This window comes from Anaerocolumna sp. MB42-C2 (assembly GCF_030913705.1).
Lineage (GTDB): Bacteria > Bacillota > Clostridia > Lachnospirales > Lachnospiraceae > Anaerocolumna.
In genome coordinates, this window is the sequence record NZ_CP133190.1 from 3,076,542 (window position 1) to 3,191,884 (window position 115,343).

Consider the following 115,343-nt stretch of genomic DNA (forward strand, 5'->3'; position numbering starts at 1 on the left):
GTTTCTTGCTATACTCATTGGAAGAAGACACACATTCTGAAATGATGCACTAATCAACTTGTAATATTCATCTCGATTATACTCACGTATATCAATTCCATTGAACAAAATTCTACCTGATATCGGTTCTAGCAATCCGCAAACCAGCTTAATAAGAGTAGTCTTTCCGGCACCGTTATTCCCGACAACTGCAAGCTTCTCACCTTTATTTATCGTTAAATTGATATGATTCAGTATGGTATAATCACTGCCCTCATATTGAAAACTGACGTCTTCAAAACTTATTTCACATGGAGCCTTCACATCTGGGATCGCAGCTCCCTTTTCTCTCTTCATATGATCCTTTGTCTCAATCAAATAGCGATAATCATCCACACGATAATTGGCATTGGATAAACCACTGATTCTTGATACGATTTGGCTTAACCATTGCCCGAATCCAGTTATTACACCAAAATATAGCGTAAAATCACCAATTGTCATATTGGAATGGAACATTCTCCATAACAAATAAAGATACGCCCCTCCATTACGGACAAATACCAGTAAAACTTCGATCAGCTGCTGATTTGTATACTTTCTCTGTACTTTTCTTTCTAATTCTTTAAATTCATTAATATACTTACTGGTGTTTTCATTAATCCAATTCATCATTTTATAAATTTTTATATCTTTTGCCATAAGTGAATTGCTGATATCGTCTAAAACATAACCAAGACGTCGATTCACAACTGCTCTCTCTTCTTTAACACTAATCTCCCATTGCTGTATTTTGATTGAAACAATTCCATCAATCAAGTATGTAACAAGCAATATTAATATAACAATTGGATTTAGCAATAAAATAACTGTACTAAATGAAATTAGTCCCAGCATGCTCTTTAAGAACTCTACAAGATTGATATAGTAGGATGCCATGTTAACGTACACGTTTCTGTTTATGGCACTATGCCCCTTTTCAATCTTCATTTTTCCCTCTTTTGACATTGCTATGCTATAATCCATGTCCAGGGACTTCCAGTCTTTTTCTATGTAAAACCGCATATTTAAGATTCGTATCGCACCAATAATCACACTTTGTTCCGAGAAAAAACCAGCATATCTGAAAATAATTAATACCACGGTTAAGATACCTATACGAAATAAAAATTCACTGTCAGAAACAGACTGACCAATGGAATCTAATACTACTTTAGGAAAATAAATTCCTACTAATGAAACGATTAATTCCGATAAAATACGTAAAATCCATACAAACACCGGTTTTTTCTCAAATATCCATTGCTCCTTGATCATAAACCGAAAATTACTTAATACACCATGTGTTGCATGTTCCTTATCTTTTTGTTTGACCTTCATGTATATTCCCCTTATTTACACCTTATAGATCGTTATAATACTTAACTATAATTTTCTTAATTGTAATTTTATCATACAAGCTGATACATTTTGGTTCATTAATTATGTCTTTGAATTAGGTTCCTTATAAATTACTGTTCACAGGCCAATAAGCGCGACGTGTTTTTTGTGAGTGTATTGTCCAGAAAACCGGAGAATTGCAGCGTAGGAACGCTGTCTTCGCGTTTTGTGTGCATCGGAAGTCTGTTATTGTTCGCGGAACTGCTGCTTTTTGCAGGGGAGTGAACAGTAACCCTTATAACCTTATTGTACATCGTACCAAAAAAATTACTAGACTTTAATTACAGCTTATGGTATGATGTATAATGTATTATGCGTAAAAAAAGCTTCTTCAAAACTTGAAGAAGCTTTTTATTGCAATATTCTTATTTATCTAATTCTTCGTAAATTCAAGTAAAGGAAATAACTCCGCCCACTCATGTGCAATACACATTTGATTAACCATATCTTTAATGCTATCCCAATGATTCCGCATTTCTTTGATTTACTGAGCTTTCTTAGTAAGAATAACTACCCGTCTCCACATGCCTTAAGAAGACAAAAATTCCGATACTAATAAATGCTACTTCTTCAAAGCGAGGGTGCATTAATAGAAATCTTTCGATACTGCTTCTGTCGCTTTATCAATAAAAGCAGCAATTTTGCTGGGACTTTCCTTCATTCCACTATTAACCCACTTTTTTATTATGGCTATACTGCCATATGCGGTAAATGTATACCATTTATCAAATAATTTTTGATCAAAATATTTAACTTCTTTCATCCATTTCTCAATATTTATATCGTGGCTGATATAAAGAATACGTTCTAATAATTCTTTGTCCCCATTCTCTGAAAATAATACTTCACATATGTTACTATTTGCTTTTATATACTTGCAAATTTCATATGATAGTTTTCCAGACGCTTCAAGGTTCATAGTATGTTCCACAACCTGTCTGATTTCTTCATATAACTCATCTTCTATAATTGATAAAAGTTCGAACTGATTCGTATAATGCGAATAAAAAGTATTGCGGTTTATATTTGCTTTCTTGCATATATCTGTAACTGTAACTTTGCTGATAGGATGCTCTTTCATAAGTTCCAGTAAACTGTTTTTTATAACCATCTTTGTATATCTCACTCGTTGGTCTGCTTTTTCGTATGCCATAATATCCTCCCTTAATAAATCAGTAAACGAACAATAATTATATGGTTTGTAAGATATCGAACGTAATGTTATCGAACTGCCTGTTGATTAAGTAACACTGTATCATTATAATATATTTGAACGTTCAACACAATCATAATTTTAACTGGAGGTACAAATAATGGTAAATATAACGATAGTTCCTGTATGGATTATTCAAGATATTTTAGTTTTAATCATTGCCACTTTAATGGTTTTTTATATAATTAATAACGAAGAGCGTCCAAAGATAGTATTAATGCAATTCATATGTTTTGTCTTTTTCTACGCCGCAGCCTTTGAAAATGTTGCGGTATCTATGGGACTTATGGGAAATGAAGGTTTTTACGCATATGGGCGCAGTATCCTAATGATATGCAATATACCATTAACTGTTCCAATTATCGAGTTTCTTATCGTTTACTCAACGTTACGTATTTTGAAGACGATAAATATACCGTCATGGACGAAACCATTCATTACTGGACTTAGTGCTATGATTTTTGACTTTTCATTGGATCCAGTTGCAGTAAAACAGATTTTTCAAACTTCGGAAGGAATCATTGGCAGGTGGAGTTATTACCCGATCCCTGGTGAACCTGTAATATATGGGGAACCAGTCATGAATTTTACAGGATGGATTTATATAGCCGGATACTGGACTGCCTTTATTTTAATCGGTGAATGGTGGCATAAAAAGAAAGGCTACAGTAATCTAATTGGTTATTTATATCCGGTATTGGCTTCCATTCTTTCTCTGGTTTGTTTGGTTTCACCTATATCCAATTTCTTTAATTATATGGGACCATTTTTCCCCAGAACTTCTAACATGCAATGGGTAATGTTGATTGCACTTTCTGTAATTACAGTGGGAGTTTTAGTGTTAGCCTTCGTTAAGTTCTGGGATCGTCGGTTTGTTAGCTCTTTGAATTACAAAAAAGATTTTCCAATCATGTTTACTTTCCTGGGTTTTCCTCTGGTTAATACTATATTTTGCATTATTGGTGGGTACACGCAGGTATTATGGCTTGTTGTCCTGGCACAGGTGTTATTATTGCTCGGCTGGAGTGGAATTTATATTTTGAGTAAAAAAGTTAATCCAAATAATGAAATGCTCCAAACAAGTTAAATAAATTTTCAATAAGCAAGCCGTAGTCTGTATTTTGGTATAACACTATTTGTTACTGCGTTTCGGCCTGCAATGTGATAAACCTTTACTGTCAATTGGATGCCTCCTATGTACCATTATCATTATAACATAGGAGGCTTTTTTATTTCCCTCCGGGCTACTGTTTATTCATTCTCCCCAGCTTAGCTGGGGGAATGTTGCCATAAGTGCCATTCATGATTATTGCCACGGAAATCCCAGACTGATAGACAACCTCAATATTCTTAAGAATGAGGTTTCCTCTTGATCGGATAATGTTTTATGTAAGGTTTTAATTTTTTATAATGCTAATAATATTTAATACTACTTGACATGTGAATTAATTCATTGTATAGTGTGAATGAATTCACACTATACATTAAGGAGGAGTATAACCTATGCCCAAAAATACTTTCTTTCGTTTAGATGAAGCAAGGCGCGAGGAAATATATAATAGCGCAATGCATCTTTTTGTTGATAATCTTTACGAGGATATAACTATGAAGATGGTTTTGGATAGTTTATCCATGCACCCCGGAACATTTTATCGGTATTTTGAAGACAAAGATGACCTTTATTGTCTTTTAATACGTAATGTGACCCAGAAAAGAGCTGCGTATTTTAATAACAGTAATGAAGATTCCCTTTTCCAGTTTTTCCTTACTGGACTTTTTGGGAACGATAATGGCATTGTGACCGAACCACTGAATGAGCTGGAAATCAAACTCACTGAAACATTTTTACACATTCCTGAGTACATTTTGCTTAAAATATATCTGAATGTGCTAAAGGGCGAGACATTCCCCTTAATCAAGGACCTTTTACGCCGAATGAGAGTAGATGGTTATCTCCGGCCTGATATTGACGACGACCTGATTTCTTTTATGTTTGAGTCAATGCAGTTTAATTTAATCATGTTTTTTAGGGAGTTCGATATTAAGGACACTAAGCTGCAACATAAGATTAGCAAGTACTTTACTGACTTTATGGGTCATGGGCTATTTGAAGATTCTAAATATTCTGAAATTGTAAACGATCTCAAGAAAGCCAAAAAGCCACTTTTATTAATTAAGGAGGAACAAGAAAATGAAAACTTATGACAGATTTCCAGAACCAATTGGCAGCTATACTGTCGGACGAACCCAGATCGATTTTGATTACACGGCATCAAATCACTCAAAAAGAGAACTGACAGCGTTTGTGTACTATCCGTCTGACAGCAGCGAGGGTAAGACTACATCAACGTACATGTTTCCTGAAATCTACGAGATGTTTAATGAGCGGCCGCTTATCACTGTTTTAAAAGATGTTTTCTCTATAGACATCAAAACCCAGTGTTACGACGACCTTACTCTCTCCGGGAAAGAAACGCGCTATCCGGTTTTATTCTATGTTTGCGGCGGGGGCGGTTCTCCGGAATGGGGTACAGTGCTCTGTACAGACTTGGCAAGCATGGGATATGTTGTGGTAAGCATCGGCCATCAGAATAGCACGATGTATAAGCGTAAAGATGGGCGTCTGTTTAATATATCAAAGGATTTTTCGGATGTCATTATGGCGTTTTCTGAAGATCCTAAGATGCTTGCGTTGGCTGGTAAAATGGAGATGTCGCCTGACGATAAAACTGCCATCGAAATGTGCCATAACGTGCTTACCTTACCGATACTTTCCAAGTTAACAGAGTATAGTGAATTACAGGCTGAAGATGTAAGGTATGTAGCCGATTATCTTTACAAACTGGACTCCGGAGAGATGAATTCCATCTTTAAGGGCAGATTGCTGCTTGACATCGGCATGGGCATAGTGGGACATTCTTATGGAGGGCCAACAACGGCGATTGTTTGCCGGGACGACGACCGGTTCGTCTGCGGGATTGGCTTGGATAGCGGTGCGTTCGGCCTTCAGGGCAGCAACCTTAAGAAACCCTTCTTACTATTGTATTGTGAACCTAACTATAACATGAATGCAATAATTGGCGTTAACAATAGTATGGAAACCTATTATTTCTCTGTTGATCGTGTTGGGCATTTAGATTACTGCGACATCGTGTTTACCTGTATTAATGAGAAAGTAAGAGGCGAACGGGATGCTATGGAAATGCGAAATCTTGTTACAGACTATACAAAGAACTTTTTTGATCATTACATATTGAAGAAGTCTGCAAGTGTGGAAAGTCTGGCATACGATGGCGTGGACTTAATCAAGAAGACCAGCAACAAATGACATAACCGAGAGGCTGCTGATAAACGTATGTCAGTGATTTTAGCCATACAGACACAAAGCCGATAACCCTATTATGCGGTTATCGGCTCTCTCATATTTCAGGCATTTTTTCTATTTGAGATGATAAGCAGTGTTTTCACTTTGCCCCTTGTTGCTGCTTAAGCTGTTAATCAAGTTCGAATGCTCTTTCTACAAATCTTAATAAAGCCGGCTCCCTCCTCTTTTTGCAAGCGTACAAACTCTGCGGCAATCTCAGGCGTCGACGCGTTAATCGGTGTCAGAATATCGCCGGGCATTGTCAGCAGTGCCGGCTGATCGGTGGAGCTGGAAAAGGCACCGGAATGCCATTCTTTCAAAAGCTCGTAAGATCCGCTCATCTGCCTGAATCCGGTTATGCCCTCGGCCAGCATACTATCCAATGTTTCAGAGGTATGTTCAGCTCCTACTACATGCATATGCATATTGAGGTACCCGGGAACTACATATTTTCCGGTGGCATCCACAACCTTCGTATCCGGACTCGCCTGAATCGTACCGGCGGGTGCCATGTCTTTGATTTCTCCATCTGCGCATAGGATGCTCATGTTCGTGGTCAAATTACCGGTGCGTGTATCCACAATGTGTTACGTTGTTCAGCAAAAGCTGATAGGAAGCACTGGGCAGTTCCAGGTACTTAGATGTATAAGGCTGAATCTCAATCAAAGGCTGTCCCACAAATAAACCTGCCCATGCAATGGCAATTGCAATAACCCAGCAGAGAATGACTTTCCATCCATGCCAAAAACTCTTTCTTCTCAGGAACACGAGGGCTCCGATGGATGCTGCAAGAATCAGGTAAGCAAACCAGCGTTCTTCGCTGCTTATCATCAGCACTAAAACTGTACCGAGAAAAGCACTATTAGTAGTGTAAATCCAATAGTCTTTAGAATCTTTCCGTTTCTATTTTGTTCCATAATAAAAACCCTTCCTTATCTCCTATTATTTAATGATTAGTAATGTCCAATAAACTTCATTGCAAAGCACATTTCTCTGGTATATCAAGCCTGAGGAACAATGCCTGGTGTTTGATATCGTATGAAACTTCGGTTGCTGAATGTACAAACCCATCTTACTCCTAATTGTAACTTAAATTTTCTAAACTTTTTTATTATCTTGCTATTTTATATCTTCAGCCAATTAATATTATCCTGGAATAAGCACTTGTAAAAAGCCAGAATTTATGATAAATAATATATCATCAGTCTGATTTAAGTCAATAGAAGGCATTACAAAATGAGAGAATTCAGACCTTGAAACATTTATTGATATGCTGAAGTGTTTTAACGGACATGAACAAAACATCTTATATATCCGCCCTTATATCTATCTTACTGCTTTTTTGCTTGCAACTTTAGCTCTAGCATCTCCTTTTTCTCTGACAGACATCCAACGCTTATGGCATTAGTAGGGCATGCCTTTTTACATGCATTACACCGAATGCATTCAGGGTGGTTAGGCTGTTTATATGGGTCAATATTCATCCCACAAGTTTTTGAGCATATTCCACATTTTGTGCACCTACTTTCTGCTACTCGGAGTTTATAAAAAGAGATAGGATTAAAAAGCGAATAAATCGCCCCGAGTGGACAGATATACTTGCAAAACGGTCTATAAATTATAATTGATAGAATAATGATTGCAACTAAAACTACATTTTTCCATATAAACAACCAGCCTATTGTATCCTGTAACGGCTTATTCGATAATATTAGAGGCCACCCTCCCATCAAGGTACCTGATGGACATATTAATTTGCAAAAAAAAGGCATTCCTTGTCCAATAACATCGACTATAAACATTGGTAATATGATTACGAATAGAAGCAATATGACATACTTTAAAAATCTTAACGGTTTGTCCAGTTTGAAGGTTTTTAACTTCCTTACAAAAGGAATTTTATACAGCAGATCTTGAATCCACCCAAAAGGACAAAGCCATCCGCAAACAAACCGACCGCATATTGCGCCGATAAGCATCAGAAATCCTGTTATATAAAGTGAAGTCTGGAATTTCCAGCTGCCAACAACCGCTTGCAGAGAGCCAATTGGGCAGGAGCCAAGCGCACCGGGGCAGGAGTAGCAATTAAGCCCCGGTACACATATTCTCTTCAAGTTACCTTTATATATTTTCCCTTGTATAAGTCCTACAAGATAGCTATTTGAAGCGAGGGTCCAAATAGCTTGAACTGTACTGCGAAGGGTTACTTTAGCCAATTCCTATACACTCCAAGCAAATATGAATAGCTTTTGAGAATACAATCTCTACCTCGCCTCTCATGACGCCCATCGCCATCATGAAAATACCAGAAAGAGATAGAGCTAAGGACATCAATAGTCTCTGCCTCATTTCGAGGACGCCTCCACCTTCGTCAAAAGCTCTTCTATAATTTCTTTCCACTCATCCTTTGTATGTGAACCAAAATATTTCTTTCCTACAAGCTTTCCATCTTTGTCAACAAAGAAAGTCGATGGATAACCGCCCAAACCGTTCAAGATACCCTGTTTAAGAGTTGCGTCGGGGATGAGATTCGTATATTTTACACCAGTTTGGTCGCATATTCTAAATGCAAGTTCTGTAGCTGATTCACTAACATCCCCTGTGTCGGCATCGATCAGATCATCCACAATACCGATCACATTAAACCCTTTCTCCTCCAGCTCTTTATCGAGAACGGCAAGATCAGGCATTTCTTTTAGGCAAGGAGAGCAAGAAGTCGTCCAAACATTAATCATCGTGAGTTTATAATCCGAGAATATATCATTTGTGACTTTATTACCATTTAGATCTACTGCATTAAAATTGTCAATTGTGGCGGCGGTTTGACCTGCACCCGCAGGACTATAATTGGCACTGGTTGACATGGGATAGAACTTTGTAAAAATCACTGCTCCTGCCAAAATCACCACACCAACAATAAGAATAATGACTACTATTTTCTTTTGCATAAAAATAACCTCCTGTTTTTTGATAGTTTAAGTATATCAAACAGAAGGTTAAGTTTTAGATAAGAATATAAATGAAAGAACAAGCAATCATCTCATAAATTGGTCACAGTGAATATTGTTCCTTTATTCTCAGTACTAACAACATCAATTTTAATTCCATTTTTATCAAAAATTTCTTTTGTTATTGCAAGCCCAAGTCCACTCCCGCCAAGCGCCCTGGAACGGGATGCGTCTACGCAGTAAAATGGTTCGAAAATGTGTGGTAATTTGTCAGAAGGAATTCCAATACCGGTATCGGAAATAGTAATACCTGATTCAGAACAATAAATTATAATCGAACCATTATTATGATTGTATCGTATGGCATTTTGGACTATATTCGAAAATGCTCTTTCTAGCATAAAACGATTTCCATTAATCTCTCTCTCGCCATTAATATTTACAGAAATATTCTTTTTTTTAATATCATTATCATTGTCATTTAATATAGAGACAAACAAATCACGGATTGAAAAGCGGCTGATATCCATATGATTTTTTTCCACATTTAGTGCAAGCAAATCGGTAACCAAGGCTGTCATTCTTTCTACATTTTGCTTTACTATAAGCAAATTCTCTTTATATTCTTCAATGCTTGCCGAATCCTCATCAATCTCCATTACTTCGATGTTGGTCAGCATGGCAGATAATGGTGTCTTCAATTCATGCGCAGCATTTTGAGCAAATCGTTTTTGACTTTCAAAAGCCATACTAATTTTTGTAAGCATATTATTGAATGAGTAGGTGAGTCGCGCAACCTCATCCTTACTATATGGAACAGGAATTTGTGTCGACAAATTGTTCACGTCAATATCTTCAACAGTCTTACTGAGTGTAGTAACCGGCTTCAGCGCTTTTCCAGCAACAAACCATGTTAATATGGTCCCAATACCTGTAATTGCAACCATCACTAATATGCTTTGCAGTGTGAACCCTTTTTTTGACTCCTGAAGCATATCATAAATATATGCAGTTGTGGGAGGTACATTTTCATCCGTCTCAGTATCAGATATGATTGGCTTAGGCACCGTAGGCTGAACAGACAAGGCTTTAATTGGTTTCAAAAACATGTTACCTGCATTGAACACCGACACAGTCGTTAAACAGGCACAGGCTACAACCAAAATACTGTATGTCAGAATTGTCAGTCTCAATCGTAAAGAAATTTTACTCAACATAATAGCCTTGCCCCCTTATATTTCTTATTGTATTCCGCGGCAATTTTTTTCTTAGTGAATTAATATGAACCTTAAAGGCACTTGTGAATGTATCCGCTTCACTGTCCCAAACATGCTCAATTAAATCTTCACCACTCACAATAGTCCCTTTGTGCATCAGTAAATATTCTAAGATGCCATACTCCTTTTTTGTCAGGTTAATTTCTATACCGTCAAGATGAACTTTTTTTAAAGCTGTCTCTAAAACCAACCCACCTGCAACAATTTCAGTGCTTTGTGTTAAAAAATCACGCCGCAATAATGCCCGGACTCTTGCTTCCAGTTCTTTAAAATGAAATGGCTTTGCAAGATAATCATTCGCTCCTGTATCAAGTCCGATTATTTTATCATCTAACTCGTTCCGCGCAGAGAGTATAAGAACTCTGACCTCCGCGTTTTCTTTTCGGATTTCCTTTAGTACGGTAATACCATCTATCTTCGGTAAATTTATATCCAAAATAATAGCGTCATAAATAGAGGAATAGTAACATTCCAACGCTTCTTCACCATCGGACGCAGTATCTACAGCGTAACCTAATTTCGTAAAACCTTTTTTCAGAGCCAATTGCAAGGATATTTCATCTTCTATAACCAGTAATTTCATGCTTCACCTCCATTCGATAAATACACCAATCAACTGTAACATATTGTGGGTTAAGATTTGGTTAACACACGAAGAGCAGTCATTATTCAGATGATTGTGGACTTTTGGCATTAAATAACTTAGCATCAGTCTTACGTTCATGCCTGCCATCAGCAGGCTTTTCCACAACCCTTGAAATTGCCCAGAAACGGCTGAAAAGGATATACTAGGTATTCGATTCTCTTAGGTCCAATGCCTTTAGCTATCATCTATAGAATTTGTATATTTTGGATGTTATCTTCAAAAACCCTAATGTCATCTATGAAACGCCCTAAAAAAAGGGCTAAACAAATGCAATTTTTGTGCCCTTATTTTGCTCATTTTTAGCTCCAAAGCTACTACATATAGTGGTTCACCTGCCTCATTTCCCCTTATAACCACTACGTGTCATCAAAATTATCGCTTCCACATGCCCCGTATGTGCAAATTGATCCACTGCTTGAACTTTCATCAGTTCATATCCTCTGTCACAAAGGTAGCGAAGATCTCTTGCTAAAGTAGCAGGATCACAGGAAACATAAACTACTTTTTTCGGTGCCATCGTTACAATTGTATCAAGAAGACTTTCTTCACAGCCTTTTCTGGGTGGATCGACCACAATTACCTCGGCGTAAATATTATTTTCTTTATATTTCTCGGGAAGAATATCCTCTGCTGCCCCGACAAAAAACTCTGCATTGGTTATCTGGTTGATTTCTGCATTTCTCCTGGCATCTTCAATTGCCTGAGGTATGATCTCCACTCCATATACCATTTTTGCCTTACAGGCCAAAAATAAGGATATGGTACCGATTCCGCAGTATAAATCCCATACGGTTTCATCTCCGTGCAGATCTGCAAATTCAAGTGCAGTTTCATATAATAACTTAGTCTGCTGCGGGTTCACCTGATAAAAGGATAACGGAGATATCTGATATTTAATTTCACCGATATAATCCGTTATAAAGGGCTGTCCCCACAGGTTAATTACTTTATCCCCTAATATGACATTGGTATTTGCTTTATTAATATTTAAACTGATGCTGGTCATTCCAGGAATTTCTTTTAGTTGTTGTACCAATTTATCCTGGTGGGGAAGCTCATTTCCGTTTATGACGATACATACCATAATTTCACCGGTTACATATCCGATTCTGGTGAGAATATGTCTTATTACCCCCTTTTGTTTTTCTTCCTCATATACACTGATGTCATACTTTTCTATAAATAATCTAATAATTTTTATTAAATTATCATTCCCTTTCGCCTGTATAAAGCAATGACCCGTATCTATGATTGAATGTGTCCCTCCGGCATAAAATCCGATTACTACTTTACCGTCTTTATTTTTTCCTACAGGAAACTGGGCTTTATTTCGGTAATAATAGGGTTCTTCCATCCCGATGATCGGTTCTAAGGGTACCTCCGTAAATCCCCCAATACGTTCCAGACAGTTTTTTACCTTATTCTGTTTATACAAAAGCTGCCGCTCGTAACTTAAATGCATAAGACTGCAGCCGCCGCATTTATCAGCTATCTTACATTTTGGAGTTACACGATGAGGAGAAACTTCCATCACTTCCACCAGCCTGGCATACCCGTAATTCTTTTTACACTTCATGGCCTTTACCCTTACTTTATCACCGGGCAGGGCATTTTTAACAAATAAAGTGTAACCCTGGTACTTGCCGATTCCCTCTCCATCAGAACCAATATCTTCTATTTCAATAATTAATTCGTCATTTTTATTAATTAGCATTCTGTCTCTCTTTCATTTCTAAGTAAAATCTCATTTCTTTGATTCGTTTTCCTCTTGGTAACGGCTTTATCCTGAACTATCATGTTTGGTAAAAATGCTGTTATAACTAAATTTCAAGCAGTGAAATACAGTTATGTCTATTCTTCAAGTCGAAAAAAATACACAGGCAACACTTTAATAAGTGTTGCCTGATTTCTTAAATCGTAGTACGCCGTATATTGGAATCAAATAAACGGCTTAATCCAAGCCAGGTTGATTTTTCATCCCCGCTGTTTAAAATCTCGGTCATCGTCTGCAACTTCGCATCTGTATTATCGGCAAAATTTAAAGCCAGCGCTTCAATAATCGCAGGTTTCTTAGGTGAACCATATTCCAGTTCTCCATGATGGGCTAAGATGCAGTGTTTTAACTGAGAAGCCAGCTGAACCGGGAAGTTTGGTATTGTGTTAATTCTATTTCCTATAATTTCAGTTCCCATATAAATATGCCCTAATAACTGTCCGTCATCCGTATAGTCATTTTCAGGAAAAACAGATAACTCATAAAGCTTTCCGATATCATGAAAAACTGCAGCGGTAATCAGGAGATCCCGGTTTATTAAGGGATAATTATTAGCATAATAATCACAAAGTTTCACTACACTTAACGTATGTTCTAATAAACCTCCAACGAAACCATGATGTACACTTTTTGCTGCAGAATGGAATTTAAAACCGGCTATAAAAGTTTTATCTTCCACAAAAAAGCTTTCTGCCAGTTTTCTCATATGCGGCTGCTCGATGGAACTGATAAATTTCAATAATTCACTGTACATCTCATCGATATTTTTCATGGTTGTAGGTACAAAATCAGCAGGATCGTATTCGCCCTCCTGACTTCTTCTTACCCGCTTAATATTAAGCTGAAGAGCACCCTGAAAGCAAATTACCTGCCCATCTACACGGATATACTCCATTGCTTCAAAATGATCGATTCCGCCGGACAACTCCCAGATCTTTGCATCTAATGTTCCCGATTTATCTTGTAGTAGCAGAGAATAATAATTCTTTCCTGCTTTTGTTTTTAACGTTTGTTTTGTTTTACAGAGATAGGTTTCCGAAACCATTTCTCCATCCCTAAGTTCTCCAATATATCTCATTCAGATACCCGGCCTTTCTAATTCTTTTCGTTCTTATTTTTATAGAGGTTACCTTAATTCTACTATTTCTTACACCGGATTTTCCGTCGTCCCATACATTATACCTTAGCAGACATTGGTTTTCAACCTTGTTCTAAAATAAAAATAGCCAGAGAAGTTGTTTTATAACTCCTCTGACACCTTTTTTTGTTAAGCCTGGATCAGTTCATCCAATATTTTTTTCGCCTTGATAATGTCTTTCTTCTGTTCTTCCCCGGAGATTTCCCTTTCTATGGTAATATCCCCCTGGTAGCCGATTTCCTTTAGTTTGGCTATAAACTTAGGGTAATCTACCCTGCCTTCTCCAAGAGGCTTTTCTTCTCCCAGATTTCTGCCGTCCGTAGGATACATTCCGTCTTTTCCGTGAATACCAAGCACATATTTGCCTAATATATCAAGTGCATCCACCGGATTAGCCTTACCATACATTAACAGATTAGCCGGATCAAGATTAATACCTACATTATCATAACCAATATCTTCAATTGCCCTTCTTAAGGTTACCGGTGTCTCCTGGCCGGTCTCAAATAAGAAATTCTGTCCGTTTTCTTTGCACTTACCAATTAATTTCTTTAATGCAACCAAAGTACCGGTGTAATTTTCATCAAAAGGATTTTCCGGTATATACCCTACATGGGTTACGAAATCCCTTATATTCATTTTTTTAGCAAAATCAGAACCATTCATTAATGTCTGCAAACGGCAGAAGCGGTAAGCAGCCGGTATTAATCCAAGCGTGAGCTGTCCATCATAAAAATCCCAGGTCACAGGACCGGACCAGCCACACCAGAATGCCGTAATATGCACTTCATGTTTTTTAACAGCCTGATTAACTAATTCTGCCATTTCATCCGTAAATTTATTTTCATCCCAGCATACCAGCTGGCAGCTGTTCATACCCATCCCACGCAATTCTTCAAATTTATCGTCTATATTTTTATTCAGTTCGATTAATACACCCACATTCATTCCGAATTCTCCTCACTTCCATAAACTTGGGGTTTAGATGGTCTTATGACATACTAGTCCCATTAATTAGCCTTTAACCGCCCCCGCGGTTATTCCGCCTACAATATGTTTTTGCATAAATACAAAAAAGATTAAGCTTGGTATCGTAGACATCACGATTCCTGGTAATGCATGTTCCCAATCTGAAGTCTGGGCAGAAAATTGCATATACAAAGCATTTTGTATATTTAATGCATTCTGCTTGCCTCCTACAATTAACTGATTGGTAATTACATCATTCCAGGTAGCCAGCGCATCCAATACAATTACCGTTGTAAGAATCGGTTTTAACAACGGAAGAACTACTGAAAAATAGGTACGGTATCTGGATGCACCATCTATTAAGGCACTCTCTTCCAATTCCAGCGGAATTCCCTTGATAAATCCATGAATCATAAACACCGCCAAAGGCATGCATAATCCTACAGATACCATGATATAACCCACCTTTGTTCCATTTATACCGACTTTTGACACTAATTTCGTTAATGTGATCATATAAGCCTGAAAAGGGACCATCATAGGCAATATAATAAGCCCGAAAATAACAGTGCTGTATTTTGTTTTCGTTCTTGCTAATTTATATGCTGCCATAGGTGCACAAATTACAACTCCCAATACCGTACAAACCGTATATAAAAGAGTAGTTAAAGTAAGTTGCGAAAATTTAAAAGTCGTCCAGGTCTCTATATACATATCAAAATTAATGCTGGTTGGTAAGGCCAGAAAATGCTGGATCATATCATTATACGGTTTAAATGAGTTGATAAAAATCAATAAAAGAGGCATAAGCCAAAAGATTGAGCAGGCTAATATGACCCATGATAATATATCAATATCCCTATGTTTTCTTCTCATTATGCCTCAACCTCCCTAGACTTAGTAACTCTCATCTGTATAACCGTAACTGCCAGCACAGCAATAAAGAATATCAGTGATTTCGCTGTAGCAAGACCGTAGCTGCTATTTGTAAAAGCTTCCTTATAGATATTGTAAGCTACTGATATAGTAGAATTAGCCGGGCCGCCCTTAGTAAATACCATGATGACATCAAATAATTTAAATGAAAAGGTCAGTGATGTAAATAAACATATGGATATGGAGGGCATGATGAGAGGAAAGGTTATTTTCTTTGTTACCATCCATTTAGAGGCGCCGTCAATTCTGGCCGCTTCCAATACATCTACCGGAACCGCAATGATTCCCGCTATATAAGTAACCATATAAAAACCTATATTCTGCCACACAGTCATAATAACAACAACATAAAAAGCCAGTTTTGGTGTACCAACCCAGCTCCAGTTAAAAAATTGCCAGCCGGTTATATCAAACAGCGCCTCAAATCCAGGTCCGAAAATAAATTTCCAGATTAAACTGATTGCTGTAAGGCTGATAAGATAGGGGACATAATAAAATGCACGACCCAGGCTGTTTTTTTTCTTTTGCTTTGCAAGTTTTAATGCAACTGCTAAGGATATGATATTAACGATAATGACATAGAATACAGAATATTTAAGTGTAAATAAAGCCGATTTAATAAATAACGGATCATTTGTAAGTATTTTTTTAAAATTATCAAAACCAACAAAAGTCATATCTTTACTGATTCCATTCCATTTGAATACGGAATAGTACAGATTCATCACAAAAGGAATATCCGACGCGAATAACACAAACACTAGAGCCGGTATGGTGAAAATGGCAAAACATATTCCCTCTGATATTTTTCTTTTTGTTTTGACACGCATCGTTTCGCCTCCCTGTTATAAAGTAAAGGGCTGCTGCAAAAAATTCAAAGTATGAATTTGCAGCAGCTCCTTTAAAATATACTATTTAATCATATAATTATTTACTATTGCGTAACCCAGCCTGCCTGAAGAGAGGCGATTGCATCCTTTACCGGAAGGTCACCTAACATATACGCCTGAAGGGTAGGTCCCATGGTACTGTCATTATATCCATCCGGGTATGAGGTATGAATCCAACCATTGGTCTTACCTGCTGAAATATAAGCTGCTGCATCATTTGCCAGTTTACCTGCAACTTTATGTTCTCCTGCAGCAGACGGTACTGATCCGATTGTATTACACATCCAATCCAAACCTTCGTCGGAGGTTAAGATATACTGCAAGTATTCTTTCGCTAAATCAAGATTTTTTGAGTCTTTGTTAACGATATACGTCCATGAAATGGAAGATAATAAATTGGTATCATCCGGATTCTCACTTACAGGAACTGGTAAGAATGCAAGATTTGCATTCGGGTTAAATTTATCCAGAGTAGCCTGGCACCAGTCACCCATATGTATAATAGCAGCTTCTCCGTTTGCTAACATGTTTTCTGAGGTTTCCCAATCAATTTCCAGCGGTTTATCAGGTCCGTATTTAACTGCTAAATCCAATACCTTAAATAAATTCTTAAAATTAGGTGCCGTATCAAAAGTTAAAGAACCATCGTTCATAGCTGCAACCGTACCGGCTGCATCTTTAGACTTATCCATTAAGAAATGTGTTGCAAGCTGTCCTAAAACCCAGGTTTCTTTTGCAGCTAATGAAAATGCTGTAATACCTGCAGCATCTAATTTTTTACAAGCATCCTCTAATTGTGATATAGTTGTGGGAACTTCTGTGATGCCTGCTTTTTGGAACAGATCCTTATTATAGATAAGTCCCATATTTTCATAGGTCCATGGCAAAGACTTTACATTACCGTCTGCATCTTTACCTGTATCTACTGCAGCTTGATTAAACTTTGCAAGAACATCCGTATCATTGGTCCAATCATATGCAAAATCATAATATGATTTCGCTTGCGTACCTGTCTGTACGGCAAATACATCCGGAACATCATCAGAGTTTATTCTTGCTTTTAAAAGGGTATCCGTATCATTGGCAGCATGCTGTACTTCAACTTTTACTCCAGGATGACTCTCTTCAAAACTTTTAACAAGCTCATCATATCTTTCGAGACCATATGCCTGGCCATCAAAGACAGTTAATGTAACATCCTCACCGGATGCGGCACTTGTGTTTGCACCTGCATCTGTACTGCCAGCGTCACTGGATGCGGTATCTGCTGTACCTGCATCATTATTTGTTTCTTTTGATGCGCCCCCGCTGCACCCTGCTAACATAATTACTACCATTGCCAAACTTAACAATAACGCTAGAGATTTCTTCATCATAAATTTCCTCCTTTAGTAATAGTAAATTTAACTATAGAGATAATAAAATATAATTATTTCATTGCCTCTGATAATTCGTTTAAAGTAAGTAAAACTGACTTAACACCTTCCGACAATGGGGCTATTTCAATCGTTTTTTTATTAACTAAGCATCTCCATTGCCAGGATTAGTAAATCGGCATGTAAATAACTCGGGACACAAATATGTACAAGGTCAACATCTGTATTTTCAATTATGTCTTTGCCGTATTTAAACTTTTCCACATCTGCCCAAAAACTAGCCGCCTTTTCTAAAAATTTTTATCTGCAATCTGCAACTGCGGTTACTTGAATATCATATTTCTTAGATAATTCTTTTAAGGACAGATTATGCACGGTACCCATCCCGCCGCAACCAATAAGTCCTACTTTCATAATGGCACCTCTTTTCTAAATAGTAGTTTATTAGTTTGTCCACCCACCTTATTAATTACCTTTAAAAAAAAGCTCCGGTTATTCTAGAGCGCCTTTGCTTTGTCGAATATTTGTTATTTTGGGTAATTTTTGGAACTTTTAATCTATTCACATGATAACACTGACTATCTTTATTGTCAATTTTTTTTTTATTAAATTTCAAAAAATAAAATTATTGCTAAAATAATGTGATTATGTTACTATTTTATATAATTAGTAAGTTAGTTGGATTAATTAATGATTTCTCTCTAAAATTCCTCAATACGAAACATATCTAAAGTTATAATTTACCAGGAGGTATCAACTTGAAACTAGTAAACCAGCACCTTATAAAAGATTCCAATATGAAACTGCTATATAATGAGATTTATAACAATAGCGGCATCTCCAGAGCACAGTTGGCTAAATTATCCAATTTAAGCAAGACAACCGTTTCAACTCTGATTGATGAACTAATAAACCGCGGTTTTGTTTATGATTCTGGAGTAGCGGATTCAAATAACGTGGGGCGAAAGCCGAACAGTCTGCATGTTAAACCATCCAGTTATTATGTTGTAGTCTTTAGCTGGATTGAAAACTATATAAACTTATATCTAATGGACATTACCGGTGCAACTACCTTTGAACTTCATCTTAAACTGGAGGGGGATGATACTTATGTCTCATTGTCCCGTAAATGTATGGAAGAGTATGTTCTGACTCAAGTTAACAGAGAGCAAATTCTAGGTGTCTGTGTAGTTGTATCTGCAATGATAGACACTGTTAATGAAGAAATTTATTCCACAACCCTTAGTCTTCCTAAATCCGAGGGTATGAACCTTATTGCATCGTTAAAATCAACATTCCGTGAATTTCCGGTAGCAATACTGGAAGATACCGCCTGCTCCGCATATGCGGAGAAAGTATATGCACGTGTGACAGAACCGGATTTTGCATTTATTAATTTTAGCCGTGGTATAGGAGCCACGCTATTTATACGAAATAAAATGGTTGGTAAAGCAAATGGAGCCTCCACTCAGTTTGGACATTATTCCGCAGATCCGGACGGTGTTCTGTGCGCCTGCGGTAACCGAGGTTGTATTGAAGCTATGATGGGTGAAAGCGCTCTTGCCAAAATGGTGAAAGCAGAGGGCGGAAGTCCGGCATTAGACCGTCTTCCTGCTATTACTTATGCTACGCTGGGTAATGCCGCTTTATACGGAGATGCAGTTTCCAAAAAAGTTATAAAAGAAATTGCCCGTGTTTTATCGTACGGTCTTGCTAATTTAATCTCTATTGTAAATCCTCATTTAATAATACTTGGTGGTAAAAGTATTCTACTTGGCGATTTATTCTTGAATGAGATTAATAAAAATCTGAAATCTACCGGCTTTCGGAGAATGGTCGATAACGTGGAAGTACAATACTCAAAATTAGATTCCAATGCTTTTCTAAACGGTGCTATGAAATACTTTTTTGATGTTCATTATGCATTTACCAAAGATTTAACTAACTCATTTTTCATTGGATAGCTGGAATTTATCTATTGAATTAATTTAATAATAAAACAAATAGAGAAGAAAGAGCTCTTAAACCATAAGTTTAAGAGCTCTTTCTTCTCTATTTTTATTCTCTATCTTTATTATCTGTCTTTCTTACCAAGCACAACTTCCAAATCCATATCTTTTGATGTATTTTTCGTATTACGTCTGATCGTAACCTTTAGGGTCGATTTAGGTTCACCTGCTTTTATCAGACTGTTAAAATTATTAACGGATAATATCTCTGTTCCATTAACAGAAAGAATAATATCACCACTCTGCAATCCTGCTTCTAACGCCGGAGAATTTGCCTCGACTTCAGTAATATAAATACCATTATTAATACCGGCCTGCTTTAATGCAGTTTCCGTCATATCGGCTCCTTTGATACCAAAATAACTTCTCTCCTGGTTATTTACCAGGCTGGCAATGATCTCTTTTATCCTGGAAATACCAATAACCGTATTAACATTCTTATTATATTCATCCTTTAATTTCTGAGTAATAATACCGATTACTTCACCACGAAGATTAACGATTATTCCATCGCTGTTTTCATTATCAAGGATATCGGTAGTGAATAAGTCTATTTTATTATCTGTAATATAGGTACTGGTATCCTTACTGGTTATAATTCCATACTCCATGGAATCTACATAACCATTGGGACTTCCCAGAGCAATAATAGGGGTACCGATTATCAATGGATATGATTCACCCAGCTTTACTACCTTTATATTACTTAATACCGTATCCGGAATATCAGCAAGACTTACTGCAATAACTGCCAGATTAAGATCACTGTCATAATCCTGAAGTTTTGCTTTCACATCCAAAGACTCTGTTAAATTTACCCTAATATTTTTAGCATCCTGAATTCTGTCATAACTGACCAATATCAGCAAATCGGCACCATTATTGGCTACTACTAATCCAGAGGACACTTCAGAAGCCTCAAATTCATTATTAAACAACACATCTACTCCGTTTTTAATGCTGGTTACATTAAGAATGGATTTGTCTACTTCACTGGCAACATTTCTTAAGTCCATATAAATATTGTTTAGATCCTGTACATCCGCCTGAATATATTTCTCAATTACTACTGTATCGGGTTTCGTTTCTTCCTTAGTTTCCTTTTCGCTCTCACTATTATTTGGTTTATCCGTTTCGGGTTTATTCGTATTTTCCGTACTTCCCATATGCGGTTTATTTTGATCCGGACCTGTGGATGAACTCTCCGGAGTGGTTGTTGGAAATTCAACTGTTTTTTTATCCTGATATTTTCCTAAAATTTTATTAATCGCAGGCTGGGAAATACAAAATGAAACACCTGCTACAATACCAAAAATACATGCCAATACTATCGTCCAAGTTACGGAGTAAAACATTCTTCTAAATTTAAATTTCTTTTTGGACGCTATCTGTTCCTGGATAAAAGAGTACTCTTTCTCATCCTTATTTTTGTTATCATTAGACATTTCTTTTCTCCTTTAGGACAATCCGTATGTATATTTTATCATTTACTTATGAACATTATATGAATGATTTGTAAACAAAAGGGTATTTCATTAGGTATTTTTAAATAATGGTTTTATTTTTAACGAAAATAAGGTAAAATAAAGAATTAGGAAGCAACCTGTACTTAAGATACTTGCGTCAGTAACACCGCCTTTTATCGGAGATTTAGAAAACAATTTCCGTAAGTATTATTATAAACGATAATTGAAAATAGGCAATAGTTTAATATGGAGGAAGCTTATGAATGAAAAGGCTTTATTTAAATTAGAATATAACAAGATTATAGATAAATTAGTTTCTTTAGCCGGGTCAGGGCTTGGCAAAGAATTATGCGCCGCTTTACAACCCAGTGACGACATTATTGAAATCCAATCAAGGCAAAAAGAAACTTCGGATGCCTTATCCCGTATTTACCGCAAGGGAAGCCTGGGGTTTTATGGCTTACACGATATTCGTGGTTCTTTAAAGAGATTGGAGATAGGGTCCACTCTTGGGGCAGGAGAACTTCTTCATATCAGTTCCGTACTGGATGCCGCTCTGCGAATTAAGGCATACGGTGTTCGGGATAATGAGGAGAATGCAGGAGATTCCCTGGATGAGATGTTTTCTTCACTGGAACCCTTAACACCTCTTAATAATGAGATAAAACGCTGTATCATTAGTGAAGAGGAGATTGCAGATGATGCAAGCCCTGCCTTAAAAAATATACGCCGTTCCATGAAAGTGGCCAACGATAAGATCCATGAACAGTTAAATTCTTTATTGAATTCTTCCAGTTCAAGAACCAAACTTCAGGAGAATATTATTACCATGCGTAACGGCAGATACTGCCTGCCTATTAAACAGGAATACAGAGGCCAGTTTCCCGGCATGATTCACGACCAGTCCTCTTCCGGTTCCACATTATTTGTTGAACCAATGGCGGTAGTTAAACTAAATAATGATTTGAAAGAATTAGAGATTAAAGAACAGGAAGAGATTGAGAAAATACTTGCAGATTTGAGTAACCAGGCAGGGATTGAAACAGAAAATCTGGACAACAATGTACGGGTTATTGCAGAACTTGATTTTATATTTGCCCGGGCAGCCCTGTCAAAGCAGATGAAAGGTACGGAGCCTGCCTTTAATGATAAGGGCATAATTAACATTAAAAAAGGCAGACATCCCTTAATTGATTCCAAAAAGGTTGTTCCAATCGATATTACTTTAGGTAAAGATTTTAATCTTTTGGTTATTACAGGTCCGAATACAGGCGGTAAAACCGTTTCCCTTAAAACGGTCGGGTTATTTACACTTTTAGGGCAGGCAGGTTTACACATTCCGGCATTTGACGGATCTGAACTAGCAGTTTTTGAAGAAGTATACGCAGATATCGGCGATGAACAAAGTATTGAACAAAGTTTAAGTACTTTCTCATCCCACATGACAAATACCGTATCCATATTGGAGAAAGCAAACTATAAATCTCTGGTTCTTTTTGATGAATTAGGTGCCGGAACCGACCCGACAGAGGGTGCCGCACTGGCTATGGCTATTTTATCAAACCTTCATAAGCGTAAAGTCTGTACTATGGCAACTACCCATTACAGTGAATTAAAGGTATATGCCCTATCAACGGAGGGGGTTAGCAATGCCTGCTGTGAATTTGATGTAGAAACCCTTCGGCCGACCTACCGATTGTTAATCGGTATTCCCGGTAAAAGTAATGCATTTGCAATATCCTCTAAGTTAGGCCTTCCTGACTCTATCATTAATGATGCCAAAAACCTGATTGGAATACAGGATAAGAGCTTTGAGGATTTGATCAGTGATTTAGAAAAAAACCGAATTGCAATGGAAAACGAACGCCTGGAAATCAGTAAAACAAAGAAGGAAATCGAGGAGTTACGCCGCAGACTGGAACAGAAAAACGAGAAGATCGACAACGCCAAAGACAGAATTATGGCAGAAGCTAAAGAAGAAGCAAGAAAAATTCTACAGGATGCAAAAGATATTGCCGACCGAACCATTAAGAATTTTAATAAATGGAGCAGTGAGGGCGGTATCACCAGAGATATGGAAAATGAACGTACGGCGCTCAGGGAAAAATTATCACAGGCTGAGTCCGGTCTTTCTATAAAGAACAACAAAAAATCTAAGAAGACACCGAAAGCAAAAGATTTCAAATTAGGTGATTCTGTTAATGTATTAAGCTTAGGATTAAAAGGTACCGTAAGCAGTATCCCAAATGCCAAAGGCGATTTATACGTCCAGATGGGTATTTTGAGATCCCTTGTTAATATCAGTGATTTAGAGTTAATTGATGAACCGGTAATCACCGGACCTAATATAAACCGAACCGGCAGCGGAAAGATTAAAATGTCCAAAACATTCTCCATCAGCACGGAGATAAACCTGATCGGTAAAACAGTGGACGAAGCACTTTCCCTTCTGGATAAGTATTTAGACGATGCATACCTGTCACATCTGCCACAGGTTACCGTTATCCATGGACGGGGTACCGGAGCCCTTAGGAATGCTGTACACTCCCATCTAAAAAGGACCAAATATGTAAAATCATATCGGGAGGGTGCTTTTGGCGAAGGCGGTCAGGGTGTAACCATTGTTGAATTTATACAATAATTTTCAAATGGAGTATAAGATTTAATCATTCAAATACCTGTTACGGGTTTAAGATTTCATGTTCCATTTACTCCGGGTCCAGATGATTAAATTAAATCTAAACTCAATACACATATTAAGTAGGAGGTTTTATGGCAACGAAACAAAAAATATTAATTGTGGATGATGATGTAAACATAGCAGAATTAATCTCCCTTTATCTTACCAAGGAATGTTTTGATACTCTTATGGTACATGATGGGGAGGAGGCAATTATTAATTTTGCAACTTATCAGCCGAATCTTATCCTGTTGGATTTAATGCTTCCGGGAATAGATGGTTATGAGGTCTGCAGAGAAATCCGTAAAACCTCTTCCGTACCTATTATTATGTTATCAGCCAAAGGTGAAATCTTTGATAAAGTATTAGGTCTGGAACTGGGTGCGGATGATTATATTATAAAACCTTTTGATTCCAAAGAGTTAGTTGCCCGTGTTAAAGCTGTCCTAAGACGTTTTCATCCAACGGTAACACAAGCTGCGGAGACTACGGTTTCCGAACAGACCGGTGATTATGTGTCTTATCCGGATTTAGTTATCAATCAATCAAACTATTCCGTAATGTATTACGGCAATACAATAGAAATGCCTCCAAAGGAACTGGAATTATTTTATTTCCTGGCTTCCCACCCAAACCAGGTATTTACCAGGGAGCAGCTTCTGGATCATATCTGGGGATATGAATATATTGGTGATACCAGAACCGTTGATGTGCATATAAAACGCCTTAGGGAAAAAATTAAAGATCATACTTCCTGGAGCCTGTCTACTGTTTGGGGTATTGGTTACAAATTTGAAGTTAAAAAATAATAGTAACATCTGCAAGTTATGTAGTTTAAGCTGTACCGGAAGCAGTTGAAAATATGATAAGCAGTAAATCATCATCAAACAATGCTTTATGCAATGGGAGTTATTATGAAACAACATTTATGGATTAAACTTCTGATATGTTATATTTTCTCTGCAGTATTTATGTTTATACTGCTTAATACATATGCAGCAAACCGTTATAAAGATAAATTAATTGAGGATAAAAAATCTTTATTATATAACGAAGCTGCTTCTATTTCCGATGAATATATGACCAGCTTTTACAATGAAGAATTGTCCCTTCCTAACCTGACAACACAGATTAAAACCATCGGCACTATCCTGAATGCCCGTATTTGGATTGTGAACAATTCCGGCTTTGTTATTTCCGATACGAAACCAAATACGGAGAGTGATAAGCCGATTAATGTCCTCGACATTAACCCTGACTTTCTGGACTTTACCTTTCATAACCATACCGTTATGAAAGATGTATTATCAGAACCCATGTTAAGTGTAGTATATAAGGTGATTTATAAGTATCAGATACAGGGTTATATTGTTATGCACTCCTCTATTAACGGCATACAAAGGGAATGCACTCATGTAATTGATATAATTAATATCTGCTTTATCCTGTTTTTAGGGTTTTTATTCCTATTATTCTCATATATTTATTATTTGACAATAATACCTTTAAGTAAATTGAATAAAGCTGCCTCCGAGTATACCAAGGGAAATTATTCTTACGTCTTAAAAATGAAACGGCAGGACGAGTACGGAAGTCTTGCCAATTCCATATCCTATATGGCAGGAGAAATCAACAACCTGGATGATTACCAGAAGAAATTCGTAGCAAATATCTCCCATGATTTCCGTTCTCCACTAACCTCTATAAAAGGATATGCGGAAGCCTTACAGGACGGCACAATCCCTTATGAAATGAAAGATAAATACCTGGGTATTATACTTTTTGAAACAGAACGTCTCAATAAGCTGACAACAAGTCTGTTAGCTTTAAACAGCTTTGAAAATCATGGTACGATACTGGAAATTGTATCATTTGATATTAATCATATTATTAAGAAAACTGCAGAAAGTTTTGAGGGTGCCTGCACTCAGAAAAAGATTACTCTTAATCTTTTCTTTTCTTCCAAAGAAACTTTAGTGGATGCGGATATGGGTAAAATTCAGCAGGTGCTTTATAATCTGTTGGATAATGCTATAAAGTTCAGCCACCATAATTCCACAATTAAAATTTCAACAGTAGAGAAAGGCGACAAAGTATTTATCTCTGTGAAAGACAGTGGAATTGGTATTCCAAAAGAGAGTATAAAAAAGATATGGGAACGTTTTTATAAGACGGATGCTTCCAGAGGAAAAGATAAAAAAGGTACCGGCCTTGGTCTTTCCATAACCAAGGAAATTATAGCTGCACATAATGAAAATATTAATGTAATCAGTACGGAGGGTGTAGGAACAGAATTTATCTTCACCCTGCCCAGAACAGAGGGATTTCTTTTGTAAGGAGACATCTGTTACATTTGTTTCCTTACAATCTTGTATTCATCATTAAATTTAAAATGTGGGCAATTATCATAGGAACTCCTTAAAAATTTCCCCATTTCATCTTCATCCAGATAGACATCACAACCATAACAGTTATATTCTTCATCATATATATAATTACCGCAATATTCACAATTCGTTTTTTCTTTCATAAAATCCTTCCAATCTTTTAAGGTGCTAATCTGTTTATATAATTATTATTACCATACTGTTCATAGAAAACTCCTGATATTTAGTTTTGGTTTCATTTATAATTACATAGGAAAGTTCGGAGAACTTTCCTATGCAATAAAAAAGTACATCAGGATTAGACTTTTTAGGTCCATCCAGTTGTACTTCTATTCATTATTAATAAATTATAAGCTTTCATCCCATGTGTGGTGATGTAGCTGCCCGGTTCTTTTCATACCGGAAAAGTTATTCTGGCGTAAAGCTTCGTAAAGTACGATTGCCACCGAATTAGACAAATTCAGAGAACGAATCTCCCCTATCATTGGAATACGTACTGCCGTTTCTTTGTTTTCTAAAAGTATTTCTTCCGGAATTCCGGCACTTTCTTTTCCAAACATGATAAAACAATCCGGCTCATAATCTACTTCCGTATAGGTCTGAACCGCTTTGGTAGTCGCCATATATATTTTTGCATTGGGATTTCTTTTAAGAAAGTCTTCATAATTATCATAAACTGTAACATCTAAATCTTTCCAATAATCAAGTCCCGCTCTTTTAATTTCTTTTTCATTTAATTTAAAACCTAAAGGTTCTATTAAATGTAATCTGGTACCGGTAGCCACACAGGTACGCCCTATATTTCCGGTATTTGCCGGTATCTCCGGCTCTAATAATACTACGTTCATCTTTACTCCTATTATAATCGAAATTTCTTCGACTATTTAATATTAAAACATTCCCCTTATACTCCACTCCCTTTATGTAGAAAGAACTTCTATATTAATTCGGAGGAATTTTTCTTAATCTTTAAGAGCTACATTAATTTCAATTGCTCTGCTCTCATCATAAATTAAAGGTATACAGATATTCTGAGAGTAATTATTAGTAAAAGCTACATTACCCGTGCAAAGGGTTGGCGGGGTAATATCAATACCAATACCCTTGGTTGAGAAAATGGTAGCAGTATTACCCATAATCATATTACCTAATTCACACACTGCACTGGTTGCCAACTCATCTAACTGCGTGACCGGCATCATAATCATTTTAGATGCAATATCACATGCTACTGAATTAGGGAATGCTATCATAGCTTGGCCACGTATCTCACCTGTGATACCAATCATAATAACTAATGTGTCATCTGTAAAATCAGCGTTTTTTACATATGGTTTACCGATTTTTACATCTACAAAGCACATATCCTTAAGTATTTTCGTAGCAGCAATTAAAAATGGATTAATGTGCTCTGCATTCAATCCTGCCATATTTTATCCTCCTAAGTAACTCATCTTTCTTTTGGTGATCAGCAAGAGCCTGAAAACCAACTCCCACACTGCCGCGATGTCGCTTTTGTGACAATTATCCTGTATACTTATCCATTTGCCTAATTCAAAGGTATCCCGCGGAGTCTTCAATCATATAGGTCTCATTACCCATATGATAAAATTCATCATATTTCGATTTTATCACAAAAACAATATATATTACAATATAAATTATTTATTTAACAATTAAATAATCCTGTGCTTTGAGACAAACTTTTCGATTCGCTCAATTGCCACTTTCAGATTTTCTATAGAATATGCATAGGATATCCTTAAAAAACCTTCACCGCATTCACCGAAAGCTGTGCCCGGTACTACAGCCACCTTCTCTTCTCTAAGGAGAGAAGTTGCAAACTCGTCTGAGGTCATACCTAAACTCTTAATACAGGGAAAAATATAAAAAGCTCCATACGGTTCAAAACATTCCAGTCCCATTTCACGAAATGCATGGATTAAATACCTTCTTCGCTGATCATATGCATCCCGCATAGTTTCTACATCGGAATCACCGTTTCTTAAAGCCTCTATCGCAGCATACTGACTCGTAGTAGGTGCACACATAATAGCAAACTGATGGATTTTAACCATCTGTTCTATGATAACAGCAGGTCCGACCGCATAACCCAACCGCCAACCGGTCATAGCATAAGATTTTGAAAAACCGTTAATTAAAATCGTTCTTTCTTTCATTCCCGGAAATTCAGCAATGGATACGTGTTTCTTACCATAAGTAAGTTCTGAATAAATCTCGTCGGACAGAACAAAAATATCCTTTTCTTTCACGATCTTAACTATATCTTCCAGGTCCTCCCTCTCCATAATTGCTCCTGTCGGATTATTAGGAAAGGGCATTATCAAAACTTTGGTACGTTCGGTTATAGCATCTAAGAGCTCCTCTTTTGTAAGTCTGAATTGGTTTTCTGCTTTTAATTCTATTATAACCGGTTTGCCGCCTGCTAACGTTGCACAGGGTAAATAAGATACATAACTTGGCTGAGGAATTAAAACTTCATCTCCCGGATCCAGCATGGCACGCAGTGCGATATCAATTGCTTCACTTCCCCCAATGGTTACAATGGTTTCATGATCCGGATGATAGCTCAACGAAAACCTGCGATTTAAATAATTGCAGATTTCCATTTTTAAATCTTTTAACCCTGCATTAGAAGTATAAAAGGTTCTGCCCTTTTCCAAGGAATAGATACCCTCTTCTCTAATATGCCAGGGTGTATCAAAATCCGGTTCGCCAACGCCTAAAGATATGGCATCTTTCATTTCACTTACGATATCAAAGAATTTTCTTATGCCGGACGGCTGTATATCAACAACTATTTTAGATAATGGGTTTCTCACGGTGTAATCAGCATCCTTTCATCGTTGGTCTCGTGTACTAATGGTAATCCATGTTCCTTATATTTCTTTAAAACAAAATGTGTTGCCGTACTAAGCACAGCTTCCATAGGAGCTAATTTACTGGATACAAAATTAGCTACTTCTCTCATACTTTTGCCCTCAATAATTACAGTCAGGTCAAAACCGCCGGACATGAGATAAACCGACTCCACTTCATCAAATTTATAGATTCTCTCTGCTATTTTATCAAATCCCTGTCCTCTCTGAGGAGTAACTTTTACTTCGATTAAAGCAGTGACTTTTTCACTTTCTGTTTTATCCCAGTTAATTAAAGTTGGGTATCCGCATATTATGGTTTCAGCTTCTAATTCTTTTATGATCGTAGATATCTCTTCTTCGGAACTTCCTAACATGGCCGCCAGGTCTTTCGCAGTTAATTTACTATTTTTATCAATGGCTGCTAATATTTTCTCTCTCATTTTATAATTTCCTTTCCATGCGTTAATATTTTATTATATGAATTATTATTGATTAAATTTAATTAAATTAACTAATTGCCTTATACAATTCATCACTTTTAGGCGGAGCTAAAAACCGCTTTTCTTCTTCATTTTTTACAACCCTGTCATTTCCAGGTGTAATCCGTCCAATTACAGCCGCCGGAATATTATTTTTCTTAAGTACCTCAACCAGCTCATTGGCTTTATCCGTAACCATGATCATAACCCCGCTTGAAATTAACTGATACGGATTTAAATCGTAAAATTCACAAATCTCTATGGTTTCCTGTTTGATTGATATCTTTTTTAAATCTACTTCAAGACCTACTCCCGAAGCTTCTCCCAATTCCCATAAGGCTCCGAATATTCCGCCCTCCGTAACGTCATGCATGGAGGTTACCCCCATCTCTCTTGCTATTTTAGCTTCTCCTACGACGGATATATTCTTTATAAAATTTTGAGCACCTATAATAAAATCTCTGGTATATTTACCGGTTAGTTCTTTTTCTTTCATTTTTGCAATAATTGCAGTACCCTCAAGGCCTGCCCACTTTGTCATTACAATTTCCTGGCCCGGAATAACACCTGCTGTTTTAATCATTTGCTGTTTTGGCATCTTACCGATTCCGGTTACTGTTATGACAGGTTGGTTAACAGCTGCAGTTATTTCCGTATGCCCGCCCATAATTTCAATATTCAGTTTTTCACATACACCCTCGATTTCCTGCATAATTTCTTTTAAATCAGATTCCCGGAATCCATCCGGCAATAAAATTGTAAGCATTATACCTACAATCTCCGCACCATTTGAAGAAATATCATTGGCTGTTATATGTACAGCGAGGGTACCTATGTCTTCCGTAGTTCCGGTAATTGGATCTGTAGAAATGACAAATACTTCATCCTCCTTAAGTTCAACAACACTGCAGTCTTCTCCAACCCCCGGCCCAACTAACACTTCTTCCCGTCTGTGTTTTATCTGTTTTAAGATTGACCTTTTTAAAACTGTTTCCGAAACTTTACCGATATTCATACTGCCTCCTATAAAACTAGCAAAGCAGATGTTCCATCCGCTTTGCTACTTGTTTTTTTTATTAATAGTTAGTTTGCATCTACAGCATCTTCCACAGTCTGATTATCCGTAGTTTCATCGCTGTCCTGCAAGTACTCAGAAGTTTGATCTTCCCCCATATTATATGCCTCTGTATTATCTATATTGGTAATAGCATCTTTGGGTTTTGTATCATCACCTTCCGGAGTATCCACCGGTTTTTCATCTTCTGATGGTTTCTCCTCTTTTGGAGGTTTCTCTTCTTCCACCTTTTTAGTTCCTACGGTTACATACCTCGGTGACGAGTTATATACACTTTTATTAATCCTGGTTCTGCTTACCTCTACCCCATTCTCATATACGATTTTATACAATTCAGCTACATATCCGGTATGTGCCGACTGAGTGGTTAACGTATAGGTTGTTGGTTTTGTAGGATCTTTCGTTACAACATCTTTACCAGGTGCCTTTTCATCCAATACAACCGTTTCATATTTGATTGTTCTATTCTTTGTATCTCTGGTTTCATTCCCCCATATATTAAAGGTTATGGTTCTTCCTGAAGTATATGCTTCTATTAAGATCGGTGAATCCGTATTGTTTTCGAATTTTAAATCTTTCCAGGTTCCTGCAATAGCAGAATCCCTTGATAAATCCACATAACTGATTGTCATGGAATGAGGCTGGCGTTCTACTACCTCTAATTCGGATAATAAAACCGCATTATATAACGTAGTTGTAACCTGACATGCACCACCTCCGATACTGTCAATTACTTTACCGTTAGAATATGCACCTGCCTCAAAGTAACCGTTATCCGTTGTAAACGGCGTAAGTTTTTTATACGCAGAAAAAACATCTCCCGGATATAATACCGTATTATTTATTAAACGTGCACCATTCGCAAGATTGCCGGCACGGTCTTCCGAGGAAGTGGTATAGGTTGTTGAAAAAGTACCAAGTCTGGTATTACATTTTTCAACCATCTCCCTTGTGTATTTGGGCTGATCATCTTCTACGACTGCTGTCAGAGTAATATCCTCATGATTCCAGTTATCCAATATAGCTGTCTTAATTGCATCTATATTTTTATCTACATCAGCTTTACGGCCGACGGAGTGATTTGTATATATAAATTCGCCGCCCTCTCTTTTTACCGATGCATTTTTAGCCTTAACATCATGGGAGCTTAATTTATCTTTTACAAATTTTTTGATTTTTTTATCACTTAAACTGAATTCCAGATTATAAACTAAATTCGATTGTTCCGTATCTTTTAATTCTTTATATCTTTTAATCAGATTACCTGTCTTACCGATTAGAATTGCCTCATCAATATAATTGTTCTCTTTATAATCATAACCCAGCTTGTCTAAAGTTATTTCTTCCGTTTTATCATCAATTTTAACAGTAATTTTCTTTGATTTTAAATCGTCCACATAATCTTTGACAGCCTGTTTCGCTTCCTCTGCCGTCAAACCGCCGATATGAATGGAATCTATATATACGCCCTTTGTAATTGTTTCGTCTTCCGTTGCCGCCGCTACCTTAGGAGTTATAGAAATAAAATAGAAACAAATCACAAACAGCATAAATGTAATTATTTTTTTCATTCTATCCATACAGTTTTCCTCCTTTTTACATGCTAAAATTTATTGTAACATAATCCTTAGATTAATCAAGATAATATTTCTGTCGTTTGACATTTCCATATATATTATGTATATTCTTAATAGACAGAAATAAATTAGTACATAATCGCACTTAAGACTACAGGTACAACCATTGATAATACAATGATTAAGATTATTATAGTAGAAATTATTTTCCTCATTTTTCTGTTCATGTTAAATACCCTCATATTATAGAATGTACTATAATATCGCCACAATATTGTTGAAAGAATCCGCATGTGGCCTTCCTTTCTTTTTATTTTTTTCTTTCAACACTTACCTTTTTAATCTATGCAGATATTCTTAGGTCTGCTTACACTACTTAATCATACCCTTACAGAAAGGATTACATTATGCTTATTGTCGTAGGATTACTCCTATTTCTTTATCTATTAATACAATATTCCAATATTAGGACAAAACAGATACTAAAAAAAGAGAAAGAAGCTTTTTGGAATAGGGAATATCAGGCTAATTCAACCAGGAAGTCCGACATATCCGGCTTAGACTACATTACAATCCCTATGGATACCCTTCCCTTTACTGATACAGACGAGGAAGAACTAACTGAGATTCAGTCTAATATAAAAAGTTTATTCCAAAAACCGATTTTAAATCTGACAGGATTGTCCAACACGGATTTAAAACTAAAGTATGGAGTTGCTAATATTAAATTTCTGATAAATTGCGATGATAATTACTCCTCTCTGGTAAAAAATCTATCCAGGTGGGGTTCCTATCTTTATGACCATAACAGATGGAATGAAGCCCTTACTGTCCTTGAATTCTGCATACAATGTAAATCGGATATCCGTAAGAATTACACTCTGCTCGCCGAGTTGTATAAAGAGCTTAACACTCCGGATAAAATCGATGATTTAATTCAGACAGCGCAGACCCTTGACACCTTATCCAGGGAAAACATCCTGATTTCTCTGAAAGAAATTAAGATGTCTTTTTATTTAAAGTAACTACGACTCTATTTAATTTATATTCCTCATTCTATTTATTATAATTCATTTTCATCAGATTATTCTGCCCTTATCCAGAATAATTTTGTCAATCATCCGGGATGCTTCACTTTGGGTCAGTAAATCTATGGATTGTTCACTCTCTATCTTATGATATTTTAGTAAATCAATCAAGTAATTTTTTTGTTTATTTGTAATGGACCTGCTTTTCTTTACTTTAAACCTCATAGGTTTTGGTATAAAAATTTCAGGTTTTTTTAGATAAAACTCATTGCAAAGTTTCACATACAGCAAAGCGGTTGCCTTAGCATCGTCATAGGCCCTATGTGCATTTTCATTTATAATCTGGTAATGTCTGCACATGCTTCCTAAGCTTTTACTCTCTGTATCAGGTAACAGCTTTCTGCATAACAGAAGAGTATCAATTCCCATTTTATCAAAGTTTTTATGCTGTCTTGCGGCTGCTGTTTTTAGAAAGCTGTAATCGAACCCCACATTATGTCCCATAATAATATAATCTCCCGCAAACTCCAGGAAACGTTCTATCACTGTTTCTTCCATCTCAGCGTATTGAATCATTTCATCCGTTATTCCGGTCAGCTTTACAATATGTCCCGGCAATTTCATTTTGGGATTGATAAATTCGGTAAATTTATCAATGATCTTTCCCTCTTTCACCTTAAGCGCACCTATTTCAATAATTCTGTCCTTTTCCGGACTAAGTCCGGTTGTCTCAACATCAAAACAGACAAATGATGTAATTCTCTCATTTTGTACCCTATCATCCATTTATTTATAAACCCACTGCATATCATATCGCATATTTGCTCGTGATACTGCCACATAATAAAAATTGGTAAGAGTTAATAAGTGGCTTCCTTTCTCAATTTATTTCTATTCCATATTTTATAGCATTACTCCTACAAAAGCTGCAACTATTGCAGGTAGAATGTTATTGGCCTGATGTAATGTCTTTTTAACCTTTCCCTTTCCACTTACACAAATCATATAGAAAACACTCCGTGCATTTTGGGTTTCTGGCCGTACAAATGGATCTTCCATGGGCAATAATCTGTAAATTATACAATATCCAATGATCCCTCGGAAGTAAATCCATTAATTCAAATTCAATCTTTTCCGGATCTTCTGCTTTTGTAAAGCCCAGTTTACCGGATATTCTCTTCACATGGGTGTCCACTACAATACTTGGTTCATGATAGATGTTTCCTCTGATTACGTTAGCGGTTTTTCTCCCTACTCCGGCTAATTTCGTTAATTTATCTATCTCTTTCGGTACTTCCCCTCCGTATTCCGTAACCAGTGTTTTTGCACATTCTATAATGTTCTTAGCCTTATTGTGATAAAATCCGGTGGAATGAATGTCTTTCTCCAGCTCTTTTAGTTCGGCGCCTGCAAAATCTTCTAAGGTAGTATATTTCTTAAATAAATCCTTTGTTACCAGATTTACTCTTTCATCCGTGCATTGCGCACTTAATATGGTGGCAATTAATAACTGCCAGGGGGTTTCATGGTTTAGATAACATTTATATTCGGTGGTATAATATTCATCCAGCAGGGATAAAATTTTATCCACCCTTTCTCTTTCCGCTTTTGTAATTCTCTTTTTTGCCATCGTTACCTCTTTCTTTTTCAGCAAAGCAATAATCAGGTAAATTTTATGGAGATGTTTCTCGCCTGTGAGTTTAATACATTTTTATGAAAATAGTCATACAAGATAAACTCTTCGTTTTTCACCGGGATTCCTGTTTCGGCAGTTTGTTCGACATGAATGCTGTAATGTTCCAAATGCAGGTATGGTCTTAACCGATCTATGGTTATCTCGGAGGAATCCGGGTTCAGACACGCTCTAATTCTTTGTTCGTCACAGTAAAAATCCTTATAAATCTTTTTATATGGCTCATATTCCTCTGCAAAAGGCGGTCGGCTTTTCAGATTCTCACGTAAATATAAGTCATGGACTAATATATTACGAAAAGCCATGATATTTATAGCTTCCGAAAGTTTATCTTCCATTTCCTTTAACTCAGACATAAAATCAAGTAAAATCTCATACTTTTTCATTCTGGAGGAGTTTATTCCCTTTAACTTCTTTCTCTCATAATAATCCCCCAGCTTTAAATAAAGCTCAAAGGGAGTATCAAAAAAATGCTCCATATATTTTATAGCATATTCAAACTGTCCGCTGTTATAGTAGATTTCTACCATATCTTCCACTGATTTCAATATAAGTATTTCATCATAACTTAGCCATTTGGTATACAGAACTTCATAAGGCGGTATGCTTTTACTAACGATTCCCCAGTCTTTACTTTCATAAAACATAGCTGAACCTTTTAATACTTTTAAGAAACCAAGCTGGAACTGATCGGGTTTCATTGCATATACCTCATTAAAGGAATTCTGAAAGGTTTTCATATCCTCATAGGGCAGACCAGCAATTAGATCCAGGTGTTCATGAATATTCCTGCTTTGGTGTATCCGGTGGACCGCTTGTTTCAGTTTATCCAGATTCATTTTTCTGCTTATGGCTTCTATGGTTTTAGGATTGGTAGACTGGACTCCTATCTCTAATTGTACCAGTCCGGGCCTCATGGTGCTTAACAATTCAAGTTCTTCCTCATCTAATATGTCTGCAGAAATTTCAAAATGAAAATTAGTGATACCATTATCCTGCTCTTTAATATAATGCCAGATTGCAAGTGTCTGTTTCTTGTTGCAGTTAAAGGTCCTGTCTACAAATTTAACCTGCGGCACTTTATGCTGCAGGAATAACCCCAATTCTTTTTTAACCAGTTCTATCTCCCTTAACCTTACCTTTTTATCGATAGAAGAAAGGCAGTAACTGCAGGAATAAGGACAGCCTCTGCTGGCTTCATAATAAATAATTTTATTTTTAAAATCCTCAATCTTCTCATAGGGAAATGGTATGCTGCTTATGTCTGTCTCTGTTCTGATTCCGGTTGTGTTAACCCTCTTCGCTGCACAATCTAAGCTTTTATTCCGTTCCTCTGTTTTTCTGGCGTTATCCGTAAATGCAATACCTTTTATCTGTTCTAAGGTTTTCAATCCGGCGATATAATAATCCATTAATTCCAGAAATGTTTCTTCCCCTTCCCCGATCATAATACCGTCTGCGGCTGTGCTCTCTTCCAGTCGTTTTTCGGCATCATAAGATACTTCAGGACCTCCCAGCCAGATTTTACACTCCGGTAATAGTTTCTTTAATTCGATGCATAATTGATCAACCAAACCTATATTCCAGATATAACAGGAAAATCCTATAAAATCCGGTTTTTCCTTATAAATTGCCTGTAATATATCATCGGTATAATTATTTATGGTAAACTCCGCTAATTGAATCTGCTGCCTATAGGCCTTTGCGTAAGACCTCAGACTGTAAATTGCAAGATTGGAATGAATATACTTTGCATTAATAGCGGTAAGTAATATTTTCACTATATGCTCCTATCTGTGTTATCAACACCTTTTCTTAAACAAGTATTATCAGGATTTTAGTGTCAAAAGCCAACTTTAAATTATGGTCCCGGGCACGTCTTCATTATCCTAATGTATTATAATTGTAGCATATTTTTTAGAAAAATAAAAGGACTGTATCCGGTGTAATAAACCGCTCCCAGTCCTGACATCTCTAATCAGAAAATTTTATAATCGGGTTTTTCTTCCCCTAACAGAAAATACTTCAGGTAATCATCTAATAAGATCGCTCCTAACGAAAGAAAAAACCATATATTCGTAAAAAGCAGACAGATCTGCCCCATAAAGTTATAGGGCATATTGGAATAATCCCATACATTCAGTTTCAACCAAACATTAACCACTAGACCCACGATAAGTTCTACTCCCGTAATAATAAATGCTGATATTACCATCTGGCTGATAATTGATATTTTTTCCGTAAATATTTCATTTAACAGTCCTATCAGTATAAAACAAATCCCCCCTGCAATCAGCATGGATATGTGGGAATACCCTCGAAACAGTATCTCTATTCCGCAATAGGAGTAACCACCTATAAAGAAGAGAAGAATGTATTTCAGCGTTTTGTTGTATAATTTGAGCATATGCTTCCATCCTTTCCAAGGTAGTTTTTTAATACCTGCAGATTAGGGACTGTTGCATAAATCTTGTTTGTATAAAGATTTTTACAACTTTTCTTGCATATAGTATGTTCAAATTGTATAGCAAATATTATGATCCGTTAATTTAGGGCAGCAAAAAAGCGGGTGATGGGAATCGAACCCACGTATCTAGCTTGGAAGGCTAGTGTTCTACCATTGAACTACACCCGCATAATAATATATAATTAAATAGAATAAAATTAAGTTTACCTATTAAGTAAATTAATTTTCTTAATGCCGGCGACCGGAATCGAACCGGTACGGGAGATTAGTCCCGCAGGATTTTAAGTCCTGTGCGTCTGCCAGTTCCGCCACGCCGGCATCTGATTAATCAAAATCATCTTAATCAAAACTTTCTGACAAGGATGAATTATATCATATCAAATAACCATTTTCAAGTGTTTTTATGAATTTTCGTAATTTTCGTAAAATTTGTATAATTCTTCAATTATAACGTTTCGGTTATGATTCCAAATAGTCATAAAAGTATAAGACCGTCTAATATTATTAGCAAACAAAGCAGTAGTACTACTTAAAGTTAAATTAACTTAAGTTAATCATCGCTTCCGATTTTCATTAACATTTCTCGTATCATATATTATGGAGATATAATATTTTTAATTATAACAGATGAAACCGGGGGCATAGTTATTTTCAAAATGCCGTTTTCCGTATGAAAAACCACAGCTTCCCGGTAATATCCCTCTTCTGTGGTAAGAAGCAACCTGCATAAGGTATCCTCGTCTGATATGCCTATTTTCCAGGTATTGATAACCTCCGTAATTTCATAATTATTATTATTCACTGCAACAATAAATTTATCAACCCTGTTGAACCTGCCGTAGCTTATAAAACCGAGGGCACCCTCCAAAAATAGAATAGAACCTGTTCTAAGAGCCTCATAATCCTTATGAATACTTATAATTTCCTTGTGAAAATCAATCAAATTCATATCTTCATTCCCCCAGGGAAAAGTTCTGCGGTTATCCGGATCCGTAAAACCGCAGACCCCCGCTTCATCTCCGTAATAAATAGTCGGTGCCCCAACCCAGGTCATCTGTACGGTGACTGCAGATCGAAACACACCTTTATTTACGCCTTCATTCGCTGCATTGGGGCCTAAAGAATCGGTTCTGCCCACTTTTTTGTTCGTCCGTGTTAAAAATCTGGAATGATCATGGTTTGATAATTCGTTCATAGTTGTATAAAGAGAGGTAGTCTGATACCTGGACATATGGTAAGACATAGCCTGAAAGAAAATATCATGACGGTTAAGTAAATTTTCCTTATATTCATCACTATGCTTTTCCATACCGGTTAAAAACCACGTTAACGGTTCCATAAAGGCATCATAATTCATAACGGTATCCCATTCATCACCTGACAGCCAGGATTTGGGATCACCATAATGTTCAGCGAAAATAATTGCTTCCGGATTGGCTTCTTTTACGCTTTTACGAAAATCTCTAAAGAATCTGTGGTTAAACTCTTTTGAATACCCTAAATCAGCTGCTACATCTAATCTCCACCCATCACAGTTAAACGGGGGAGATACCCATTTTTTTGCAATATCCATAACATAATTATAAAGTATAGGGGATTCCTCATAATTAAGTTTTGGCAGGGTATCATGTCCCCACCAGCCGTCATAAGAGGAGTTATCCGGCCACCGATCCTCTTTAAATCGAAAAAACGAAATATAAGGGCTGTTTTTGTCTGCATAAGCACCCTTTTCATACCCAACCATACCCTCATAGATGCCCTCTCTGTCCAACCATTTATGAAAAGAACCACAGTGATTAAACACTCCGTCTAAAATGACTTTTAAGCCTCTCTTATGAGCTTCCTCTACCAGCCGTATCAGCAGCTCATTGCTGGCGTTAAGGTTATCCGAATCCGTAACACGGGTTCTGTATTTTGTCGCCTGTCTGTTATTGGTTTCATGTAAAGCAAGTACTTCTCCTCCATCCCTTTTGATTACCCCATAATGCGGGTCAACAAAATCATAATCCTGAGTATCATATTTATGATTGGAGGGTGATACAAAAATAGGATTAAAATAGATTGCTTCAATGCCTAAGTCCTGCAAATAATCCAACTTTTTAATTACACCCTGTAAATCGCCTCCATAAAACTCTCCTATGCCAAAAGAATCCGGATATTTACTCCAATCAGTAACCTTTCTGACCGGTGTATTAATATAACTGTACTCTCCATCTACAACATCGTTCGTAACATCACCGTTAAAAAACCGGTCAACAAAAATCTGGTAAAACACGGCACCTTTTGCCCAGTCAGGCGTTTGAAAACCAGGTGTTATCATAAAATTAAACTCTTTATGAAGTTCCAAAGCCGCACCGGCTCTGTTGTAATACCAGATTTTACTATCACCATATACTTCAAAATAATAAGAGATGACCTGATCAGCCAGTTCAAACTCATTCTCATAATAATCAAACAGAGAATCCGATTCTTTCATTGCCATCTGCCAAAAATCTTCTTCGGTAACCAGCCTGACACTGTCTATACCCTCTTTACCTGTCCGAAAACGAATCGTTACTGTATCATAAGGCAACGGTTCACAGGGATTCCTGTAATCCTGTGTACCATCACTAAAAAAAGCATCCGTATTAAGCATAATTAATCAAAATAATCCTTTCTTATCGTTTTTAAACCTAACATAGAGATACCCCCATTTTATTACATCTAGTATGGAAACACAACTTTATTAATTAATAATTCATTGGAGACTTTTATTCGAATAATTTATTTTTTTAGTTTATGTCTTTTAGCAGGATATGGTATATAGTTATATGTTGTAGTATACTATTTGTAAATTGTATTAAGGTCTTTTAAATATGGAGGAACGATTATGATACATGTTAATGCAAGGGCGATTATAGTGTGTGAAACTAATGAAATCATTAAAATCCTGATACAAAAGAGGACAAAAAAAGGCGAAGAATGTTATGAATTACCTGGTGGACACATTGAAGAATTTGAATCAATTACTGATGCGCTTAGGCGTGAAGTTTTAGAAGAGACCGGCCTTAATATAACATACATAGAAAACGAAAAAGAATCAGTTAATAACAATAGAGATAATGTTACTTTTAAAACACAATGTATAACCCCTTTTTCTGCTTATCAAACAATAGCAGGCCCCGTTGATTCTTTCGGCATTCATTTTATATGTTCAGCAAAAGGGCTTCCATTAAAAAAAGGTGATGATACTCAAGACATTCATTGGGCTACTATAGATGAAGTAGGTACACTTATCTCAAAGAATAAATTCTCAAATGTAGATATAGGTCCTATGTTAATGTTCATTCGTGACAAAGTGAAACACTGATAGATAATAATATTGATATTGAACATATGTTCTGTTTGTGATATAATAGAATTTAGAAGAACTTTAGGCAGGAGGTTCTATTTATATATTGAAAGAAATGATGTTATGGTAATTTCAAAGAAAAACCAACAATATATTACCATGTTAGCCGATATTTATGATATATCTTCTTCCCTTGGAATAAGGACGTTCGTATGGGGAGGCTTGTCTATCGATATATGGGAAGGATATTTTTTGCGTGAACATGGGGATTTGGACGGATTTGTAGAAAATCTTACGGAGTATGTAGAATCATTAACTTCTGAGTATGTAAAAAGAGGATATAAAGTTACATTTCATAGTGAATTTTTGATGCTTGAAGTTGAAAAGGATTTGGTTCATGCAAGCTTTAATCCATTGAAGAGAAACGGCAAAACAGCCGAGTGGAAGCATATAGGTAATGATGGTTCCGTATTTTTCCCGTTCGATTGGCTTGATGTGTCACCCAGACTTTTTTATAATACAAAGGTCTATACTTCTGGTATTCGATTTGAATATGCAGTTAAAACTAAAGTTTCCATGCTACACCCCGAGTGGCGATTAAGAGAGAAAGATCAACTTGCAATAAAATATATGGAAGAAAAGCTGAAAGCTGAAAACATATGCAAGGAGGATATTTACAAATGGTTTTGGAGCTACAATCCGTATTGGTACAAGCAAGGATATGATGAGTTTTTCAGACCAACTATAGCTTATCCAATACAACCTAAATAATGTAATCAAAAGAACTATTGCTGATATACTTTCTGATATGTTGTTTTTTGTAGTACAGATGATACAATTTTAGAGCGGAAAGTACGTCTCCGGCAGAGGAAATTATATATGCTGTATCACAAATATAATCAATTTTTAGTGTTTTTAAATTATTTATAAATATATGGTTTTTATGGAGGTATAACTATGGATTTAAAAGAAGTAGTTAGTTGTATATTTCAAGTTACAATTCAACAAAATGCTGAAAGAATGAAAGAGTTCTTTATTGAATCAGCAGTTATTAACTGGCATAATACAAATGAAAGTTTTACACGTGAAGAGTACATAAGGGCTAATTGTGAATATCCGGGGTACTGGAAAGGTGATATCGAGAGACTCGAGCAGATAAATGATGTAGTTATACTTGTGGGATCTGTCAAATCATTGGATGAGGGCACAGCAGTTCATGTAACTTCTTTTTATGAATTTGAGAACGGGAAAGTTATTAAATTAGACGAATATTGGGGAGAAGACGGTGAAGCCCCCGGATGGAGACGGGACATGAAAATCGGCAGACCCATAATTAATACTTAGGAGTAAACTATTATGCTGATATTACCTATAAAAAAGAAATGGTTTGATATGATTTTGTCCGGTGAAAAGAAAGAAGAATACAGAGAGATCAAACCATATTATATAAAAAGGTTAGCCAATATTTTCAAAGTATCGGAACCCTTACTGATTAAATTATTTCAGCAGGGTTCACATCAAAACCTGGAAATAATATTTCGTAACGGATATTCGTCTGATAGTCTTATCTTTGCAGCAGATTGCGAATTATACATAGGTAAAGGAAAAGTTGAATGGGGAGCAGCAGCAGACACAGAATATATAATCTTTAAAATAAAGAAAATCAAACAAACAAAAGAAAGTTGATATTATTATCTTTCGTCTTATATAAGCAGAACATTTTAGGGGATAGGCCGGCGGTTGGTCCTGTGAGTAACAATTGCATCAGAAAGGTTCCTTATGTCACTTAGGTTATGGAGAATGTGCCAAGTTTAAAAAGGCAACTGTTTGAACGAAGTGAGTTATTGCCTTTTTAAACTGCTATAAACATTCTCTGTAACCTTAGAGACATAGGGGTTCTTTCTCTGTTATTGTTACCACAGGAACCAACCGCCGGCCTGTCTCCTAAAATGTTCGTCCGTCATTTAACAAAATAACTAAAAAAGCTAATTCAGCGCAAAAAAAAGGACAGCTTTCCGAACGCTGTCCTTTTTTTGGAGAAGGTATTTTTGTTACTTATGGGGTGTAGCAAAAACTATATAATGTATTGGGGTTTACGTTTATTAGTATAACACCATGACCGTCAAAAGTGTGCACAAACATTACAAAATAATCAAATATTTTTTGTTCGTTTTTACGATTAGGAATCTGGTCCTATAAAAGCCATATTGTAAAACCTATAAAAACTATAATATTTTTATCTAATTTTTGTAAATCCCTATTTTAGACCTCTAATACTACGGAATTCATTCCATCATCTCCGTTAGATGGTTTATGAAATAACGCTTCGAATTCTTCCCTGTTAATTCTTTCTTTTTCAATCAGCAATTTAGCACAGCTGTGAAGAACATCATTGTATTCATTTAATATCCTCTTCGCTTCACTATAGCAGTGATCTATCATACCTTTTACTTCATCGTCGATAGTTCTTGCCACGCTCTCGGAATAGCTTCTTGTATGAGCTAAATCACGGCCGATAAATACTTCATCATCATCACTATCATAGTTAACCATACCTACATTACTTGAAAAACCATATTTCGTAACCATGGATCTGGCAGTTTTCGTTGCCATTTTAATATCCTGAGAAGCGCCGGTTGTAATATCATCAAAGATAAGTTCTTCTGCTGCTCTTCCGCCAAGTCCTACAATAATATCCTGTTCCATTTTACCTTTTGTATTAAACATTTCATCCCGTTCCGGTAAAGGCATGGTATAACCAGCTGCTCCGTTACCCGTAGGAATAATAGATACGGTATAAACCGGACCCACATCCGGAAGGATATGAAATAAAATTGCGTGGCCGGCTTCATGATAAGCAGTAATTTTTTTCTCTTTGTCAGAAATAACTCTGCTTTTCTTTTCTGTGCCGATACCAATCTTAATGAATGATCGGTTAATATCCTCTTGTACAATAAAGGAACGGTTTTCCTTAGCAGCACAGATAGCTGATTCATTCAACAGATTTTCCAGATCCGCACCGGTAAAACCGGCAGTTGTCTGGGCGATTTGTTTTAAATCCACATCTTCTGCAAGTGGTTTCCCTTTGGAATGTACCTGCAGGATTTCTTCTCTTCCTTTTACATCAGGACGCCCTACCATTACTTTACGGTCAAAACGTCCGGGACGTAAGATAGCAGGGTCTAAGATATCAACACGGTTGGTGGCTGCCATAACGATAATTCCTTCGTTTGCGCCAAAACCGTCCATTTCCACCAGCAACTGGTTTAAGGTCTGTTCTCTTTCATCATGTCCGCCGCCCATACCGGTACCTCTGCGTCTGGCTACGGCATCAATTTCATCAATAAATACGATACAGGGGGAATGTTTCTTGGCATCTTCAAATAAATCCCTTACTCTGGAAGCTCCGACACCGACAAACATTTCAACAAAATCGGAACCGGATATACTAAAGAACGGTACCCCTGCTTCACCGGCCACTGCTTTGGCAAGGAGGGTTTTACCGGTTCCAGGAGGTCCCTCTAATAATACACCTTTTGGTATCCTGGCACCAACCTGCACATATTTCTTCGGAGTCCTTAAGAAATCTACTATTTCTTTTAACTCTTCTTTTTCTTCTTCTAAACCTGCTACATTTTTAAACGTGGTTTTCTTATTTTCATCCGTGGTCATCTTCGCCCGGCTCTTACCGAAATTCATGACCTTACTGTTACCACCGCCGCCACCGGCTGCCTGATTGGACAAAAAAGAAAATAAGAAAATAATGACTACAAATCCCAGCAGATAAGGTAATAAATTCGTTAAGAACCAGTTTGGCTTAGATATATCATGCATTGTGTATTTATCTTGCAGATTATTGGAAGTTACTAACAAGTTTGCAATAGCCTTTACGTCAGGAGTATTAAACTGCTCTTTCCGACCATCGTTAAAAGTAACGGTAACTTTACCGGTCGGTGGTTCCTGATTCTGATAAACATCCACTTTTTCTATCGTATTGTTTTCCATGTCCGCCAGGAAATTATTATATTCATAATTTTGTGAACCAGTGTTGCTTAAACTGTCTTGTAATAGCAATGCTGCTAATATAATACCAAGGATAATAATGTAAAAACCATATCCTTTCAATTGTCTTCTCAATTATATGACCTCCTCTCAATTATTCTACTACACCGATAAACGGTAAATTCCTATATTTTTGTATATAGTCAAGTCCGTATCCTACCACGAATTTATCCGGAATCTGAAATCCTACATAGTCCACTGCAACATCGGTAATTCTTCTCTCCGGTTTATCAAGCAGAGTACAGATTTTAATGCTCTTAGGTTTTCTGCTGTTAAGCAAATCAATTAAATATCTTAAAGTATTACCGGAATCAATAATATCTTCTACGATAAGTACTTCTTTTCCTTCTATGGAATCATCCAGATCCTTGATTATTTTAACCCTACCGGAGCTTATTGTTTCATCTCCGTAACTGGATACCGACATAAAATCCAAGGAAACCGGTACAGTTATATTTTTAGCTAATTCACAGGTTACAAATACACCGCCTTTTAATACACAAATTAAATGTAGTTCTTTTCCGGCATAATCTTTGCTGATTTGTTCTCCTAACTCACGAATTTTCTTATCTACCTCTTCTTCCGGTATTAATACGTTAATTTTTTTATTATCCATTTTATTTTCCTCCGTCTAAATTTATCTCAAGTATTACTTTTGTCTCCTCGCTTACTTTATATGCCTCGCTCATTCTGCCGCCTGTTACCCACATAATATGGGCCCCGTCAGCTAATAATGGGAGGAGATCTCTTTTCTCTCTTGGAATTTTTTCATCAATAAATAAGGCTTTAATCTTCTTCCTGCTTCCGGCAGAATCTATCTGGATATAATCTCCTTCTTTTCTGGTTCTGATTAAAACAGTATTTTTTATTTTATCATAGTCAAACCATTTCGTACACCCATTTCTCGGAATTATCATATTTTTTTTATAATTTATTAATTTTGTATGGATGATTTGATTTGTCCCTGGTATTAAAGTATCACCCGGGATGTTTAACCTTTGTTCCCCGAATTGATCTGCTGGCCTTTTATTCGTAAAATCTTCCTGTTGTTTATAAATTGTATTACATTTCAAGGTTATACTATGATAACCTTTTGAAGCCAAAATACCATATGGTAAGTTAATGGATTTCCCTACCGGCTTATCTGATAATTCCAGTATAAGACCGATATGGAGTGCTTCCACATCCTTTAACTGCCCTGCCAGCTGTTCTAAAATCTTTCGTATGATTCCTTTTTGTATTACCAAGTCCTCCTGCCTCAGTTTATCTATGTTAATTTCATAAGCCTCTTGGTTTGTTTCATAACATACTGCCTTTTCATAGGCAATTTTAATATTTTTCTCTAAGTATCCGTCAATCTCGGTTAATTTTTCAGAAGCACTAACGATATGCTCAATGACCTTTGGATTAATTTCCTCTTTTGCAAAGCTTATGATAGTATGCCTTATTTTATTACGGGTATAATCCTGTATTAAATTTGTTCGGTCTGTCTGGTATGAAATACCGTTTTCTTCTAAATATTGTTCAATTTCATCCCTGCTCATACATAACAAAGGTCTGATTATATTTCCTCTCACGGCCGGTATGCCTTTTAGCCCTTTTATTCCGCTTCCCCGGAATAAATGAAAAAGAATCGTCTCTGCATTATCATTTTTATTATGTGCAATTGCAATTTTATTACACTTATTTTTAAGGAAACACTCGTTAAATGTTTCATACCTTACCTTGCGGCCGGCTTCCTCCTCGGATAGTCCAAAGTTTTTTGCAATAGCAGGCACATCTGCTTTTACACAAGTATAGGACACATTATTATTAAGACATAGCTGCTTTACATATGCTTCATCTTCCTCCGCTTCTTCTCCTCTGATTCCATGATTAACATGCACCACAAACAAGGTGAGATGATACATAAAGGACAGCTTATGAAGCACATGGAAAAGGCAGACAGAATCAGCTCCACCGGAAACACCGATCACGATTCTGTCTCCCTCATTGATCATATTATTTTCATGAATAAAATTACGGACTGTATTTAACATTCTGACTCCCGTACCATTTTTAGTAAAAACCATTTTTTTCATTTTAACTCTAACTTGTACAAATTTCAAGCTACTTACTCCAAAAGCCTGCTACTAGCACGGTCATGTCATCCTTTGGAACCCATCCATTTAATTCTAATGCCTGATTTAATACAGCATTGGCAATTTCCTGTGGATTATTCATTTTCAGATCTTTAATGAAATCTGCCATAAATTTTTCTTTTTCATCACCGGGGATACAGTCTATTACCCCGTCTGTTATCATAATGACAAAATTACCGTCATTTAATTTCTTGGTTACAACATCATAATCCACCTGATTTAATATTCCCACCGGCAGAGTGGTAGATGAAACGGCTTCCACCCGTTCTTCCCTCTTAAGAAAAGTAGTGGAGGCACCGATTTTAATTATATCGCAGATGCCGGTATACAGATTAATCACACTCATATCTATGGTGGAAAAAGTCTGTTCCTCAGAACGAAGTACTAATATGGAATTAATCAGCTTAATAGCAGATTCTTTCCTAAATCCCGCCTCAATAAATTGTTCCAGCAACTCAACTACGGATTCACTTTCTTCACATGCAGTCTCTCCTGTGCCCATACCATCGGATAAAGTCATAACTAACGTACCCGGATCCGGATAGATAAAGGAATAATTATCCCCTGAAATTCTACCGCCTTCTTTCGTCATCTTACTCATACCTGTATATACGCTAAAATTGGCATCCTCCACAAATATAAAAGTTTCATACTCTTTTGTTATGACTTTTTTACAGCCATCAGAGGGGCGCATCCGTTTGTCAAATACATCACTTATTAAACCTGCCGCTTCTTTTGTAGTAATGCAGCGCCCGCGTTCCGTCCGGGCTGTCATGTATATTTCCCGTTTATTGTTTCTTTTTTCAAAAACAGCAATTCGTTTCACTACAATATGATTTGCTTTCAGATGGTATATTAATTTATTTTTACTGGCTTCCGGGGTCTCAACCGTTCTATACAAGTCCAGGGAAAAATCATCTATAATATTAGCTACTTCCGACAATTGCCCGGCGATTGCTTCTCTGCTTTCTGCCATTCGGTTGATCCAGGACAAATTTAATTTCGCCATTTCAAACACCCTTTTGGTTTCTGCAAGAAAATTATCAAGGAAGATGCACCGGTTTGCAAATTCAACGGGAACCTCGCTTATTGCAATCGCACCGTTTTGCTCTACTACATCCAGTATGTGGTAGGCCCCCTGATAGGTTTCGTAAAAATAACTTTCCCAGCAGATATTACAGTTACTGCAATCTTTACAAAGATGTTCTGATATTTCATCAAAAATTTCGCTTTTATCCTTTTTACTAAGAGCCGTCCTTTTTTCCGAAATTGTTGAAAAGGTATTGGACAGACTGTGAAATGACTCCGAAAAATCCCTCAGTTTACCTTTCGCTACATTTTGTATACTTTGCTTCACGAAAATATCTTCTTTTTCCCCCTCATCACCAGGATTCACCTTATAAATTAATGTCTTCGGCAAAAGAAGAAACAGCACCGCACAGGATGCCAGGGCTCCGAACCCCGACATACTGATCTGTGTATTCTGATATAATTCCCCAAGGATAATAACCCCTGTCGAATATAAAGCAATGGTAACAAACCGTCCCAGTTCCCGAAAAGTTCCGGCTACAATTCCTAACATACACATAAGACCGATCTGATTTGGCTGTCCTGTTTTTAAAGCCAGTATAACACCACAGGCGGCACCTGCTAGAGCACCGTAACCTGCACCATACTTATACCCGGTAAAAAGAATACTGAACAAGGCTATGGTCATGGATAAAGAAAAACCTAACGCAGTAAATTCCGGCACTCCATAGATAAATACGGCTAAAATTACCGCTATACTGATAATCTGCTCATTATCCAGGGCTTGTCCCCTTACTCCGTGCATCAAAGGTTCCAGTCCTTTTCGAAATACAAAACTGCAGGCAAAAATAGAGATACCCTCTCCAATACCGGTTACTATATAATACGTGGGATTTTCATACATTAATCCGCCGGCAATGGTGATTGCAGCCGTTACTGCTCCGGCAAGCCCTCCTAAAACCAATACAGAGACTTTTTTATTATTATATTCCATTAATGCTGTTATAATGGAAATTACAATGATTACAATTACATATTTTGCAGTATCTACTGCAGGGAGAACGGTGAGCATTCCTAATAGTACGGTAAGCATAATTGTAAGACGTCCTTTTCTCTCCAGATAGACAGCTGCAAAATAACCGATTGCGATCGGATTCATACCCGCAAATACGGCCCGTGCCATAACGATCCCCATTAAATTAACTAAAAACTTCCTCATATTTAATTCTTTCATTTTACACACACATAACATATCGGGGGTAAGCCCGCGATATTGCCACATATAAAACAGGTCGAAAGAATCTGCTTGTGGCATCCTTTCACTGATTATATTTTCTTTCAACCTTTGCTTTCCATCTCAATCGGATATTTATTATGGAAACGTCGATGTATACCAAGATGTATCCGTTAGACCTGTATTATAGAATTTGAATTATGAAATGTTTGTCAAAAATCAGAAATAGTTTCCAAAAAGTTTTTGACAAGAAATTCGTAGAATGCACATTAGAATCGAATCAAGAGAGTTAAGGCTTATTAAGAAATTCACTTTAGGCTAAGACAAGGCTGAATGCGGCTATGTACAGGGATTTGATGATGAAGTATTGATTCACTTATAAGAAACTTTACGAATTTCATTAATAATATAAGTATTGAAAATTTAAAAGAGGTGGATTTTTGAAGTCTTTATTAATATGCTTATTATTATTTTAACTATAATCATAATCAGTTTACTGTTAGGTTTTCCTCTTTTTTTCATTAATTATAAGCATTTTTAAGGGAAATATAGTATATAAAAATATACATTTTTAAATTTAAACCAGAAGACTAATAGCATGCGAAATAAATAATATCTATATAGTTGATTGCGAAACAATATAGTTCTAAATATTCCATACAATTCATACGAATTTTATAGCTTCAGTTGCCTTTAGGGGCAAGATTCAGCTCTAAAATTGTATGAATTGCATGTCATATAAATATAAGTTTTGAGTTTCGCAATTGCCTGATAATATCTCTATATAACGAGGGGTAATTTTACATTATGATAAACTTCTTAAAAGCACAAAAAAACCTGTCATATTATTACCATGAAAAGGCAACTATAATAACAGGATATCTTTATGCTGATTGTTTCATTATAATTAATAGCGAAGGACGGATTTGAACCGCCGACACCGCGGGTATGAACCGCGTGCTCTAGCCAACTGAGCTACTTCGCCGAAGTGACGAACTACATTATAACCGCTTTTTCCATGCTTGTCAACCTATTAATAGGCTGTTGTTTAAAATTTATTAATTTTTGAGCATACATAGAAAAGCCCGGTTTTACTCTTTGGCTTTAAAAATAATTTCATCTTTATAAACCAGCCCGAGTTTTTTCCTAGCCATCTCTTCAACATATTTTTTTGTCTGCATATAGGCTTTCTTCTCTTTTATTTCCTTTGCTTGCTCTTTCTCTTGCTCAATATTACCTTTTAGCTCTGCAATTCGGGCTGTGGATTTTGCATTTGCTTTATCTAGTTCCTGCCTATTATAGGAAACAATACCGCAAACTAAAAGCACCATAACAGCAATCAGGCCTAAGCCTGTCCGCCTTGCTTTTCTTTTCCTTCTCAAACTAATCACCTTTTTCGTTATCTGATACTGCTATTTTACTAGATTTATTTAATTTTTTCAATGATTTACCCAAAAACTGTATAAATTTTTTGATTTTTAAGAATATCCATACAAATAAGCTTTTTATTTTGCGAAATATAAACCGAAAAGGCCTTAATATCAGCACGATTAACTTCCAGATCAGATTTATGATCTCATTCAATAATGTGGATATGGTATTTACGAATAATTCACTGAATACAGAATGATATAGTGTCATTCCTATTAACATGGCTAAAATTGCAAAACCCCGAATAATACCATTGTTTTGCTGATACATCATATGAAATATTAATAAACTGGATATTACCCAGTATATTAAATCTTCAAATGCAACAAAAAATCCATTATGAATGATTACTCGTCTGAATATACGCAGCAAATCATATAAGATAAGCAAAATAACACCCCATAATACTGAGGTGCCAAAGAACCGCAGTTCAACCATAATTGCATCGTTCATCGTCTGTTCTCCTCCTGATTATTTGAACAGTCTGCTAATTAATGATTCCCCGGATTTCCCATAATTGTTTGAATCAGAATACGTCAAACTATCAATCTTGCCGTCAACATCTACTTCACCCTTTTCTAGGGTAAGACGATTCACATGAAGATCATTGCCCCGAAGCATAAGTATACCCTGTTCTGTTTCTAAGAGTACTTCCCCGGCATCAAAAGACAACACATCTTTTACCCCGGTAATTGTCGCCGAACTCCTTGCATTTAAACTTACTTTATGGTTTTTCTGAATCGGTTGTTTTTCATCCATACTAAAAAAGCCTCCTAATATATTTCATTTCATTTCAATATATTAAAAGACCTCTCATTTCATGCCAAAAGATAGCTATTATTAAAGATACTTGTATAATTCTTTGGCATCATCTTTACGTACCGTTTCCTGAACATCTAATACCTGAACTTTCACAGCTTTGCTGCCGAATCCTATCTCAATAATATCATCTACTTTTACGGCAGCGGAAGCTTTGGCAGGTTTGCCGTTAACCAATACTCTGCCTGCATCACAGGCTTCATTTGCTACGGTTCTGCGTTTTATTAATCTGGAAACTTTTAAAAATTTATCTAATCTCATAAATTTCTCCTATTCATTTAAATTTGACCGGATAAAAAAGAAGCCGTTATAAAAACCACATTCATCCAATAAAGTGCTTTACCTGCACGTAAAGGTGGAATTTGATTTTTATAACAGCTTCTCCTCGAATTTAATTGACTATGCGTTAATAACGTCCTTTAAAGCCTTTCCTGCTTTGAACTTTGGAGCTTTAGATGCTGCAATAGTTATAGCCTCTTTTGTCTGAGGATTTCTGCCTGTTCTAGCTGGTCTTTCAGATACTTCAAATGTACCGAATCCAACTAATTGAACTTTTTCACCTTTTGTTAATTCTTCTGTTACGACGTCAATAAAAGCTTTTAATGCTTTCTCTGAATCTTTCTTGGATAATTCTGTTTTTTCTGCAATTGCTGCAACTAATTCTGCTTTGTTCATGGATAAAACTCCTCCTCTAAAGTATTTGTTATATTTGTTAGAATAATCACTTTGATTATTTCACACGTCCCCAAAGAGCATCTGGCTCAACATTGGACATTTCGCTTAAACTCTTGCTTTTAAGCTCTGCAAGACGTTCAATTCCTACAAATCTATTTATAAACTTATTAGTGGCATTTGTCAAGGAATTTTCTGCATTTAATTCTAAAAACCTTGATAAATTTACCACTGAAAATAACAAACTGCCAAAATCTTCTTCTATGGTGCTGACATCCCCGTTTTCCTTCGATAAATTCAGGTCTTTTAGCGCTTCATAGACCTTTTGGAATGCCTGGTCATAGCTGTCAAAATCGAATCCGGCTTTCGCTGCTTTTTTCTGTACCTTTTCCGCTCGAATATTAGCCGGAAGTGCTTTCGGAACACTTAATAATCCCTCGGAAGCTTTCTTCTGATTCTTTTCTTCCTTCTTAATATCATCCCAGTTTCTGATTACGGTATCGGAATCAATTTTGTCCATTCCTGCTGCCCCGTTTTCACCTCCAAATACATGCGGATGTCTGCGGATCATTTTCCTGCTTATTCCGCTAATTACATCTTCCATACCGAATTCCTTTTGTTCTTCCGCTATGGCAGTATGTAAAGCTACCTGAAGCAAGATATCACCCAGTTCCTCACATAGATTTTCCGTATCCTTATTATTAATTGCTTCAATGACTTCATAAGCTTCTTCAATCAAGCAGTTTCTTAAGCTTTCATGAGTCTGCACCCTATCCCAGGGGCATCCGTTTTCACCTCGCAGCTGTCTGATGATACTCATAAAATCGTCATAATTATACTTTTTCTCCATAGTAATTTTCTCCTATTTTTTAATTATTTATGTAATAGCTGCTATTCTTTCTTCTAAAAAGAATCTCTTCCAAATTCTTATCCGTTCGGATATCCAACCCTTACCATTTCTAATACTTATTATACATATTCTTCCGATTAATCACAACTCGATTTCAATTTATTTGAAACCATTTTAGTTGTTATTTGTGAACAGTAACTTTTTGTTTCATTAATTAATTTCATAAAAAGGATGCCCTCAACATGATAGTAATCATCACTTTGGGACATCCTCGTAATTATCGTATCAAATGTTATTGTTCCATCTGTCTTCCTAAGAAATACGCAGCCGTACTTGCAAGCTTATTCTCAACATCGCCAAACTTAACTTTCGGATCTTTGGAAAGTAAAACGATAGAACCGATTGCATCACCTTCACTGATAATCGGCCAGATTACCTGATAGGAATAATCAGTGTCATCATCTGCAACAATACGTACAAAATTTTTATCCTCTTTGGAAGCTATAATACTCTCTCTTTCATTAATAGCCTGTTCTAATTCAGGTGTGATGGATTTTGATAATAGCTCCCTCTTCATACTTCCGGATGCTGCAACAAATTGATCTTTATCTGATATAGCAATAATATGCCCCGTTGTCTGTGCCAGGGAATCAGCATACTGCTTAGCAAATAATCCTAGTTCTCCAATAGGTGAATATTTCTTGAGTATGATTTCTCCTTCTCTGTCAGTAAAAATTTCAAGTGGGTCTCCTTCTCGTATACGTAATGTGCGTCGAATTTCTTTGGGGACAACAACACGTCCCAAATCATCTATTCTCCTAACGATTCCTGTGGCTTTCATATTTTATTCCTCCATTTTGCATGATAATCATAATGTGGTACTTATGGTTATTATTGTTTGTCAAAAGGAAGAATTTATACGTTCAGAAACAATTTAAGTAAAATATTTATATTTAGGAATTTAATACCTTACCTCTAAAAGGAATAAACCCACTGAACTTACCGTTTTCCCGGCCAGCTGCCTGTCTTTCCCCTTAAGAATGTCCATAATATCATAAGCCTTACGTTTTCCCAGTCCTACTTCTATTAAAGTGCCGGTTATAATTCTGACCATATTATAGAGAAATCCATCTCCGGTTATGGCAATACGCACTTCTTCCGTAGATTTTTTAAATCTTGCATTTTTTACTCTGTATATCCTTATACTCTCAATTGTTCTGATTGTAGATTTTCCGTCTCCTCTGTCGGTGGAAAATGCCTTAAAATCAAATGTTCCTGTTAAATAAGCGGCTGCTTTCTGCATAGAATCCATATCCAGATTTTCCGGAACATGTAACGTATACTTTCTGGTAAATACCGGTTTTACATCTCCCTGACTTATACGGTATTCATAAGTTTTAGCCCTGGCAGAATAACGGCTGTGGAATTCCCGGTCCGCTTCTTTCAGATCTATCACTTTAATATCCTCAGGAAGTAAAGTATTAATTGTATTCTTCATTTCCTCTGCTGAAATGCCACTGGTAGAATAAAAATTGGCAACCTGCCCCAGAGCATGCACACCTGCATCGGTTCTTCCGGAACCGATAACCTTAATATCTTCTCCTAAATAACCGGAGATACAATCCTCCAATACATTTTGAACGGACTTTTTCCCTGTGGTATTATTGAGTCTTTGCCAGCCTGCGTAACCGCTTCCGTCATACTCTAAAATTAATTTTATATTTCTTTTATTATTAGTTATAACCGTATTATTTAACATTTATAGCTCCATTATTATATAAAATTTATGATTTGAGAATCAAAAGCCATACAATTATTTTACATTAGACAATTTGCATATTCTGCATCATGTGGTCAAATTATAAATTCTGCAAATTGACGAACCATAATATAAAATTGACTTTTGACCCTCGAATCAATTTATGCATTAAACATTACTTTTTCACTGTTGAAAGCCCTGGTAATAAACACGGTCAGAATAACCGCAAGCAGCAGTGTTCCGCCTACAGTGGCACCAAATTGAGCCAAAGTCAATTCTCCCACTAAAATGTTCTGTATGGATATGGCACTTCCGTACACCGGAATTGCAAATAAACTTAAGGCTTTTTCTTCATTTCCGGAGAACATGGTAGCCATACCGGCCACAATTACCACGATTAAGATGGGGGTTACATACGCTGCCGCTTCTTTTGCGGTTTTTGCTAATACAGCCGCAAGTGCTACTACCGAAACATACAAATATACCATAACAATTAATATAGCAAGGAGTTCCACTGCCTGTACGGCTGAAAATTTCAGACTTAATCCTTCCATGGAAGCCTCACCAAGGTTTTTTAACATAATCGGCATAGCAGTTATCATGGAAACTGCGTATACGGCTGCTGAAAGACTGGCCAGAATGGAAATGGAGATTAATTTCCCTAATACGATTTCTCTCCTCTTTAAGGGTGTTAAAAGCATACTTGCCATGGTTCCGCGTTCTTTTTCACCGGTTATGGCATCAATACCAAGGCTCATAGCACCCTGAAATAACATAAAGGTAATCAGATAGGGTAATAATGTCCCAAAAACTTTTCCGGTGGCTTTTTTCTCATCAACAATTACAGAGGTTGACGGATCCACATCAATATGAAATACCGTCAGTTGATTTGTATCTCCAAAACGGTCTGTTAAAAGTTTTTGTTCGTACTGAGATAAAATTACGTTTACAAAGTTCTCTCTGGCAGCATTGGAATAGTCTTCCGAGGTGTTATAATATGTTTTAACCTCCGGAATCTTATTACTGTTTTTATACTCCTTTACCTTATTTAAAAAATCCTCTTCAAACACTACTAAAAGGTCCGTAGTACCATTTAATATATCGCCTTTTACCTTGGTTACGTCTGCACCCGGTTTCAGATACGTAACCTTAGCCTCCGGCTTTAAGGAGGTAATAATATCTTTAAAATCCCCAGGAGCATTCTGGATAGAAATGGTAGAGACATGCTTATTGATATCCTCCATCATAGCAGTCTGCATTTGCCCCAGAAAGTAGTAGATGCCGATAATTAAAACCGCGGGTAACAGGAACAAGCTGATAATTAATTTTTTGTCTGTAAATACTCTGGTCATTTCCTTTTTAATGATTTGCTTTACACCTAACATACTATACCTCCTCTTTACTGTATTCTTTATAAAGTTCAAAAAATGCATCTTCTAAATCTTCTGTTTTCGTAGAGGTAAGAATCTCCCTAAGTGTTCCGTCCATAACTTTCTTACCGTTAATGATAATTCCGATACGATCACAGAGTTTTTCTGCTTCGGACATAATATGTGTGGAGACAATCACCAGTTTTCCTTCTTGTTTGAGTAATTTCAGGTAATCGGTAACACTTCTTGCCGTCACGATATCAAGACCATTGGTAGGTTCATCAAAGATTACTACTTCTGGGTCATGGGCGAGACTTACCGCAATGGATGCTTTCTGTTTCATTCCGGTTGATAATTCATCGATTTTCTTATCCTGAAACTCTTTAATTCCGAAATAATCAAATAACATTTCTCTTCTTTTCTCTATAGTTTGCTCATCCATGCCATGTAATCTGCCAAAGAAATTAAACATATACTTTGGAGAAAACTGAGGATCCAATTTTATTTCATTGGTTAAAAATGAAATTGATTTCCTTACATTTTCCGGTTCTTTTACCGTATCATACCCGCATACCGTTACCTCTCCCGCGGTTGGTTTTAATAATGTTGCAACACATCGTAGGGTTGTGGTTTTACCGGCTCCATTCGGACCGAGCAAGCCGTATATTTCACCCTTTTTCGCTGACAGGCTGATATCATCCACTGCCTTTTTCATGTTTTTCTTTGTTTTTTGCTCAGCCATTTGTTTTTTCGTAAGCTTATAAACCTTAGTGAGATTTTTTATTTCTATCATATTAACACCCATTGTATAACACATCTGCCAAAAGATAATATCCTTTTGCATGTGGCATCCTTTCAATCTATTTATTTTCTCTCAACCAGAACTCCCGCCAATTGTATTTAATTTTTACATGGATAGATTAACCCCAGTATTCTCCTTTGTCAATCTAAGATTCATTAGTATTATCTTAGAATTAAATTAAAGAGTTAAAACCAGAATCTTTTTGATCCATTATTAATATGTTATAATAATTTTAAATTGGGGTTTGATACTCGATCCTATTGGATAATTTCAGAAAGGAGTGCTGAATTGGATATAATTCAGGAATTGGATGACACAATTCTATACTATGTATTAAATCATTTTCACTCACCTTTAATGGATAAATTTATGATTTACATTACCTCACTGGATAATTCCAGGTTTATCTGGATTATTATAACCTTTCTGCTTCTCCTTAATAAGAGAACCAGATGCTGCGGAATTGTACTAACTGCTGCCTTATCCGTCGAATGTATTTTGGGTGAGGGTGTTCTGAAGCAAATAATTGGCCGGGACAGACCTTTTATACGTTTTCCGGATATTAAACTCCTGATTAAAAAACCTGGCTCTTTTTCATTTCCTTCCGGACATACCATGTCATCTTTTACTGCTGCCACAGTTATCTTCCATGCAAGTAAATATGCCGGGATACCTGCCTATCTGCTGGCAGTCCTGATTGGTTTTTCCAGAGTGTATTTATTCGTTCACTATCCTAGCGATGTTTTAGCCGGCGCTGTTTTTGGTTTTGTAACTGCTTATATCGTAATACGGCTGGCTAAAATAATCGGTATAAGCGATACAATTAATTAAACAAGCCAGGATCTGACTTGCCAGACTCTGGCGCTTTCTAAGATCTTTCTTATGAAATAAAAACTCCCTGAAACATTAAATTTGTTACCAGGGAGTTTTCAGATTAGACTACGATCAGTCACTGCTTGTTGAATTCTCGTTTGTATCAGTGTCAGCTTCCGTTGTTTCTTTTGTATTATCTGAAGAAGTATTTTTTGGTGAGGACTCAAATTTCATGTCATTCCACACTTTATCGTTAACATCCAGCTTAAAATCGGCGGCCCAATCTTCATATAGCTTCTTAAAGGTTTCATCCTGTCTTTTGGCAATGATCTCCTCTTTTTTTTCTAAGGTTGCATCTTCATTATAATCATTGACACAGTACAAGATATGATAACCATATTCCGTTTCCACTATATTACTGAATTCACCGGTTTTTAAAGCAAATGCCGCATCTTCAAATTCTTTTACCATTTCACCCTTGCCAAAAGTATATTCCACATTGGAATCTTCCGTGTTTGCCTCAGCAAAGTTATAGAAATTATCGGATTTCTTTGCCTGCTTTAATAATCCTTTTGCTTTCTTATAAGCTTTTTCCTTTTCTTTCACAGTCATAGGAATCTTCTTACCGTCCGTGTCCGTCTTTGTTGTAAGCACCAATATTTGCTGAATGGTTATCTGTTTTGCTTCTTCATCGGATACATCCGTATTCACATTCATGGTGGATGCATCATAAACTTTTTCATATATCATATTATCCCGGTAAAACTTCTGGACAAGATCCAAAGTCAGACCATAACGTCTTTTATCTACATCCGTTATACCGGCAAAGAGGGTCTGTGCGTTTTCCTTAATTTGAGCTTCATCTTCTTCCGTTATTTCCGTATTAAACTTTTCTGCCTGTGCACAGGTTATCTTTGTCTGCGCAATCATATTCATTATTTCCTGTTTTGCCATATCTCCGAAACTTTGTCCGTTAAAATCATAGGTCCAGATCTGGTCACCAAAATAGTCTTCATATTGAGCCTTAATATACTGAAAATAAATCATGGCTTCACTGTATGTCACTTCTTCTTTTCCTACTTTAACAACTACCTTTTTTAATGTATCTTCATCTACCGGAGCGACAGTAATCGTATCTGCCTCTTTTGTATTCCCATCACCGTTATCTGCGGTCACCGCATTATTTGATATATTTTTTTGTTTTTCATCCGTATTTTTAGTACAGGCTGTTGAAGTTAAAATCAAAGCAGCAAGTAAATTTAATAAAATTAATTTCTTTATCTTTTTTCTCATGGAAACTCCTATTCGTCCGCACCTGCGGTATTTTCTTCCTCTAACAACAGTTTTAAATCACCCAGAAGATTTTTCACATGTTCAAATAAATTTATAACATCTATTTTACCAGTCTTGCCAGGTTTCTTCAAGGAATAAACAAAATAAGGGTTTGCCTCCGGAACCAGTTTTATGGAGGGTTTATATTTCTCTATCAGTTCCGGAATTTTCTCTACCTTTAGCTTTGCTTTATTATACATAACCAGTTTAATTTCTTCATTCCGGTAAACTAAAGAGGTAACATAAACACTGTGGCAGATGGATTTGATGTAAGCAATATTTAACAGGTTATTAACCGAGGTTGGCATATCTCCGAAACGGTCCAATAATTCCTCCTGCATCTCCAGAAGTTCTTCTTCATTTTCAATTTCAGCGATTCTCTTATATACATCCAACTTCTGAAACTCACTTTTAATATAGGTTGCAGGGATAAATGCATCAATGTCCATATCAACTGTGGTATCAAAGGTTTCTTCTTCTTTCACTTCACCTTTCATAGCACGTATGGCATCATTTAGCATCTTACAATAAAGGTCATATCCCACTGCTTCCATATGTCCGCTCTGCTGGGCCCCTAATAAATTACCTGCACCCCTGATTTCCAGATCCCGCATGGCAATTTTAAATCCGGAGCCTAATTCTGTGAATTCTTTAATCGCCTGCAGCCTCTTCTCGGCCACTTCCTTTAACATCTTATCCCTTTTATACATTAAAAAAGCATAGGCCGTACGGTTGGAACGTCCTACGCGGCCTCTCAGCTGGTATAGCTGGGATAACCCAAGGCGGTCCGCGTCATCAATAATCATGGTATTTACATTGGATATGTCAAGACCGGTTTCTATAATAGTGGTGGATACCAAAACATCGATTTCCCCGTTAATAAAATCAAACATAATCCGCTCTAACTCCCTTTCACTCATCTGACCATGGGCAAAAGATACATTTGCTTCCGGAACAAGCTTGACTATTTTACCTGCCACTTCATCAATACCGTTAACCCGGTTATATACATAATATACCTGGCCTTCCCTGGCCAATTCGCGGTTAATGGCTTCACGGATAATTTCTTCATTGTGTTCCAATACATAGGTCTGAATCGGCATTCGGTCTACAGGAGGTTCATTTAATACACTCATATCCCTGATACCGATTAAACTCATATGAAGTGTTCTGGGAATAGGCGTTGCTGTAAGGGTTAATACATCCACATCTCCTTTTAATTGCTTAATCTTTTCTTTATGGGTTACCCCAAAGCGCTGCTCCTCATCAATAATTAACAATCCAAGATTCTTAAACTGAATATCCTTAGAAAGTACTCTATGGGTTCCGATTAAGATATCCAGGTTCCCATTTCTAAGCCGTTGGGTAACTGCTTTCTGCTGGGCAGCCGTCTTAAAGCGGGACAGCATATCAATACTTATGGGGAAGTCCATCATCCTTTGTACAAAGGTATTATAATGCTGTTGGGCTAATATGGTGGTAGGTACTAAGAAGACCACCTGTTTGCCGTCTGAAACAGCCTTAAATGCAGCTCGGATGGCTATCTCCGTCTTGCCGTAACCGACGTCTCCGCAGACCAGCCGGTCCATAATCCGCTTACTTTCCATGTCCTGTTTGGTCTCCTCAATCGCACGAAGCTGGTCATCTGTCTCCTCATAAGGAAACATTTCTTCAAATTCCTTCTGCCAAACGGTATCCGTACCAAACTGAAAGCCTTCTTTGGCCTGGCGTACAGCATATAGTTCCACCAGTTCTCTGGCGATTTCCTTAACAGCACCTTTTACACGGGTTTTAGTATTCTTCCATTCCGGTGAATTTAACTTATTTAGCTTCGGTTTTTTGGCATCCGCCCCTGCATATTTTTGTATCACATCAAGGCCTGTTGCCAATATATACAACACGCCTCCACCGCCGTATTCAATTTTAATATAATCTTTTGTTACTTTATCGACTTCGATTTTCTCAATACCCCGGTATATTCCGAGGCCGTGATTTTCATGAACAACATAATCTCCTACGTTTAAATCCGTAAAGCTCTGTATCTTTTTACCGTCATATTCTTTCAGTTTTCTTTTCTTTTTCTTTTCTGCGCCGAATATATCACTTTCGGATATAACCACTAAATTAATTAAAGGATATTCGAATCCACGGTGAAGACTTCCATAGGCAACCATAATCTCACCTTTTTGGATAACCCTGTCCATATCCTCACTATAAAAGGCATTCAGACCGTGATCCCTTAAGTCTTCACTAAGACGATTTGCTCTGGTTCTGGATACGGATAGTAAAAGAATACGGTATCCGCCTTTTTTCCATTTCTGCAAGTCTTTAACCAGAATATCAAAGTTATTATTATATGGATTTACAGAGCGTACAGTAAAGTCCCATCTTCCTTTAATCGTAAAGAAGTTTGCCTTATAATCCATGGTACTAAGTAAAAGCGTTGTCTTATGATTGAGACTGGCCAAAAGTTCTTTAAACCCGTAAATCACATCGCTCTGACCCGGAAGAATATAACCTTTTTCGATTCTTCCTATCATTCCTTCTCTGAATTCCGTTTCGACCGCTTCTCCTTTTTCCTGTATCCTGCTGGGTTCATCGATATAAATCACGGAATTTTCACTGTCAAAATAATCAAAAAAAGATACTGTGTTATCATAAAAATACTTAATATAGCTGTCAATACCGACAGAACCTTGAAAACTCTCCAGGTTATCTTTAAACTCCCCGATAATATCCTGAATTCTTGCAGCTTCTTCTGTTTTCTTCTGTTCTCTCAGTCTTTTAACATATTCTTTTTTCTCATCCTCTATCTTTTTCATTCCCATCAGCATTCTATTCTGATCCAATATCATTTCTGCCGCAGGATAAATACTTAGACTTTCTATTCGTTCAATTGATCTTTGACTGCTAATGTCAAAAGAACGTATGGAGTCAACTTCATCTCCCCATAACTCAATACGATAGGGGCAATCATCCGTCGGAGGAAAAATATCCAGGATACCGCCGCGGACCGCAAATTCTCCGGGACTCTCAACCTGTCCCTGCCGCTCATAACCCAGATGGATTAAATCTGCCTGCAGCTTTGTTAAATCAAGGTTTCCTGCTTCCTTAAGTGTAATGACTCTTTTCTTAATAAAGTCAAGAGGAAGTATTTTATCCATACCGCCATCCAAAGTTGTGATAACCGTAACAGGCTCCTTTTCAATTAAACGTCTCAATATTTTCAGACGGTCCCTTACGATTGCATTACCATGTATATCTGCACTGTAAAAAATAATATCTTTAGCAGGATACAAATAAACATTTTTGTCATATAACTTATAATCTTCATATATTTCTTTCGCTTTTATGTCATTATAAGTTATAATTAACTTCCACAGGTAGCCTTCACTTAAACCGCTGATGAGATGACATTTCTGCGAGTCAATACAGCCGGTCACCTGAACCGGTGTGTTTTTTAGTTTTAAATTGTCTTTTATGTCATTAAACTCTTTTAATTCCTTCAGAGGGGTAGTAAAGGTCTTCAAACTGTTGCCTCCTTTAATCTGGTTCTGTATTCATAAAATGTAATATGAGTCATTTTTGGACACTCAAATTTTATCAAGTAATTTATTCCATTATTTTCTATTATAGATGTTCATGGCCAATTCCATTCCATCTTTTATGATAGATTTTACCGCATCAGAAGATTTTTTAATGGCATCCCGTATAATAGGCTGTTCTTCCTCTTTAAAACGGGAAAGTACATAATCCGCCAGGTCCCATCCCGACGGCTTATCTCCTACACCGACCTTTATTCTTGGAAATTCCTGAGAACCCAGATGATTAATTATACTTTTTATCCCATTATGTCCGCCTGCACTTCCTTTGACCCTGAGCCGGAGTTGTCCTACATCCAGACTGATATCATCGTATATAACTATAACCTCCTGAGGACTTACTTTATAAAAATCCACTAACTCCCTGACACTTTCTCCGCTTAAATTCATATATGTCTGAGGCTGTGCCAGCACAACTTTCTCGCCCTCAATATATCCCCTGCCGCAAACTGCTTTATGTTTTTTAAAATCCAACGGGATATTATAATCATCCGATATACGGGTAATTACATCAAAACCGATATTATGCCTTGTTGCCTGATATTCTCTGGTTGGATTGCCTAATCCTACTATAATGTACATTTTTTCTGCCTTTCCGACTATTGTGTATGTTATGAATGATTCTAAGATTGAAGAGGAAGCCGCTGCAGCTCCTGCTGCACTGGTAGCCGCAATAATCATTGCCGTCTAAGACCATTTGCCAAATCCTTTTTTTTCGATTAAAACCTGATATACCTCTCTTATTTCTTCTGTTATCTTATCCACATCCTGAGTAATCAATACTAATATTCCTAAAGAAGCTAATTCTTTATATTTACTTAATTTGCAGCCTTTAACAGATAATTCTTCATAAATATTCTTTGTCCGGCTGCATTTTAAATCTGCCGTTTCTTCCCTTAACGTCAATACATGAGTTAAAAACTGCAGGGCGTTGCTAGCGCCAAAACTCTGAGGCTAAAAATAGGCGCACGATTACGCTGTACATAATAAATACTATATGTACAGCGTAATTTTTTTGTTAATCAATATTATAATCTAATAGTAAATTTATAGCAATAAGTTTTTGGCAATACTTCCATTTCATAAAAAGAAGAGAAACTAATCCTTAGTTTCTCCCGTTTTATTTATATATTCAGAGTATACCAAACCGGTATATTTCTTGAAACATTTTCCAAAGTAATTCGGGTCTGGAATTCCCACTTCTTTTGCGGTCACATACATTAAAACTCCCTTTTGGGCACAGATTATTGCTTTCTCCATTCTGCATTGGGTTAAGTATTCAATCAGTCCAATGCCGGTTTTTAATTTAAAAACCCGGCTTAAATAACTGGAATTAAAACCAAATTGCTGAGCAATGGAGGTTAAGTTAATTTCCGCATCCTGAAAATTATTATTGATATATTCTTTAATCTGCAGAATTGTATGATTACTGTCATCCTGGACTATTTCTTCCTCACGGTCAGGCTGTTCCGATTTAATCTGGTCAATCACCCTGGTTAAGGTTTCATGGATCTCTTCTCTGGATATAGGCTTTAATAAATATTCAAATACGCCGATTCCTACGCACTTTCTGGCATATTCGAAATCATTAAAGGCTGTTAATATAATTATCTTGAGTCTCGGATATCGTTTAATCGCCAATTTACTGAATTCGATGCCGTCCATAAAAGGCATACGGATATCTACAAATGCAACATCCGGCTTGTAATTATCTATGGTATTAATCGCTTCAATTCCGCTAGCTGCCTCACCCACAACTATAAGTTCCGAATTTTCTTTCTCCAATGTGATTTTGAGCAGATTGCGAATTGCCCTTTCATCATCAATAATCATAACCTTGCACATAATAAAGCCCCCTATAATGGTATCTTTATATCTACCTGTGTATATAATCCCTCTTCGCTTTTGATTTCAAACACATCTTCTCTTCCGTAATAATACTGAATCCGTTCCATTGTTCCTTTAAATCCAAAACTCTTGTTATTATCAAGCATAATTTGGCTTAACTGTTCTTCATTCATTCCTATACCGCTGTCATAGACTACAATGTGTAGTAGATTGCTGCTGGAAAAGACGGAAATTTTAATTATTCCTTTCTCCCCTTTTAATCGGATCCCGTGATATAAGCTATTTTCAACTAGTGGCTGTAAAATTAATTTAGGAATCTGAATCTTTAATAAATCATCTTGAAGTTCATATTTATCTTCAAATATATCTTCATACCGTAATTTTTGCAGTTTTAAATAATCTTTTACAATATTGATTTCATCCTGAATGGATATCTCACTGCTGCCTTTGCTTAAAAACCTTCTATAAAAATTCCCCAGTGTCTCGATGGCATCGTATACGGTATCGGGGGAATCCTCCAATGCAAGATAAGCGATGGTATCTAAAGTATTATATAAAAAATGCGGTTTCACCTGTTCCTGTAATACGTCCAGTTCCGCTTTCTGCATGGATTTCTCTTTCTCTATCAGTTCGTTGATCAACCGGTTAATTGCCACCAGCATATTGTTATAACTGTCTTTTAGGTGACCTATCTCATCATCAGGAAGTTTTAAGCTTACTCTTTTCAGCCATCCCTCTTTCGCCACGTCCATGGATTGCACCAGACGTTCGATGGGGCTTGTAATGGAAACAGATATAAAAATTCCAATTAAAATCATGGAAAATACCGTAATAATTATTAGTGCCGCCATAATCCAGCTGGCTTGTGCAGGAATAATCCTAAGATAAGACATTTCCTCAATACCCGCAATAATAAAAGGAGTATTGGGTATCCGGTAATAAGACAAAACTTTTTCGTATCCAAAAGTGCCAATCGTGATCTGGTTATAAGTATCCTCCGTTATTGTTATTTTTGAAAGCTTATCCATATTATCGAATTTTTTTACCGGTTTTAAACTGCTGTCATAATAATAAAACTGTTTATTTTTACTTGTAATATCCTTATAAGTTCCGGCTAAAATATCTTCTGTGAGATTTATGACCATCAAACCGATGGGTTCCTGCGTTTCCATATCATTCACAATACGAATAAAAGAAATGATGGTATCACCGGATTTACGGTAAAATGCTCCGCCCCCATTCACCTTAAGTACATATCCACCTTTGGCGTCTATGATATCCTGATACCAGGATATCTCTTTCATCACATCTTTATTTACAACGGTAATACCGTTGGAGGTATTAATATAATTGCCGTCATTGCGGTACAAATATACAGAGCTTATATAGTTAAAAGCATTGGTGATATCATAAATGGAGGTAATTGCTTTCTGGGTATATCTTGCACCTTTACTACTATCCCCTCTGAGATAATCGGAAATATTGCCGTCTGCCATCATTAGCTGGCCCATACTGCTGATGGTATTAAGCTCGCTGTTTAAGTTATTTCCTATGGAGACCATAGTATTATAATTACTTTCAAGAGTATAATCTATCATACTTCTCTTGATAAAAACCATAAAAATAATCGTAAAAAGAATTAAATACCCTCCGATTATGGTCAGAAACAGGTACCTGACTTTCTGCTTTAATTTTCGTGATGAGAACCATATTTTTATGTTTTTTACAAAATGTTTACTCATTGATACAGATACCTCTACCCTGCTTCCTAACTGTCTACTCTTAGCCTTACCTGTTACCAGACAACACCCAAGGTTCACTAACGGTGATTCGCTATACCTTGCCGTGTAGGATATCCGCCTACTAAACCAGTGGCCCTTTTCTGAACGCACTTAACCTTTTACAGCTCCCATTACCAGACTTTCCTGAATTTTACTGCTCATAAAACAGTAAACGATTAAAGTAGGGAAAGTTGCAATAACCAAAGCAGCACCAATCGGACCCCACTCGGTGGTATAAGAACCGGATAACGTCTGGATACCGACTGATAAAGTACGGTATGCCGAATCACTGATAAAGATAACTGCAAACATTAATTCATTCCAAGCCTGTAAAAAAGTAAAGATTGCTATGGTGGCAAGTGCAGGTTTCATAAGCGGCACAATCACACGCCAGAAGATTCCGTAAACGCTGCAGCCGTCAATACAGGCAGCCTCTTCCAGCTCTTTCGGAATAGTTTCTATAAAACTGCTGCTGATTAATATTGCCATCGCCAGAGCAAATGCGGCATACGGAATAATCAAAGCCTGATAGGAATTAGTCATTTTTAATCTGCTTAAGAGAATAAATACCGGAAGTATAGCTGCATGAATCGGTACGGTAAGCCCCAGCATAAAGATGTTATTCATCATCTTTCTGCCCTTCCATATCATTCTGGTTAAAGCATAAGTCGCCATTAAGGCTACTATGGCAGTTAATAGTATAGTTGCACCGGTTACTACAATACTGTTAAAGAAATAAAGGCCCACTTTCCCTTTTGTAAGTGCAGTCGTATAATTTTCCCATAACCAGTTATGAGGCAATCCTATAATATTTTTACCGAATATTTCACTGTTATCCTTTAAGGAGAAAGTAAACATCCAGTACAAGGGAAATATCTGTATAATTGCCCAGATGCATAAAACAGCAAATATAATCTTATTTCCTACCCGTAATTTTTTCATCTAGTCTTCCTCCTCCGTCTTAAAGAATTTACGAATCACCATTGCAAAGAAGAAACATAAGAATATAATTGCAATCGCTATAGAGCTGCCGAATCCATACCGGTTTCGTCCAAATATCATCGATACCATTAATGTACTTGGAACTTCACTTGCATGTGCCGGACCGCCATTTGTTAATACATAAATCAAATCAAATGCCTTTAAGGAACCGGTTACTGCAAATATCACGCAGACACGTATAATGGGTTTTAACAGAGGAATAGTTAGAAATCTTGCGATACCCCATTCCGTAGCACCATCAATCTTAGCTGCTTCCCTAAGGTCAGGTGAAATAGATTTAATACCGGCATACATCAGCAACATATGATATCCCACATACTGCCATAAAATCGGTATAAACACTGCATAAAGTGCTGTTTTCTGATCCCCCAGCCAGACTTTAGCCAAAGAATCCAGGCCCAGACTGCGAAGTGCCGAGTTAACTAAACCATAATCGGGATTGTATATTTTCATCCATAACTGACCAATAACTACAGTAGAAATTAATACAGGAATAAAAAATACTGCTACAAAAAATTTCTCACCTTTTACTCCCTTGGCCAGTATAATCGCAAAAAACAGAGAGATCGGCAGCTGAATCACGGTGGATAACAGGGCAAGCAGTAAGGCATTACCCATTGTTTTAGGAAAACCTGCCGATTTACTAGTAAATAATTCTTTATAATTATCAAATCCTACGAATACGCCTTTTGTTATACCATCCCAGTCAAGAAAGCTGTAATATCCGGACATTAGAATAGGCACTATAATAATTAATGCAAATAATATTACTGCCGGAAGCATAAATAGGATAATTGCCGTCTTGTTATTTCTTACTTTGTTCATGTAAATTCCTCCCGGTAAGTATCTATAGGTAAAAAAGAGTTGTACTGCCTGGTTATCAGCCAGACAGTACACTGATTGCAGATTGCCATGGAACAGTAAGTCGATTAAGATTTCACTGTTTATTTGCTTTGTAATTGGCTTGCCATTGCTTCAACAAACTCTTCCGGTGATAAATTACCGGTGTATAACTCCTGTAATAAAGCAAGGTATTCGCCCGCATCATTTGCATCCATTAAAGTATCAAACCATAAGGTGAAAGAGGTTGCTCCGGATGCATATTCTGCAACCTTCTTAGTGATAGGATTCACAGAGCTGTCATCATAATCTACTTTCCAGGCAGCAATACCTGCTCCGTCAAGATATGCATATTTTGAAATGCTCTTTGTTAATTCGAATACAGCATTACCTGCTTCATCCGGATATTTCGTAGACTGGCTTACCATAATCGTATCTGCCGCACCACCCATGAAATCAGTTATCTTAGCGTTGTTACTGTTAATAACCGGGATAGGCGCTACATCAAAATCTTCAGGATTAGTTGCATCTGTTAAAATAGAACCGCCCATCCAGCTTCCTGTGATATACATAGGAACGGTTCCGTTATAGAAATTAGCACTTGCTTCGTCATTGGATAAACCGGTTGCCCCCTCAAGGAAAGCACCCATATCTACAAGCTCCTTGATTTTTGCAGCAGAAGCCAGGAAATCCGGATCCTTGTAACTTACACCATTTTTCGTTACAGCAGCAGCTGTCTTAGTAGGTCCGGCAGATTTAAGAGTCAAAGCATCATGTGCCATTGCAAGTACCCAGGTATCTTTTACGCTGACACCAAAAGGTGTAATTCCGTTATCTAAGAATGTCTGGCAGACTTTAACCAATTCTTCCCAGGTTGCGGGTGCTTTTAAACCATATTTATCAAACATTGCTTTGTTGTAAAATAAAGCGGATACCGGTGTTGTATAAGTAGAACCGTAAAGAACACTGTCGTAAGTTGCATTACTTAAAGCAGCTTGCGGTAATTGTGCTTTATAATCCTCTGTATAATATTTATCCAAAGGCATTACTTTTCCCGATGCTACAAAGGACTTAGAGAAACCGCCGCCCCAGGTATAGAATAAGTCAGGAAGCTCATTGGCCGCTACTGCAGATTTAATCTTAGTTTTATAAGATTCATTTTCAAAGGTTTCATGTACGATTTTTACTCCTGGATGCGCAGCTTCATAATCTGCAATTGCCTGTGTATAGGCATGATTAAAGGAATCACTTTCCGTTGCAATACTCCACAGTGTTAATTGAACTTCTCCCTTAGCCCCATCTTTTGAAGTATCTGAATTCTGTGTTTCTTCTGTATCTGTTTTTGATCCGGTCTGACCTTCATTAGCATCTTTTCCCCCGGCATTTCCGCATGCAGCCAGAGAAATAACCATTACAAATCCTAAACAAACTGCTGAAAACTTCTTAAAAATCTTTCTCATATAGTCCTCCAATACATTTTTGATAAGTTAATTATAAAAAATATCTTGTCCGCCATAAACGTATTTTCTTTACGTCAATGGGTACTTTTTTTACCTTTAAATAGTCTTTTGTTTATAAAACCTTTTTATTCTATACTTCGCCATACAAAAACAAATTTAATATTACGGTTCCGTCAATTTACACAATTTAAATTATGAAATTACTTAGAATTAGACCAAAAAAAAGCATCTGCAGAGTCATTTATATAACTGCTTTAAAATATTATAACAGCAGTTATATAAATTTATACCATTCTGCGATGCCTCATAATTATTTATGTATAAGATTTATTACCAAAACGCTAATTTTATTCTATGTAGGATACTTTACTCATAACATAATTTTGACAAAACTCTTCTTTCTTAAATTCCTCATCCCTTTTATGGCCTTTAAAATCTCCATTCGATTTTAGAAAATAATCATAGGTAGAAATGCTTTTTCCGTCAGATGTTAATGGATCATCCCAGGTACAATCTATGTTATACCATTTACCCCCTAATTTAACTATATTCCAACCGTGGCTGTCTTTATTGCCGGTTCCTGTTATAATGCGGCAGGGTATTCCTGCTTCAGTAAACATTTTATATGCAATGCTCATATATCCCTGGCAAGTGGACCTTTTATTTATCAAATTATCATAAGCAGAATAATTTTCCGTATCCGTATCATAAGATGAATTTTCAATAATATAGTCATGAATCATCTTAATTTTTTCATAATCAGTTTTTTTATCAATCTCCCATTTTTGAAACAGCTTTTTAATCGTTTCATCTACCTGGGAGGTTTCTTTTGCAGTCTCATTATACTCAAATTCATAAGTAATGGTAAGAACATTCCCAAATCCTACAATATGGGCATAAATACTGTTGGTTTTATACCTTAAGTAATCATAATCACTTGAAGTTCTTTTATCATCTATTTCATAAACCAGATCAATAGCATCTTCCGTAAACCACTCCATGCTCTCTACTTTACCGACAAAACGGAGTTCAATTTCTGTTAAGCCCTCTAACATGGCACTGCGAACATCCTTAACAAAAGTTTGTGCGTTTCCGGTTTGATCTGCATAACCGGTAAAAAACAGCCAATCCGTTAAATGGTATCTGTTGTTAACAGTATAAAGAAGCAGAACTAAGAAAATTAATGAAAACAGAAACTTAAAAAATTGTCTCATATATCAACCCCTTTTTCATAATCTTCTTTTATATTTATTAAAGCCCTTCATCACACAATCAAGAAACAAATTTGTATATAAAGACGAAACAATAATATTTTTTTTGAAATTCGATTCATAGTAATTTAATTACTATTATACTCTACTACTATATCAGTCTGCAATCTATAAATACAAAAGGAGTATCTTAAATGCCCCTTAACAGTCAATTAAGATACTCCCCTCATTTTACTACATTTCTTTTTCTTCAAATTCTTCAGCAGCGATTTCATAGCTTTCCAGAATTATTTTTTGAATTTTATCTCTTGTTACCGAATTAATTGGATGTGCGATGTCGCGATACTCCCCGTCACCTGCTTTTCGGCTGGGCATTGCAATGAATAATCCTTTTTCACCTTCGATTACTTTAATATCATGTACTACGAATTCGTTATCCATTGTAATTGATACGACCGCCTTCATCTTTCCTTCTTTACTTACCTTGCGTACACGCACGTCTGTTATCTGCATTGTGTAGATCCCCCTTTAATATTTATCTTTTTGTTATTCGTCTAGAGTATATATCTTTCATTTTTCTCTACTACTATTTTGATATTTCCCGGTTCCCCAATGTGGGTTGTATTTACCCTGATTGTATCCCGGCTTTCTACTATGCAATTCTCTATATAAGTGTTGTCCCCAATATATACATCATTTAATATGATGGAATTTTTAATGGTACAGTTATTGCCTATATAAACTTTCTTAAACACAATAGAATTTTCAACTACTCCGTTGATAATACATCCGCTGGAAATAATGCAGTTTTTCACGGAAGATCCCTGATTATACTTTGCTGGCGGTAAATCGTCAATCTTAGAATAAATGTCCGGATATTCTTTAAAAAAATAGTCCCTGACGTCTTTCTTTAAGAAGTCCATATTCGTCTTATAATAAGAATCTACGGTTGCTATGTTACTCCAATACGTATCCATCTCATAGGCATATATTTTCTTCAGGTTTTTATAACGAATCAAAATATCTTTCACAAAGTCATAGCGGTCTTCCTCGGCTGAAATCTCTAAAAGCTCAATTAACAATCTTCTTCTTATAACATAAATACCTATGGAAACGGTATTAGCAGATGTCATAAGCGGCTTTTCCTCAAACTCAACTATTCTTCCATCTTCATTTGTATTAATAATTCCAAATCTGCTTGCATCCTCTCCTTCTATTAATTGTTTACTTACCACCGTGATATCCGCTTTTTTATTAATATGATATTCCAGCACTTTATTATAATCCAGCTTATAAACACCATCACCGGATGTAATAACTACATAAGGTTCATGACTATTTTTTAAAAAATTAAGATTCTGATACATGGTATCTGCGGTTCCACGGTACCAGAAACTATTATCTGCCGTAATGGTTGGGGTGAATACAAATAACCCCCCCTGTTTTCTACCGAAATCCCACCATTTGGAGGAATTCAGATGTTCATTTAATGATCTCGAATTATACTGCGTAAATACAGCTACTTTCTGTATATGGGAATTGGACATATTACTTAATGCAAAATCAATACAGCGGTAACTCCCTGCAACCGGCATAGCAGCTATCGCCCTTTTACCCGATAATTCCCTCATTTTATTACTGTTGCCGCCGGCTAATATGATTCCTACTGCTCTCATAGCTTACCACCTGCCTTAATCAATGTTTCGCCTCCAGATAGAACTCCGTCCGGATAATCTTCCATTGTGGTTAATCCGGCAACAGCCGTATTTTTACCAATTTTGACATGGGGTGGAATCACTGATTTCTCCGCTATAGTTACGAGCCCATACGAATAAATTGACGGTTCTTTTATATTTGGAACCTCTTCACCAATGCCAAGTTCGGAATACGCCCCCACTTTAGCACTTTCTGCCACGATAGATTTATGAATAACAGCTCCATCCTCTATTATGACGTCTTTCATTATAATGGAATCTCTTACCACCGCTCCAGTACCAATATAAGTACCGGAACCGATAACGGAGTTATATACTTCACCATAGATTTCAGCGCCGTCACCGATAATCGCTTTATTAATTACCGCCGTATCTGCTATGTATTGCGGGAGTATGGTATCACCTTTGGTATATATCTTCCAGAACTCTTCATATAAATTAAATACCGGTACCAGGTCAATCAATTCCATATTAGATTCCCAGTATGACCCTAAAGTTCCGACATCTTTCCAATATCCATTATATTCATAAGCGAATATCCGGTCTCCCCGTTCATGACAGTAAGGAATTATGTGTTTACCAAAATCACAACCCTTTTGTTCAGATAAAGTAATCAAAGCCTCTCTTAAGATATTCCAGGAGAAGATGTAAATTCCCATGGAAGCTAAGTTGCTTCTTGGCTTTTGTGGTTTTTCCTCAAAATCGATTATTCTCTTTTCCTCATCGGTAATGACCACTCCGAAACGACTGGCTTCTTCCATAGGTACCGGAATCGTGGCTAAGGTAATATCCGCCTTATGCTGCTTATGAAAATCCAGCATTGACTCATAATCCATCTTATAGATATGGTCACCGCCTAAGATCAGCACATACTCCGGATTATAATATTCCATATATTCAAGGTTCTGATAAATAGCATTCGCCGTACCGGTATACCACTCACTGCTGTTATATTTTTCATGAGGAGGGAGAATAGATACACCGCCGATATTGCGGTCCAGATCCCAGGGAATCCCTATTCCAATATGAGTATTCAGTCTTAATGGTTGATATTGGGTTAATACTCCTACTGTATCCACACCTGAATTGATGCAATTGCTTAGAGGAAAATCTATAATTCTATATTTTCCTCCAAATGCCACTGCAGGTTTAGCCAGATTTGAAGTAAGAACACCAAGCCTTGAACCTTGTCCACCCGCAAGAAGCATAGCAATCATTTCTTTTCTAATCAAGCAATCACCTCCTATTGTTTATTTTGACACCATTATACCATTCTTTTACATAAATGTGAATAAATTTTACAAATATTTTAAAATAAATTATTCTTTTTTTAGCATTATACCTAATTTCATTCTAATTTACTTAAAAAACTAATTCATAACTTTATAAAATTATTGTCTTCACCCGGCTAATTCATAAAAAATTAATAATAATTCATACTTCTGTTATTTTTGTATCCATAGAGCCAAGTTACAATAACCAAATTTTATCATATCTTGTTGGTATGCTGAATTTTTTAATTGTATTTTTATAGGAAATGATTATAATAACTTATAGATAAAAATATCTAAATAAGGCTATTATATAAGAAGAGTTTTATTTCATGTTAATCGTTTATACAAAATAATCAATTAAGATAGGAAGTGCAATTTAATGTATCATATCAATTTTAGCAATCCCATTAAAGTACATTTTATAGGTATTGGCGGTATCAGTATGAGCGGCCTGGCCGAACTTTTACATACGATAGGTTTTAATGTAGTTGGCTCTGATGCAAAAAAGAGCAAAATAACCGAACATCTGGAATCCTTGGGTATCACCGTATTATACGGGCAAAGGGCTTCTAACATTACAACGGATTTAGATCTGGTAGTTTATACCACTGCCGTAAAAGAATCAAACACAGAGTACCAGGCCGTGATACAGGCAGGAATACCGATCATGGACCGTGCCGAGTTATTAGGACAGGTAATGTTAAATTATACGGATGCTATCGCTATCTCCGGTACACACGGTAAAACTACCACAACTTCTATGCTGTCTTTAATTTTATTAGAAGCAAATTTAGACCCTACCATATCCGTAGGGGGAATCTTAGATAATATCAACGGTAATATACGTATCGGCCGCTCAGAACACTTTATAACAGAAGCCTGCGAATATACAAACAGCTTTCTTAAATTTAATCCAACAAAAAGTATTATCTTAAATGTGGAGGCGGAACATCTGGATTTCTTTAAAGATTTAGATGATATTCGTCATTCGTTCCGTCTGTTTGCAGAAAGACTTCCAGAGAACGGCCTTCTGGTTATTAACGGAGATATTGAAAACGTTTCTTACTTTACAAAAGATCTGCCCTGTTCCTTCATGACGTATAGTATTAATGAATCCTCTGGCACCGTACTCGGAGCAGCCGCACATTATACTGCTGCAAATATTCAATATGATTCTTTAGGCCATGGTCACTATGATCTAATGGAAAACGGCAAACTGCTGACCCATATTGAACTAAATGTAATCGGTATCCATAATGTATCCAATTCCCTTCCTGCCATTGCCCTGGCAAGAAGTTTAAACATCTCTCTGGACGTTATTAAGAAGGCTTTATATTCCTTTACCGGAACAGAACGACGTTTTCAATATAAAGGAGAAATCGGCGGAGTAACCATTATAGATGATTATGCACATCATCCCACTGAGGTAGTAGCTACTTTAACAGCAGCCAAAAACTACCCCCATAAAACCACATGGTGTGTATTCCAGCCTCACACCTATACCAGAACAAAAGCTTTCTTAAAAGAATTTGCCTCTGCCCTTTCCCTCGCTGATAAAATCGTGTTAGCTGATATTTATGCGGCAAGAGAAAACAATCCGGGTGATATTTCTTCCAGGGATTTACAGGATGAACTTATAAAAATTGGTAAAGATGCCTACTATCTTCAAAGTTTTGATGATATTGAAAATTTTTTATTACAAAATTGTAATAACGGTGACCTGTTGATAACTATGGGCGCCGGAGACGTTGTAACCATAGGAGAAGCACTCCTAGGTATATAGTTATCCACATTATCCACAACCTTATCAACAATTTCACTGTGATAAGGCTGTGGATTTTTTAGTTCACATAATAATTCTCTGTAATACTGATTACATAGAATAAGAATAATTGATTCTTATCGTTTTCTGCTTGTTTTTACATTATTTTACATATTTCACACTGTCCCTTATCCACACTATCCACATTATCCACATTAACTGTAGTTGAAACTTTTCCAGGAAAATAGCCTATTTCCTTATATTCTTACCTGTGATATAATTGCATGGCAAAGAGTTTGAAACGCAATCTCTAGTTATGCAAAGATAGGAGTTAAAGGCAATATGAGTACAATTATATTAAATTCTAACAGTGCTTCAGATACAACTATAATACCGAATCTATTTATCGATCAATTTATGCCCTCCGCCAACGGTTCTTATGTGAAGGTGTATTTATATCTGCTTCGGTGTATAAACTGTCCCACTGATGTAGAGATTTCAATTTCATCCATTGCAGACCGATTGGATGATACGGAAAAGGATATTATTCGTGCTCTGTGTTATTGGGAAAAAGTAAATTTAATATCCCTCGTGCGAGGCTCCGATAATGATATTATTTCCATTACCATAAATGATATAAATAACCTGAATTCAAGAGATACGGAACCTGTTCAGGAAACAAACCAGGCAACTGCAACAACGGCAGGAATAGAAACCGTTGAAAAGCCGGAACCGGCTATATCGGACAGAACCGAGCCGGTTCCTGGCAGAATATTTGAAAAACCCACTTATTCGGAAGCCCAGATCAAACAGCTTACCGGTACGGATGAAGTAAAGTGGTTATTAAATATTATTGAAATCTATTTGGACCGGCTAATGAAACCTATGGATCTGCAGTTGATTCTGTACTTATACGAAAGTGTAGGATTCTCGGCAGAATTAATTATGTACCTTTACGAATATTGTGTATCCAAAAACAAAAAGAATCCCTCCTATATTGAGGCAGTCGCTCTTTCCTGGGCAGAGGAGGGCATTGACACAGTAGAAAAAGCAGAAGCAGCTACCGCCCTTTATAACAGTAATTATAATGCCGTTAATAAAGCGTTTGGTTTAAATAGAGCTCCCGGGCAGGTTGAAAAACAATTTATTAATAAATGGCTTAACAAATACGGGTTTTCCATTGATATTATCGTAGAAGCCTGTAACCGTACCATATTACAGACTCAGAAACCGGACTTTAAATATACGGATAAAATACTGGAAAATTGGCATAAAAAAGGAGCTAAAGAGTTACCTCAGATATCTCATCTGGATGAAGAACATCAAAAAATCGCAGCTAATAAGGCAAATAATAAACCTGCTGCCGTAAACACGAAACCATCTCCCGGAAATCGTTTTAATGCTTTTCCTCAAAGAACCTATACCGATGAAGATTATTCTTCCATGGAACAACGGTTATTACATAAACAATAAACAAACTTAGGTAATTGCGAAACTATATAGTGTTTTTCAAATACATTATTGGAGTTTCTCAATTACCAACAACCTGTAGAGGAGGGTCCCTATGGCTTTAAAAAATTATCAGTATAATAAGATTTTACGGGAATATGATATGATACAGCTGCAGAATAAGCATGACCTGGATATACGCACAGAAGAAGTCTATCGGGCCATTCCGGAGCTGAAAGAAATTGATGATGAGGTTGTGACCTGTGCAGTTTCCAGTGCCAAACTTCTCTTAATGGGCGATAATAACTCCTTATCTCCATTAAAGAAAAAAACAGAGGAAGCATCTGCTAAAAGAGCTTCGTTATTAGCTAAGCACGGTTATCCTGAGGATTATCTTAAACCCACCTTTCATTGCCCAGACTGTAAGGACACCGGTTATATTGGTAACGAGAAATGTCATTGCTTTAAACAGGCCATAGTAGATATTGTTTATTCCCAGTCCAACATAAAAACGGCTATTGTGAGAGAGAACTTCGATACCTTTTCCTATGAGTATTATGCTGAGGATTATATTGAACCGAGTACCAGAATGACTCCCAGAGAAAATATAAAGAAAGTAGTAGAAGTCTGTCAAAATTATATTAATCAGTTTGACAAAGAATATAATAATCTTTTATTATACGGCAATACAGGTGTTGGTAAAACATTTCTGGCTAACTGCATTGCCAAAGAACTTTTAGACAAAGCTAATACGGTTATTTATCTTACCGCTTTCCAGCTATTTGATATATTGGAGAAAAATAAATTCGGTAAAGGAGAAGATAATTTTGAATTCCAGAACCAGTTTGATTATATATTGGACTGCGATTTACTGATTATTGATGACCTTGGAACAGAATTAAATAATTCATTTGTAAATGTACAATTATATTTATGTATTAATGAACGTTTCTTAAGAAGAAAATCAACGATTATATCAACTAATTTATCTTTGGATAATATTAATACAATCTACAGCGAACGCGTATTTTCAAGAATTGCAAGCAATTATACTCTTCTTAAAATCGTTGGTGAGGATATTCGTCTCAAGAAGTTATTTTAGGTTACAGTTCAGCCGCATGCTGAACTGTAGTTACTGTTCACATCCCTGCAAAAACCAGCAGTGTTGTGAACAATAACACGCTTCGCGATGCACACAAAACGCAAGGGCAGCGTTTTGGCACTGCAATTCTCCGGTTTTTTGTGACAGCGCATTCACAAAAAACACGTCGCGTTTGTTACCTGTGAACAGTAACGAACTGTAACTATTTTAGAGCCTACTTTGCTATTTAGCCTTGACTTAATAAAAGGTTAATGGTATAACGTTAATGGACATTTTACCATACATATAACGACAGCATATTTGACAATGCAGTTGTTAATCAAATTTTATTGGAGGTCAATAGAATGCCGCAGCAAGAAAAAATATTTGAAACGATCCCAGTCGGTACTTTAGGTATCATATCTCTGGAAAGCAGTAAATCTCTGGGACAAAAAGTAAATGATTATATTGTGGAATGGCGTAAGGCAAGAGAAAGCGAACATACTTCTACAATTGCATTTGCAGGATACCAGCGTGATTCCTACCTTATTGATGCCGGCTGCCCGAGATTCGGTACCGGAGAAGCAAAAGGTATCATCAGGGAATCCGTTCGTGGTACTGATTTATATCTGCTTTTGGACGTTTGCAATTACAGTTTAACTTATACGGTTTGCGGACATACCAATCATATGTCACCGGATGACCACTATCAGGATTTAAAGAGAATTATTGCAGCTGTAGGCGGTAAAGCCCGCAGAATCACTGTAATCATGCCTTTCTTATATGAGAGCCGGCAACATAGACGCAGTTCCAGGGAATCCCTTGACTGTGCATTGGCTTTACAGGAATTAACCAATATGGGTGTAGAAAGTATTATAACCTTTGATGCCCATGACCCACGTGTACAAAATGCGATTCCGCTAAAGAGTTTCGAAACTGTACAACCTACCTACCAGTTCATTAAAGCTTTGTTAAAAAAAGTACCTGATCTTAATCTTGATGCGGAGCATATGATGGTTATTAGTCCCGATGAGGGCGGTATGAACCGTGCCGTATATTTTGCCAATGTCCTGGGAGTGGATCTTGGTATGTTCTATAAACGCCGTGACTATACAACAATTATTAACGGCCGTAATCCGATCGTTGCACATGAATTCTTAGGTTCTGATGTCGAGGGCAAAGATATGTTAATCATTGATGATATGATCTCCTCCGGTGAGAGTATGATCGATGTTGCCAAAGAATTAAAAAGAAGAAAAGCAGGAAGAATTTTTGTGGCATCCACCTTTGGTTTATTCACCAATGGTTTCTCCAAATTTGATGAAGCATACGAGCAGGGATTAATTTATAGGGTTCTAACAACCAATCTGGTTTACCAGACGGAAGAATTATTATCTAAACCTTATTATATTAATGTAGATATGAGTAAATATATTGCTTTATTAATAGATACCTTAAATCATGATTCCTCTATCAGTAAATTATTAAGCCCTACAGAAAGAATCCAGAATATTTTAAATAAATATAATAAGTAATAAAATATACAGGGACTGTTACAAAATCTTTCGTTTACTTGATTTGCACTTACGCAAGTCTATACACTAAGAATTTTGCAACAGTCCCTGTATTTATCGGTTTGTGTCTCATTCAATCTTCAGTTTTCATTCGATTAAAAATCCGACTTACTAACCTGGATGTCCAGTCAATAAGAATCTAATGAATTGACACCGGGATCTGGATTTCCGTTATATATTCATCCGGGCTTTTAGAATCCCATTCCCCTTTTAAGTATAATTCCCTTTGCGGGCCGGATATGGTATAGCCGTTTTCCTCAATCCATTTTGATAAAGCATTATAAGCTGAGCTTAAGGTTTGGTAAGAGCCTTTATGAACAACACAGGCCATCTGTTTTACACTTTCTAAATTTCTGACCTTAATCCGGTCATTCCCTTTCAGGTCTCCAAGGATTGGTTCAATGATTTCTGCATCTACCTTATCCTCCTTATAACCGGCATCATAATAAATTACCATACATGGCGGTACTGTTTTTACACCTTTTTTATCCAGATACTCCCCAAGTTCCATCCACAGATGTCCCTGTTCACTATAACTTGGTATAAAGTCCCTGAGTCCTGCCACTTTTATTTCATCAATAGTTTTTAATACAATATTATAATCCATAATATAATCCTCCTGTTCATATATCTTCATAAATGTTTCTATACGGTTGAGTCTTGATTGTTCTTCTTCTAATCTGCTCCTTATCTCATTTTGTTTTAATTGCAATAGAAGCTTAAGCGTATCCCCTGATTTGTGGCTTAAAATCATAGCAATTTCCTCCAGGGAAAAACCAAGTTCCTTAAGACTTATAATGCGGTTTAGCTTGGGCATCTGCTCTGCGGAATAATAGCGGTAACCGGTAAAATTATCGGTTGTTTCCGGCTGAAGCAGCCCTATGGCATCATAATGTCTTAAAGTGGCAACCGTAACACGGTTTAATTTTGCAAAATCACCTATTTTAAACATAATCAATCACCTATGTGTACACATTTATTATTAATTAAGGCCTTACATTTATGATAAACCCTAATGTAACAGGAGAGTCAATATACTTTTATAATATTTAATTAAGGAATTTTACTCTTCCAGATTGCTTTCCTGGTTATCCCAACTGTTTTCATCGCTCCAGGATCCGTCGTCCCGGCTGTTATCACTGTCCCCATTATCAGAGGGTTCCTCCCAGCCAGGCGGAGTTACTTCACCATCGCCCTCATTAGTAGTTCCCTCATTATCATTCCAGCCGTCCTCACCGGAATTTCCGTCAGGGTTACCCGTAGTTTCACCGGGATTATCCACGTATTCACCGGATGTATTCTCATGTCCGGTATCTGTTTCATCACTCTCAGTGCTGTTCTCATCTGTTTGTTCCAAGGTTTCCTTAGTTTCAACCGTTTCTTTCGTTTCTACCGTCTCTTCTTTCTCACCCTGAGGTCTTCCATCTTCGTATGGAGTAAACTCCTTGCTCTTAAGGCCTTTATGAATAACATTCATATATTGTTTCCAGATTGCGCCCGGGAATGTTGCACCGGACAACTCATTCGTTGACTTTGGACTATCATATCCAACCCAGACTCCTGTGGTGTAATAAGGAGTATAACCCACAAACCAGCCGTCTTTTTTATCATTGGTGGTTCCGGTTTTTCCTGCACTTATCATTCCGTCAAGCCCCAGTCCGGCTCCGGTACCTCTTAAAATAACGCCGGTTAATACATCCGTCATCATTCTTGCCGCATTGGTATCATAGATTCTCTTCTTGGCTTTATTTTCTTCTACCAGGACATTCCCCTGGGAATCTTCGATTCGGATAATACAGGTTGGTTCTCTGTATACACCGTCATTTTCCAGTGTGGTATAACCCGAAGTTATTTCAAGAGGACTCACACCGGTTGTAAAACCGCCAAGTGAAGTTGCCGGATAATAATCATTTTTATCAATTTTATTAAAATTCATATTTAACAGATAAGATAACCCCACCTTAGGGGTAAGTTCCTCATATAACTTCCATGCAATCGTATTTTTTGATTTTTCAACTGCTTTGCGAAGAGTTATCCTGCCTAAATATCTTCCATCGGAATTGGATGGCCCATCTTTAAATTTCTCATCCACTACGATATCGTCCGGATAATGTCCGTTTTCAAAGGATGGAGTATAAACGATTAACGGTTTAATGGAACTTCCCGGCTGCCTGTAACTTTGGTATCCGCGGTTTAAGGTATAACCTGAGGCTTCCTGATACCTGCCGCCTACAATGGCGACTACCCTGCCTGTTTTGTTTTCTATGGAGACGGCTGCACCCTGAAATTTATAGGTGCCCTCTTTATTTTTATCCGTAAAACCTTTTAGATTGTCATCCACTGCTTTTTGTAACTCTTTCTGTTTCTTTAAGTCGATGGAGGTATAGATGCGATAACCCTCAGTATATAAGGATTTCTGATACTGATTATATAGTTCCGTATACTTTTCATCATAACTCTTACGGTCTTCTTCACTGGTAAATTCATTCCGGAATTCAAACCCCTCCTGTCCCATTAAAGCTCTGGTAGCACAGTAAAATACATACGTTTCTACGTAGTTGTTTTTGCTGATCTTTTTTTGCACCAGTTTTATTTCTTCGTTACAGGCAGCATTGTATTCTTCTTTGCCGATCCACCCGTCTTTTTCCATCTGAAGCAGGATTCTGTCCCGGCGTTTTATGGTATTATCCTTATGGTCTCTTGGGTCGTATAACGTAGGGTTGTTGGGTATTGCACACAAAAACGCAATCTGGGATAAGCTCAGCTTATCTACGGTTTTATTGAAGTAACCGCGGCTGGCTGCCTGTATTCCATAATATCCATTTGCAAAATAAATATTGTTCAAATAGAACTCCATAATCTGTTCTTTGGTATATTTTTTTTCCAATTCGACAGAGATAAAGATTTCTTTTAGCTTTCTTTCAATACTTACCTCATTTGTTAAAAATATATTTCTGGCCAGCTGCTGGGTAATGGTGCTGGCACCCTGGGTTACACCGCCTTTATGCTTCACTAAGGCTATAAAGGCCCTCACATTGGCTTTTAAATCAATCCCGGCATGTTTCATGAAATTCTTATCTTCAATTGCAATCATGGCCTCCCAGACGGCTTTTGGTATATCCTCATATTTTAGGTAATAGACGTCTTTAGCCCCTTTTAATACGGATATCAGCTTCTCATTTTGATCATATACCAAACTGGTTTCCGTCTGTCTGAACGTATCCAGGGTCGACTGACTGACAAATTGATCCGCTTCTTTCTGATAACGTTCAAAATCATCTCCGTATATAAGATAGAAAGTAAGAATACCAATTAATGCGCTGACAGAAAATACAAAACTTGAGAGAAGTAAGATCCAGCGAAATTTTCTCCTAAAACGGGAATGATGTTTCTTTTTTCCGTTTTTAGTACTTTGGGGATTCCCATTCGTATGTACTTTCTTTTTCTCTGTATTTCTGTTTGTTGTTCTTGTATTATATCGGGTGTTTTTAGTTTGATTATTTTTGTTATTTTCCATAATTTCCTCTGCTATTTCTAATCGATAAAAGTTACCTGCTGTAAGGGGCAGTACTAGCTGCTTCTGGATAAATCAATATAATTATATTTAATATTTAATTCATCCATTATATCTTTTTCCCTGTTATGACAAGTAAACATGATTACCTGTCCCTGTCTGCTTTCTGACAGAAAAGCAAGCGCCGCACGGGTTCTCTTATCATCATATAAGGCAAAACAGTCATCTAATAGGATTGGCATATTTCCCTGTCCGTAAACCAGGTCAGATATGGCAATCCGCAGGGCAAAATAAAATTGTTCCACTGTTCCCGCACTTAATTTATTTAATAATACGTAATTGTCTTTGTAACCTACCTTAATGTTTAATTTTTCATCTATTTTAATATCCAGATATTTATGGTCAGTTATTTCGCCGGTCAGATTTGATACCAAAGTGTTTAACTTCTTTCCGAAACTGTCATGAATGTCAATGGATAATTGCTGTATCGTATCTATGGAAAGCTTAATTGCTTCCAGTTCCAGATCCGTCTCTTTTTTCTTTTCCTGAAGATTCTTATATAATTCCTGATTTATTAAAAGTGAATCCTCATTGCCCTCTAAGGATACCAGTTCCCATTTCAACTTTTCTTTTTTGATTTTTATCGTTTCAAGCTCTTTTGTATTTGCTTCCTGTTCTCTTACAATATCTTGTTTCTGCTTTCGGATAAATTCCTCCAGCTCATTCATCCTTACATCATCTATTTGATTGCTGAAGATAACATTTTGATCGGTTAGAAACATAATCTTTCTAATATATTCTGTTATCTCCGATTCCAGACTAACTTTCTTTTTTTTAAGGATTTCTCCCTGTTCTATATACTCCTTTTTCAGCTTTTGCAGATGTTCATATGACATCTCCTGCCTAAGCGCTTCCTCATACTTTAGTTTTAAGGATTTCTCATTCTCTGCACCGCAGCTATAAAGAATATTCTTTGTTTTCTCTTCATTTATAGTTAAAGCTCTGTTATAATCATTATTTTTTATATCCATAACCTTTTGCATTTTATGAATGCGTCCGGTAAATAACAGATATAAAAGAATGGCTATAAGTAAAAGTGCAGCACTAAGGCCCATTAGAAGATTATTTTTTCCTATAAAGATAAGAGAACCTGAGGCTCCTATTAATCCCGGTAAACATGCTATACCGATTCTGCTTTTTTTAACTTGATTCAGCTCAGCTTCACTTTCTCTGTAATAAGTGGATTTCTCCTCCTCCAGAATTTTATTATCATATTTAAGAGAATCCAATTCATTAATACTATCCTTTAAAACTACCGAACGCTCCTCCCTGTATTCCTGTAGCCGCGCCTCTATGGAGTTTACTTTTTCTTCCAGAAGTTTTGTTTCCTGATTTATCTCTTTTAGACTATTATATTTTTCCTTAAACGTGGGGTGCTGCTCCAAATAAACCTGGTATTCCTTAATAGAAGAGAAATTTTTATATAGTTCATTATTTTGCGGATTATTCTGTTTCTGTATAAGTACTTTCTCCTGCTCCCCTGTTTCTTTTAATTGTAGTGTTAATTTATCCGCTAATGCCTCTTTTTTAAGTCCCTCTTCGATTTCTTTTTCCAAAGCGGCAATTTTACTGTTTAATTGTCTGGATTCCAGTTCTTTTCTTTTGTCCTGTAAATAATTCAATGCTTTTGCTACATCAACTTCATTGCTTTTTGAAAGAGATAAATTGGTAATGTAATTTCTTACCTCTTCTACTAAATCCTGGTCTGTTCTGGACTTTAACTGTTCTATACTTATGGTGCCCCGGTAACCGGTTTCTGTTAGCCCGCCATAAAGACCGATCAGTTCCTCAGGGCTTAATTGCAGCTCCCTGCCGGTATCTAAATCGATTACACTGTTATTCCTGCTGCTTTTTTCAAAGTTACGAATAATTCTTATGTTTTTACCGGAGGTTTTAAGGTCAAGACTACCATTATAAGAACCCGTATTATCCCATGGCTGAAATTTATCATAGATATCATCTTTGGAAGCCCTGCCTCTTTGTTTTTCTATACCAAACAGCATTCCCTTTACAAAAGAATGTATGGTAGATTTACCTGCTTCATTTTCACCATAAATAAGATTGATACCATCTTTTAAACTAAGCGATTTATTATGAAATTTACCGAAATCATTCAGCCGTAATTCTCTTAACTGCAACTACTTCATCTCCCATTACTTGTAATTTTTGGCTCCAAGAAGAGCTTCTATTCCATAATATAAAGCTTTCTTCCCCACCTCATCCTGTCTTGTCCGCTCTTTAATACCCTGTATATAGAAACCGATTATATTATCCTGATTGGCCTGTAATAATGCTTCAAAATCGTAATCCGGTACCGTATCATCAATAACTTCAATTATATTACCTAATCTTATAAAATCCTCTTCCTGGAATATAATATCCGTATCCCGAATTCCGGTAAACCGAAGAAGATATATATTGTTACTGCCATTTTCCCTGATTTTGTCTTGAACCAGGTCTATAAGTGCTCCGTTTGTTATGCCTGGATGAATATTGAACTCCAATTTCTTATACTCTCTTATGGAAGATGGGATAAATTGTATGGAGATTTTAGAAGTTTCATACTCCTTGTTAATTTCTCCAAGGATATAACCCCTCTCTCCTGTCTCGGTTTTATCAAGCGGTTCCAGCGAACCGGCATAAGCCATTCTATCATTGAATATCTGCGGTTTATGGATATGTCCTAAAGCAATATAATCAAATCCACTGCTTTGCAGGGCCTTTTTATCCATGGGGATATCTTTCTCATTCCCCCCATGGGCTAAAAGAATATTAATTCTTTCTTCACACCCGGGACGTGCCATATCATATAATGGTTCTGTGATAAACCTACTGTGGTAGCTGAGTCCATAAACTTCTGTATTAATCTCTTCAAGATATATACTGTCTAAGGAAGCTTCCGTAAGCATGTGTACCCGCTTTCCCCATTCAAATCCGGTATAATTGGATCTGCCGCTGATGTAATCATGATTTCCGGCAATAAACACTACCTGTGTCCTGTTTAATTTATCAAATTGATAGCTTATCTCTTTTAATTCCCGAATTAAAGGCTGTCTATGAAATAAATCACCTGCAATTAATAACAGCTCTATCTCTTGTTCATTACATATATCAATAATCTTATGAAAACTTTGAAGTATTTCTTTCTCCCGTTCGGCTCCCCAGGGATATGCAGCATCCGGCTTAGCACCAATATGCAGATCTGCAATATGAATAAATTTCATTCCGTTACCTCCCTTGGTAATATTATCCATTTTATAGCTATTTTTATTATGTCTACTATATCACAAAAAACCCCAATATTCTATTAATGTTCTATTAAAAAATTATCACAAACCTTAAGATTTAGTGTCTATATAAATTTACACATAATAAATTATAATGGTTCCCTTAATTAAAACAAACTATATAATGCAATTTATTGTATTTTTCTTCAATTTGTGGTATAATTCATATTAGATTTTAAGTAATTGCGAAACAAGATTATGGCATTTATATACTATATAATTAATACAATTTCATGACCGAATCTAGCTTATATGCAACTGAAGCCATGAAACCCGTATAATTGTTTGGCTAATCAGAAAACTATATACTTTCGCTATTACTTATAATAAAATTTACTAAGGGGGATATATCAATGGCTTTTGGTATGAAGAATATTTTACAGGGTGGATTTGCTGCAAATTACAGCGAAGCTCCCATCGCTGAATTAGAAAAAGAGTATAATCAATACTTAATGGACGGCGAAAAAATTACTATGGGATTTAAATTAGTAAGGGATGCCCTTATTTTTACCGACAAACGAATTATCATGACAGATAAACAGGGTGCTACAGGCACTAAAATGAAAGTTACCTCTATTAACCTTTTATCAATCGTAAATGTTTCCATGGAGACATCCGGTTTCGGTTTTGATGACAGTGAATTAACGTTTACCTATATCAGCTCACCGGAATTAAAAGGCCATCATGTAGAATATGCGGCACACAAACTTGAATTTCCTAAGAAATTTAATGTTCAGGGCCTTTATAAAATCCTACAGGAACTGTCCTATGAAAATTATTTAAGAATTAATAATATTACAGAATAAAATTATAAATATCATCGTATATTGATTTAAAATAGTTGCCGCTTGCAAAACTTGCAAATTATTATTAGCGGCACATGTTATTCCGTTTTAAATTACATAAAAACAGGGAATCTGATATAAAACAGGCTCCCTGTTTTATATTTTTATTAGAGCAGGAGGTTTATAAATGGTTATAAAAGTGTTATCACCTGTTTTTTCCGTCTGTAAAATACCGGACTTATCCATGGTTAACATGAGGGATGATTATGTTTTTATCGGAAAAACAGAGGAAGAACTCTCTCTGGTTTGTGATACAAACTATATTCCAAGCAACTATACGGACCGGGAAGATAATTGGAGAGTATTTAAAATTCAGGGACAGTTAGATTTTTCACTAATTGGTATACTATCTAAAATTACAAAAATACTGGCAGATAACAAAATAGGTGTTTTTGCAGTTTCAACGTATAATACCGATTATATTCTGGTTAAAGAAGAAAATCTGTCTTTGGCAACAAAGTCCCTGGCTGAAGCAGGTTATGGAATTGTATAGCTAATTGCACACTAAACGGCAGAAAGGAGATTTATGTTGGAAGATAAAATCAAAGTTGGTATTATTGGGGATTTTGACGAAAAACGGCTATCTCATTTAGCTACGAATGAGGCGTTGTATCATTGTTCGGAAAAACTTTCTATAAATATAGCGTTAGACTGGCTCCCTACAAAAAGTCTTGAAAATTTAAACGAGGAAATCATGTCAGGGTTTGATGCTTTCTGGTGTTCTCCCGGAAGCCCTTATATAAGTTATACCGGGGCTATTAAGGGAATCCAGTTTGCCAGGGAGAATAATTATCCTTTTATCGGTACTTGCGGAGGTTTTCAACATGCAGTAATGGAATACGCCCAAAATGTATTAGGTTTAACAGAAGTATTTCACGCAGAATATAATCCGGATGCCTCCTCTTTCTTTATTGCTCCCCTCTCCTGTTCCCTTGTTGGAGAAACAAAAAAGATATATCTTAAAAAGGAATCCGTGATACACGAGATTTATAATAATGATGAAACCGTGGAGCGCTATAATTGCAGTTTTGGCCTGAATCCCTCCTGCCAAACTACTTTTGATATAAGCGGATTTCATGTGTCCGGTACGGATGAAAACGGGGAAGTCAGAATATTTGAATTACCTGAAAAACGTTTTTATATTGCAACGCTTTTCCAACCTCAGTTAAGTTCAACAAAAGAGAATCCTCATGTATTAATACTTGAATTTTTACTGGCAGCAAAGAAATTCCACCAGGAACGTAAGCTTAAACTATAATTCTCCAACCTTAGGTAAGACATTCAGAAACATGCTGGAAAGTCAGCAGACCGGTCTTTCATATTATCTTTATACTGCTGCGCAAATGTATGCTGACAAATCTTCTAAATACCTGCAGAATTAATCTGTCCCGGTAAATACTAACTTAATCATATTATGAATTACCATACAATTAAAACTTTATTTAATTTCTGTTGTTTTTAACAAAATCAGTAATAAAGTTGTTTTAATTGTATGGTATTCTTTACCTTTATGACAATGCTTCTATGGTACCGGACCCGACGTGAAAGCCGTCTTTTGCGCCGTCCTGGTTCCACCCTCGTTTTTCCCAATAGATTAATACGGCAATTCTGGTTCTGCTGCCATAGATACCATCTACGGCAAGGGGTATAAAACTATCTCCCTCCAATACGTCATTCAGATTTTTCTGAAGCCATTTAATATCTTCTTCGGATGAATTTCTGTTGATTGCTTTCGGCATAATAGTCTCCTCCACATATTTGATACCTGTGAACTCACAGATTCCCATACAGATTTCTCTGGCAGCCTCCCTCCAGAAAACCTGGCTTGCCATTAATTCAGTAGCTTCCCGAAGATTTGTCATAAATGCTAATTCAACTAAGATTGCACCCTTAACTCCCAACTTGTTGCAGTTGCACATAGCCAGAGATTGTTTCAATACCCCTCTGTTTTTCTGTTTCGTTCCCTTTATCAGATGTTTTAACACCGTTGAGGCAAGTGCTTCAGAGTTATTATTATATTTATCATGTATATAAATACCTACCCCCTCTGCCGAATTAAAAGCGGAGCCATCTCCACTGGCGTCAAAATGAATACATACGGAGTAGTCACACTGATTATTTCGTATCACACTCTGTCTCTCGGATAAGGGAGTATCCTTGTCATCATAGGAATTAGCATCATTAAACCCGGTCTTTACGGTTTGAATACCGCATCGAACTAATTCTTTTACCAAAAGAAAAGCAACGCCGGTATTCGCCGTATGCTCCCTGATACTTTCCCCTTTTTTTACATCTATTTTACCGTCATGTTCAAAATCTATATCAACCGGCATAGGCGGCGTCCGTTTTCCTTCCGTTTTACTGCCATGCCCTGCATCAACTGCTATTCTCATAAAAATGCTCCCTTTTATAAGAAAAAAGCAAATCAATGTTCCCGATTTGCTTTTTCATAATTTATTTTCAACCAAATAATTTCATAGTATAAATATTTTCTTTTCATAATTGTTCTTTTTACTATATATATTAAGCAGCCTATTAAATGGTGCCATCCCAGGTATTTACTTTCGTATTTTTCTTTTCATCTTCGTCAAACCATCTGGTAGTTACACATTTACTTTCTGTATAGAACTTAATACCGTCTTTTCCAAGGCAGTGAAGATCTCCGAAGAAAGAATCTTTATGTCCGGAAAAAGGAAATACACCTACCGGTACGGGAATCCCAACATTAACACCTACCATGCCGCCATGGGTTCTGGAAGTGAATTCTCTTGCAAAATAACCGTTCTGAGTATAAATAACAGAACCATTGGCAAATGGATTGCGGTTCATTACAGCCAGGCCTTCCTCAAAATCTTTAACTCTTTTAATACATAATACCGGTCCGAAGATTTCTGTAGTACCGATTGCCATTTCTTCCGTTACATGATCGAAAATTGTTGGTCCTAAATAATAGCCGTTTTCAAAATTTTCCACCGTAACATTTCTTCCGTCTAAAACTAATTCAGCACCTTCGTCAATTCCTTTTTGTATCCAGTTTAAAATGCTCTCTTTATGTTTTGTATTAATAACAGGGCCTAACGTTGAAGCCTTATCATAAGCAGGTCCTACCTTTAATCCCTTAGCCAGTTCAACCAGTTTCGCTGCCAGTGCATCTGCAATTTCTTCTTCAGCTACGACCACCGGCAAAGCCATACAGCGTTCCCCTGCACAGCCAAATGCAGAATTGATAATGCCTGCTGCCGTACGGTCAATTGGTGCGTCCTTCATTACCAGCGCATGGTTTTTGGCTTCACATAAAGCCTGGACTCTCTTACCGTGTGCTGCCGCTACGGAATATATATGTTTTCCGACTGCTGTAGTTCCTACGAAAGAAATTCCTTTAATGTCCGGATGGGTTAAGAAAATCTCTGCTTCCTTACGGCTGCAGGTTATAATATTTAAGACTCCGTCAGGAAGACCTGCTTCTTTATATAATTCCGCGAATCTAAGTGCAGTCCTCGGTGTGGAACTGGATACCTTTAATACAATAGCATTACCGGCTGCCACACACATCGGAGTCATCCATCCCATCGGAATCATGGCAGGAAAATTAAAAGGTACAATTCCTGCAAAAACACCTACGGATTCCCTGTATAAAACCGTATCAAAACCGGAAGAAGCATTCATTAAGGATTCGCCCATAATAAGACTTGGTGCGGAGCAGGCAAGTTCTGTTCCCTCTTTAGCTTTTAATACGTCACCCATAGCCTCATCCCATACTTTTCCGTGTTCCTGGGCAACCAAATACGTTAATTCATCCATATGTTCTTCGATTAATTGTCGTAATTTATAGAGAACCTGAACTCTTTTTATGATAGGAACCTTGGACCAGCTCTCATATGCCTTTTTTGCAATACCTATGACTTTTTCTACTTCATTTGAAGTACAGTTCGGTACCAGCGCCGTAACTTCCCCTGTACTTGGATTATATACTTCATTATATTTATCTGTTTCTGATGTTATATACCGTCCGTCGGCAAAATAGCTTAATTTTTCCATGTTATACCATACCTTTCTATGCTGTTAACCGTACAGGTAATTACAAAACTATCTGGCGTTAACTGTTAAGTCTGTTAAATATTTATCATCTGTCTAATATAATTACGAGCCATCTTTGCATACTGGAACGGATTAGCTTTCGCCGGGTCCTGTTCTGCTTCTACTAAAAGCCAGCCCTCATAACCGAATTTCTCCAGTTCTGCAAATACGGATTTAAAATCTACGCAGCCGTCCCCAGGTACAGTAAAAGTACCCTCTCTAACGGATTTTAAGAAAGACCATTTTCCCTCCGTAGCTTGTTTTAAAACGTCTTCTCTGACATCTTTTAAATGCACATGTCCGATTCTTTCCGGATATTTTTTTAGTATGTATAGAGGATCTTCACCTGAAAATGTGAAATGTCCCGTATCATAACATAAAAATACATAATCTTTATCCGTATTATCCATAAGGCGTTCTGTTTCTGCAATTGTCTGAACTCCGGTACCCATATGATGATGGAAACATACTTTGAAACCACGTGCTGCTGCCAGTTTACCAAGTTTATTTAATCCATTACATAATTTATCCCATTCTTCGTCTGTAAAATATACCTTGTTATCAAATATGGAAAGAGCCTCATTACCCTGTACAGAGTAGCTTTGTTCCGAGACATTGATACGGTTTGCCCCAACTGCCTTAAGATAATCCAGTTCTTTTATAAACTCTTTTTCTGTTTCTTCATAAGGTTTTGTTGCAAGGAAAGAAGAGAACCATTTACTGGCTATTCTCATTCCCCTGAGATCTAGGGCAGCTTTTAATACTTTAGTATCTTTAGGATATTTATTTCCTACTTCACATCCTGTAAATCCGGCCAATGCCATTTCAGAAATACACTGTTCAAATGTATTTTCCCCTCCTAAAGCGGGCATATCATCATTGGTCCACCCGATTGGCGCAATTCCAAGTTTGATCTTATCTTTGTTAAGCATATTTTTTCCTCCAGGTTATAATTTATAATTTCCAATTTTTTATATCCGCTGCTGCTGTTCATACATTTAATAGATTGTGTTAATTCATTATATCCTAAGCTAATTTCTTGCATTAATACATTCTTGCATTATCCAGATGTTTTTGTCTATCTTCATATGCTGCCTTTATATTTTGGTTGGTATTACTGTCACCAATTCCCACATGCCACCAGGAGCCATAATCGGCTGTCATGGATTTTGGTAAAACCTTAATATCAATCAATACCGAATTATCAGTTTGCTGTGCCTCGTTAAGTGCCGTAACCAATTCCTCATTGGTTTTTGCCGTAAAAGCAGTCATACCATAACCTCGGCCAATCATAGCAAAATCAGTAGTAATTAATCTGCCATCCTGCTTCTTAGTTTCCTTGTCTCTGTAACGGAACATCGTAGCAAGACTTCCCATCCCTTTGCCCATCTGGAGATTATTAATACATCCGAATCCGCAGTTGTCAAAGAGAAGAACGGTTATTTTTTTATTTTCCTGCAGGGCAGTTGCTATTTCGGAATGAAGCATCATAAATGCCCCGTCCCCAACCATGGCATAACATGCTCTGTCCGGTTCTGCTATTTTTGCTCCCAGGGCTGCTGCAATTTCGTACCCCATACAGGAATAACCATATTCCATATGATACGAATCCTTAGCGTCCGTCGTCCACATTCTTTGCAAATCACCCGGCAGACTTCCAGAAGATCCCACTATTATGGCATCTTCTTCTATTTGTTCTCTGATGATACCAAGCGCTCCTGTCTGAGTAATTACTCCACCTGTGGCTTTTATGAATTCCTCTTCAATACCCGGTTCTTTCGCTTTTACAAAGGACTCATAGTTTTCGTCAAATACTGTCTTTGTTAAAAACTTCATTTCCTTTTTCCAGCCAAGTATAGCTTCTTCGATCTCCGTTGTATAATCCGACTGATAACCGGAATTGTTAAGTTCGGAAAGAATTGCCTGCATTCCGGCTTTTGCATCTGCAACCAACGGGAGGGCATCCAGTTTTTCCGCATGATACCTTGATACATTAACCAAAACAAACCGGACTTCTTTATTTCGAAACAGTTCTTTGGAACCGGTTGTAAAGTCCGTTAACCTGGTGCCTATTCCGATAATTAAATCTGCTTTTGCTGCAATGGCATTAGCAGCACTGTTACCGGTGACACCTACACCGCCAAGATTTAACGGATGGGAGGAGGGAATTGCACTTTTACCGGATTGGGTCTCTCCGAATGGTATCTTATAGGTTTCACAGAACTTAACTACTTCTTCTCCGGCTTCTGAATATCTGACACCGCCGCCTATGATTACCATAGGTTTTTTCTTATTTTTAATCAGATCTACAGCATCTTTCAGTTCATAGGAATCCGGATTCATTCTGACAATTCTGTGAACTCTTTTCTTAAAATAATAGTCAGGAAATGGGAAAGTTTCTCCCTGTACATCCTGGGGTAGTGAGATACACACACCACCGGCTTTCTCAGGGTCTGTCAGAATCCGCATTGCATTTAAAAGTGCAGTCATTAACTGCTCCGGCCTGCTGACCCTGTCCCAATACCTGGAAACCGGGCGGAAAGCATCACTGGTGGTAACTGTGGCATCATGGAATTGTTCTATCTGCTGCAATACCGGGTCCGGCTGTCTGGTTGAAAATGTATCACCGGTAAATACCAACAGGGGTACATTATTTGCCGTAGCATCTGCTACAGCTGTTACCATATTGGCTGCTCCCGGGCCGATGGAGGAAGCACAGGCAATGATTTTCCTGCGGTTGCTCTGTTTTGCAAATCCTGCTGCAGCGTGGGCCATTCCCTGTTCATTACGGCCCTGATATACTTTTAAATCACCGGGATTTTCATCCAATGCCTGACCTAATCCGCAGACAATACCATGTCCAAATACGGTAAAAATCCCATCAACGAATTTTTCTTCCTTATCGTCAAAGCTTACATACTGGTTATCCAGGAATTTCACTAAAGCCTGGCCTACCGTCATAGTTAATTTACCCATAGTAACTCCTCCTTATTTTCTACTCACTCTTCTAATAACCACACATGCACCGGATCATTATCTCTGGTAGTCCAGGGATTATTATCAAGATGACGAATCATCCAGCAATAATACATGTTGTAACCCGGAGCAGCTGTCTGGGGATGAGTTAGTCCGCCCGGAATAGATGCGGCACTTCCGTCTGTTACCTTAAATACATTTTCCCCGATAAAGGCTCCTCCAAAGCCCTGTGGTTTATCAAATTTGTAATAATATACTTCCGGTTGGGGATGGCTGTGTGGGATATAACTGGACCACCTGCCTGCTTTTGTAATAACTTCACCCATTACCATATTAGAAAAGGGGGCATTTTTATAATCAAAAATCGTAAGTACTTCCCTTTTGGCAGTACCCTCCCATTGCGTTTCACCCATTAATTCTATTTTGCAGTCAGTTGGTTTATAAAAATGGCTGCTGAAGGTATTGTCATTGGTTGTGGATTGTATGATAATTTCACTGTCTTCTAAAGCCGTTACAACTGATTTTGTGTCTTTACATATATGAAGGCAATAGGGTGGCTCACTGAATACATCAGACCTTTCAGCTGCCTCAGTCTGTGCCTCCCATTGATAGGTAATCTTTCCTTCCAATAATAAAATAGCTGTTTCTTTGTCTTTATTCAGGATATCCAGTACATCGCCCTTTTTCATTCGGTATACTGTAATATCCATAAGCATATTGCTGTTTATTCCATTCATTCGGGATACAATCTTCTTCCCTGCTGTATCAAATGTTAAATAATCAAACATACCTGCCTCCTACTTAATCTTCTAAACCCTTGCAATCATATCACCGTATTTTTCTTTGCATTCTTTAATAAATTCCTGAACCTTTGTTACAGAGGGCATATCCTCCGAACAGGCATGGCTTGCAACCAGAAGCGCTGCTGAGGCACTGCCGAATTCCAGACAGTCAATCATATCCCAGCCCTCATATAAACCATAGAGGAAAGCAGAAGCATATCCGTCCCCGCCGCCGAAAGATTTTAATAATTTAACTGGGAATGGTTTGATTCCATACTGATTACCATCATTGGTATAGGCGGTGGAACCCTCTTTACCATGTTTAATGATTATAATTTTAGCTCCGTGTCGATGCCAGAAAGCCGCCGTATCTTTATCATCAACCCCGGGTGCAATCAGCTTCTGAGTTAAATCATATTCTTCACGGGAACCTAAGATGATATCGCTGTTCATGGCTACCATGGAATAATAAATTGCTATTTCATCTGCATTTTTCCAATTATATGGACGGTAGTCAATATCAAAAATGATCACCGTATTATGTTTTTTAGCTAAAGACATGGCTTTTAATGCTGCTTCCCTGCTGGGACTCTGTGCAAGGGCAGTTCCTGATATTAATATAGCCTTTGCCTGTTTTATGTAATCTTCTTCTATATCATCTACGGAAAGCTGTAAATCCGCCGCTTCATTACGGTACATTAATATACTGCTTTCGGTTTCACTTAGGATTTCCGTAAAGGTAAGTCCAAGCTTCTCGCCATTGGTACAATAGCTGATATGACTTGTATCAATTCCTTCCTTTTTAAAGTAATTTACTACAAAGTCACCGAACTGATCTTTTGACACCTTTGCCAAAAAACCAACTTTTCTCCCAAGACGTGCCATACCAACAGCAATATTTGCCGGTGATCCTCCAAGATATTTCTTAAAGGTTGTACTTTCTGAGAGAGGTTTATAATAGTCCACCGGATTAAAGTCAATTGCAACTCTACCAAGCATTATAATGTCAAATGGTCTGTTTTCTGCAAATTGAATGTATTCCATTTTTATACCCGCCTTTCTTTAAACTTTCCCATTACTTTTAAATATATTGATGTGTTCTTTCACATTCTTATACATACCGGTTACCATTTCCGAGCTTAGTTTGAAATAATCTCGTTTCTCACCACTACTATATCTCCTGGCTCCCTCTTCTACTGCCATAAAACTGGCCGTGGCAATATTAACTTTCCGAATTCCGTATTCAATGCATTTTCTGAAATCTTCCGCACTGATGCCGGAACCTCCATGTAAAACTAAGGGCACGGATACAAGCTTTCTCGTTTCCGATAATATATCAAAATTTAATTTCGGCTCTTTGGTGTATAACCCATGTGCATTACCTATGGAAAGTGCAATTGCATCCACCATTGTACATTCATATAAATCTTTTACTTCTTCCGGGTTAGAATAAAACATTCCCGTATCTTTGCTGCCGTCTTCACTTTTACCAAGCTGACCCACTTCCGCTTCTACCGAAGCACCATAGCTATCAGCCATATTTTTTACTTCTTTTACGATTTTAATATTCTCTTTTATGGGCAGGTGGGAAGCATCTATCATTACTGAGGTAAACCCCAGTTTAAGAGCCTCCTTAATAGCAGCAATATCCGTTCCATGGTCAAAATGAACAGCTATAGGAACAGAAGCATTTTTAGCTGCAGCAATCATCATCGGTCCGATAAGAGGAAGCGGGGAATAAGGAAGCCTTACCTGAGCAATCTGAAGGATTGCCGGTGATTTACTTTCCTCAGCAGCTTTTACAGCTCCCATAATCATCTCCATATTTCCTACACTGAAAGCGCCGACTCCGTAATTTCCTTCTTCCGCTTTTAATAATAGGGATTTCATATCAACTAACGACACACGTACACTCACCTTTCTCGCAGAAACTTATTATTAAATTATTAATAACTTACCAATAATTTAACATAAATATAACTATTAGTCAATTATATTAATGATTTTTTATTAATATCTTTATTATAAAATGTTATAGATTAATCCACAACCTTTCCGTGAATAATAACGGACTTTGCGATGCACACAAAGCGCAAAAGTCAGTGTTTTGGTCCTGGGATTCTCCGGTTTTAAGTGACAAAACACTTACAAAATCTTAATTATCAATAAAATCAATCTGGGGTTTTAACCGAAATGTCTAGAAAAAAGTTAAGAAATAAAATAGAATATAGAATAACTGCCGCAGATACTTCTGTGTATATACTAATAAATCGCAGCTATTCAGCACAACCGGTTGTGTGCTTTAGCTGCAGCAGTCAACAAGTTGTTTCTTATAATTGTTTTGATTGAATAGCCACAATCTATTTTATGCTTCTGTCTCAGTCTTAGCAAGGACCACTTCCACGTTCTTTCTCTCGCATAAACTAAGAAAGCCCTCGTCAGTATGATCATCCACAATAACTTTACTCATCTCTGTAATATTCGCATAAGTTAACATTGCACTTTTTCCGAATTTGGAAGAATCTATCAGCAAATAAACCTCATCACTGTTCTCTATTGCTGCTTTTTTAATCTCATATTCTAATGGTGAAGCATTCGTAACCATACCATTTTCAGTGATACCGGAAGATGCCATAAAAGCTTTTTTAATGTTATACTTTTCCAGGGTTCTTACCGTATCCGCCGATACGAAAGAATTGGTTTTTCGCTCTAAGGTTCCCGGCAGACTTATTACATTAACACCGGGAAGTAACACGGCCCGGTTGATAGCATTTAAATTATTGGTTAAAACCGTAACATTATTTAATTCCCCAAGATAATCGATTACATACATGGTTGTTGTTCCTGAATCAATATAAATAATATCTCCGTCTCTTACCAGAAGAGCTGCGGCTTTACCCACCGCTATTTTTCCCTGAATATTTTTTGACTGTCTTTCTTCAAAAGGGATAAGATTTCCTTTTTGATTGCTGCATACACCCCCGTATACTTTCCGGATGACACCTTTATTCACCAGCTGGGTAACGTCCAGCCGCACCGTATTCATAGATATGTCAAAAACACTGCGTAATTCCTCCATGGACACCAGATCATGTTCCATAATATATTGTTCCATCTGCTTAATGCGAAAAGATTTCATCCCCATTCGACTATCCTCCGTTAACTGATTTATCTTTACTAATATAATAATGCTTTCGCCATTCATTCACTGCGGTTTATAACAACACATGAATCGTACTTTTTATTTAACTACTAATAACACTACCTTATGTTTTCAATTTTATCAAGTATTTTCTGATTTACTAACAAAATTAATTATATATTATCATGTTTTTTTAATAAATCAATATATTTTGTAATCTTTTGCGTATATTTTTATTAAGTTTTAGTTGATGTTTTAGAAACTATGTGGTATAATCTTCTTATTCTTAACAAAAATGTTACAATTCAGCCTTATTAAATTCAAACGAAAGGATATGACATCATGTTAAATATCGGTATTATTGGTGCCGGAAGAATCGGCAAAGTTCATGCAGAAAGCATTACATATCATGTGAAAGAGGCACAGGTTGCTGCAATTGCAGATCCTTATATGAATGAGGCAACAAAAGAATGGGCCCAAAGCCTTGGAATTCCTAATGTCTATACCGACTATAAGGATATATTAATGGATAGCAGTATAGATGCCGTTTTAATTTGCTCCTCTACGGATACTCATGCGGATATTGCCATAGAAGCAATCAAAGCAAATAAACATGTCTTCTGTGAAAAACCAATCTCTCAGGATCTTTCTAAAATTAAAGCGGTTATGGATGTTTTGGCTGGTTCAAAAGTAAAATTCCAGGTTGGGTTTAACCGCAGATTTGACCATAACTTTGAAGCCGTAAGAAATGCCGTAACCGACGGAACAATCGGAGATGTACATATTGTTAAAGTGACTTCCAGGGATCCGGATGCACCGCCGATTGAATATGTAAAAGTGTCCGGGGGCATGTTTTTGGATATGACCATCCATGATTTTGATATGGTACGTTATTTAACTGCAAGTGATGTCATAGAAGTATATGCTAACGGAACTTCTTTAGTTAATCGGGCTATTAAGGATGCGGGCGATATTGATACGGCTATTATAACAATGAAATTGGCGAATGGAGCTCTTGCGGTTATTGACAACTCCCGTAAAGCCGATTATGGTTATGATCAGCGTGCGGAAGTATTTGGCTCTAAAGGACAGGTTGCCGTTACCAACGATTCCGGTTCTACCGCCGTAATCAGCACTGCTTCCGGAGTTACCGGAGAAAAACCTTTATACTTTTTTCTGGAACGTTATATGGCTTCTTTTTCAAAAGAAGTATCTTTATTTGTACAGGCAATTATTAATGATACCGAAGTTCCTGTGAATATCAACGACGGATTACAACCTGTACTTATTGCCAAAGCCGCTAAAAAGTCATTGGATGAGAACCGCCCGGTATTACTTAAGGAAATTGTTATGTAAGGTTACAAGTTATATAAATTTACTGTGAAAGTTAGTTAATCGAAGTATATCAATTAACTAAACCCAGCCTTAATTTGACCCCCCTATTTTTTTATATATTTTTTTATTACTGTTACTGGAGTATAAGCAGAAGACCTGTTATATTTGTATTGAAAACAATCTTTTCATATAAAATATAACAGGTCTTTTGTTTCAGACTTCTTCTATAAAACTGACTCCCTCGGCACAATTCAGCAGACTTAAAATGGTGGCGTGGGTTTGTTTTTTAGGAAGCCGCAGTGTAATTAAAATTGCTATTCCTATTTCATCGATTGCACCTGATCTGGCTATTTCCAAATCACTAACCCGGATATCACGTTCCTTAATATACTCAATAAATCTGCCCACATTGGAAAGTTTTTCGAATTCCACGTAAAGATTTAATACCTTAGTGTGAGCCATTACCCTCTCATCTACATTATGTAAAGCCGCCATAGCTACAAATATCATAATGCAGCCAATCAATGCACCGCTGTAATAACCAATACCAATTGCAAGTCCAATACAGGCCGCTGCCCATAAACCTGCTGCCGTTGTCAATCCTTTCACACGGTTATTTCCGGTTACTATTATGGTACCCGCCCCCAAAAAACCAATTCCGCTGATTACCTGGGCTCCCATTCGGGAGGGATCTACATTACTGTAGACCCGGCTGACATATTCATTTGTCATCATAACCAATGCAGCCCCTAAACATACCAGCATATAGGTCCGAAATCCGGCAGGCCTTTTTTTCCTGCCTCGTTCGATTCCAAGAATACCGCCGCATAACAAGGCCAACACCAATTTTAGTAAGGTATCAATTACATCAAGCTCAGTTAAGTTTTGCAGCATTTTATTACCCTCTTTCCATATGCTGTTCCCTTTAAAATTCAACCACCATACCGTCAAATGATACAAGAAAGCCGTATTTGTCCGCTTCCTCCGCCATTTTGTCAAATAACCAAAGACCGTTATGGGAAAAATGGTTAACGATCCACTTCGTGGTGTTATCTCCAAGGCCCAGTTCAATCAGACGGTGTTTTTCCTTTGCCGCATCAATAAGTCCCATGTGGTTTTTTCCATCTTCTTCACTTTGTGTTGTACAATCTAAGCTTACCAGATCAAAATGTGTTTTATTTGCTTTTAAGTACTCTATCGTCGGTTCCGGAAAGGCACCGGTATCGTGGGCATACAATATAGTTTTACCACTTTGGCTGATTTGGTAAAATAAGCATTCTTCTCTTCTGTCATGAAGCGCAAGAAGAGGCATAACCGTATAATCTTTTACTCTGATTGGACAAAACGGCTTAGCATCATAAAAACAAAACTTCGATTCCGCCATATCAGCATCCAAAACCTCATTCCATAATTTTTCTTTCACTTTACTGTTTCCGTATATGTGAAAGGTATTAGGGCGGTTATGAGCAAAAGGCTCCCTTAAAAGTTCCAGATCAGCCGGATTAAAATGATCCGAATGGCTGTGTGTCACCAGAAGATGATCTACCCTCTCAAGATTCAGCCCATAAACCAGGCAGTGCATGTTGGTATCCGGCGGCAAATCAATTAATAAATCATCATTAACCAGGGCTTGTGACCTGGTTCTTATGTTTTTACCTTTCAATTCTCTGGCGGTCTTGCAAAGACTGCAGTTGCAAAATAACCCGGGCCAGCCCTCCCCTGCCGCGGTACCGTAATAAGTTAGTTTCATATGACGTTCCTTTCTTACTTAATTTAACCGGCATGGAAAACACTTAATTTCTAGAAAGCAGAAAAGAATAAATGCCGTAAGATTTTACTGTAAAGGTATATTCACCTGTATTTTTTTCTCCGGTTACCCTGTTATACAAATCTATTGGTGTAATGACGTATCCGTTTAAGACAATCTTTCTGACAGCCTCTTCTCCCATAAGATCTTTTAACCTTATTACAATACCGTCAGCATCTTCTCTTGCATTAATCAACTGCATGTGCTCCGGTAATTTTAAATCTTCCGTTGTCAGAGTGTTTCCCGTAATCTCTGCACCCATCTTTAACATTGCTGCTTTTTCTAAATTACATTTTTCCTTTTCCTGATCGAATCCGTAAAGAATATAACGATAACATAAATCGCCGCCGGTCCATTGGGGAAAATTGGTTCCCCACATATTATTAAATAAGTTGAAGTAAAGAACAGGGTCATCCGGAGCTTTATATTCTTTTCTAAATTCATAGACTCCAGTACTTCCAATCGCAGTTAAGGGCGAATCCATCGGTATTACACAAACTCCGTTATTATCATCGGATGCGGATATGTAATTCTCCAGGCTGTAAAAAACATGATTTGCATTCTCTTCAATGTCCTTTTCGGGATTTAATACTGCATTAGGTTTATTTACACGGTACCGGCAGCCCTTCTCAGGTATTGGAATCATAAAAGAACCGGATTCTATAAAGGGAGTCTCCTGTTTATCTTTCAGTCTTAAAGTTACAAATAATTCATCCCCGGCAGGCGGCAGCGTTATCTCTAGTTTAATCTCTTTTGCATCCCCGAATTCTTCTGCACTTTCGGTATTAATATAATGAAACACCAGGGTATTCTGCTCAACCGTAAAGAATTGATAAACCGGATAAAAGGTTTTATGATCGCATTCCGGATAGGCTTCTCTTCCGTAATCCTGAATCCCCCAGGCAGAAAAACGGTATGCATATTCACGCAGAAACTGCGTCACCTCTTCTATTCCGTAACGGTCATATCGGTATGCAAAAACAGATTCGTTTTTTTGCTGCTTTAACAAAACAGTTTTTAGTTTTTTATCATATACTTCAGATATCTTGCCGGTAATTTCAGAGAATGTAAGGCTATATCTGTGGTTTTCAACCACAGTGACAGAGCCGTCCTTTTTTATACACAGACCGGCTGAATTCGTAGCATATTTATTAACAGTAATCGGAGCGGTTACAAATGGTCTTAGATTTTTTACATAAAATGCCCACTCGCCGTTAATTTTGGTAACAGGAAGTTTCTCGCAGTTCATTTCCAGAGAATACTCTGTAAAATCCTTATCTATATCTTTTGCAATAACCCAGCCGGTAAAATCACAACCTCCCGGATTAAAAACCGATAACTGTCCGGACTCCTTGTTCTCTATTAATGATTTAATTTCACCTAACGTTATATTACAAATATTCGCCCTGTCTCTTTGTTCCTTCCATGAGGTTTCCATAAACTGATAGTTTTCATTCTCTTTTGCTTTCAGGAAATCACTCTTTTGGTATACCCGTTCTGGTCCCAGCCAGGTTTTTACATCTGCTCCCCAGGTATGTTCTTCAAAAAGACCGACATTCTCATAATATTGATTCTGAAGCTCAGCAATCTTACTCTTATTACCCAAGGAAGAATTCAATAACTGTTTCGCATAAATTGCCTGCAGTCTTTTGTTTCTTTCCCTGTCTTCCCGTATCATACCCACTTCTTTCGGATAAGAACCGACTCCGTGAATCCAGGTATCACCAAGGTCTTTTGTTATAGTTGGAATTTTACTTAAATCACACTTTGAAAGTTCATAATAAAAAGCATCCATGGTCCCGCATACTATTTTGGCATCCGGGTATTTACTTCGTACTTTCTCTGCCAGTTTTTCAATAACAGAAGCAGATTGCGGACCACTGTTATCATTGGTTTGCATCAAAGCCATCCATACCGGATAATCCCAGTCCTTTGGAGGGAACAGAGAAGTTCCGTATCCGCCTTTACTGTACATGGTAAGGAGTTTTTCTCCGCTTTTCGCCTGCCAGTTAAATAGAAACGGAACCTTGGGAGGAGTTGCAAATTCATTACAGCCTAAATGCAAAAATTTAACACCCGCTCCGCTTAATATTGCCGGCAGCATAATACTATGCCCCGGAACATCCGTCATTTTTGCCGAAACTACATATGGTTTATGATATGCTTCCGATAATTCTTTTCCAAACCTCAGGGTTTCTATATATTCCTCCGCGCTGCAAAAATCCGTATGGGAAGTAAATGGTAAGGCGTGCCAAACTATCTGTCCCTGTTCAATTAACCGATCCAGTTCTTTCTTTAAATCTTCCCTGCACCTCTTTGTAATCACCTTTAGAGGCCAGGACGGCATGGTCCAGACATATTTAAGTGCTCCCATATGTTCCGTAGCATTGCAGGTAGCAATTACTTCTTCTAACATGGAATTGGAATACTTATCAATTACCTTGGAAGATAAATCCGTAAATCCAATGTCAAAATGAGTTTTAAATACAAGAATAAATTTTTTTACCATAGAAACCTCCGTTTTTCTGTTCTTTACTTCTTTTGTCTATTACAGGCCCAAATTTTTTAAGAGTTTATTGACTCTTTCTGGTATGAGCCGGTACAGTTCTTCCCAGGTTACAATTAAATCTTCTTCATAATTTGCAGGATAAAAAGATAGACTGGGTTCAAAGGAATAATGCTCCCTGATATAACTGCATACCTTATAATCTATATAGGAATCTTTCCGGATCATCCCCTTAAACAGGTCCGCTGCCAAAAGGCCGTCAACTCCCGCAAGTATATTACAGACCTCCTTATAATCGCTGAATAACCGAAACAGATCTCCTTCCGGAAGAAGAGCATGTTTACCGGGCTGTACATAAACAGGTATATGTGTATCCTCCTCCAATATCTTTTTATATTGGTAGCAATTCAGGTAAGATCCATGGGCACTTGCCTCACCATTCATAACCTTGCCATCATAATCTACATAAACCCAGAAATGTTCCAAATCATACATGTGCTGGATATCATAATCGTAATAAAGCTGGTATTCCACAACAAAATCCGTTGTTTTATCATCTATCCGGATATCCCGATTAAACGACGGACTTTTGCCGGAACTGCGAAATAGACTGTAACCGATCTGGTCTATGGTAAATGGTTCGTTTTTGTCAAAATAAAGATGCGGAGCATACTTTAAAGCTATTTCTCTGTCAGTCATTCTATTCCTCCATATATAAATCTTAATAGACAATTGCAAAACTCAAAATCTGCACTTATATTCCATGCAATTCATACAATTTCAGAGATGTATCATACCCCTAGGGGGCAACTGAAGCTATACAATTCATATGAATTGTATGGAATATTTAAATAACTATATTGTTTCGAAATCACCTATCCCTCCATCTGTTTACTAGAGAATTTTCTTTCCAGTTCCGGAGGTGGTAATTGATATGCAAACAACTCCAATTCTATCGGACAGTTCCGGTACTTCGTTGGTGTAAGTCCTGTAAGCCGTTTAAATTCTTTTGCAAAGTAAAATTGATTGATATATCCAGTAGCTTCTGCAATTTCAGATATGGACTGGCCCGTATCTCTTAGTCTGATACAGGCTTTCCCGATCCGGTAGTTTATAATGTATTGCTTGGGAGAAATATTTAATGTGTCGTTGAATATCCTGTATAAATGTTTCCGCGTAATACCTAAGCGGTTCGCCACTTCATCCACTGTTATGTTTCTGGAATAATTTCTTTCAATAAAGTCAACCGCCTTAATTGCAAAATAATCCGAACAGTCACTGTAATCATCCAGAGGTTTTGTAGGGTTCTTATCCAGGAGGTAAGCAAATATGTCATAGAGGATGGACGCCATCTTACAATACCGGTTTGGCAGTCTATGAGCTTTCATATAAAGCCGGTTAATATTCTCACCGATGCTGCCGGTATCCCTGTCATCAATTACTGGTCTGTTAACAGTAATATTAGCACGGTTTAAATACTCTTCCACCAGGTATCCCGAAAATTTAATCCAGGTTACATTTAAAGCATCCTCCCCGATATTTCTTAAATTATAGGCAACATTAGAAAATGCCACATAACCCTGTGAAGCGGCAAGCTTCACGGTTATATGGTCATTTTCCAGCAACGCAATACCACTGTTAATATAAACGAGGGTAAACATATCCGGATTCATGATCGGAAAATAATCTTCACAACTTATATCAAAATTACCACAATGATAGATATTTAAAGTCAGATTCAAATGGGATCTGTCACTGATAAATATATTAGCGTTTTTAATAAACTCTCCATTCATATTTCACCTATTGTTTGGGGTTGTTGAATATTCAAAACTATTTGAATTATGCAATATTCCCAATCCTTCCGTTAATACCCTTAACTGATACAACTGCAATCGCTCCTTAAACATTGCTTCACATTGGATTCTAATGCTGTTTTAATATTTTTTTATTATGTACCTGAAGCTCTAACTGTTCAATTAATCCATAAAGTTCCCGGGGTGAAGAAATGACATAATCCGGTATTTCTTCCTCCGTTTCCGGCTGCATAACATATCGCGGACTGTAACTTAATAAAATAGAAGTAATACCCATCCTGTTTGCACCAAGAATATCTCTTTTTATATTGTTGCCTATCATGACAATTCTTTCCTTATCATTCTCTTTCAATCCTAAGGATTTCATTGCATGATGGAACATAACTTCAGATGGTTTTTCATGCTTTAACTCACCGGAAATAGCTTTTGCCGAAAAACAATAATCCAAACCGTTTTCTCTGTATATGTTATCAAAGGAAGCTTTTGTCCCATCTGCTACTAATGCTATAGTGTATCCGCTTTCATACAGCTTAGCCAGGGTCTCTCCCGCTCCATCTATTAATTCCGAATGGATGACCGTACCGGTTTCATCCCGGACCTCTGTGGATTCGTCTATTAATGTATCGCCGCTGTCAATAAATATAACTAATTCTTTCATTCTGTTATTAACCCGCAACAAAAAGTGCTTCTTAAGTAGATAATTAACTTAATGTACGATACCCTGCAAATGTAACTCATTTGCCCGTTGGCACGCCACAAAATGCTCCGGCTCCTTTTCTATAAATTCAACCTCATCTGTTTTACATTTATCGATGCAATATTTACACCGAGTATGGAAAAAGCATCCCGATGGCGGATTAGCCGGATTCGGTATCTCACCCTGAAGAGGAATCCTCTCCATAGCTACTGTCGGGTCAGCTATAGGAACCGCAGATAATAGTGCTTCCGTATAAGGATGGAAAGGGGTTTTAAACAAATCCTCTGAAGAAGCATATTCCACCATTTTTCCGAGATACATAACACCAACCTTATCCGATATATGTTCAATAACGGATAAATCATGACTGATAAACAGGTAAGTCAGGTGGAGCTCCTCCTGTAAATCACGAAGCAGATTAACTACCTGTGCCTGAACGGATACGTCCAGAGCGGACACCGCCTCATCACATACTATCAAACGGGGATAAAGTACGAGAGCTCTTGCGATTCCGATTCTCTGTCTTTGTCCGCCGGAAAATGCATGGGGATAACGTTTTAAATAGCTGGGATTTAATCCAACCTTTTCCGCTATGGTTTTTACCCTTTCTTCAATTTCTTTCGCAGACATCTTAAAGTTCGCCTTAAGGGGTTCTGATATAATATCATAAACAGTCATTCTCGGGTCCAGAGAAGAAAACGGATCCTGAAAGATCATCTGGATCTCTTTTCGAATAGATTTCATGGTTTTTTTATCTATTTTCTGAATATCATATTCCTGACCGTTCTTTGCAAGATATAACACATCACCTGCGGTTGCCTGAATGGCACGTACGATGCAGCGGCCCAGGGTAGTTTTGCCGCAGCCGGATTCCCCTACAATACCCACCGTTTCGCCTCTTTTCACTTCAAAACTTACGTTATTTACAGCTTTTACGTTAACCTTTTTTGAGGAGAATGTTTTGCTCATTTCCTTTACTTTTAATATGGTTTCCGGCATTCTTGGTCCCTCCTTATTCCATTTTATCAGGTGTTGTGGCAGGATCTAAATAACAGGCGGCAAAATGACCCTTTTCCACTTCCCTTAAACACGGCTCCAGACCGGCACATTTACTTTCATCCCGCAAAGTACATCGCTCATAGAATCCGCAACGGTTACTTAAATTCATGGCAAGAGGTACAGTTCCCTCTATGGAGAAGAGACGGTTGTGCCCTCCGCCGATTTTATGTACGGACCCTAATAACCCTTTTGTATATGGGTGTAACGGATTCTTAAAGATATCATATACCGGTGCCACTTCCACAATTCTTCCAAGATACATAACCGCTACCCGGTCACACATTTTAGCAACCGTTCCCAGATCATGGGTTATATACAAAATAGCCATTTTATATTCTTGCTGAAGCTGCTTCATTAATTCTAATATCTGTGCCTGAATGGTTACATCCAGTGCTGTGGTAGGTTCATCCGCTATTAACAATTTCGGGTTACATACTAATGCCATTGCTATAAGAGCTCTTTGCAGCATACCGCCGGAAAACTCATGGGGATATTGGTTAAACCGTTTTTCTGAATTGGCGATCCCAACCCGTTTCATAGCTTCTATAGTGATTTCTTTTGCCTGTTTTTTATCTTTTGTTATATGAAGACGTACATTTTCCGAAATTTGGTGGCCGATGGTAAACAGGGGCGAAAAAGAACTCATTGGCTCCTGAAAAATCATGGAAATACTTTTGCCCCTGATATTTCGAATCTCTGACCCTCCAAATTTTAATTCCAGCAGGTTAACGGTTTTTCCGTCAATATTAAAATTAATCTTACCGGTAGTAATGCATTTCTTACCGTTGATTCCCATAATTGCCTTACTGGTTAAACTCTTGCCGCAGCCGGATTCCCCTACAAGCCCCAGGGTTTCATTTTCGCGTACCTCAAAACCCACCCCACGAACCGGTGTTAAGATTCCCTCATCCAGTTTTATCTTTATATTTAGATCCTCAACGAATACCACATTATTATCCATAATACACCCATTGTATAACACATCTGCCGGCAGATGTGTTACTGCCATATATAAAAAGCGCGAAAGAATATATATGGCATACCTTTCTCTAATTAAACTTTATCACGCTAGCTCCCACTTACTTATATGGATCTGCTGCGTCACGCAGACCGTCACCTAAAAAGTTAAATGCTAAAACCGCAACCACAACATATAAAACCGGTATGAGTTTCCAGGGACAGTTCGCAATATTGCTGACACTCTGGCATTCCTGAAGCAAAACACCCCAGCTGGTAGCCGGAGAACGCATTCCTAACCCTAAGAAACTCATTGAGGTTTCTCCCAGAATCATCCCAGGTATGCCTAATGTCAGGCTTACGATCAAATAACTCATAAAACCCGGTACCAGGTGTTTTATAATTATTTTAAAGTCAGAAACACCCGCTAATTTCGCTGCCATAACATAATCTTCTTTTTTAAGGGACAAAAATTTGCTTCGAACCGTTCTTGCCAGACTGGGCCAGGCAAGCAGTGACATAATTACTGTAATAAAGATGTAAACCTTTGTTACGGAGATTCCCGGAGGAATCGCTGCCGATAACGCCATCCACAGCGGAAGGGTAGGAAACGAACAGATTACTTCAATAATTCTTTGCACAACGATATCTACAGCTCCGCCATAGTAACCGGATAAACCACCGATAATGATGGCCAGTATAAAAGACAGCATTGTACCGATTAATGGCACCGTCAGAGAAATCTGGCTGCCTATTAGTATTCTGGAAAAGACGTCACGCCCTAATTTATCTGCACCAAATACCATAAGTGTTACCGGATCCTTGCCGGCAGGAAGTTTTGTATTATCAATGCCAAATAAATGACGGTTTGCCTTTATAAATCCAAGGAATTTATAAGGGGTCCCTTTTATAAAAAATTTCACCGGATAAATCTGCTCTTTATTTTCAACAAATGTTTTATTCTGAAATTTATCAAAAATAATATCATAATGATAAACATAAGGTCCCACAAAATTGCCGTTATGTACAAAATGCAGTTTACTTGGCGGAGCATTGGAATACGTGGCAGAATAATCTTCCAGACCCTGTGGGGCAATAAAATTAGCAAAGATAGCTCCCATATATAAAATAAATAATAAGATAAAGCTGATTACCGCAAGTTTATGCCGGACCAGTTTTCTCATCATTAACTGCCATTGAGAGGACATATAATATTTTTCCTGCTTTGCTCTTCTTTTTTCCAGCTTTTTAAGTTCTTTTTCTTCGAAAGAAGTCTTATTCAGAGCCAAGCGGATTGATTCTTTTTCCTGCTTCATTGTTTACTCTCCTCCAGATATTTAATCCTTGGATCCAAGACTGCAAGCAGCAAGTCAGAAATCAGCGTACCTATAACAACCAATATGGCTGAAATCAACAGCATACCCCCGGATAAATAGACATCCTGGGACTGCAGTGCTTTTAATAATATCGGTCCTTGCGTAGGAAGCATCAGTACGATCGCTGTAATAGTTGAGCCATTAAATATTCCTGAAATCATGGGACCCAATCCGCTGACTACCGGATTTAATACGGCGCGCATTTCATATTTGTAAGTCAGTGTTTTTTCACTTACTCCTTTTGCCCTGGTACATAATACATAAGGAGACTCCTGCTCGTCTAGCATCTGGGCTCTGATGCTCCTGATCAGTCCGCAGGTTCCGGACATACTGATAACAATGACAGGAATAATTAACTTGGATAAGAACTCCCGGAAAGAATCCCAGGAATGGATACCTCCTTCCGGAAATAAACCCATTAAGGGCTTACCGGTTATTTTAAATGAGATATACATTAAGACGATTGCCAATAAAAAGCTTGGCACCGCCATTCCAATAAACCCGATAAAAGTAAATAAATAATCGCTGATCTGATACTGGTGTTTCGCCGCATGAATAGCAATGGGAATCGCAACCAGATAGGTAACTACTAAAGTTATAATGGATATCATTAACGTAGCGCCCAGTGTTTCACCGATTTTAACTAATACATCCTGTTTATAATAATAGGAAACACCCCAGTCGCCTGTGGCAATCCCTTTTAACCAGCGCCCATATTGCATTAAAAATGGCTGGTTTGTATGATACATTTCCTTTAAATTCGCTACATCCGCCTGGGTGACCGTCTCTCCCTGTGCTATCATACCATTTACGATATTATCAACAAAATCACCGGGCGGAAGTTGGATTACAAAAAATACTACGAAAGTTATCATTAATAAGGTGAAAAAGGCTAATATTAACCTCTTTATTATATATTTCAGTTTGTCATTCATTTCGCACCACTCTCCTACCCTTCTGCCTTAAGTTAAAACTATTAGCGGCTGCCCCAAAAGCATAGTTTCAAAACCTTGACCGGAATATAGTTTGTTTTCTAAATTGCGCCAGTCGAGGGATTGAGCAGCTACAGCAGCCACTAATATATCAGCTATATTATTTTTGATTAGACAGGTATAACTGTTCCGGACGAATCATACTTGCGAACCTGTATTCATCAGCATAAACAATATCAGACGGAAAGTTCTTCACATTATTATTGACGATCCAGTTCATCGGCAAAGGTGCCAGGAAGCCGATTACCCATTGATTCTTTTTATGAAGTTGATAAATCTTATTAACATTATCTTCTACCACCTGTTCCCTGTCAGGCCCGGTTGCTGATTTGATTGTATCATAAGCTTTAATCAGTTCCATCATATCACCGGCTGGTTCAATTCCGCCATTAGCTGTTGATTTACCATCTTCATACCATTTACCATAGGCACCGTACCAGCAGTTAAAGTTACGCATCGGCACTACTGCATCCGGACGAACAGCTGGTGAGGTTACGCTTAGAGTTTCAAATTTAGCTTCTATATCATTTACCAGGATTGACTGAGCGATATTGGCATCTACCTTATCGGAGATTTTAATTCCAGTTGCTTTATAAGCAGATTGGAGTAAAGCTACATAATCACCTTCCACGGAAGGATCCTGGATGGAGATTACAATTTCAAGATCCTTATTCGTTCCTTTCATTTTACGGTAGGTACCCTCGGCTTTGTTCCAAGGTTCCGTAATTTCATCCAACAGGCTGTTAGCCTTATCTGTATCAAATTCTGTCCACTGAGTCTGCCATTCTCCGTCAAAACCATTTACACCTTGCGGAACAGAGGCTTGTGCCGGTTTTGATTGACCATTCATCAAAGTAGAGTTCATAAGGTTCCTGTCCACAGCGATGGAAAGCGCCTGTCGGAAACGGATATCCTGGAATAAGGTCCGCTTATCCGAATCTTTCACAGACTGGCAGAGGGAAAGGGATGGCGCTGAGCACCAGTCCGGTCTTACCCATTGTACCGGGGTATGTGTTGTCTGCGTTGCAGAGGTAACTACTGAGAAATCATTTGGTTCAACGGTTGAAACATCAATTTCTCCCGCAGTCTGTTTTAATACAATTTGATCAGCGTCATTAATAATTTCAAATTTTATACTGTCAAGGTACGGTAACTGGCGGCCTTCGCTGTCTGTCTTCCAGAAATACGGATTTCTGACAAGTTCATAGGTCTGACCCACTGTATTCCAGTTGTCTTTTACTGCTATAAAGCTTCTTAGCTGGGGAACAATTGCATAATCCCAGTTATAATAGCCGATATCTTTACCCATTGTGCTATAATCGGTCCATTCCTTGCCAAAATCTTTATTGGCACCTGCAATAGCCTGTTCCTCTGTGATAAGGGGAAATGTCGGGTCATCTGATACACCGTCTTTGCGGGCAACATATTTTACATAAAAATGTTTCGGTAAAAACATCCATTTATTATCCACTGCTACCGCTACCGGGAAATCAGGTTTCGGAGCCGCAAAAGTGACTGTAAATTTATAGTCGTCCACTTTATCAAATTTTGCCCAATAACTTTTGCCGTCCTTAGAGACCTGATAACAGTTATAGGGTTTTGATGTATATGCCGGATAATAACCCTCTGCATCTACGGCTACCGCAGTACGGTCAGGGTTTAAAGCCGGTGTTGAAATATGGTCATAATAGAACATAATATCATCTGCCGTAAAAGGTTCTCCATCGGACCACTTCATCCCTTTACGAAGTTCAATGGTCCATACGGTTGCATCCTCATTAGGTGAAAAATCTTTACATACATTTGCTTCAACCTGTCCGGAGCCGTCCTGTTTAAAGCGGAACATACTTTCCTCGGTCCAAGGGCCCCAACCCCAATGTCCCTGGTCATTTGCTGTGCTTGTAATACTTCCGCCATATTGGCCAAGTGATTTTACATCCGGTTCCACCATAACATCTTCTGCTGACGGTATACGGTCTTCCAGTTTCGAAAGGGTACCGGCTGCGACCTGTTCCGCCAGCATCGGTGCCTCTTTTTCTTTGGTATCCACAGAAGCCTCGGACTCCTTAGTCCCTGTGCTTTCTGTAGTAACACCGGCAGAAGAAGTTTTACTGTCTTTGCCGTCTGATGACGAATTGCTGCAGCCTGACAGCATTCCTAGAATAAGTACTACTGTTAAAATGAGAGATACTGCTTTTTTCATTATTCTCCTCCTTGTTATTATGTGACAATCTGCATAGGGTTTTATGCAGTTGCTGGTATGAGCCTCATTTTGTGAAACCATATGCTTTTAAAATTTGAATATATATTTTTGAATACATCCCATATAACAAACTTCTAAAAACTCACTGCATTTTTTGTGCAATATAGCTATAGTTTCATGAAAACGTCACACACAATTGTGCTTATTGCTCAATTTGTAACGTCATAATAACAAATCTGAGAATTATTGTAAATGTGTAAACAGAATTATTATATATACTTTTGTTCCCAATTGTTAGTTGCTGTCCCAAATTGCAGCTGAATGCAACTATTACTTGCACAAGTAAGATATACTACTATGCAAAAAATAGACAGGTTCGATTATTTCTTATTATTTCAAGGACGAAAATATAAATATATATAATCAATATAATATATCAATATATTTTACTATATAAATTGATACTATCATATTGAAATATCTTTGTAAAGTTTTTAATATCATAAGTATTTTTAACCATGTTTTTATATAGTTTTATTATATTTTTACTTGTTTTTTATTAACTTTATGGTTAGTTTGTTTAATAATTTGGTATTATTATAATTAATTATATAAATATAATTAATTATACTTTATATTGAAATTAATTATAACCATTCCAAAAACTGACAGAAATTACATTAATAATGAAAACTTTTGTGATTTTTATATGTGAATATTTTCAACAAGCTCTTTCCCTCAGTAATAATAAAAAGCTTTAATAGGAAATGCTGCTTCCTATCAAAGCTTTAAATTTATATTTATTGAACTTAATTTTAATATTATTTTATAATGGTATCCTTTTGCTTATTCAGATCCTTTTTGTACTTTTAATATAGCTGGTACTAAGATATCTTTATTCATACCTGTTCCGTTTATCTGAGCTGTTAACAGTTTTACTATTTCATCAGCCATTTCTATTTCATTTTGTTTCATGTGTGGAATTTCTAAATCTTCGGGGCCATCAACACAGCAAATCTGAATCTCTTTGCCTGCCTTTATAGGAATTCGCCTTGACGCTTCCATAAATGCAGATACCAGACTATATTCCGTACAGACAATCCCATGGATTTTACCTTTTAACTGAGTTAAATAAGCCACAGCCTTTTCAATGTTTTCTTCCCCCGCAGAATGATTATAAATTTCCAGATCAAACTTCAGCTCACATTCCGGCAGGACTTCCATAGAAAACTCATTGGCAGCCTCATAAAATCCACTTTTCCTCTCCTGTAATGAGGAAGTTCCAACAATTTCAGATGAAGCAAAGCCTAATTTCCTGCAGCCCTGTTCCCATAGATATTTCACCAGAGTTTTTATAGCCTGTTTATTATCAGTACGTACAGAGGGTACTGAAATTCCCTCCATCTTTTTATCAATTACCACTACAGGGAACCCCTCTAAGATTAACTTTAAAATTCTCGGGTTATAATAAACACCATGGCATGGCATTACAATTAGACCTTCTATCCCGGAATCCAATAAGAAATCAATCTCTTCCGTTTCTTTCTCACTGCTGTAATAAGAAAAACGGGTAATCATCTTATAACCGCTTTCTTCCAGGGAACGGTCCAGCTTATAAAGCAGATCCAAACCAAAAGAACTTGAAACATGTTCCATTACAAGACCTATCTTTTTCACGGTGGGTATGTTACTTTCTTTCTCCTCTTCTTCATTGTTAAGAGTACGTCCTTTTACAAAAGTACCTACTCCGGGTATCCTTTGTAATAAGCCTTCCTCCTTTAGCATGCTAAGAGCTTTTTTGACGGTAATCATACTAACTCCGAACCTGGTTTTAAGTTCTTCTTCCGACGGAATCCGGTCTCCATCCCGAAAGAAACCCTGATCGATTTTTTTCTTCAGGTCATCATAAATATTCATATATAAAAAACTATTCTTCATTAATAGAGTACCTCATTAATAATATTTAATATACAT

The 115,343-nt window shown here is 37.1% G+C and carries 99 protein-coding genes, 3 tRNA genes and 1 pseudogene (1 of these 103 only partly in view); 21 read left to right on the forward strand and 82 right to left on the reverse strand.

What is annotated here, in order from left to right; translation table 11 throughout:
- Both RBU59_RS13555 and RBU59_RS13560 read right to left on the reverse strand, forming a co-directional pair.
- Window positions 1-1,359, reverse strand: partial view of an ABC transporter ATP-binding protein gene (locus RBU59_RS13555; RefSeq protein WP_308148392.1) — the 5' portion only. 483 nt of this gene lie to the left of the window's left edge; only the first 1,359 of its 1,842 coding nucleotides appear in the window; its start codon is at window positions 1,357-1,359; its stop codon lies beyond the left edge, outside the window.
- Window positions 1,360-2,005: 646 nt separating this feature from the next.
- Window positions 2,006-2,572: a TetR/AcrR family transcriptional regulator gene (locus RBU59_RS13560; RefSeq protein ID WP_308148393.1), complete on the reverse strand. Its 567-nt coding sequence runs from the start codon at window positions 2,570-2,572 to the stop codon at window positions 2,006-2,008.
- A gap of 160 nt (window positions 2,573-2,732) precedes the next feature.
- Between RBU59_RS13560 and RBU59_RS13565 the strand changes: the two genes are divergently transcribed.
- From RBU59_RS13565 to RBU59_RS13575, 3 genes are all read left to right on the forward strand, one after another.
- Window positions 2,733-3,719 carry a carotenoid biosynthesis protein gene (locus tag RBU59_RS13565; RefSeq protein ID WP_308148394.1) on the forward strand — a complete coding sequence of 329 codons (987 nt, stop codon included), beginning with the start codon at window positions 2,733-2,735 and terminating at the stop codon, window positions 3,717-3,719.
- Between the two features lie 416 nt (window positions 3,720-4,135).
- Window positions 4,136-4,837 (forward strand): TetR/AcrR family transcriptional regulator, encoded by a 702-nt coding sequence (locus tag RBU59_RS13570; RefSeq protein ID WP_308148395.1) that lies wholly within the window; start codon window positions 4,136-4,138, stop codon window positions 4,835-4,837.
- On the forward strand, window positions 4,824-5,960 hold the full coding sequence (locus RBU59_RS13575; protein WP_308148396.1) for an alpha/beta hydrolase: 1,137 nt from the start codon (window positions 4,824-4,826) through the stop codon (window positions 5,958-5,960). Before RBU59_RS13570 ends, RBU59_RS13575 begins: the two co-directional genes overlap by 14 nt.
- 170 nt (window positions 5,961-6,130) lie before the next feature.
- Here the strand turns inward: RBU59_RS13575 and RBU59_RS13580 are convergent, their stop codons facing one another.
- The 13 genes from RBU59_RS13580 to RBU59_RS13640 form a co-directional block, all read right to left on the reverse strand.
- Window positions 6,131-6,544 (reverse strand): hypothetical protein, encoded by a 414-nt coding sequence (locus RBU59_RS13580; RefSeq protein WP_308148397.1) that lies wholly within the window; start codon window positions 6,542-6,544, stop codon window positions 6,131-6,133.
- A 13-nt stretch (window positions 6,545-6,557) separates the two neighbouring features.
- Window positions 6,558-6,827, reverse strand: a complete 270-nt coding sequence (locus RBU59_RS13585; protein ID WP_308148398.1) for a hypothetical protein — start codon at window positions 6,825-6,827, stop codon at window positions 6,558-6,560.
- Window positions 6,828-7,327: 500 nt separating this feature from the next.
- Window positions 7,328-8,212, reverse strand: coding sequence for a 4Fe-4S binding protein (locus tag RBU59_RS13590; RefSeq protein WP_308148399.1), 885 nt, complete (start codon window positions 8,210-8,212; stop codon window positions 7,328-7,330).
- Window positions 8,205-8,345, reverse strand: a complete 141-nt coding sequence (locus RBU59_RS13595) for a CD1871A family CXXC motif-containing protein (RefSeq protein WP_308148400.1) — start codon at window positions 8,343-8,345, stop codon at window positions 8,205-8,207. Before RBU59_RS13595 ends, RBU59_RS13590 begins: the two co-directional genes overlap by 8 nt.
- The gene (locus tag RBU59_RS13600; protein ID WP_308148401.1) at window positions 8,342-8,944 is read right to left on the reverse strand and encodes a TlpA family protein disulfide reductase; all 603 of its coding nucleotides are present in this window, start codon (window positions 8,942-8,944) and stop codon (window positions 8,342-8,344) included. The genes RBU59_RS13595 and RBU59_RS13600 overlap by 4 nt, the downstream gene beginning before the upstream one ends.
- 92 nt (window positions 8,945-9,036) lie before the next feature.
- The gene (locus RBU59_RS13605) at window positions 9,037-10,161 is read right to left on the reverse strand and encodes a sensor histidine kinase (RefSeq protein WP_308148402.1); all 1,125 of its coding nucleotides are present in this window, start codon (window positions 10,159-10,161) and stop codon (window positions 9,037-9,039) included.
- The gene (locus RBU59_RS13610; protein ID WP_308148403.1) at window positions 10,151-10,804 is read right to left on the reverse strand and encodes a response regulator transcription factor; all 654 of its coding nucleotides are present in this window, start codon (window positions 10,802-10,804) and stop codon (window positions 10,151-10,153) included. The genes RBU59_RS13605 and RBU59_RS13610 overlap by 11 nt, the downstream gene beginning before the upstream one ends.
- 400 nt (window positions 10,805-11,204) lie before the next feature.
- Entirely contained in the window at window positions 11,205-12,581 is a 1,377-nt protein-coding gene (rlmD, locus tag RBU59_RS13615) for a 23S rRNA (uracil(1939)-C(5))-methyltransferase RlmD (protein WP_308148404.1), read from the reverse strand.
- 196 nt (window positions 12,582-12,777) lie between these two features.
- Window positions 12,778-13,719 carry a 3'-5' exoribonuclease YhaM family protein gene (locus RBU59_RS13620; RefSeq protein ID WP_308148405.1) on the reverse strand — a complete coding sequence of 314 codons (942 nt, stop codon included), beginning with the start codon at window positions 13,717-13,719 and terminating at the stop codon, window positions 12,778-12,780.
- A 189-nt stretch (window positions 13,720-13,908) separates the two neighbouring features.
- A complete protein-coding gene (locus RBU59_RS13625; RefSeq protein ID WP_308148406.1) occupies window positions 13,909-14,727 on the reverse strand; it encodes a sugar phosphate isomerase/epimerase family protein in 819 nt (272 codons plus the stop codon).
- Between the two features lie 66 nt (window positions 14,728-14,793).
- Window positions 14,794-15,624, reverse strand: a complete 831-nt coding sequence (locus RBU59_RS13630) for a carbohydrate ABC transporter permease (RefSeq protein ID WP_308148407.1) — start codon at window positions 15,622-15,624, stop codon at window positions 14,794-14,796.
- Window positions 15,624-16,514, reverse strand: a complete 891-nt coding sequence (locus RBU59_RS13635) for a carbohydrate ABC transporter permease (RefSeq protein WP_308148408.1) — start codon at window positions 16,512-16,514, stop codon at window positions 15,624-15,626. Before RBU59_RS13635 ends, RBU59_RS13630 begins: the two co-directional genes overlap by 1 nt.
- A gap of 104 nt (window positions 16,515-16,618) precedes the next feature.
- A complete protein-coding gene (locus tag RBU59_RS13640; RefSeq protein ID WP_308148409.1) occupies window positions 16,619-17,950 on the reverse strand; it encodes an ABC transporter substrate-binding protein in 1,332 nt (443 codons plus the stop codon).
- A gap of 758 nt (window positions 17,951-18,708) precedes the next feature.
- Between RBU59_RS13640 and RBU59_RS13645 the strand changes: the two genes are divergently transcribed.
- A complete protein-coding gene (locus RBU59_RS13645) occupies window positions 18,709-19,914 on the forward strand; it encodes an ROK family transcriptional regulator (protein ID WP_308148410.1) in 1,206 nt (401 codons plus the stop codon).
- A gap of 110 nt (window positions 19,915-20,024) precedes the next feature.
- Here the strand turns inward: RBU59_RS13645 and RBU59_RS13650 are convergent, their stop codons facing one another.
- Window positions 20,025-21,404, reverse strand: a complete 1,380-nt coding sequence (locus RBU59_RS13650) for a S1C family serine protease (RefSeq protein ID WP_308148411.1) — start codon at window positions 21,402-21,404, stop codon at window positions 20,025-20,027.
- Between the two features lie 280 nt (window positions 21,405-21,684).
- Here RBU59_RS13650 and RBU59_RS13655 point away from each other — a divergent pair, with 280 nt between their 5' ends.
- The 3 genes from RBU59_RS13655 to RBU59_RS13665 all read left to right on the forward strand — a co-directional run bounded on the left by RBU59_RS13655 (window position 21,685) and on the right by RBU59_RS13665 (window position 26,441).
- Window positions 21,685-24,066 carry an endonuclease MutS2 gene (locus RBU59_RS13655; RefSeq protein ID WP_308148412.1) on the forward strand — a complete coding sequence of 794 codons (2,382 nt, stop codon included), beginning with the start codon at window positions 21,685-21,687 and terminating at the stop codon, window positions 24,064-24,066.
- 131 nt (window positions 24,067-24,197) lie between these two features.
- Window positions 24,198-24,914 (forward strand): response regulator transcription factor, encoded by a 717-nt coding sequence (locus tag RBU59_RS13660; protein ID WP_308148413.1) that lies wholly within the window; start codon window positions 24,198-24,200, stop codon window positions 24,912-24,914.
- A gap of 105 nt (window positions 24,915-25,019) precedes the next feature.
- Window positions 25,020-26,441 carry a HAMP domain-containing sensor histidine kinase gene (locus tag RBU59_RS13665; protein WP_308148414.1) on the forward strand — a complete coding sequence of 474 codons (1,422 nt, stop codon included), beginning with the start codon at window positions 25,020-25,022 and terminating at the stop codon, window positions 26,439-26,441.
- 11 nt (window positions 26,442-26,452) lie between these two features.
- Here RBU59_RS13665 and RBU59_RS13670 read toward each other — a convergent pair whose 3' ends face one another.
- The 7 genes from RBU59_RS13670 to RBU59_RS13700 all read right to left on the reverse strand — a co-directional run bounded on the left by RBU59_RS13670 (window position 26,453) and on the right by RBU59_RS13700 (window position 32,508).
- On the reverse strand, window positions 26,453-26,635 hold the full coding sequence (locus RBU59_RS13670) for a DUF6472 family protein (protein WP_308148415.1): 183 nt from the start codon (window positions 26,633-26,635) through the stop codon (window positions 26,453-26,455).
- A 204-nt stretch (window positions 26,636-26,839) separates the two neighbouring features.
- The gene (locus RBU59_RS13675) at window positions 26,840-27,340 is read right to left on the reverse strand and encodes a tRNA (cytidine(34)-2'-O)-methyltransferase (protein WP_308148416.1); all 501 of its coding nucleotides are present in this window, start codon (window positions 27,338-27,340) and stop codon (window positions 26,840-26,842) included.
- A 114-nt stretch (window positions 27,341-27,454) separates the two neighbouring features.
- On the reverse strand, window positions 27,455-27,922 hold the full coding sequence (locus tag RBU59_RS13680) for a chemotaxis protein CheX (RefSeq protein WP_308148417.1): 468 nt from the start codon (window positions 27,920-27,922) through the stop codon (window positions 27,455-27,457).
- Window positions 27,923-28,168: 246 nt separating this feature from the next.
- Window positions 28,169-29,335 carry an aminotransferase class I/II-fold pyridoxal phosphate-dependent enzyme gene (locus tag RBU59_RS13685; protein ID WP_308148418.1) on the reverse strand — a complete coding sequence of 389 codons (1,167 nt, stop codon included), beginning with the start codon at window positions 29,333-29,335 and terminating at the stop codon, window positions 28,169-28,171.
- Window positions 29,332-29,814 carry an Lrp/AsnC family transcriptional regulator gene (locus tag RBU59_RS13690; protein ID WP_308148419.1) on the reverse strand — a complete coding sequence of 161 codons (483 nt, stop codon included), beginning with the start codon at window positions 29,812-29,814 and terminating at the stop codon, window positions 29,332-29,334. Before RBU59_RS13690 ends, RBU59_RS13685 begins: the two co-directional genes overlap by 4 nt.
- A 67-nt stretch (window positions 29,815-29,881) precedes the next feature.
- Window positions 29,882-30,868 carry an AIR synthase family protein gene (locus RBU59_RS13695; protein ID WP_308148420.1) on the reverse strand — a complete coding sequence of 329 codons (987 nt, stop codon included), beginning with the start codon at window positions 30,866-30,868 and terminating at the stop codon, window positions 29,882-29,884.
- A gap of 68 nt (window positions 30,869-30,936) precedes the next feature.
- Window positions 30,937-32,508, reverse strand: a complete 1,572-nt coding sequence (locus RBU59_RS13700) for a VanW family protein (protein ID WP_308148421.1) — start codon at window positions 32,506-32,508, stop codon at window positions 30,937-30,939.
- Window positions 32,509-32,912: 404 nt separating this feature from the next.
- Here RBU59_RS13700 and RBU59_RS13705 point away from each other — a divergent pair, with 404 nt between their 5' ends.
- Window positions 32,913-33,530 carry a hypothetical protein gene (locus RBU59_RS13705; protein ID WP_308148422.1) on the forward strand — a complete coding sequence of 206 codons (618 nt, stop codon included), beginning with the start codon at window positions 32,913-32,915 and terminating at the stop codon, window positions 33,528-33,530.
- 54 nt (window positions 33,531-33,584) lie between these two features.
- Here RBU59_RS13705 and RBU59_RS13710 read toward each other — a convergent pair whose 3' ends face one another.
- From RBU59_RS13710 to RBU59_RS13740, 7 genes are all read right to left on the reverse strand, one after another.
- Window positions 33,585-34,319, reverse strand: coding sequence for a 3'-5' exonuclease (locus tag RBU59_RS13710; protein ID WP_308148423.1), 735 nt, complete (start codon window positions 34,317-34,319; stop codon window positions 33,585-33,587).
- Between the two features lie 187 nt (window positions 34,320-34,506).
- On the reverse strand, window positions 34,507-35,163 hold the full coding sequence (gene nth / locus RBU59_RS13715) for an endonuclease III (RefSeq protein ID WP_308148424.1): 657 nt from the start codon (window positions 35,161-35,163) through the stop codon (window positions 34,507-34,509).
- A gap of 32 nt (window positions 35,164-35,195) precedes the next feature.
- Window positions 35,196-37,007: a B12-binding domain-containing radical SAM protein gene (locus RBU59_RS13720; protein ID WP_308148425.1), complete on the reverse strand. Its 1,812-nt coding sequence runs from the start codon at window positions 37,005-37,007 to the stop codon at window positions 35,196-35,198.
- A 197-nt stretch (window positions 37,008-37,204) separates the two neighbouring features.
- Window positions 37,205-37,633: a putative ABC transporter permease gene (locus RBU59_RS13725; protein ID WP_308148426.1), complete on the reverse strand. Its 429-nt coding sequence runs from the start codon at window positions 37,631-37,633 to the stop codon at window positions 37,205-37,207.
- A gap of 157 nt (window positions 37,634-37,790) precedes the next feature.
- Window positions 37,791-37,861, reverse strand: a tRNA-Gly gene (locus RBU59_RS13730).
- 64 nt (window positions 37,862-37,925) lie between these two features.
- Window positions 37,926-38,011, reverse strand: a tRNA-Leu gene (locus tag RBU59_RS13735).
- Between the two features lie 277 nt (window positions 38,012-38,288).
- A complete protein-coding gene (locus RBU59_RS13740) occupies window positions 38,289-40,328 on the reverse strand; it encodes a glycoside hydrolase family 13 protein (RefSeq protein ID WP_308148427.1) in 2,040 nt (679 codons plus the stop codon).
- A gap of 234 nt (window positions 40,329-40,562) precedes the next feature.
- On the opposite strand from RBU59_RS13740, the gene RBU59_RS13745 reads away from it, so the two are divergent.
- The 4 genes from RBU59_RS13745 (at window position 40,563) to RBU59_RS13760 (ending at window position 42,710) form a co-directional block, all read left to right on the forward strand.
- Window positions 40,563-41,042 (forward strand): NUDIX hydrolase, encoded by a 480-nt coding sequence (locus tag RBU59_RS13745; RefSeq protein ID WP_308148428.1) that lies wholly within the window; start codon window positions 40,563-40,565, stop codon window positions 41,040-41,042.
- A 105-nt stretch (window positions 41,043-41,147) separates the two neighbouring features.
- On the forward strand, window positions 41,148-41,795 hold the full coding sequence (locus RBU59_RS13750) for a nucleotidyltransferase domain-containing protein (RefSeq protein ID WP_308148429.1): 648 nt from the start codon (window positions 41,148-41,150) through the stop codon (window positions 41,793-41,795).
- Window positions 41,796-41,981: 186 nt separating this feature from the next.
- The gene (locus RBU59_RS13755) at window positions 41,982-42,368 is read left to right on the forward strand and encodes a nuclear transport factor 2 family protein (RefSeq protein ID WP_308148430.1); all 387 of its coding nucleotides are present in this window, start codon (window positions 41,982-41,984) and stop codon (window positions 42,366-42,368) included.
- 12 nt (window positions 42,369-42,380) lie between these two features.
- Complete coding sequence (locus RBU59_RS13760) at window positions 42,381-42,710, forward strand: ASCH domain-containing protein (protein ID WP_308148431.1); 330 nt, start codon at window positions 42,381-42,383, stop codon at window positions 42,708-42,710.
- A 576-nt stretch (window positions 42,711-43,286) separates the two neighbouring features.
- On the opposite strand, the gene ftsH is transcribed toward RBU59_RS13760, so the two are convergent.
- The 15 genes from ftsH to RBU59_RS13835 form a co-directional block, all read right to left on the reverse strand.
- Window positions 43,287-45,161, reverse strand: a complete 1,875-nt coding sequence (ftsH, locus tag RBU59_RS13765) for an ATP-dependent zinc metalloprotease FtsH (protein ID WP_308148432.1) — start codon at window positions 45,159-45,161, stop codon at window positions 43,287-43,289.
- A gap of 19 nt (window positions 45,162-45,180) precedes the next feature.
- Window positions 45,181-45,702 carry a hypoxanthine phosphoribosyltransferase gene (gene hpt / locus RBU59_RS13770; RefSeq protein WP_308148433.1) on the reverse strand — a complete coding sequence of 174 codons (522 nt, stop codon included), beginning with the start codon at window positions 45,700-45,702 and terminating at the stop codon, window positions 45,181-45,183.
- 1 nt (window position 45,703) lies between these two features.
- Window positions 45,704-47,194, reverse strand: a complete 1,491-nt coding sequence (gene tilS, locus RBU59_RS13775; RefSeq protein WP_308148434.1) for a tRNA lysidine(34) synthetase TilS — start codon at window positions 47,192-47,194, stop codon at window positions 45,704-45,706.
- 1 nt (window position 47,195) lies between these two features.
- Entirely contained in the window at window positions 47,196-49,598 is a 2,403-nt protein-coding gene (gene spoIIE / locus RBU59_RS13780) for a stage II sporulation protein E (protein ID WP_308148435.1), read from the reverse strand.
- A gap of 803 nt (window positions 49,599-50,401) precedes the next feature.
- Window positions 50,402-50,475: transfer RNA gene (locus RBU59_RS13785), tRNA-Met, on the reverse strand.
- 106 nt (window positions 50,476-50,581) lie between these two features.
- A complete protein-coding gene (locus RBU59_RS13790) occupies window positions 50,582-50,872 on the reverse strand; it encodes an FtsB family cell division protein (RefSeq protein ID WP_308148436.1) in 291 nt (96 codons plus the stop codon).
- Between the two features lies 1 nt (window position 50,873).
- Complete coding sequence (yabQ, locus tag RBU59_RS13795; RefSeq protein WP_308148437.1) at window positions 50,874-51,374, reverse strand: spore cortex biosynthesis protein YabQ; 501 nt, start codon at window positions 51,372-51,374, stop codon at window positions 50,874-50,876.
- 18 nt (window positions 51,375-51,392) lie between these two features.
- The gene (yabP, locus tag RBU59_RS13800) at window positions 51,393-51,680 is read right to left on the reverse strand and encodes a sporulation protein YabP (RefSeq protein WP_308148438.1); all 288 of its coding nucleotides are present in this window, start codon (window positions 51,678-51,680) and stop codon (window positions 51,393-51,395) included.
- Between the two features lie 81 nt (window positions 51,681-51,761).
- Complete coding sequence (locus RBU59_RS13805; protein WP_161837325.1) at window positions 51,762-52,001, reverse strand: RNA-binding S4 domain-containing protein; 240 nt, start codon at window positions 51,999-52,001, stop codon at window positions 51,762-51,764.
- A gap of 138 nt (window positions 52,002-52,139) precedes the next feature.
- The gene (locus RBU59_RS13810) at window positions 52,140-52,415 is read right to left on the reverse strand and encodes an HU family DNA-binding protein (RefSeq protein WP_161837324.1); all 276 of its coding nucleotides are present in this window, start codon (window positions 52,413-52,415) and stop codon (window positions 52,140-52,142) included.
- Between the two features lie 55 nt (window positions 52,416-52,470).
- Window positions 52,471-53,262 carry a nucleoside triphosphate pyrophosphohydrolase gene (gene mazG, locus RBU59_RS13815; RefSeq protein ID WP_308148439.1) on the reverse strand — a complete coding sequence of 264 codons (792 nt, stop codon included), beginning with the start codon at window positions 53,260-53,262 and terminating at the stop codon, window positions 52,471-52,473.
- A 292-nt stretch (window positions 53,263-53,554) separates the two neighbouring features.
- A complete protein-coding gene (spoVT, locus tag RBU59_RS13820; protein ID WP_308148440.1) occupies window positions 53,555-54,103 on the reverse strand; it encodes a stage V sporulation protein T in 549 nt (182 codons plus the stop codon).
- 120 nt (window positions 54,104-54,223) lie between these two features.
- Window positions 54,224-55,021, reverse strand: coding sequence for a tRNA pseudouridine(38-40) synthase TruA (gene truA, locus RBU59_RS13825; protein WP_308148441.1), 798 nt, complete (start codon window positions 55,019-55,021; stop codon window positions 54,224-54,226).
- A gap of 161 nt (window positions 55,022-55,182) precedes the next feature.
- The gene (locus tag RBU59_RS13830) at window positions 55,183-56,406 is read right to left on the reverse strand and encodes an ABC transporter permease (protein WP_308148442.1); all 1,224 of its coding nucleotides are present in this window, start codon (window positions 56,404-56,406) and stop codon (window positions 55,183-55,185) included.
- Between the two features lies 1 nt (window position 56,407).
- Complete coding sequence (locus tag RBU59_RS13835; RefSeq protein ID WP_308148587.1) at window positions 56,408-57,184, reverse strand: ABC transporter ATP-binding protein; 777 nt, start codon at window positions 57,182-57,184, stop codon at window positions 56,408-56,410.
- Window positions 57,185-57,481: 297 nt separating this feature from the next.
- Between RBU59_RS13835 and RBU59_RS13840 the strand changes: the two genes are divergently transcribed.
- On the forward strand, window positions 57,482-58,024 hold the full coding sequence (locus RBU59_RS13840; RefSeq protein WP_308148443.1) for a phosphatase PAP2 family protein: 543 nt from the start codon (window positions 57,482-57,484) through the stop codon (window positions 58,022-58,024).
- Between the two features lie 114 nt (window positions 58,025-58,138).
- Here RBU59_RS13840 and RBU59_RS13845 read toward each other — a convergent pair whose 3' ends face one another.
- The 13 genes and pseudogenes from RBU59_RS13845 to RBU59_RS13905 all read right to left on the reverse strand — a co-directional run bounded on the left by RBU59_RS13845 (window position 58,139) and on the right by RBU59_RS13905 (window position 74,029).
- Window positions 58,139-59,299, reverse strand: coding sequence for a peptidylprolyl isomerase (locus tag RBU59_RS13845; protein WP_308148444.1), 1,161 nt, complete (start codon window positions 59,297-59,299; stop codon window positions 58,139-58,141).
- A gap of 8 nt (window positions 59,300-59,307) precedes the next feature.
- Entirely contained in the window at window positions 59,308-62,868 is a 3,561-nt protein-coding gene (gene mfd, locus RBU59_RS13850; protein WP_308148445.1) for a transcription-repair coupling factor, read from the reverse strand.
- Window positions 62,869-62,958: 90 nt separating this feature from the next.
- Window positions 62,959-63,522, reverse strand: a complete 564-nt coding sequence (pth, locus tag RBU59_RS13855; RefSeq protein ID WP_308148588.1) for an aminoacyl-tRNA hydrolase — start codon at window positions 63,520-63,522, stop codon at window positions 62,959-62,961.
- Window positions 63,523-63,627: 105 nt separating this feature from the next.
- Window positions 63,628-63,876 (reverse strand): annotated as a pseudogene (locus RBU59_RS13860) (DUF4003 family protein); the annotation flags it as partial.
- Window positions 63,877-64,038: 162 nt separating this feature from the next.
- Window positions 64,039-64,785 (reverse strand): response regulator transcription factor, encoded by a 747-nt coding sequence (locus RBU59_RS13865; RefSeq protein WP_308148446.1) that lies wholly within the window; start codon window positions 64,783-64,785, stop codon window positions 64,039-64,041.
- Window positions 64,786-64,796: 11 nt separating this feature from the next.
- A complete protein-coding gene (locus tag RBU59_RS13870; RefSeq protein WP_308148447.1) occupies window positions 64,797-66,530 on the reverse strand; it encodes a cache domain-containing sensor histidine kinase in 1,734 nt (577 codons plus the stop codon).
- Window positions 66,531-66,680: 150 nt separating this feature from the next.
- Window positions 66,681-67,511: a carbohydrate ABC transporter permease gene (locus tag RBU59_RS13875; RefSeq protein WP_308148448.1), complete on the reverse strand. Its 831-nt coding sequence runs from the start codon at window positions 67,509-67,511 to the stop codon at window positions 66,681-66,683.
- Window positions 67,512-68,396 (reverse strand): carbohydrate ABC transporter permease, encoded by an 885-nt coding sequence (locus tag RBU59_RS13880; protein ID WP_308148449.1) that lies wholly within the window; start codon window positions 68,394-68,396, stop codon window positions 67,512-67,514.
- A gap of 119 nt (window positions 68,397-68,515) precedes the next feature.
- On the reverse strand, window positions 68,516-69,871 hold the full coding sequence (locus tag RBU59_RS13885) for an extracellular solute-binding protein (RefSeq protein WP_308148450.1): 1,356 nt from the start codon (window positions 69,869-69,871) through the stop codon (window positions 68,516-68,518).
- A 347-nt stretch (window positions 69,872-70,218) separates the two neighbouring features.
- Entirely contained in the window at window positions 70,219-71,085 is an 867-nt protein-coding gene (locus tag RBU59_RS13890; RefSeq protein WP_308148451.1) for a transglutaminase domain-containing protein, read from the reverse strand.
- Window positions 71,086-71,316: 231 nt separating this feature from the next.
- Complete coding sequence (gene spoVG, locus RBU59_RS13895) at window positions 71,317-71,595, reverse strand: septation regulator SpoVG (RefSeq protein ID WP_308148452.1); 279 nt, start codon at window positions 71,593-71,595, stop codon at window positions 71,317-71,319.
- A gap of 41 nt (window positions 71,596-71,636) precedes the next feature.
- Window positions 71,637-72,758 carry a glucose-1-phosphate adenylyltransferase subunit GlgD gene (glgD, locus tag RBU59_RS13900; protein WP_308148453.1) on the reverse strand — a complete coding sequence of 374 codons (1,122 nt, stop codon included), beginning with the start codon at window positions 72,756-72,758 and terminating at the stop codon, window positions 71,637-71,639.
- Window positions 72,755-74,029 carry a glucose-1-phosphate adenylyltransferase gene (locus RBU59_RS13905; protein ID WP_308148454.1) on the reverse strand — a complete coding sequence of 425 codons (1,275 nt, stop codon included), beginning with the start codon at window positions 74,027-74,029 and terminating at the stop codon, window positions 72,755-72,757. Before RBU59_RS13905 ends, glgD begins: the two co-directional genes overlap by 4 nt.
- 421 nt (window positions 74,030-74,450) lie before the next feature.
- On the opposite strand from RBU59_RS13905, the gene murC reads away from it, so the two are divergent.
- The 4 genes from murC (at window position 74,451) to RBU59_RS13925 (ending at window position 79,898) form a co-directional block, all read left to right on the forward strand.
- Window positions 74,451-75,854 (forward strand): UDP-N-acetylmuramate--L-alanine ligase, encoded by a 1,404-nt coding sequence (gene murC / locus RBU59_RS13910; RefSeq protein WP_308148455.1) that lies wholly within the window; start codon window positions 74,451-74,453, stop codon window positions 75,852-75,854.
- A 321-nt stretch (window positions 75,855-76,175) separates the two neighbouring features.
- Window positions 76,176-77,306, forward strand: coding sequence for a DnaD domain protein (locus RBU59_RS13915; RefSeq protein ID WP_308148456.1), 1,131 nt, complete (start codon window positions 76,176-76,178; stop codon window positions 77,304-77,306).
- A gap of 91 nt (window positions 77,307-77,397) precedes the next feature.
- The gene (locus RBU59_RS13920; RefSeq protein ID WP_308148457.1) at window positions 77,398-78,384 is read left to right on the forward strand and encodes an ATP-binding protein; all 987 of its coding nucleotides are present in this window, start codon (window positions 77,398-77,400) and stop codon (window positions 78,382-78,384) included.
- Between the two features lie 344 nt (window positions 78,385-78,728).
- On the forward strand, window positions 78,729-79,898 hold the full coding sequence (locus RBU59_RS13925; RefSeq protein WP_308148458.1) for a ribose-phosphate pyrophosphokinase: 1,170 nt from the start codon (window positions 78,729-78,731) through the stop codon (window positions 79,896-79,898).
- Between the two features lie 178 nt (window positions 79,899-80,076).
- Here RBU59_RS13925 and RBU59_RS13930 read toward each other — a convergent pair whose 3' ends face one another.
- The 4 genes from RBU59_RS13930 to RBU59_RS13945 form a co-directional block, all read right to left on the reverse strand.
- Window positions 80,077-80,889, reverse strand: coding sequence for a MerR family transcriptional regulator (locus RBU59_RS13930; RefSeq protein WP_308148459.1), 813 nt, complete (start codon window positions 80,887-80,889; stop codon window positions 80,077-80,079).
- A gap of 111 nt (window positions 80,890-81,000) precedes the next feature.
- Entirely contained in the window at window positions 81,001-83,454 is a 2,454-nt protein-coding gene (locus RBU59_RS13935; protein WP_308148460.1) for a transglycosylase domain-containing protein, read from the reverse strand.
- Window positions 83,455-83,507: 53 nt separating this feature from the next.
- Complete coding sequence (locus tag RBU59_RS13940) at window positions 83,508-85,649, reverse strand: ATP-binding protein (RefSeq protein ID WP_308148461.1); 2,142 nt, start codon at window positions 85,647-85,649, stop codon at window positions 83,508-83,510.
- 15 nt (window positions 85,650-85,664) lie between these two features.
- Window positions 85,665-86,735: a metallophosphoesterase family protein gene (locus RBU59_RS13945; protein ID WP_308148462.1), complete on the reverse strand. Its 1,071-nt coding sequence runs from the start codon at window positions 86,733-86,735 to the stop codon at window positions 85,665-85,667.
- 416 nt (window positions 86,736-87,151) lie between these two features.
- Between RBU59_RS13945 and RBU59_RS13950 the strand changes: the two genes are divergently transcribed.
- The 3 genes from RBU59_RS13950 to RBU59_RS13960 all read left to right on the forward strand — a co-directional run bounded on the left by RBU59_RS13950 (window position 87,152) and on the right by RBU59_RS13960 (window position 88,901).
- Window positions 87,152-87,604, forward strand: coding sequence for a PH domain-containing protein (locus tag RBU59_RS13950; RefSeq protein WP_308148463.1), 453 nt, complete (start codon window positions 87,152-87,154; stop codon window positions 87,602-87,604).
- A gap of 166 nt (window positions 87,605-87,770) precedes the next feature.
- Window positions 87,771-88,136: an ACT domain-containing protein gene (locus RBU59_RS13955; protein WP_308148464.1), complete on the forward strand. Its 366-nt coding sequence runs from the start codon at window positions 87,771-87,773 to the stop codon at window positions 88,134-88,136.
- Window positions 88,137-88,169: 33 nt separating this feature from the next.
- Window positions 88,170-88,901 carry a CTP synthase C-terminal region-related (seleno)protein gene (locus RBU59_RS13960; RefSeq protein WP_308148465.1) on the forward strand — a complete coding sequence of 244 codons (732 nt, stop codon included), beginning with the start codon at window positions 88,170-88,172 and terminating at the stop codon, window positions 88,899-88,901.
- 250 nt (window positions 88,902-89,151) lie between these two features.
- Here the strand turns inward: RBU59_RS13960 and RBU59_RS13965 are convergent, their stop codons facing one another.
- The 8 genes from RBU59_RS13965 to RBU59_RS14000 form a co-directional block, all read right to left on the reverse strand.
- Window positions 89,152-90,036 carry an N-acetylmuramoyl-L-alanine amidase gene (locus tag RBU59_RS13965; RefSeq protein WP_308148466.1) on the reverse strand — a complete coding sequence of 295 codons (885 nt, stop codon included), beginning with the start codon at window positions 90,034-90,036 and terminating at the stop codon, window positions 89,152-89,154.
- Between the two features lie 142 nt (window positions 90,037-90,178).
- On the reverse strand, window positions 90,179-91,681 hold the full coding sequence (locus RBU59_RS13970; RefSeq protein WP_308148467.1) for a CoA-acylating methylmalonate-semialdehyde dehydrogenase: 1,503 nt from the start codon (window positions 91,679-91,681) through the stop codon (window positions 90,179-90,181).
- Window positions 91,682-91,755: 74 nt separating this feature from the next.
- Window positions 91,756-92,652 (reverse strand): myo-inosose-2 dehydratase, encoded by an 897-nt coding sequence (iolE, locus tag RBU59_RS13975; RefSeq protein ID WP_308148468.1) that lies wholly within the window; start codon window positions 92,650-92,652, stop codon window positions 91,756-91,758.
- A gap of 112 nt (window positions 92,653-92,764) precedes the next feature.
- Window positions 92,765-94,696: a 3D-(3,5/4)-trihydroxycyclohexane-1,2-dione acylhydrolase (decyclizing) gene (gene iolD, locus RBU59_RS13980; RefSeq protein ID WP_308148469.1), complete on the reverse strand. Its 1,932-nt coding sequence runs from the start codon at window positions 94,694-94,696 to the stop codon at window positions 92,765-92,767.
- Between the two features lie 23 nt (window positions 94,697-94,719).
- Window positions 94,720-95,484, reverse strand: coding sequence for a 5-deoxy-glucuronate isomerase (locus RBU59_RS13985; RefSeq protein ID WP_308148470.1), 765 nt, complete (start codon window positions 95,482-95,484; stop codon window positions 94,720-94,722).
- Window positions 95,485-95,505: 21 nt separating this feature from the next.
- A complete protein-coding gene (gene iolC, locus RBU59_RS13990; protein WP_308148471.1) occupies window positions 95,506-96,522 on the reverse strand; it encodes a 5-dehydro-2-deoxygluconokinase in 1,017 nt (338 codons plus the stop codon).
- A gap of 18 nt (window positions 96,523-96,540) precedes the next feature.
- A complete protein-coding gene (locus tag RBU59_RS13995) occupies window positions 96,541-97,383 on the reverse strand; it encodes a class II fructose-bisphosphate aldolase (RefSeq protein WP_308148472.1) in 843 nt (280 codons plus the stop codon).
- A 460-nt stretch (window positions 97,384-97,843) separates the two neighbouring features.
- Complete coding sequence (locus RBU59_RS14000) at window positions 97,844-98,623, reverse strand: DeoR/GlpR family DNA-binding transcription regulator (RefSeq protein ID WP_308148473.1); 780 nt, start codon at window positions 98,621-98,623, stop codon at window positions 97,844-97,846.
- 339 nt (window positions 98,624-98,962) lie between these two features.
- On the opposite strand from RBU59_RS14000, the gene iolG reads away from it, so the two are divergent.
- Complete coding sequence (gene iolG / locus RBU59_RS14005; protein WP_308148474.1) at window positions 98,963-99,976, forward strand: inositol 2-dehydrogenase; 1,014 nt, start codon at window positions 98,963-98,965, stop codon at window positions 99,974-99,976.
- A gap of 192 nt (window positions 99,977-100,168) precedes the next feature.
- Here the strand turns inward: iolG and RBU59_RS14010 are convergent, their stop codons facing one another.
- From RBU59_RS14010 to RBU59_RS14065, 12 genes are all read right to left on the reverse strand, one after another.
- The gene (locus tag RBU59_RS14010; RefSeq protein WP_308148475.1) at window positions 100,169-100,849 is read right to left on the reverse strand and encodes an MgtC/SapB family protein; all 681 of its coding nucleotides are present in this window, start codon (window positions 100,847-100,849) and stop codon (window positions 100,169-100,171) included.
- 31 nt (window positions 100,850-100,880) lie between these two features.
- A complete protein-coding gene (locus RBU59_RS14015) occupies window positions 100,881-101,705 on the reverse strand; it encodes an MBL fold metallo-hydrolase (protein WP_308148476.1) in 825 nt (274 codons plus the stop codon).
- 43 nt (window positions 101,706-101,748) lie between these two features.
- Window positions 101,749-104,271, reverse strand: a complete 2,523-nt coding sequence (locus tag RBU59_RS14020; protein WP_308148477.1) for a hypothetical protein — start codon at window positions 104,269-104,271, stop codon at window positions 101,749-101,751.
- Between the two features lie 39 nt (window positions 104,272-104,310).
- The gene (locus tag RBU59_RS14025; protein ID WP_308148478.1) at window positions 104,311-104,967 is read right to left on the reverse strand and encodes a hypothetical protein; all 657 of its coding nucleotides are present in this window, start codon (window positions 104,965-104,967) and stop codon (window positions 104,311-104,313) included.
- A 176-nt stretch (window positions 104,968-105,143) separates the two neighbouring features.
- On the reverse strand, window positions 105,144-106,064 hold the full coding sequence (locus RBU59_RS14030; protein ID WP_308148479.1) for a helix-turn-helix domain-containing protein: 921 nt from the start codon (window positions 106,062-106,064) through the stop codon (window positions 105,144-105,146).
- Window positions 106,065-106,194: 130 nt separating this feature from the next.
- Complete coding sequence (locus RBU59_RS14035) at window positions 106,195-106,743, reverse strand: HAD family hydrolase (protein WP_308148480.1); 549 nt, start codon at window positions 106,741-106,743, stop codon at window positions 106,195-106,197.
- A gap of 48 nt (window positions 106,744-106,791) precedes the next feature.
- Window positions 106,792-107,781: an ABC transporter ATP-binding protein gene (locus RBU59_RS14040; protein WP_308148481.1), complete on the reverse strand. Its 990-nt coding sequence runs from the start codon at window positions 107,779-107,781 to the stop codon at window positions 106,792-106,794.
- Window positions 107,782-107,794: 13 nt separating this feature from the next.
- Window positions 107,795-108,802, reverse strand: coding sequence for an ABC transporter ATP-binding protein (locus tag RBU59_RS14045; protein WP_308148482.1), 1,008 nt, complete (start codon window positions 108,800-108,802; stop codon window positions 107,795-107,797).
- Between the two features lie 118 nt (window positions 108,803-108,920).
- A complete protein-coding gene (locus tag RBU59_RS14050) occupies window positions 108,921-110,114 on the reverse strand; it encodes an ABC transporter permease (RefSeq protein ID WP_308148483.1) in 1,194 nt (397 codons plus the stop codon).
- Window positions 110,111-111,109: an ABC transporter permease gene (locus tag RBU59_RS14055; RefSeq protein WP_308148484.1), complete on the reverse strand. Its 999-nt coding sequence runs from the start codon at window positions 111,107-111,109 to the stop codon at window positions 110,111-110,113. Before RBU59_RS14055 ends, RBU59_RS14050 begins: the two co-directional genes overlap by 4 nt.
- Before the next feature lie 157 nt (window positions 111,110-111,266).
- On the reverse strand, window positions 111,267-113,369 hold the full coding sequence (locus tag RBU59_RS14060; RefSeq protein WP_308148485.1) for an ABC transporter substrate-binding protein: 2,103 nt from the start codon (window positions 113,367-113,369) through the stop codon (window positions 111,267-111,269).
- A gap of 846 nt (window positions 113,370-114,215) precedes the next feature.
- Complete coding sequence (locus RBU59_RS14065) at window positions 114,216-115,307, reverse strand: GntR family transcriptional regulator (RefSeq protein WP_308148486.1); 1,092 nt, start codon at window positions 115,305-115,307, stop codon at window positions 114,216-114,218.
- Window positions 115,308-115,343: the final 36 nt, after the last annotated feature.

Bases quoted from the DNA above. Each gene is read 5' to 3' on its own strand.
- RBU59_RS13560 (WP_308148393.1), bottom strand. From the start codon at position 2,572: ATGGCATACGAAAAAGCAGACCAACGAGTGAGATATACAAAGATGGTT.
- RBU59_RS13565 (WP_308148394.1), top strand. From the start codon at position 2,733: ATGGTAAATATAACGATAGTTCCTGTATGGATTATTCAAGATATTTTA.
- RBU59_RS13570 (WP_308148395.1), top strand. From the start codon at position 4,136: ATGCCCAAAAATACTTTCTTTCGTTTAGATGAAGCAAGGCGCGAGGAA.
- RBU59_RS13575 (WP_308148396.1), top strand. From the start codon at position 4,824: ATGAAAACTTATGACAGATTTCCAGAACCAATTGGCAGCTATACTGTC.
- RBU59_RS13580 (WP_308148397.1), bottom strand. From the start codon at position 6,544: ATGAGCATCCTATGCGCAGATGGAGAAATCAAAGACATGGCACCCGCC.
- RBU59_RS13585 (WP_308148398.1), bottom strand. From the start codon at position 6,827: ATGATAAGCAGCGAAGAACGCTGGTTTGCTTACCTGATTCTTGCAGCA.
- RBU59_RS13595 (WP_308148400.1), bottom strand. From the start codon at position 8,345: ATGAGGCAGAGACTATTGATGTCCTTAGCTCTATCTCTTTCTGGTATT.
- RBU59_RS13600 (WP_308148401.1), bottom strand. From the start codon at position 8,944: ATGCAAAAGAAAATAGTAGTCATTATTCTTATTGTTGGTGTGGTGATT.
- RBU59_RS13605 (WP_308148402.1), bottom strand. From the start codon at position 10,161: ATGTTGAGTAAAATTTCTTTACGATTGAGACTGACAATTCTGACATAC.
- RBU59_RS13610 (WP_308148403.1), bottom strand. From the start codon at position 10,804: ATGAAATTACTGGTTATAGAAGATGAAATATCCTTGCAATTGGCTCTG.
- rlmD (WP_308148404.1), bottom strand. From the start codon at position 12,581: ATGCTAATTAATAAAAATGACGAATTAATTATTGAAATAGAAGATATT.
- RBU59_RS13620 (WP_308148405.1), bottom strand. From the start codon at position 13,719: ATGAGATATATTGGAGAACTTAGGGATGGAGAAATGGTTTCGGAAACC.
- RBU59_RS13625 (WP_308148406.1), bottom strand. From the start codon at position 14,727: ATGAATGTGGGTGTATTAATCGAACTGAATAAAAATATAGACGATAAA.
- RBU59_RS13630 (WP_308148407.1), bottom strand. From the start codon at position 15,624: ATGAGAAGAAAACATAGGGATATTGATATATTATCATGGGTCATATTA.
- RBU59_RS13635 (WP_308148408.1), bottom strand. From the start codon at position 16,514: ATGCGTGTCAAAACAAAAAGAAAAATATCAGAGGGAATATGTTTTGCC.
- RBU59_RS13640 (WP_308148409.1), bottom strand. From the start codon at position 17,950: ATGATGAAGAAATCTCTAGCGTTATTGTTAAGTTTGGCAATGGTAGTA.
- RBU59_RS13650 (WP_308148411.1), bottom strand. From the start codon at position 21,404: ATGTCTAATGATAACAAAAATAAGGATGAGAAAGAGTACTCTTTTATC.
- RBU59_RS13655 (WP_308148412.1), top strand. From the start codon at position 21,685: ATGAATGAAAAGGCTTTATTTAAATTAGAATATAACAAGATTATAGAT.
- RBU59_RS13660 (WP_308148413.1), top strand. From the start codon at position 24,198: ATGGCAACGAAACAAAAAATATTAATTGTGGATGATGATGTAAACATA.
- RBU59_RS13665 (WP_308148414.1), top strand. From the start codon at position 25,020: ATGAAACAACATTTATGGATTAAACTTCTGATATGTTATATTTTCTCT.
- RBU59_RS13670 (WP_308148415.1), bottom strand. From the start codon at position 26,635: ATGAAAGAAAAAACGAATTGTGAATATTGCGGTAATTATATATATGAT.
- RBU59_RS13675 (WP_308148416.1), bottom strand. From the start codon at position 27,340: ATGAACGTAGTATTATTAGAGCCGGAGATACCGGCAAATACCGGAAAT.
- RBU59_RS13680 (WP_308148417.1), bottom strand. From the start codon at position 27,922: ATGGCAGGATTGAATGCAGAGCACATTAATCCATTTTTAATTGCTGCT.
- RBU59_RS13690 (WP_308148419.1), bottom strand. From the start codon at position 29,814: ATGAGAGAGAAAATATTAGCAGCCATTGATAAAAATAGTAAATTAACT.
- RBU59_RS13695 (WP_308148420.1), bottom strand. From the start codon at position 30,868: ATGAATATCGGTAAAGTTTCGGAAACAGTTTTAAAAAGGTCAATCTTA.
- RBU59_RS13700 (WP_308148421.1), bottom strand. From the start codon at position 32,508: ATGGATAGAATGAAAAAAATAATTACATTTATGCTGTTTGTGATTTGT.
- RBU59_RS13705 (WP_308148422.1), top strand. From the start codon at position 32,913: ATGCTTATTGTCGTAGGATTACTCCTATTTCTTTATCTATTAATACAA.
- RBU59_RS13710 (WP_308148423.1), bottom strand. From the start codon at position 34,319: ATGGATGATAGGGTACAAAATGAGAGAATTACATCATTTGTCTGTTTT.
- nth (WP_308148424.1), bottom strand. From the start codon at position 35,163: ATGGCAAAAAAGAGAATTACAAAAGCGGAAAGAGAAAGGGTGGATAAA.
- RBU59_RS13725 (WP_308148426.1), bottom strand. From the start codon at position 37,633: ATGCTCAAATTATACAACAAAACGCTGAAATACATTCTTCTCTTCTTT.
- RBU59_RS13740 (WP_308148427.1), bottom strand. From the start codon at position 40,328: ATGCTTAATACGGATGCTTTTTTTAGTGATGGTACACAGGATTACAGG.
- RBU59_RS13745 (WP_308148428.1), top strand. From the start codon at position 40,563: ATGATACATGTTAATGCAAGGGCGATTATAGTGTGTGAAACTAATGAA.
- RBU59_RS13750 (WP_308148429.1), top strand. From the start codon at position 41,148: ATGGTAATTTCAAAGAAAAACCAACAATATATTACCATGTTAGCCGAT.
- RBU59_RS13755 (WP_308148430.1), top strand. From the start codon at position 41,982: ATGGATTTAAAAGAAGTAGTTAGTTGTATATTTCAAGTTACAATTCAA.
- RBU59_RS13760 (WP_308148431.1), top strand. From the start codon at position 42,381: ATGCTGATATTACCTATAAAAAAGAAATGGTTTGATATGATTTTGTCC.
- hpt (WP_308148433.1), bottom strand. From the start codon at position 45,702: ATGGATAATAAAAAAATTAACGTATTAATACCGGAAGAAGAGGTAGAT.
- yabQ (WP_308148437.1), bottom strand. From the start codon at position 51,374: ATGAACGATGCAATTATGGTTGAACTGCGGTTCTTTGGCACCTCAGTA.
- yabP (WP_308148438.1), bottom strand. From the start codon at position 51,680: ATGGATGAAAAACAACCGATTCAGAAAAACCATAAAGTAAGTTTAAAT.
- RBU59_RS13805 (WP_161837325.1), bottom strand. From the start codon at position 52,001: ATGAGATTAGATAAATTTTTAAAAGTTTCCAGATTAATAAAACGCAGA.
- RBU59_RS13810 (WP_161837324.1), bottom strand. From the start codon at position 52,415: ATGAACAAAGCAGAATTAGTTGCAGCAATTGCAGAAAAAACAGAATTA.
- mazG (WP_308148439.1), bottom strand. From the start codon at position 53,262: ATGGAGAAAAAGTATAATTATGACGATTTTATGAGTATCATCAGACAG.
- spoVT (WP_308148440.1), bottom strand. From the start codon at position 54,103: ATGAAAGCCACAGGAATCGTTAGGAGAATAGATGATTTGGGACGTGTT.
- truA (WP_308148441.1), bottom strand. From the start codon at position 55,021: ATGTTAAATAATACGGTTATAACTAATAATAAAAGAAATATAAAATTA.
- RBU59_RS13830 (WP_308148442.1), bottom strand. From the start codon at position 56,406: ATGTTAGGTGTAAAGCAAATCATTAAAAAGGAAATGACCAGAGTATTT.
- RBU59_RS13835 (WP_308148587.1), bottom strand. From the start codon at position 57,184: ATGATAGAAATAAAAAATCTCACTAAGGTTTATAAGCTTACGAAAAAA.
- RBU59_RS13845 (WP_308148444.1), bottom strand. From the start codon at position 59,299: ATGAGAAAAAAGATAAAGAAATTAATTTTATTAAATTTACTTGCTGCT.
- pth (WP_308148588.1), bottom strand. From the start codon at position 63,522: ATGTACATTATAGTAGGATTAGGCAATCCAACCAGAGAATATCAGGCA.
- RBU59_RS13865 (WP_308148446.1), bottom strand. From the start codon at position 64,785: ATGTGCAAGGTTATGATTATTGATGATGAAAGGGCAATTCGCAATCTG.
- RBU59_RS13870 (WP_308148447.1), bottom strand. From the start codon at position 66,530: ATGAGTAAACATTTTGTAAAAAACATAAAAATATGGTTCTCATCACGA.
- RBU59_RS13875 (WP_308148448.1), bottom strand. From the start codon at position 67,511: ATGAAAAAATTACGGGTAGGAAATAAGATTATATTTGCTGTTTTATGC.
- RBU59_RS13880 (WP_308148449.1), bottom strand. From the start codon at position 68,396: ATGAACAAAGTAAGAAATAACAAGACGGCAATTATCCTATTTATGCTT.
- RBU59_RS13885 (WP_308148450.1), bottom strand. From the start codon at position 69,871: ATGAGAAAGATTTTTAAGAAGTTTTCAGCAGTTTGTTTAGGATTTGTA.
- RBU59_RS13890 (WP_308148451.1), bottom strand. From the start codon at position 71,085: ATGAGACAATTTTTTAAGTTTCTGTTTTCATTAATTTTCTTAGTTCTG.
- spoVG (WP_308148452.1), bottom strand. From the start codon at position 71,595: ATGCAGATAACAGACGTGCGTGTACGCAAGGTAAGTAAAGAAGGAAAG.
- glgD (WP_308148453.1), bottom strand. From the start codon at position 72,758: ATGAGAGCAGTAGGAATCATATTAGCCGGCGGCAACAGTAATAAAATG.
- murC (WP_308148455.1), top strand. From the start codon at position 74,451: ATGTATCATATCAATTTTAGCAATCCCATTAAAGTACATTTTATAGGT.
- RBU59_RS13915 (WP_308148456.1), top strand. From the start codon at position 76,176: ATGAGTACAATTATATTAAATTCTAACAGTGCTTCAGATACAACTATA.
- RBU59_RS13920 (WP_308148457.1), top strand. From the start codon at position 77,398: ATGGCTTTAAAAAATTATCAGTATAATAAGATTTTACGGGAATATGAT.
- RBU59_RS13925 (WP_308148458.1), top strand. From the start codon at position 78,729: ATGCCGCAGCAAGAAAAAATATTTGAAACGATCCCAGTCGGTACTTTA.
- RBU59_RS13930 (WP_308148459.1), bottom strand. From the start codon at position 80,889: ATGTTTAAAATAGGTGATTTTGCAAAATTAAACCGTGTTACGGTTGCC.
- RBU59_RS13935 (WP_308148460.1), bottom strand. From the start codon at position 83,454: ATGGAAAATAACAAAAATAATCAAACTAAAAACACCCGATATAATACA.
- RBU59_RS13945 (WP_308148462.1), bottom strand. From the start codon at position 86,735: ATGAAATTTATTCATATTGCAGATCTGCATATTGGTGCTAAGCCGGAT.
- RBU59_RS13950 (WP_308148463.1), top strand. From the start codon at position 87,152: ATGGCTTTTGGTATGAAGAATATTTTACAGGGTGGATTTGCTGCAAAT.
- RBU59_RS13955 (WP_308148464.1), top strand. From the start codon at position 87,771: ATGGTTATAAAAGTGTTATCACCTGTTTTTTCCGTCTGTAAAATACCG.
- RBU59_RS13960 (WP_308148465.1), top strand. From the start codon at position 88,170: ATGTTGGAAGATAAAATCAAAGTTGGTATTATTGGGGATTTTGACGAA.
- RBU59_RS13965 (WP_308148466.1), bottom strand. From the start codon at position 90,036: ATGAGAATAGCAGTTGATGCAGGGCATGGCAGTAAAACGGAAGGAAAA.
- RBU59_RS13970 (WP_308148467.1), bottom strand. From the start codon at position 91,681: ATGGAAAAATTAAGCTATTTTGCCGACGGACGGTATATAACATCAGAA.
- iolE (WP_308148468.1), bottom strand. From the start codon at position 92,652: ATGCTTAACAAAGATAAGATCAAACTTGGAATTGCGCCAATCGGGTGG.
- iolD (WP_308148469.1), bottom strand. From the start codon at position 94,696: ATGGGTAAATTAACTATGACGGTAGGCCAGGCTTTAGTGAAATTCCTG.
- RBU59_RS13985 (WP_308148470.1), bottom strand. From the start codon at position 95,484: ATGTTTGATTATTTAACATTTGATACAGCAGGGAAGAAGATTGTATCC.
- iolC (WP_308148471.1), bottom strand. From the start codon at position 96,522: ATGGAATACATTCAATTTGCAGAAAACAGACCATTTGACATTATAATG.
- RBU59_RS14000 (WP_308148473.1), bottom strand. From the start codon at position 98,623: ATGGGGATGAAATCTTTTCGCATTAAGCAGATGGAACAATATATTATG.
- iolG (WP_308148474.1), top strand. From the start codon at position 98,963: ATGTTAAATATCGGTATTATTGGTGCCGGAAGAATCGGCAAAGTTCAT.
- RBU59_RS14010 (WP_308148475.1), bottom strand. From the start codon at position 100,849: ATGCTGCAAAACTTAACTGAGCTTGATGTAATTGATACCTTACTAAAA.
- RBU59_RS14015 (WP_308148476.1), bottom strand. From the start codon at position 101,705: ATGAAACTAACTTATTACGGTACCGCGGCAGGGGAGGGCTGGCCCGGG.
- RBU59_RS14020 (WP_308148477.1), bottom strand. From the start codon at position 104,271: ATGGTAAAAAAATTTATTCTTGTATTTAAAACTCATTTTGACATTGGA.
- RBU59_RS14025 (WP_308148478.1), bottom strand. From the start codon at position 104,967: ATGACTGACAGAGAAATAGCTTTAAAGTATGCTCCGCATCTTTATTTT.
- RBU59_RS14030 (WP_308148479.1), bottom strand. From the start codon at position 106,064: ATGAATGGAGAGTTTATTAAAAACGCTAATATATTTATCAGTGACAGA.
- RBU59_RS14035 (WP_308148480.1), bottom strand. From the start codon at position 106,743: ATGAAAGAATTAGTTATATTTATTGACAGCGGCGATACATTAATAGAC.
- RBU59_RS14040 (WP_308148481.1), bottom strand. From the start codon at position 107,781: ATGCCGGAAACCATATTAAAAGTAAAGGAAATGAGCAAAACATTCTCC.
- RBU59_RS14045 (WP_308148482.1), bottom strand. From the start codon at position 108,802: ATGGATAATAATGTGGTATTCGTTGAGGATCTAAATATAAAGATAAAA.
- RBU59_RS14050 (WP_308148483.1), bottom strand. From the start codon at position 110,114: ATGAAGCAGGAAAAAGAATCAATCCGCTTGGCTCTGAATAAGACTTCT.
- RBU59_RS14055 (WP_308148484.1), bottom strand. From the start codon at position 111,109: ATGAATGACAAACTGAAATATATAATAAAGAGGTTAATATTAGCCTTT.
- RBU59_RS14060 (WP_308148485.1), bottom strand. From the start codon at position 113,369: ATGAAAAAAGCAGTATCTCTCATTTTAACAGTAGTACTTATTCTAGGA.
- RBU59_RS14065 (WP_308148486.1), bottom strand. From the start codon at position 115,307: ATGAAGAATAGTTTTTTATATATGAATATTTATGATGACCTGAAGAAA.